88 protein-coding genes, 1 pseudogene and 1 riboswitch are annotated in these 99,145 nt (G+C 70.9%); of the genes and pseudogenes, 43 read left to right on the top strand and 46 right to left on the bottom strand.

Features of this window, described 5'->3' with window-relative positions; genetic code table 11:
- From ACK4HH_RS00005 to ACK4HH_RS00025, 5 genes are all read left to right on the top strand, one after another.
- On the top strand, window positions 1-2,175 hold a 2,175-nt coding region (locus tag ACK4HH_RS00005; RefSeq protein ID WP_409646902.1), incomplete at its 5' end, for a fibronectin type III domain-containing protein.
- Window positions 2,176-2,312: 137 nt separating this feature from the next.
- A complete protein-coding gene (locus ACK4HH_RS00010) occupies window positions 2,313-3,491 on the top strand; it encodes an acyl-CoA dehydrogenase family protein (protein ID WP_409646905.1) in 1,179 nt (392 codons plus the stop codon).
- 93 nt (window positions 3,492-3,584) lie between these two features.
- Window positions 3,585-5,288, top strand: a complete 1,704-nt coding sequence (locus tag ACK4HH_RS00015) for a serine hydrolase (RefSeq protein WP_409646908.1) — start codon at window positions 3,585-3,587, stop codon at window positions 5,286-5,288.
- 65 nt (window positions 5,289-5,353) lie between these two features.
- Window positions 5,354-5,893 carry a dTDP-4-dehydrorhamnose 3,5-epimerase family protein gene (locus ACK4HH_RS00020; protein WP_409646910.1) on the top strand — a complete coding sequence of 180 codons (540 nt, stop codon included), beginning with the start codon at window positions 5,354-5,356 and terminating at the stop codon, window positions 5,891-5,893.
- Window positions 5,894-5,898: 5 nt separating this feature from the next.
- Window positions 5,899-6,996, top strand: a complete 1,098-nt coding sequence (locus ACK4HH_RS00025) for a glycosyltransferase family 2 protein (RefSeq protein ID WP_409646912.1) — start codon at window positions 5,899-5,901, stop codon at window positions 6,994-6,996.
- Here ACK4HH_RS00025 and ACK4HH_RS00030 read toward each other — a convergent pair.
- Both ACK4HH_RS00030 and ACK4HH_RS00035 read right to left on the bottom strand, forming a co-directional pair.
- On the bottom strand, window positions 6,967-9,312 hold the full coding sequence (locus ACK4HH_RS00030; RefSeq protein WP_409646914.1) for a glycosyltransferase: 2,346 nt from the start codon (window positions 9,310-9,312) through the stop codon (window positions 6,967-6,969). The genes ACK4HH_RS00025 and ACK4HH_RS00030 overlap by 30 nt on opposite strands.
- Before the next feature lies 1 nt (window position 9,313).
- Window positions 9,314-9,598, bottom strand: a complete 285-nt coding sequence (locus tag ACK4HH_RS00035) for a hypothetical protein (RefSeq protein ID WP_409646916.1) — start codon at window positions 9,596-9,598, stop codon at window positions 9,314-9,316.
- Window positions 9,599-9,716: 118 nt separating this feature from the next.
- Between ACK4HH_RS00035 and ACK4HH_RS00040 the strand changes: the two genes are divergently transcribed.
- The 3 genes from ACK4HH_RS00040 to ACK4HH_RS00050 are packed head-to-tail and all read left to right on the top strand — an operon-like array spanning window position 9,717 to window position 13,765.
- Complete coding sequence (locus tag ACK4HH_RS00040; RefSeq protein WP_409646918.1) at window positions 9,717-11,012, top strand: O-antigen ligase family protein; 1,296 nt, start codon at window positions 9,717-9,719, stop codon at window positions 11,010-11,012.
- Entirely contained in the window at window positions 11,009-12,274 is a 1,266-nt protein-coding gene (locus ACK4HH_RS00045; protein WP_409646921.1) for an O-antigen ligase family protein, read from the top strand. The genes ACK4HH_RS00040 and ACK4HH_RS00045 overlap by 4 nt, the downstream gene beginning before the upstream one ends.
- Window positions 12,275-12,298: 24 nt before the next feature.
- The gene (locus tag ACK4HH_RS00050; RefSeq protein ID WP_409646924.1) at window positions 12,299-13,765 is read left to right on the top strand and encodes a polysaccharide pyruvyl transferase family protein; all 1,467 of its coding nucleotides are present in this window, start codon (window positions 12,299-12,301) and stop codon (window positions 13,763-13,765) included.
- A gap of 2 nt (window positions 13,766-13,767) precedes the next feature.
- Here the strand turns inward: ACK4HH_RS00050 and ACK4HH_RS00055 are convergent.
- The 6 genes and pseudogenes from ACK4HH_RS00055 to ACK4HH_RS00080 form a co-directional block, all read right to left on the bottom strand.
- Window positions 13,768-14,496: pseudogene (locus ACK4HH_RS00055) on the bottom strand (ABC transporter ATP-binding protein); the annotation flags it as partial.
- On the bottom strand, window positions 14,496-15,440 hold the full coding sequence (locus tag ACK4HH_RS00060) for an ABC transporter permease (protein WP_409646927.1): 945 nt from the start codon (window positions 15,438-15,440) through the stop codon (window positions 14,496-14,498). The pseudogene ACK4HH_RS00055 and the gene ACK4HH_RS00060, both read right to left, overlap by 1 nt.
- Window positions 15,433-16,404, bottom strand: a complete 972-nt coding sequence (locus ACK4HH_RS00065) for a glycosyltransferase family 2 protein (protein WP_409646930.1) — start codon at window positions 16,402-16,404, stop codon at window positions 15,433-15,435. The genes ACK4HH_RS00060 and ACK4HH_RS00065 overlap by 8 nt, the downstream gene beginning before the upstream one ends.
- Window positions 16,401-17,891 (bottom strand): glycosyltransferase family 4 protein, encoded by a 1,491-nt coding sequence (locus tag ACK4HH_RS00070; RefSeq protein ID WP_409646933.1) that lies wholly within the window; start codon window positions 17,889-17,891, stop codon window positions 16,401-16,403. The genes ACK4HH_RS00065 and ACK4HH_RS00070 overlap by 4 nt, the downstream gene beginning before the upstream one ends.
- A complete protein-coding gene (locus tag ACK4HH_RS00075) occupies window positions 17,888-19,393 on the bottom strand; it encodes a glycosyltransferase (RefSeq protein ID WP_409646936.1) in 1,506 nt (501 codons plus the stop codon). Before ACK4HH_RS00075 ends, ACK4HH_RS00070 begins: the two co-directional genes overlap by 4 nt.
- On the bottom strand, window positions 19,390-19,635 hold the full coding sequence (locus ACK4HH_RS00080; RefSeq protein ID WP_409646939.1) for a hypothetical protein: 246 nt from the start codon (window positions 19,633-19,635) through the stop codon (window positions 19,390-19,392). The genes ACK4HH_RS00075 and ACK4HH_RS00080 overlap by 4 nt, the downstream gene beginning before the upstream one ends.
- Before the next feature lie 105 nt (window positions 19,636-19,740).
- On the opposite strand from ACK4HH_RS00080, the gene ACK4HH_RS00085 reads away from it, so the two are divergent.
- Window positions 19,741-21,384 carry a DUF4214 domain-containing protein gene (locus ACK4HH_RS00085; RefSeq protein WP_409646942.1) on the top strand — a complete coding sequence of 548 codons (1,644 nt, stop codon included), beginning with the start codon at window positions 19,741-19,743 and terminating at the stop codon, window positions 21,382-21,384.
- On the opposite strand, the gene ACK4HH_RS00090 is transcribed toward ACK4HH_RS00085, so the two are convergent.
- On the bottom strand, window positions 21,381-22,331 hold the full coding sequence (locus ACK4HH_RS00090) for a GDP-mannose 4,6-dehydratase (protein ID WP_409646945.1): 951 nt from the start codon (window positions 22,329-22,331) through the stop codon (window positions 21,381-21,383). The genes ACK4HH_RS00085 and ACK4HH_RS00090 overlap by 4 nt on opposite strands.
- Window positions 22,331-23,314, bottom strand: coding sequence for a GDP-mannose 4,6-dehydratase (locus ACK4HH_RS00095; RefSeq protein ID WP_409646948.1), 984 nt, complete (start codon window positions 23,312-23,314; stop codon window positions 22,331-22,333). Before ACK4HH_RS00095 ends, ACK4HH_RS00090 begins: the two co-directional genes overlap by 1 nt.
- A 206-nt stretch (window positions 23,315-23,520) precedes the next feature.
- Here ACK4HH_RS00095 and ACK4HH_RS00100 point away from each other — a divergent pair, with 206 nt between their 5' ends.
- The 4 genes from ACK4HH_RS00100 to ACK4HH_RS00115 all read left to right on the top strand — a co-directional run bounded on the left by ACK4HH_RS00100 (window position 23,521) and on the right by ACK4HH_RS00115 (window position 27,205).
- On the top strand, window positions 23,521-24,672 hold the full coding sequence (locus ACK4HH_RS00100) for a glycosyltransferase family 4 protein (protein WP_409646951.1): 1,152 nt from the start codon (window positions 23,521-23,523) through the stop codon (window positions 24,670-24,672).
- A complete protein-coding gene (locus ACK4HH_RS00105; RefSeq protein ID WP_409646954.1) occupies window positions 24,659-25,534 on the top strand; it encodes a glycosyltransferase family 2 protein in 876 nt (291 codons plus the stop codon). Before ACK4HH_RS00100 ends, ACK4HH_RS00105 begins: the two co-directional genes overlap by 14 nt.
- An 82-nt stretch (window positions 25,535-25,616) precedes the next feature.
- Complete coding sequence (locus tag ACK4HH_RS00110; RefSeq protein ID WP_409646957.1) at window positions 25,617-25,952, top strand: hypothetical protein; 336 nt, start codon at window positions 25,617-25,619, stop codon at window positions 25,950-25,952.
- 5 nt (window positions 25,953-25,957) lie between these two features.
- Window positions 25,958-27,205, top strand: coding sequence for a glycosyltransferase family 2 protein (locus ACK4HH_RS00115; protein WP_409646959.1), 1,248 nt, complete (start codon window positions 25,958-25,960; stop codon window positions 27,203-27,205).
- Window positions 27,206-27,259: 54 nt separating this feature from the next.
- On the opposite strand, the gene ACK4HH_RS00120 is transcribed toward ACK4HH_RS00115, so the two are convergent.
- Genes ACK4HH_RS00120 through ACK4HH_RS00135 form a run of 4 tightly spaced genes read right to left on the bottom strand, consistent with a single transcriptional unit; the run spans window position 27,260 to window position 32,644 of the window.
- Entirely contained in the window at window positions 27,260-29,344 is a 2,085-nt protein-coding gene (locus tag ACK4HH_RS00120; RefSeq protein WP_409646962.1) for a hypothetical protein, read from the bottom strand.
- Window positions 29,341-30,600, bottom strand: coding sequence for a polysaccharide pyruvyl transferase family protein (locus tag ACK4HH_RS00125; protein ID WP_409646964.1), 1,260 nt, complete (start codon window positions 30,598-30,600; stop codon window positions 29,341-29,343). The genes ACK4HH_RS00120 and ACK4HH_RS00125 overlap by 4 nt, the downstream gene beginning before the upstream one ends.
- The gene (locus ACK4HH_RS00130) at window positions 30,597-31,565 is read right to left on the bottom strand and encodes a lysylphosphatidylglycerol synthase domain-containing protein (RefSeq protein WP_409646967.1); all 969 of its coding nucleotides are present in this window, start codon (window positions 31,563-31,565) and stop codon (window positions 30,597-30,599) included. The genes ACK4HH_RS00125 and ACK4HH_RS00130 overlap by 4 nt, the downstream gene beginning before the upstream one ends.
- On the bottom strand, window positions 31,562-32,644 hold the full coding sequence (locus ACK4HH_RS00135) for a nitroreductase family protein (protein ID WP_255160154.1): 1,083 nt from the start codon (window positions 32,642-32,644) through the stop codon (window positions 31,562-31,564). The genes ACK4HH_RS00130 and ACK4HH_RS00135 overlap by 4 nt, the downstream gene beginning before the upstream one ends.
- A 234-nt stretch (window positions 32,645-32,878) precedes the next feature.
- Here ACK4HH_RS00135 and ACK4HH_RS00140 point away from each other — a divergent pair, with 234 nt between their 5' ends.
- Entirely contained in the window at window positions 32,879-34,219 is a 1,341-nt protein-coding gene (locus ACK4HH_RS00140) for a hypothetical protein (protein WP_409646970.1), read from the top strand.
- Window positions 34,220-34,250: 31 nt separating this feature from the next.
- On the opposite strand, the gene rfbA is transcribed toward ACK4HH_RS00140, so the two are convergent.
- Both rfbA and ACK4HH_RS00150 read right to left on the bottom strand, forming a co-directional pair.
- Entirely contained in the window at window positions 34,251-35,123 is an 873-nt protein-coding gene (rfbA, locus tag ACK4HH_RS00145) for a glucose-1-phosphate thymidylyltransferase RfbA (RefSeq protein ID WP_409646972.1), read from the bottom strand.
- Window positions 35,120-35,737: a dTDP-4-dehydrorhamnose 3,5-epimerase family protein gene (locus ACK4HH_RS00150; protein WP_409646974.1), complete on the bottom strand. Its 618-nt coding sequence runs from the start codon at window positions 35,735-35,737 to the stop codon at window positions 35,120-35,122. The genes rfbA and ACK4HH_RS00150 overlap by 4 nt, the downstream gene beginning before the upstream one ends.
- A 72-nt stretch (window positions 35,738-35,809) precedes the next feature.
- Between ACK4HH_RS00150 and ACK4HH_RS00155 the strand changes: the two genes are divergently transcribed.
- The 6 genes from ACK4HH_RS00155 to ACK4HH_RS00180 are packed head-to-tail and all read left to right on the top strand — an operon-like array spanning window position 35,810 to window position 42,492.
- Window positions 35,810-36,463 (top strand): glycosyltransferase family 4 protein, encoded by a 654-nt coding sequence (locus ACK4HH_RS00155; protein ID WP_409646977.1) that lies wholly within the window; start codon window positions 35,810-35,812, stop codon window positions 36,461-36,463.
- Between the two features lie 9 nt (window positions 36,464-36,472).
- Window positions 36,473-37,477, top strand: coding sequence for a dTDP-glucose 4,6-dehydratase (gene rfbB / locus ACK4HH_RS00160; RefSeq protein WP_409646979.1), 1,005 nt, complete (start codon window positions 36,473-36,475; stop codon window positions 37,475-37,477).
- Window positions 37,474-38,415 carry a dTDP-4-dehydrorhamnose reductase gene (gene rfbD / locus ACK4HH_RS00165; RefSeq protein WP_409646982.1) on the top strand — a complete coding sequence of 314 codons (942 nt, stop codon included), beginning with the start codon at window positions 37,474-37,476 and terminating at the stop codon, window positions 38,413-38,415. The genes rfbB and rfbD overlap by 4 nt, the downstream gene beginning before the upstream one ends.
- The gene (locus ACK4HH_RS00170) at window positions 38,412-39,176 is read left to right on the top strand and encodes an HAD-IIB family hydrolase (RefSeq protein ID WP_409646985.1); all 765 of its coding nucleotides are present in this window, start codon (window positions 38,412-38,414) and stop codon (window positions 39,174-39,176) included. Before rfbD ends, ACK4HH_RS00170 begins: the two co-directional genes overlap by 4 nt.
- Before the next feature lie 14 nt (window positions 39,177-39,190).
- Entirely contained in the window at window positions 39,191-40,330 is a 1,140-nt protein-coding gene (locus ACK4HH_RS00175; RefSeq protein ID WP_409646988.1) for a glycosyltransferase family 4 protein, read from the top strand.
- 41 nt (window positions 40,331-40,371) lie between these two features.
- Complete coding sequence (locus ACK4HH_RS00180) at window positions 40,372-42,492, top strand: acyltransferase family protein (RefSeq protein WP_409646990.1); 2,121 nt, start codon at window positions 40,372-40,374, stop codon at window positions 42,490-42,492.
- On the opposite strand, the gene ACK4HH_RS00185 is transcribed toward ACK4HH_RS00180, so the two are convergent.
- From ACK4HH_RS00185 to ACK4HH_RS00195, 3 genes are read right to left on the bottom strand one after another with little or no spacing between them, the layout of a single operon-like run.
- Window positions 42,493-43,833: an LCP family protein gene (locus ACK4HH_RS00185; RefSeq protein ID WP_409646992.1), complete on the bottom strand. Its 1,341-nt coding sequence runs from the start codon at window positions 43,831-43,833 to the stop codon at window positions 42,493-42,495.
- Complete coding sequence (purE, locus tag ACK4HH_RS00190) at window positions 43,830-44,342, bottom strand: 5-(carboxyamino)imidazole ribonucleotide mutase (RefSeq protein ID WP_409646995.1); 513 nt, start codon at window positions 44,340-44,342, stop codon at window positions 43,830-43,832. Before purE ends, ACK4HH_RS00185 begins: the two co-directional genes overlap by 4 nt.
- 16 nt (window positions 44,343-44,358) lie before the next feature.
- Complete coding sequence (locus ACK4HH_RS00195; protein ID WP_409646997.1) at window positions 44,359-45,459, bottom strand: 5-(carboxyamino)imidazole ribonucleotide synthase; 1,101 nt, start codon at window positions 45,457-45,459, stop codon at window positions 44,359-44,361.
- 82 nt (window positions 45,460-45,541) lie between these two features.
- On the opposite strand from ACK4HH_RS00195, the gene ACK4HH_RS00200 reads away from it, so the two are divergent.
- The gene (locus ACK4HH_RS00200) at window positions 45,542-46,015 is read left to right on the top strand and encodes a GtrA family protein (protein ID WP_409647000.1); all 474 of its coding nucleotides are present in this window, start codon (window positions 45,542-45,544) and stop codon (window positions 46,013-46,015) included.
- Here ACK4HH_RS00200 and ACK4HH_RS00205 read toward each other — a convergent pair.
- From ACK4HH_RS00205 to ACK4HH_RS00235, 7 genes are read right to left on the bottom strand one after another with little or no spacing between them, the layout of a single operon-like run.
- Entirely contained in the window at window positions 46,001-47,293 is a 1,293-nt protein-coding gene (locus tag ACK4HH_RS00205) for a UDP-glucose dehydrogenase family protein (protein WP_409647003.1), read from the bottom strand. The two genes, ACK4HH_RS00200 and ACK4HH_RS00205, sit on opposite strands and share 15 nt — an antisense overlap.
- A 46-nt stretch (window positions 47,294-47,339) precedes the next feature.
- Window positions 47,340-47,876: a PH domain-containing protein gene (locus ACK4HH_RS00210; RefSeq protein ID WP_409647006.1), complete on the bottom strand. Its 537-nt coding sequence runs from the start codon at window positions 47,874-47,876 to the stop codon at window positions 47,340-47,342.
- 3 nt (window positions 47,877-47,879) lie between these two features.
- On the bottom strand, window positions 47,880-48,662 hold the full coding sequence (locus tag ACK4HH_RS00215; protein ID WP_409647009.1) for a biotin--[acetyl-CoA-carboxylase] ligase: 783 nt from the start codon (window positions 48,660-48,662) through the stop codon (window positions 47,880-47,882).
- Between the two features lie 27 nt (window positions 48,663-48,689).
- Window positions 48,690-49,904 (bottom strand): DUF6716 putative glycosyltransferase, encoded by a 1,215-nt coding sequence (locus tag ACK4HH_RS00220; RefSeq protein ID WP_409647011.1) that lies wholly within the window; start codon window positions 49,902-49,904, stop codon window positions 48,690-48,692.
- Window positions 49,901-50,773 carry an N-acetylneuraminate synthase family protein gene (locus ACK4HH_RS00225; RefSeq protein ID WP_409647013.1) on the bottom strand — a complete coding sequence of 291 codons (873 nt, stop codon included), beginning with the start codon at window positions 50,771-50,773 and terminating at the stop codon, window positions 49,901-49,903. Before ACK4HH_RS00225 ends, ACK4HH_RS00220 begins: the two co-directional genes overlap by 4 nt.
- Complete coding sequence (locus ACK4HH_RS00230; RefSeq protein WP_409647015.1) at window positions 50,770-51,492, bottom strand: cytidylyltransferase domain-containing protein; 723 nt, start codon at window positions 51,490-51,492, stop codon at window positions 50,770-50,772. Before ACK4HH_RS00230 ends, ACK4HH_RS00225 begins: the two co-directional genes overlap by 4 nt.
- A complete protein-coding gene (locus ACK4HH_RS00235) occupies window positions 51,489-52,418 on the bottom strand; it encodes a hypothetical protein (RefSeq protein ID WP_409647018.1) in 930 nt (309 codons plus the stop codon). Before ACK4HH_RS00235 ends, ACK4HH_RS00230 begins: the two co-directional genes overlap by 4 nt.
- Before the next feature lie 178 nt (window positions 52,419-52,596).
- On the opposite strand from ACK4HH_RS00235, the gene ACK4HH_RS00240 reads away from it, so the two are divergent.
- Window positions 52,597-54,210 (top strand): acyl-CoA carboxylase subunit beta, encoded by a 1,614-nt coding sequence (locus ACK4HH_RS00240; protein ID WP_409647021.1) that lies wholly within the window; start codon window positions 52,597-52,599, stop codon window positions 54,208-54,210.
- Entirely contained in the window at window positions 54,207-54,458 is a 252-nt protein-coding gene (locus tag ACK4HH_RS00245; RefSeq protein WP_409647023.1) for an acyl-CoA carboxylase subunit epsilon, read from the top strand. The genes ACK4HH_RS00240 and ACK4HH_RS00245 overlap by 4 nt, the downstream gene beginning before the upstream one ends.
- A 402-nt stretch (window positions 54,459-54,860) precedes the next feature.
- Here the strand turns inward: ACK4HH_RS00245 and ACK4HH_RS00250 are convergent, their stop codons facing one another.
- The 4 genes from ACK4HH_RS00250 to ACK4HH_RS00265 all read right to left on the bottom strand — a co-directional run bounded on the left by ACK4HH_RS00250 (window position 54,861) and on the right by ACK4HH_RS00265 (window position 59,222).
- Entirely contained in the window at window positions 54,861-55,904 is a 1,044-nt protein-coding gene (locus ACK4HH_RS00250) for a hypothetical protein (RefSeq protein WP_409647026.1), read from the bottom strand.
- On the bottom strand, window positions 55,901-57,178 hold the full coding sequence (locus ACK4HH_RS00255) for a sensor histidine kinase (protein ID WP_409647029.1): 1,278 nt from the start codon (window positions 57,176-57,178) through the stop codon (window positions 55,901-55,903). Before ACK4HH_RS00255 ends, ACK4HH_RS00250 begins: the two co-directional genes overlap by 4 nt.
- The gene (locus ACK4HH_RS00260) at window positions 57,165-57,842 is read right to left on the bottom strand and encodes a response regulator (RefSeq protein WP_409647032.1); all 678 of its coding nucleotides are present in this window, start codon (window positions 57,840-57,842) and stop codon (window positions 57,165-57,167) included. The genes ACK4HH_RS00255 and ACK4HH_RS00260 overlap by 14 nt, the downstream gene beginning before the upstream one ends.
- 147 nt (window positions 57,843-57,989) lie before the next feature.
- Window positions 57,990-59,222 carry a class I SAM-dependent RNA methyltransferase gene (locus ACK4HH_RS00265; RefSeq protein WP_409647035.1) on the bottom strand — a complete coding sequence of 411 codons (1,233 nt, stop codon included), beginning with the start codon at window positions 59,220-59,222 and terminating at the stop codon, window positions 57,990-57,992.
- A 35-nt stretch (window positions 59,223-59,257) separates the two neighbouring features.
- Here ACK4HH_RS00265 and ACK4HH_RS00270 point away from each other — a divergent pair, with 35 nt between their 5' ends.
- Together ACK4HH_RS00270 and ACK4HH_RS00275 are read left to right on the top strand one after the other, a co-directional pair.
- Window positions 59,258-59,920 carry a Maf family protein gene (locus ACK4HH_RS00270; RefSeq protein WP_409647038.1) on the top strand — a complete coding sequence of 221 codons (663 nt, stop codon included), beginning with the start codon at window positions 59,258-59,260 and terminating at the stop codon, window positions 59,918-59,920.
- Between the two features lie 69 nt (window positions 59,921-59,989).
- Window positions 59,990-61,765, top strand: a complete 1,776-nt coding sequence (locus ACK4HH_RS00275; protein ID WP_409647041.1) for an acetyl/propionyl/methylcrotonyl-CoA carboxylase subunit alpha — start codon at window positions 59,990-59,992, stop codon at window positions 61,763-61,765.
- A 17-nt stretch (window positions 61,766-61,782) separates the two neighbouring features.
- On the opposite strand, the gene ACK4HH_RS00280 is transcribed toward ACK4HH_RS00275, so the two are convergent.
- Window positions 61,783-62,556 (bottom strand): hypothetical protein, encoded by a 774-nt coding sequence (locus ACK4HH_RS00280; protein ID WP_409647044.1) that lies wholly within the window; start codon window positions 62,554-62,556, stop codon window positions 61,783-61,785.
- A 3-nt stretch (window positions 62,557-62,559) separates the two neighbouring features.
- A complete protein-coding gene (locus ACK4HH_RS00285; RefSeq protein ID WP_409647046.1) occupies window positions 62,560-63,999 on the bottom strand; it encodes an NAD(P)H-quinone dehydrogenase in 1,440 nt (479 codons plus the stop codon).
- Between the two features lie 80 nt (window positions 64,000-64,079).
- Here ACK4HH_RS00285 and ACK4HH_RS00290 point away from each other — a divergent pair, with 80 nt between their 5' ends.
- From ACK4HH_RS00290 to ACK4HH_RS00305, 4 genes are all read left to right on the top strand, one after another.
- Window positions 64,080-64,913: a purine-nucleoside phosphorylase gene (locus tag ACK4HH_RS00290; RefSeq protein ID WP_409647048.1), complete on the top strand. Its 834-nt coding sequence runs from the start codon at window positions 64,080-64,082 to the stop codon at window positions 64,911-64,913.
- A gap of 9 nt (window positions 64,914-64,922) precedes the next feature.
- Complete coding sequence (locus ACK4HH_RS00295; protein ID WP_409647051.1) at window positions 64,923-66,602, top strand: phospho-sugar mutase; 1,680 nt, start codon at window positions 64,923-64,925, stop codon at window positions 66,600-66,602.
- Between the two features lie 114 nt (window positions 66,603-66,716).
- The gene (locus tag ACK4HH_RS00300) at window positions 66,717-67,976 is read left to right on the top strand and encodes a hypothetical protein (protein WP_409647054.1); all 1,260 of its coding nucleotides are present in this window, start codon (window positions 66,717-66,719) and stop codon (window positions 67,974-67,976) included.
- Window positions 67,973-68,629 (top strand): hypothetical protein, encoded by a 657-nt coding sequence (locus tag ACK4HH_RS00305; protein ID WP_409647057.1) that lies wholly within the window; start codon window positions 67,973-67,975, stop codon window positions 68,627-68,629. Before ACK4HH_RS00300 ends, ACK4HH_RS00305 begins: the two co-directional genes overlap by 4 nt.
- Before the next feature lie 44 nt (window positions 68,630-68,673).
- Here ACK4HH_RS00305 and ACK4HH_RS00310 read toward each other — a convergent pair whose 3' ends face one another.
- From ACK4HH_RS00310 to ACK4HH_RS00320, 3 genes are read right to left on the bottom strand one after another with little or no spacing between them, the layout of a single operon-like run.
- Window positions 68,674-68,946 (bottom strand): PTS sugar transporter subunit IIB, encoded by a 273-nt coding sequence (locus ACK4HH_RS00310; protein ID WP_409647059.1) that lies wholly within the window; start codon window positions 68,944-68,946, stop codon window positions 68,674-68,676.
- A complete protein-coding gene (locus tag ACK4HH_RS00315) occupies window positions 68,943-69,395 on the bottom strand; it encodes a PTS sugar transporter subunit IIA (protein WP_409647062.1) in 453 nt (150 codons plus the stop codon). The genes ACK4HH_RS00310 and ACK4HH_RS00315 overlap by 4 nt, the downstream gene beginning before the upstream one ends.
- Window positions 69,392-70,510, bottom strand: a complete 1,119-nt coding sequence (locus ACK4HH_RS00320; RefSeq protein ID WP_409647065.1) for an adenosine deaminase — start codon at window positions 70,508-70,510, stop codon at window positions 69,392-69,394. The genes ACK4HH_RS00315 and ACK4HH_RS00320 overlap by 4 nt, the downstream gene beginning before the upstream one ends.
- A gap of 63 nt (window positions 70,511-70,573) precedes the next feature.
- Between ACK4HH_RS00320 and ACK4HH_RS00325 the strand changes: the two genes are divergently transcribed.
- On the top strand, window positions 70,574-71,539 hold the full coding sequence (locus tag ACK4HH_RS00325) for a nucleoside hydrolase (RefSeq protein ID WP_409647067.1): 966 nt from the start codon (window positions 70,574-70,576) through the stop codon (window positions 71,537-71,539).
- On the opposite strand, the gene ACK4HH_RS00330 is transcribed toward ACK4HH_RS00325, so the two are convergent.
- The 7 genes from ACK4HH_RS00330 to ACK4HH_RS00360 all read right to left on the bottom strand — a co-directional run bounded on the left by ACK4HH_RS00330 (window position 71,536) and on the right by ACK4HH_RS00360 (window position 79,993).
- Window positions 71,536-72,831 (bottom strand): thymidine phosphorylase, encoded by a 1,296-nt coding sequence (locus ACK4HH_RS00330; RefSeq protein WP_409647069.1) that lies wholly within the window; start codon window positions 72,829-72,831, stop codon window positions 71,536-71,538. The two genes, ACK4HH_RS00325 and ACK4HH_RS00330, sit on opposite strands and share 4 nt — an antisense overlap.
- A 22-nt stretch (window positions 72,832-72,853) precedes the next feature.
- Window positions 72,854-73,264, bottom strand: a complete 411-nt coding sequence (locus ACK4HH_RS00335; RefSeq protein WP_409647071.1) for a cytidine deaminase — start codon at window positions 73,262-73,264, stop codon at window positions 72,854-72,856.
- 11 nt (window positions 73,265-73,275) lie between these two features.
- Window positions 73,276-74,562, bottom strand: a complete 1,287-nt coding sequence (locus ACK4HH_RS00340; protein WP_409647075.1) for an ABC transporter permease — start codon at window positions 74,560-74,562, stop codon at window positions 73,276-73,278.
- Entirely contained in the window at window positions 74,559-75,809 is a 1,251-nt protein-coding gene (locus tag ACK4HH_RS00345) for an ABC transporter permease (RefSeq protein WP_409647078.1), read from the bottom strand. Before ACK4HH_RS00345 ends, ACK4HH_RS00340 begins: the two co-directional genes overlap by 4 nt.
- Window positions 75,806-77,320 carry an ABC transporter ATP-binding protein gene (locus tag ACK4HH_RS00350; RefSeq protein WP_409647081.1) on the bottom strand — a complete coding sequence of 505 codons (1,515 nt, stop codon included), beginning with the start codon at window positions 77,318-77,320 and terminating at the stop codon, window positions 75,806-75,808. The genes ACK4HH_RS00345 and ACK4HH_RS00350 overlap by 4 nt, the downstream gene beginning before the upstream one ends.
- A gap of 237 nt (window positions 77,321-77,557) precedes the next feature.
- Window positions 77,558-78,637: a BMP family protein gene (locus ACK4HH_RS00355; RefSeq protein WP_409647083.1), complete on the bottom strand. Its 1,080-nt coding sequence runs from the start codon at window positions 78,635-78,637 to the stop codon at window positions 77,558-77,560.
- A gap of 234 nt (window positions 78,638-78,871) precedes the next feature.
- On the bottom strand, window positions 78,872-79,993 hold the full coding sequence (locus ACK4HH_RS00360; RefSeq protein ID WP_409647086.1) for a mannose-1-phosphate guanylyltransferase: 1,122 nt from the start codon (window positions 79,991-79,993) through the stop codon (window positions 78,872-78,874).
- Between the two features lie 189 nt (window positions 79,994-80,182).
- Here ACK4HH_RS00360 and sdhC point away from each other — a divergent pair, with 189 nt between their 5' ends.
- The 8 genes from sdhC to ACK4HH_RS00400 all read left to right on the top strand — a co-directional run bounded on the left by sdhC (window position 80,183) and on the right by ACK4HH_RS00400 (window position 87,434).
- Entirely contained in the window at window positions 80,183-80,599 is a 417-nt protein-coding gene (gene sdhC / locus ACK4HH_RS00365) for a succinate dehydrogenase, cytochrome b556 subunit (RefSeq protein WP_409647089.1), read from the top strand.
- 2 nt (window positions 80,600-80,601) lie between these two features.
- Complete coding sequence (gene sdhD, locus ACK4HH_RS00370; protein WP_409647092.1) at window positions 80,602-81,048, top strand: succinate dehydrogenase, hydrophobic membrane anchor protein; 447 nt, start codon at window positions 80,602-80,604, stop codon at window positions 81,046-81,048.
- A 26-nt stretch (window positions 81,049-81,074) separates the two neighbouring features.
- Entirely contained in the window at window positions 81,075-82,850 is a 1,776-nt protein-coding gene (sdhA, locus tag ACK4HH_RS00375) for a succinate dehydrogenase flavoprotein subunit (protein ID WP_409647094.1), read from the top strand.
- Window positions 82,850-83,605: a succinate dehydrogenase iron-sulfur subunit gene (locus ACK4HH_RS00380; RefSeq protein WP_409647097.1), complete on the top strand. Its 756-nt coding sequence runs from the start codon at window positions 82,850-82,852 to the stop codon at window positions 83,603-83,605. The genes sdhA and ACK4HH_RS00380 overlap by 1 nt, the downstream gene beginning before the upstream one ends.
- 62 nt (window positions 83,606-83,667) lie before the next feature.
- Window positions 83,668-84,711, top strand: a complete 1,044-nt coding sequence (locus ACK4HH_RS00385; RefSeq protein ID WP_409647100.1) for a YihY/virulence factor BrkB family protein — start codon at window positions 83,668-83,670, stop codon at window positions 84,709-84,711.
- Between the two features lie 55 nt (window positions 84,712-84,766).
- On the top strand, window positions 84,767-85,615 hold the full coding sequence (locus tag ACK4HH_RS00390; RefSeq protein WP_409647103.1) for an exodeoxyribonuclease III: 849 nt from the start codon (window positions 84,767-84,769) through the stop codon (window positions 85,613-85,615).
- 35 nt (window positions 85,616-85,650) lie between these two features.
- Entirely contained in the window at window positions 85,651-86,655 is a 1,005-nt protein-coding gene (trpS, locus tag ACK4HH_RS00395; protein WP_409647106.1) for a tryptophan--tRNA ligase, read from the top strand.
- Complete coding sequence (locus ACK4HH_RS00400; protein WP_409647109.1) at window positions 86,652-87,434, top strand: HAD family hydrolase; 783 nt, start codon at window positions 86,652-86,654, stop codon at window positions 87,432-87,434. Before trpS ends, ACK4HH_RS00400 begins: the two co-directional genes overlap by 4 nt.
- A 116-nt stretch (window positions 87,435-87,550) precedes the next feature.
- On the opposite strand, the gene ACK4HH_RS00405 is transcribed toward ACK4HH_RS00400, so the two are convergent.
- From ACK4HH_RS00405 to ACK4HH_RS00420, 4 genes are all read right to left on the bottom strand, one after another.
- Window positions 87,551-88,366, bottom strand: coding sequence for a hypothetical protein (locus ACK4HH_RS00405; protein WP_409647111.1), 816 nt, complete (start codon window positions 88,364-88,366; stop codon window positions 87,551-87,553).
- 216 nt (window positions 88,367-88,582) lie between these two features.
- The gene (gene glpK, locus ACK4HH_RS00410) at window positions 88,583-90,100 is read right to left on the bottom strand and encodes a glycerol kinase GlpK (protein ID WP_409647114.1); all 1,518 of its coding nucleotides are present in this window, start codon (window positions 90,098-90,100) and stop codon (window positions 88,583-88,585) included.
- Window positions 90,101-90,102: 2 nt separating this feature from the next.
- Complete coding sequence (locus tag ACK4HH_RS00415; RefSeq protein WP_409647117.1) at window positions 90,103-91,848, bottom strand: glycerol-3-phosphate dehydrogenase/oxidase; 1,746 nt, start codon at window positions 91,846-91,848, stop codon at window positions 90,103-90,105.
- A gap of 132 nt (window positions 91,849-91,980) precedes the next feature.
- A complete protein-coding gene (locus ACK4HH_RS00420; RefSeq protein WP_409647120.1) occupies window positions 91,981-92,988 on the bottom strand; it encodes a sugar-binding transcriptional regulator in 1,008 nt (335 codons plus the stop codon).
- Window positions 92,989-93,144: 156 nt separating this feature from the next.
- Window positions 93,145-93,277, top strand: a riboswitch (FMN riboswitch).
- Window positions 93,278-93,340: 63 nt separating this feature from the next.
- Here ACK4HH_RS00420 and ribD point away from each other — a divergent pair.
- From ribD to ACK4HH_RS00445, 5 genes are all read left to right on the top strand, one after another.
- Window positions 93,341-94,393 carry a bifunctional diaminohydroxyphosphoribosylaminopyrimidine deaminase/5-amino-6-(5-phosphoribosylamino)uracil reductase RibD gene (ribD, locus tag ACK4HH_RS00425; protein WP_409647123.1) on the top strand — a complete coding sequence of 351 codons (1,053 nt, stop codon included), beginning with the start codon at window positions 93,341-93,343 and terminating at the stop codon, window positions 94,391-94,393.
- Window positions 94,394-94,397: 4 nt separating this feature from the next.
- Complete coding sequence (locus tag ACK4HH_RS00430; RefSeq protein ID WP_409647126.1) at window positions 94,398-95,012, top strand: riboflavin synthase; 615 nt, start codon at window positions 94,398-94,400, stop codon at window positions 95,010-95,012.
- On the top strand, window positions 95,009-96,292 hold the full coding sequence (ribB, locus tag ACK4HH_RS00435) for a 3,4-dihydroxy-2-butanone-4-phosphate synthase (RefSeq protein WP_409647129.1): 1,284 nt from the start codon (window positions 95,009-95,011) through the stop codon (window positions 96,290-96,292). Before ACK4HH_RS00430 ends, ribB begins: the two co-directional genes overlap by 4 nt.
- Window positions 96,289-96,759: a 6,7-dimethyl-8-ribityllumazine synthase gene (gene ribH, locus ACK4HH_RS00440; protein ID WP_409647132.1), complete on the top strand. Its 471-nt coding sequence runs from the start codon at window positions 96,289-96,291 to the stop codon at window positions 96,757-96,759. Before ribB ends, ribH begins: the two co-directional genes overlap by 4 nt.
- A 258-nt stretch (window positions 96,760-97,017) precedes the next feature.
- The gene (locus ACK4HH_RS00445) at window positions 97,018-99,042 is read left to right on the top strand and encodes a family 14 glycosylhydrolase (protein WP_409647135.1); all 2,025 of its coding nucleotides are present in this window, start codon (window positions 97,018-97,020) and stop codon (window positions 99,040-99,042) included.
- Window positions 99,043-99,145 lie beyond the last annotated feature (103 nt).

The raw sequence follows: 99,145 nt of genomic DNA on the forward strand, positions 1-99,145 counted from the left end.
GACCGCATCCAGGCGGTCGTCGACGACGGCCACCTCGTCGTCGTCGCAGCCGGCAACAACAGCGGCGCCGACGCCTGCTCCGTCTCGCCCGCGGCGGCGCCGAGCGCGATCACCGTGGGGTCGACGACGTCGACGGATGCGCGCTCCAGCTTCTCGAACATCGGCACGTGCCTCGACCTCTTCGCCCCGGGCTCGAGCATCGCCTCGGTCGATTGGGACTCGACCGCGACGATGACCATGAGCGGAACATCCATGGCATCACCGCACGTCGCCGGTATCGGCGCGCTCGTGCTGAGCCAGAACCCGGGACTGACGCCCGCGCAGGTGACGAGCATGATCATCGACGGCGCCCAGACCGGCGTCGTCACGAACGCCGGCACGGGCTCGCCCAACCGACTGGCGAGCGTGCGGTTCTTGCCGCTGCGGCCGGGGGCGCTCACGGGCATCTCGTCGACAGTCGACGAGCAGTCGCGGATCGTCGTGGACTGGAGCGCGCCCGTGGCGCAGACCGGGCTCGCCGTCACCGATTACGCGATCGAGTACAAGGCCGCTTCGGCGTCGACCTGGACCCGCGTGAACGACGGAACAAGCACGGCGACGTCGTTCACCTTCACGACGCTCGCCGAAAGCACGACCTACGACGTGCGGGTCGCCGTCGTGAGCGGCACCGGCCTCGGTGCCTGGTCGACCGTGCAGGCGACGGTGCCGCGGCTCACGCCCACCGCGGTCGGAACCCTCTCGGTCGATGACGCCACCTGGAACGCCCTCTCGCTGAGCTGGACGGCACCCGAGACCTCGGGGGCGAGCGGTGTCGTGGACTACGAGCTGCAGTACTCGAGCACCGGCAGCAGCACATGGACCACGGTGGCCGACGGCGTGAGCTCGACCCCCGAGGGGGTCGTCACCGGGCTCGCCTCGAACCGCGAGTACCAGGTGCGCGTGCGGGCCGTGAACGACGACTACTCGGGTGCGTGGTCGACCGTGACCGCGCGCACGCAGACGGTCTCGCCCGCAGCGGTCACGTCGCTCACCGTCACCGACACCACGGCGACGAGCATGTCGCTGAGCTGGACGGCGCCCGAATGGTCGGGCTCGACGCCCGTGTCGGACTACCGCATCCAGTACTCGGGCGACAACGGCGCGACCTGGTACACGTTCAGCGACGGCGTCAGCACCGCCACGACAGCCACCGTCAGCGGGCGCGTGCCCAACCGCAGCTACCTGCTGCGCGTCTCGGCCGTCAACGAGGGGTACACGAGCGCCGCGACCACGGTGAGCGCCCGTACCCGAACGGCCTCCCCGGCCGCCGTGACGGGGCTGACAGTCACGGGCGTGACGACCTCGAGTATGTCGCTGAGCTGGACGGCACCCACCTGGGCCGGCTCGAGCGCGATCCGCGACTACCGCATTCAGTACTCCGGTGACAACGGCAAGACCTGGTACACCTTCACCGACGGCGTCAGCACCGCCACGACGGCGACCGTGAGCGGGCGCCTCTCGAACCGTACGTACCAACTTCGCGTCGCCGCGGTCAACAGCGGCTACACCGGTAGCTACACCAAGGTCACCACCAAGACCCTCTCGGCGGCACCCGGAGTCGTGACGGGGCTCACCGTCACGGGCGTGACCAGCTCGAGCATGTCGCTCGCGTGGACCGCACCCACCTGGACCGGCTCGAGCGCGATCCGCGACTACCGCATTCAGTACTCCGGTGACAACGGCAAGACCTGGTACACCTTCACCGACGGCGTCAGCACCGCCACGACGGCGACCGTGAGCGGGCGCCTCTCGAACCGTACGTACCAACTTCGCGTCGCCGCGGTCAACAGCGGCTACACCGGCGGCTACACGAAAGTCACGACCAAGACCCTCTCGGCGGCACCCGGAGTCGTGACGGGGCTCACCGTCACGGGCGTGACCAGCTCGAGCATGTCGCTCGCGTGGACCGCACCCACCTGGACCGGCTCGAGCGCCATCCGCGACTACCGCATTCAGTACTCCGGCGACAACGGCAAGACCTGGTACACCTTCACCGACGGCGTCAGCACCGCCACGACCGCGACCGTGAGCGGGCGCCTTCCCGATCGCGCCTACCTGCTGCGCGTCGCCGCCATCAACAGTGGGTACACGGGCAGCTCGGTGACCGTCGCCACCCGAACTCTCCCCGCCGTCTGATCCGGCGCGACCTCGGCGCAGCCACCCGGGTCGCCTTCGTGGCGACTCGACAAAGAATGCCCCGCTGCCGTCGGTCGAGCCGCGCAGGAGTGCTCAAAACCCCCGGCGCCGTGTCACCGTGATCTAGCGTGACGGGCATGACCTTCCCCACGCTCATCAGCGACTTCTACGGCTTCGAGGCCCTGCTCGCCGATCACGAGAAGCAGGCGCTCGTGCGCCTGCGCGCGTTCCTGGAATCCGACGTGAAGCCCGTCGTGAACGACCACTGGGATCGCGCCGAGTTCCCTCGGCAGATCCTGCCCGGCCTGCACCAGCAGCAGGTGTTCGGCAACCTGTGGGCCGAGACGAAGGCCGGCGACTACAGCGCCGTGTACGGCGGCTGGACGGCGCTCGAGCTCGCGCGCGTCGATGCCAGCATCGCGACCTACGTCGGAGTGCAGAACGGCCTCGCCATGGGATCGATCGGGGTCGCCGGCTCGCCCGAGCAGCGCGCCGAATGGCTGCCGCGACTCGCGACCGGCGAGGTCATCGGCGCCTTCGGGCTCACCGAGCCGCTCTCGGGCAGCGACTCGGCGCAGGGCCTGCGCACGACCGCGACGCGCGACGGCGACGAGTGGGTGCTCAGCGGCAGCAAGCGCTGGATCGGCAATGCGACCTTCAGCGACATCACGATTATCTGGGCCAAGAGCACCGAAGACGGCCAGGTGAAGGGCTTCATCGTTCCGACGAGCACCCCCGGCTACAACGCCACGAAGATCGAACGCAAGCAGGCCCTGCGCATCGTGCAGAACGCCGACATCACACTCGAGAACGTGCGCGTGCCCGAGTCGCACCGGCTGCAGAACGCGAACTCGTTCCGCGACACGGCGGCCGTGCTGCGGCTCACCCGCGCCGAGGTCGCCTGGGCGGCCGTCGGCACCGCGATCGGCGCCTACGAGGCCGCGGTCGCCTACGCGACGAGCCGCGAGCAGTTCGGCAAGCCCATCGCCAGCCACCAGCTCGTGCAAGACCTGCTGAGCCGCAGCCTCGGCAACATCACGGCGAGCATCGCCCTGTGCACGCGCGTCTCGCAAATGCTCGACGACGGGGTGCAGCGCGACGAGCACGCCTCGCTCGCGAAGGCCTTCGCGACGACGGCGATGCGCGAGACGGTCGGGCTCTGCCGCGAGCTGCTCGGCGGCAACGGCATCGTGCTCGACTACGACGTCGCGCGCTTCCACGCTGACGCCGAGGCCCTCTACAGCTACGAGGGCACGCGCGAGATGAACAGTCTCATCGTCGGCCGCGCGATCACGGGAGTCGGCGCCTTCGTCTGACGCCGTCGCGGCGCGCTGGTCGACATCTCGACGGGGCCGGGTTAGCGTAGAGCGAGCGCATCGGGGGGTGCGCATCGACGGGGGGCGTGCTCGATGGGCACACGGACGTATTTCTGGCAGGTGACGGCGGCGACGCTCGCACTCGCTCTCGCGACGACGATGGGCACCGTTCCGAGCGCGCTCGCCCAGACGACCGACCCGCCGGTCGAGGTGGTGCCGACGCCGGTGCTCGAGGTCACCGAGCTCAGCGCGGCCGTCGATCCGCAGGGAGCGGTGGCGCTCACCTGGCTCGCGCCGACGACCGATGCCGTGATCGTCGACTACCGGGTGTCGTGGAGCGCGGACGGCGGGGCGACGTGGCTCGAGCATCCCGACCCCGTCACCGCCACGCCCGGCACGGCCGCGACGATGCCCCCGGCGTCCAGCTGGATCTGGCGCGTGCAGGTCGTCGCCGAGGGATTCGAGAGCACCGGCGTGCAGGTGCTCGTGACGACCCCGCCCGCGCCGGCGCCGAGCACCGCTGCCGTGGCCATCGGAGCCCCGAGCGAGGTGCGATCGCTCGAGGCGCGCTTCGTCGGCGCCCGCACGATGACGCTCACCTGGCAGAGCCCGAGCTCGAGGGGTGCGAGCGCGATCATCGACTACCGCATCGCGATCAGCCGCGACGAGGGCACGACCTGGATCGCACAGCGCGATCCGGTCGGCCCGGTCAGCCGGTACACCTTCACCGTGCAGAGCGGCACCCCGATGCTCGTCAGGGTCGTGGCCGTCAACGCCGCCGGGGAGTCGGCGCCGCAGCAGATCGCCGTGACCTCACCGACCCTGAGCACCGAGGCGCTCGAGTCTGAGAGCGCCCTGCGCGCCGCGCTCGTCGCCCGCATGGCGAGCCTGCCCGGTCGATACTCGCTGAGCGTGCGCGAGATCGGCGGACTCAACCGCGAGGTGCATATCGACGCCCTGCGGCAGCAAGAGCCGGCGAGCGTCATGAAGCTCTTCGCCGCGTACGCGACGCTCGACCGCATCGAGCGGGGAGCGCTCAGCCTGTCGAGCCCGACCCGGTCGGGCGTCTCGGTCGGATCGTGCCTGCGCGTCATGATCCACATCTCCGACAACCTCTGCCACTGGGATCTCGTGGCGACGATCGGCAATCAGCGCGTCAACGACACCCTCGCCTACGACGGCTTCATCCACTCGGTCTACCAGGGGCGCTCGATGACGGGCCGCTACTACCCCACCAAGCACACCACCACCGCGAACGTCTCGCTCATGCTGCACCGGCTCGAGACCGACTCGCTCCTCGCCGACCCGCAGGCCGATCATCTGCGCGACCTGCTGCTCACGCAGCTCTGGCGTCATCGCGTGCCGTCGGGGGTTCCTGTCGGGGTCGCCGTCGCGAACAAGACCGGCCAGCTCTGGGTCTCGTCGGGCATGATCGAAGCCGATGCGGCGATCGTCTACGGCCCCGAGTCCCGCTACGCCATCTCGATCATCGGCAGCCGGAACGCCTCGGGGTACGGCGTGCGCGTGCTCGGCCAGATCGTCTACGAGCACCTGCACGGCGACGTCGTCGATCGGGCCACCTACTCGTCGGCGAACCTGGTCACGACGCAGACGGCGGTGCTCTACCGCTACGCCGGCCGCATCCCGCTACGCGGGGTGCCCGAGGGCACGCGCCTGATCGCCCAGTACAGCGCCCGGCTCTGGTACCAGGTGACGTACAACGGCAAGACCTACTACGTGCACAGCGGTCGCGTGCGCAACGTCTACGACTACCCGCGGCCCGCTGAACCGCAGTAGCGCACGCACTCGCTCGGGGCGATACGGTGGCAGGGTCCGACGCATCACCCAGCGAGGAGGCCACTGTGACCGACCCGAGCCTGAGCGCCGGCGTGCGCGACGAGCAGACCGTCACGAAGCAGGGCGCCCCGATCGCGCGCGTGATCGACGGCGTGCGCATCCGCACGACGCCTCACCATGTCGACCACCGCGGGTCGGTCTTCGAGATCTTCGAGGGCATCAACGACTACTGGGACGAGCCCGTCGTCTACGCGTACCAGTTCTCGGTGCGTCCCGGCCAGGTCAAGGGATGGGGTCTGCACGAGCGCAAGCGCGACCGCTACACGATCATCTCGGGCGAGGTGCTGCTGTTCCTCTACGATTCGCGCGCCGACTCGCCCACGCACGGGCAGTCGATGCGCCTCGTGCTCTCTGACCGCGGTGTTCGGCAGGTGACGATCCCGCAGTTCGTGTGGCACCTGTCGGTCAACGTGGGCAGCGTCGAGGCATACCTCATCAACTTTCCGACCGAGGTCTACCACCACGAGTCGCCCGACCGCCTGCTGCTGCCGTGGGATGCCCCCGAGATCCCCGTCGACGTGCGGGCGCACCTGCCGATCACCTGAGCCGCATGCTCGTCACCCTCGACGACCGGCCCGACGTCGTCGCCCTCATCCCCACGCTCGGCGCGAGCCCCGCGCGGCTTGAGCGGGCCGTGGCCTCGCTCGTCGCGCAAGAGACCGACGCGCGGCTCGCTGTGCTCGTCATCGTCAACGCCGAGGACTCGGTGGGGCTCGCGCTGGACGAGCGCGTCGCGGTCGTGCACGCGGGCCTCAACCTGGGCTGGGCCGGCGGGCTCGCGTTCGGACGTTCGCTCGTGCAGGCCGCGCAGCTCTGGCTCGTGCAAGACGACATGGTGCTCGACCCGGGCTGCCTCACAGCCCTGCGCGCGGCGCTGCGTCACGACGAGGGGCTCGCGCTCGTCGCCCCCATGGTGCTGCGAGACGGCCTCGTCGCCGCGCGCACGGTCGGCGCCCATCGCGATGCGGCCTGGACCTTCTCAGGGTGGTACCCCGAGATCGATACGCCCCTCGAGGCGATCGGGGCGCTCGAGGGCTACGCCTACGTTGGCAGCCGCGGCATGCTCGTGCGCACCGCGGTGTGGGATTCCGTCGGCGGCATGGACCCGCGGTTCTACCCCGTCATGTGGGTCGACGCCGATCTGTGCAGCACGCTGCTCGCCCGCGGCCTGCGGTTTCGTTCGGTGCGCGACGCGCACTGCACCCACGAGCAGTCGGCCTCGACGCCCTCGCAGTTCTCGGCGCTGCTCTGGCACCGCAATCTGGCGCTGCTGCGGCAGAAGCACGCGGAAGGTCCGACCGGTTCGGCCCCGAGCATCGCCGGGGCGGTGGATGCCCGGCTCGAGCCCGCCCTCGTGGCGACGATCGCCCGCGCCGCTGCCTCGCTCGTGCGCGAGCTCGCCGACCGCGTCGAGCGCGACCACCACGAGCTCGACCGGCTGCGCAGCCACGTGGAGCAGCATGCCCCGCAGCACGACGCGCTGCTCGGGCGCCTCGCAGCGGCCGAGCACAGCGCCCGGCTCGCCGAGCTCGAGCTCGCCGCCATGCGGTCGTCGCGGTCGTGGCGCCTGACCGCCCCGGTGCGGGCGCTCACGGTCCGACGTGCTCGGCCGGGCGGCTCAGTCGAGCCCGGCGCCGACGGCGGGTAACACGCCGCTCGCCTGCAGAATCTCTCGCGCCGCGCGCGCGAACCCCCGCTCGGCCGCATCGCGCTGGGCGGCCGCGCCGAGCGCCGCCCCGCGCGCAGGGTCGCCCAGCAGCACGTCGATCTCGGCGGCGACGCGCTCGGGCCGCGCGCCGACGGGGATGCGCACGACCGCGTCGGCCGAGAGCTCGAGCGCCGAGCCGATCGCCGACGTGATGACAGGAACCCCAGCGGCGAAGCAGTCGGCGATCGCGGCCGAGCTCTCGCCGCGCGACGTGGAGCGCAGCTGCACGGCGATGAGCGCGCGCGCGAGCCACGCGTCGTACTCCGCGTCGTCGACGCGCCCGGTCGCGACGACGCGCGAGGCGACCCCGGCGGCGTGGGCGCGCGCCTCGAGCCGTTCCCGCGTTCGCTGGTCGAGGTGGTTCTCGCCGACGAGTGCGAACTCGAGGTGGGGGTGGCGCGCCGCGGCGACGATGAAGGCCTCCCAGACCTCCTCCGACTGCTTGACCGAGCTGAGGATGCCCATCGAGACCACGGCGTCGCGCGCGACACCGCGGTACGGCACAGGGTCGCGGTGCGCGAACACGACCGTGCGCACGGCATCACGCTGCTCGGGCTCGAGTTCGAGCCGGGCGAGCGATGCGGCGTACTGCGAGTGCACGAGCAGGCGATCGACCCGACGGGCGATCGAGCGCACGAGGGGGCGGTTGAGGTCGGCGTAGTCGGGCGTTCGGTGCGCGGGATAGCCCTCGTGCTCGACCGCGAGCTCGCCCCGCTCGAGCGCCTCGAGCGCGAGCCGCGCATCCCCGTCGACGATCTCGGGGCGCCAGGTGCGGGCGAGCCGCATGACTCCCTGCAGCGCAACATCGTGCAGCAGCGCCGTACCCCCGCGCTGGTGCCGCACGTGCGAGAACACCCCGTAGTGGTACTCGCTGTTGCCGATGCTGTAGACGATGTCGTCGTACTCCCCCTGCGCCGCCCGCACCGCGGGCAGTGCCGCCATCGCGAACAGGCGCACGCCCTCGAGCGCGATCGGGTCGGCGCCGACCGGTGCGAAGACGTCGACGTCGGCATGACGCGCCAGTTCGGGCAGCAGCCGGGCCGAGTAGTCGGCGACCCCGCTCGCGATCGGGGGCATGGGGCTGACGAGCGCGATACGCGGGCGCGTTCTGCCGTCAACGGGGGTGCGCCGCCGCGGCACGGTGTCGTCGTAGGCCTGCAGTGTGCGGGCCGCCACGTCGTCCCACGAGTAGCGCGCGGTGGCCGCGAGCCCGAGCAGCGAATCGCGCAGCGCCCCGGGTGCCAGGGCGGCGGCCATGCGATCGGCGATCGAGCGGGCATCCAGCGGATCGAAGCGCGCCGCCGGGTCGGGGACGATCTCGATCAGCGACGAGGTGTCGGCGACGATGCAGGGAGCCCCGCAAGCGAGCGCCTCGGCGACGGGCAGCCCGAAGCCCTCGAAGAGCGAGGGGAACACGAACAGCGCGGTCGACTGGTAGAGCCTGATGAGCGTGTCATCGGCGATGTAGCCGGTCAGCAGCAGGTCGTCGAGCACGCCGAGCTCGCGCGCGACGTGCTCGAGCTGCGCGCGCTCCTCGGGCCGCAGCGAGCAGACGATGACGAGCTGGTGGGCCGCGCGAGCGGCGCTCGGCAGCAGGGCGTACCCCCGCAGCAGGCCCTCGAGGTTCTTGCGGAAGTCCCAGCCGCCCGTGTAGAGCACGAAGCCCGGTCGCAGGGCGGGCAGCGAGGCGCGCGCGGTCGAGAACGCCTCGTCGCCGTCGCTCGCAGGCACGTGGTCGGGCGACACGCCAGCACCGATCGTCACGATGCGCGCGGGATCGATGCCGCCGAACTCGACGGCGTCGCGCGTCGTCGACGCCGAGATGCTGAGCACCCGATCCGCCTGCCGCACGAGCTCGAGCCGCGAGCGGTACGCGGCCATCATGCGCGCGCTCGAGAGGTAGACCTCGGGATACCGCAGCGGGATGAGGTCGTAGAGGGTCGCGACGGTCGCGCGGTACGGGCCGGGCAGGGCGTCGATGCGGCCCGGCAGGCCGAAGAACGGCGACGTGACGTGCAGCAGCTGCGCGCCGTCGCGCAGCGAGCGGTCGTCGTCGCGCACGAGGCGGCCCGAGTGCAGCAGGTCGCGCGCCGTGCGGGGCACCGGCCCATCGGCCGCGAGCACCCACGAGACGTCGCGATCACCCCGTGCCGCCTCGGTCGCGACGGCCAGCTGGGCGGTGTAGGTCGGGATGCCCCGCTCGGGATGCGTCGGATCCTGCAGACATCGCAGGTCGACGTGGACCAGGCCCGGCACCTCAGCTGCCGTCGGTGCGACGGTCGTGCTCAGCCGTGGCCGGCGGGGCCACCGTCGCGGCCCGCACCTCCTCCCGCAGCCGTGCAACGGACTCGCCGAGCACCTGCACCGAGTCGAGCAGCGCCTGGTTCACCTCGCGCACCTCGGCGAGCTCGCGCTCGAGCCGGGCGGCGGACTGCGCGTCGACGAGCGTCTCGACCCGGGCGAGGTGCTCGTGCAGACCGGCGAACCGTCGGTTGATGTACCCACGGAAGGGTGCGCTGATGCGCCGCACGAACGAAGCCACCGGGTCCTCCTCTGGTGCGACGACGGGTCAGTGGATGCTCGCACCGGCGGCGCACCGCGGTGCACCGAGAGAATCGTCCCACACCGGCCGCGAGTGGGGCGCCGGTAGGCTGGCGGTCATGTCCTGGCTCCGCGACCGGCGCGTGGCCCTCGCCGCAGTCACGTTCTTCACGCTGCTTGCGGGCGACGCCTGGCGCAATTCGATCAGCTGGTACGGGTGGGGCGCCGTCGTCGTCCTCATCGTCGCCGGCTGGATCGCCGTCGCCGTCGAGCATCGCGTCGATCTGCGGCGCATCCCGATCGCCCTGGGCGCCTTCGCGGGGCTCGCAGCGCTCTCGATCGTGTGGTCGGCCTACCCCTCGGCCTCGGCGATCGGCATCCCGCTCACGCTCGCCACGATGCTCGTCGGGGTCGTGCTGGCCCACACCGTGCCGCTCGATCAGGTTCTGCGCGCGCTCGGCGTCGCCCTGCGCTGGATCCTGGGGCTCTCGCTCGCCTTCGAGCTGTTCGTGGCCGCCGTGCTGCGGCGCCCGGTGCTGCCGCTCTGGGTCGACTACGACGAGCCCGTGCCGCGCGCCTTCTACTGGTCGCGGGCGCTGCTCTTCGAGGGCGGGCGCATCCAGGGCATCCCCGGCAACGCCAACCTGCTCGCCTTCGCGGCGCTGCTCGGCGTCATCGTCTTCGGCATCCAGCTCGCTGAGCGGCGCGTCGGACGAGCGGCCGGCTGGGGCTGGCTCGGCGCCGCGCTGCTCACGCTCGGCCTGACCCGATCGTCGACCGTCATCGTGTGCGCGGTCGGCGCCGCGGCCGTGCTCGTCATCGTTCTGCTCGCGCGCCGGTACTCGCTGCGCGGGCAGCTCGTCGTCTACAGCGTCGCGACGGCGATGCTCGCGATCGTCGTGGCCGGGGCGATCGCGGGCCGCGAGACCCTGCTCGCGCTGCTCGGTCGCAGCGACGACCTCACCGGCCGCCTCGACATCTGGGCCGCCGTGATCGATCTCGCCCAGCAGCGGCCCGTGCTCGGCTGGGGCTGGGTCAGCTACTGGGCGCCGTGGGTCGAGCCCTTCGACGACCTCGCGGTCATCCGCGGCGTCACCTACCTGCAGGCCCACAACGCGTGGCTCGACGTCTGGCTGCAGCTCGGGGTCGTGGGGGTCGTGGTGTTCGGCATCCTCGTGGTCACGACCGGCGTGCGCACTCTCGCGTGGTCGGTCGACTCGCCGCGCGACAGCCGCGAGACCCCGACGCTGCGCCTGCTGCCCGTGCTCGTGCTCACCGTGCTGCTCGTGCACAGCCTCGCCGAATCGCGATTGCTCATCGAGGCCGGCATGGTGATGCTGGTCTGGCTCGCCGTCGCATCGCGCAGCCATCGTCCGGCTCCCGCGGCGCCTGCGGTCGAGAGCAGAACACCATGACCCCCGAGCCTCTCGCCACGGTGCGCGCCGTGCTCGGGTCTGCCCGCGTCACGCAGGCCCTCACCGAGGCCATCATCGGCGTGGCGCTCGTCACCCACGCCGTGCGGTCTCTCGTCGGTTGGCCGGGGGCGATCGCGATCATCGCCGTGCTCGTCGTGCTGGCCGCGGTCTCGCTCGCGAGCCAGCCCGAGCGCACCGAGTGGCGCGGCGTGCTGCCCCTCTCGCTCATCGCCCTCTTCTCGCTGCTCTCGGTGAGCATCATCTGGAGCCAGTACACCTGGGCGACCGTCGGCGGCATCGCCTACGCTTTCGCCTTCGGGTTCTTGGGCGTCTACATCGCCCTCGTGCGCGACCTGATCCAGCTCGTTCGCGCCGTCGGCAACGCCCTGCGGGTCATCCTGACCGCATCGTTCGCGCTCGAGATCCTCAGCGGCGTGATCCTCGACACGCCCTTCGCCTGGATCGGGATCTCCGGCGACCTCGCTCTCGGGGGGCCCGTCCAAGGGCTCGCGGGCACGCGCAACGCCCTCGCCTTCCTCGGCGCCCTCGCGGTGCTGAGTTTCTGGATAGAGTTCCGCACCCGCTCGGTCTCGCGCGGGCTCACGGCCTACTCGTTGGCACTCGCCGGCGCGACGATCGTGCTCGCCCGCTCCCCCGTGTCGCTGCTCGTGCTGCTCGCGGTTCTCCTCACGGGCTTGGCGCTCGTCGTGATCCGTCGCCAGCAGCCCCTCGCACGCCGCGCCACGCAGAGCGCCCTGCTCGTGGCGGCCGTCGCCTTCGCCCTCATCGCCTGGGTGTTTCGCGGCGCGCTCGTCGGCGTGGTGGATGCCGCGGCCGACGTCGCCGTCCGCACGAGCGTCTGGGGCTCGGTGCGGGCCCTCATCGACCAGCAGCCCGTGCTCGGGTGGGGCTGGGTCGGGCCGTGGCCGACCGAGGTGTACCCGTTCTCGAGCGTGCGATCGAGTTCAGGGCTGCAGCCCGACTCCGCCCTCAACGCCTACGGCGACATCTGGCTGCAGCTCGGGCTCGCGGGACTCATCGTGCTCGTCACGGCGCTCGGGCTCGCGTTCGTGCGGGCCTGGCTCGTCGCGAGCGATCGCCGCAGCACCGTGTACGTCTGGCCCGCACTGACGCTCGTGCTGCTCGCGACGACGAGCATGACCGAGAGCTACCTGCTGTTCGAGGGCGGCCTGCTGCTCTTCGTCACGAGCGCCTTCGCCGCGGCACGCAACCGCTCGTGGAGGCGGCGGCTCGACCCGTAGCAGCCCCGTGGCACGATGGACTGCATGTCGACCCCGTCACGCCGCCGCATCGTGCTCGTCGGCGATGTGGGAGCCAGCCGCACGCTGCACGTGGGCGACGAGGCGATGGCCGAGACCGCCATCGCGCAGCTGCGCCGCCGACTTGACGCCGAGCTCACCCTGCTCTCGCGCGCGCCCGCCGACACCCGAGACCGCTACGGGGTCGAGAGCATCGAGCGCATCGGATTCGCGGGACTCGACCACGAGCAGGTCATGGCACGGCACGCGCGCGTCCTGGCGCTGCTCGCGGGCGACGACGACGCGCTTCCCGCCGACGACCCCGCCCGCGGCGTGATCGCCGCGATCGAGGGCGCCGACGGCGTGCTCATCACGGGGGGCGGCAATATCACCACCCTCTACGCCGAGCACCTGGCCGAGCGCGCGGCGGTGGGTGCGATCGCCGCCCGGCACGGCGTGCCGCTCGTCATCGGCGGGCAGAGCCTCGGCCCGCACTTCGACGAGGGCGACGCATCACTCGTGGCCGAGCTGCTCGACCGGGCCGCGCTCGCCGCGGCGCGCGAACCGGGCTCGTTCGCGCTGGCCCGCGGCCTCGCACCGCGAGCGGCGGTCGTCGAGACCGGCGACGACGCCGCACTGCTCGACCCTGCCGACGAGCCCGACGCAGCGGTCGCGCGGCGCCACGGTCTCGAGCCCGGCGCCTTCGTCGCCGTGAGCTTCTCGCCCGCCTCAGGAACGATCGGCTACCGCGCCCTGCTCGACGACCTGCGTTCGCTCGTCGCGTCGATCGCGGCCGCCACGGGCGTGACCGTGGTGCTGCTGCGCCACGAGGGCGCCATCGACCCCGCCCTCACGCTCGCCGACGACGCCATCGCCCAGTCTCTCAAGGGCATCGTCGGCGTGCGATCGATGCGCGTGCGCGACGCCCGCACGACCGCCGCCCTGACCCGCGCGGCCGCCCTGTGCGTCACGAGCCGCTACCACGGCGCCGTCTTCGCTCTCGCGGGATCGGTGCCGTGCGTCGCGCTCTGGCCCGAGCACTATTCGCAGCAGAAGATGCGGGGGCTGCTCGAGCACCACGGCCTGGGCACCTGGAGCGCGCCGCTCACCGCCATCGGCACGGGTCACGCCGCCCGACTGGTCGCGGCGGCCTGGGCCGAACGCTCAGCCATCGCGGCGCACCTCGAGCGCGCGCGGCCCGCGGCCGTCGGCCACGCGACGGGGTGGTGGGATGCGGTGGCCGCGGTGCTCGACGGCCGCGAGCCCGCCCTGCCCGGGCCGTTCGTCGCCCCGCCTGAGCTGGCCGTCGCGGCGCCGCTGCGCGACGAGCTCTCACGGCTGGCCGCGCTGACCCTGCTCGTCGAGCAGTCCGGAGCATCGCCCGAGCCCGACGCCGTCGACTGGCACGCCCGCGTGCGCGAGCTCGAGGCCAGCACCTCGTGGCGCGTCACGGCGCCGCTGCGGGCGCTCGCGGCCCGCATCCGCCGCCGCTAGAACGAGTTGCGCAGCGCGGCGATGCCGCCCTCGGTGTCGCCGTCGAAGACGACGCGCCCGTGCGAGAGCACGATCGCGCGGTCGCAGACGCGCGTGACCTGGTCGGCCGAGTGGCTCACGAACAGGATCGTGCGACCCTCTTGCTGGAACTCGCGGATCTTGTCCATGCATTTCTTCTGAAAGCGCTCGTCGCCGACGGCGAGCACCTCGTCGACGAGCAGAAGGTCGGGGTCGACGTGCACCGCGATCGCGAACGCGAGCCGCACGTACATTCCCGACGAGTAGAACTTGACCTGCGTGTCGATGAACTCGTGCACCTCGGCGAAGTCGACGATCGAGTCGAAGTAGCGATCGGTCTGCTTGCGAGAGAGACCGAGGATCGAGCCGTTGAGGTACACGTTCTCGCGCCCGGTCAGGTCGGGGTGAAAACCGGCGCCGAGCTCGAGCAGCGCCGCGACCCTGCCCCGGCGCTCGACGGCGCCGCGCGTCGGCTCGATGATGCCGCCGATGACCTTGAGCAGCGTGCTCTTGCCCGAGCCGTTGGCGCCGAGCAGGCCGACCGAGGTGCCGATCGGCACCTCGAACGAGATCTCATCGAGCGCCCAGAAGTCGTCCTTGTGCTGGTTCGAGCGGCCGAAGTTGACGAGACGCTCTTTGAGCGACTTCTCTTTGCGGATGACGAAGCGCTTGGCGACGCCGTCGACGCGCACGATCGTGGATGCGGTGGCCATCAGATCTCCTGTGCGAAGTTGCCCTGCAGGCGCGAGAAGACCCGCTGCGCCACGACGACGAGCACGAGGCCGACGACGAAGGTGATGAGCAGCCGCAGATCGAGATCGGCAGGCCAGGGCTGCGGGGGCACGGTGACGCCGCCGAGCTCGCGCTCTTGCGAGCCGGCCGCCCAGATGCCGCGCTGGAAGGCGAGGATCGCGGTCGACATGGGGTTGATGAGGTACGCGCTCTCGAGCCAGGGCAGGTCGGAACGCTCGCCCGCCTCGACCACGAACGACCACGAGTAGACGATCGGCGATGCCCAGAAGAACACGAGCAGGCCCACCTCGACGAGGTACTGGATGTCGCGCAGGTAGACATTGACCGCCGAGAGCAGCAGGGCGAGCGCGATGCCGTACACCGCCGCGATCGCGACCGCGACCGGGATGTAGAGCAGGTTCCACGAGATCGGGAACTGCCCCAGGGCGACGACGGCGACGATGAGGATGAGGAACTGCACGCCGAAGTTCACGAAGGCCGAGCCCGTCGCGGCGAGCGGGAAGATCTCGCGCGGCAGGTAGACCTTCTTGATGAGCCCGGCGTTCGAGAGGATCGACTGCGTGCCGGTGACGACGATCTCGCTGTAGAGGGCCCACAGGGTGAGCCCCGCGTAGACGAAGATCGCGAAGTCGGGGATGGCGCGCGCGGCGCCGAGGAACTGCCCGATCGCCACGAAGTAGATCAGCAGCATCGTGAGGGGCTTGATGAGGCTCCAGAGGAACCCGAGCGAGCTGTCTTTGTACCGGGCCTTCAGCTCGCGGCGCACGAGCAGCCCCAGCAGCTCGCGCCGCGCGATGACGTCGCGGATCGCCCGCCAGAGCCCCGCGAAGACCCCGACCCGGCCGGCGACGGTGCGCTCGAAGGGCAGGGACTCGACGTGCGCGACCCGCTGCGCCTTATCCAATCGAGGTTCCGGTGCGCACGATGCCGTACTGCATCTCTTTCAGGCGCTCGAGCGACTCTTCGGCCAGCACGCGGTTGGTGCGCTGCAGGTCGGCCAGCACACCGAGCGCGAAGGAGAGCAACGCGCCGATCAGCAGAGCGACGCCGAGGATGAGCGACTGCAGATGCTGGCCCGCATCGTCGCCGAAGAACCAGATGAGGATGAGGTACCGCACGAAGGGGATCATCGCCCCGACGAACATGAACGAGCCGATGACCGCGAAGAAGGCGAAGGGCTTGAACATGATGTAGCTGCGCAGGATCGCCTGCGCCGACTTCGTGACGTGCTGCCCCATGCTCGAGAACAGGCGCGACTCGCGCGTCTTCGGGTTCGTGTCGATCGGCACGCTGCCGATGCGCAGGCGCTTGTTGCCGGCCTGGATTATCGTCTCCATGCAGTAGCTGAACTGCGTGACGATGTTGAGCTTGATGAGGGCATCGCGCGAGTACGCGCGGAACCCGCTGGCGGCATCGGGCAGGTCGGTACTGGCCGCGAGGTTGACGACCGTGCTGCCGAGCTTCTGCAGGCGCTTCTTGAACCAGGAGAAGTGCTCGATCGTGTGCGTCTGCCGGTCGCCGATGACGATGTCGGCCTCGCCCGCCACGATCGGGGCGACGAGGTCGGGGATGCGGTCTTGCGGGTACTGGTTGTCGCCGTCGGTGTTGACGACGATGTCAGCACCGTTGAGCAGGGCGTAGTGCACCCCATCGCGGAACGACCGGGCGAGGCCCATGTTGCGCACGTGGTGCACGAAGTGCTCGACCCCGTGCTCGCGCGCGACCTCGACCGTGCGGTCGGTCGACCCGTCATCGATGATGAGGATGTGGATCTCGTCGATGCCCTCGATCTGCTTCGGGATCGTGGCGAGCACCGAAGGAAGTGTCTGCTCCTCGTTGAGACACGGAACCTGCACGAACAGCTTCATGACACTCCTGAGTTCGACTGAGGACCGGTGCGACCGTGACCCCCGTGGACCATGAACGACCATAGTTCATCGGCGTAGGCTTCCCAACTCCGCACTGCGCGTGAGCCGGCCTCGTCGGCAAGGGCCGCCCGGCGCGGCTCATCGCGCAGCAAGCCCGCGATCGCGTCGGCGATCGAGCGGTCGTCGCGCGGGTCGACGAGCACCGAGCCCGAGGTCGCGATCTCGCGCATGCTGCCGAATGCCGAGGTGATGACGGGGGTGCCGAGCGCGAGCGACTCGACGATCGGCAGCCCGTATCCCTCGTTGACCGAGGGGAACACCGAGAACGCCGCCCGACGGTAGAGGGCTGCGAGCGTCGCATCGTCGACACGGCGCAGGCTGCGCACCGGCCGCCCGGAGCGCTGCAGCTCGCCGAGGCGCTCGAGGAAGCGGGCCGAGTTCCAGGCGTTGCCGCCGACGAAAAGCAGATCGAAATCGACGCCATCGCGCCACACCAGCTCGGCGGCGTGCAGCACGGCGAGGTGGTTCTTACGCGGCTCGTGACTGCCGACGCACAGCACGAGCGGATGCCCGTCGCGCACGAGATCACGGATCGACACGGAACTCGCGTCACTGGGCACCGACTCGTCGGCGAGCACCACCGCCGAGATCTGCGGCCCCTCGATTCCCGCGGCCTCGACCATGCGAGCCCACCCGCGGTATTCGACGGCCGCCGCTTCAGAGATGGTCGCGACACGATCGAACCATGCGACCGCGGCCAGGTTGCGGGCGAAGGCGCCGCGCATCCCGCCCCCCGCGGTCTCGGGCACGGTGAGCGGCACGCAGTCGTACCCGACGACGGCCGTGGCCGAGCCGCTGTACTGCGCGAGCGACTGCAGCCGATCGAGCCGATCGGCCTCGACCGCGAGCTCGGGAAGCAGGTAGGTCGATCGCCACGGAACGACCACCGGTCGCGTGCCGCTCGTCGTGCGCGACGCGGCCTGGGCGTGATCCCACCGCTCGCCGAGCAGCTCGAAGCCCTCGTCGCCCGGCAGCCAGCCTACGATGGTCATCGGGCGGTCAGCGGCCGTCCACCGCCGCATGACGTTCACGACGACCCGCTGGATGCCCGTCTCGAGATCGGTGCGCGCGGTGTGGTGCACGTCGACGACCACTCCTCCCTCGAGGACGCTCACGGGGCGCCTCCGCATCCGCCGGGCGGGCCGGAGGGCGAGCAGCGCCTCCGCGCCGTCGAGCCGGACGCGGCGGCGCCAGGCCACGACGTCGGCCGAGGGCGGCAGCGCGCTCGTCAGCACGGCGAGCGTCAGCCAGATGCGCGAGGGCGAAGGATCCTGCTCGAGCAGCTCGGCGAGTGCCGCCACTGCCTCAGCCGGTGACAGGCCGACCTCGCGGTCGGCCGCGCCCGGCACGGCGAGCAGGCGGCCGAGCAGCGCGATGCGCTCGTGCCGTGAACGAACGCGATGCGTCACGGTCGCCGACGCGGTCATGCCGCACCTCCTGACGTCGTCGCGGGCGCGGGCGAGGCGTCGATCATCGCCGCCCAGAGCTCGTCGGCGTACTGCTTCCACGTGCGCTCGGGCCGGCGGCGCGCCTCGCTGCGCAGTCGATCGACGAGCGCGTCGTCCGCGAGCACCGAGCGCAGTGCGTCGATGAGGCTGTCATCATTGCGCGGGTCAATCACGAGGCATCCACCGTCGCGAGCGATCTCGGCCGTGCTGCCGTACGCCGTCGTGATCACGGGGGTCGCGCGCGAGAGCGCCTCGGCGACCGGCAGGCCGTAGCCCTCGTGCAGCGAGGGGAAGACCATGACGCGCGCTCGACGGTAGAAGGCGGCGAGCTCGTCGTCGGCGGCGTCGCGGCGCACCGTGATCGGTCGCCCGCGGGCGACCATGCGGGCGATCTCGGCGTCGAAGGCACCGATGTACTCGGCGCTTCCGCGGCCGACGAGCACGAGCTCGAACGCGAAGCCCTCGCGCCAGAGCACCTCGGCGGCAAACAACAGCGCCCGATGGTTCTTGCGTGCCTCGTGGCTGCCCACCGAGAGCACGAGTGCGCCGTCGTCGGTGCCGTCATCGACGACGTCGCTCGCGGCGGTCAGCTCGGCGGGCAGCGCGCAGGCGCTCACGCGCGGGCCCGTGACGCCCTGCGAGCCGAGCGCCGAGATGTACCCGGCGAACTCCTGTGCGGCCGACTCGCTGATGCCGACGACCGACGTCGAGTGCTTGACGAGAGTGAGGTAGCTCGCGAACTTCTCTGCCTCTCGCGGGTGCAGCATGTCGGCGCTCACGATCGGAATGGTGTCGTAGCCCACGAGGTGCACGCGGTTGCCCGAGAACTCGGCCAGAGCGGCGAGGCGCTCGCTGGACGCCGCGCTCGGCACCTCGACGATCACGACGTCGCTGCGCCACGGCACCACGATGTCGCTGACGGCAGCCGAGCTCTCGGATCCGCGGAACCGCGTGGCCGAACCCCAGTCGACGACCCGCTCCCGCTCGGCTGTGCTCAGCGCTCGCAGGGCAGAGCTCGCGGGCGTCCATGCGGCGAGGTGCACCTCGGCGCGCGCCGCGACCCAGCTCGCCATGGTCTCGCGCACCACGCGCTGGATCCCCGTGTTGTGCTCGTGGGTCGCGCTGAAGTCGACATCGACCACGACGGCGCGATCGAGAATCTGCATGCGGCGCTCGAGGCCCCCGCACTCGATGATGAGCGGACGCAGCGTGGCGAGAACGCCCCGCACCGCCTGCGGCCCCTCGGCCAGATCGAGCACGCGCCGCACCGCGCGCACGTCGTCTTGGCGCGGGAAGGCGCCGCACACCGCGATGATCAGCAGCCAGACGGCCTCGGCCGACTCGGCGCGGCGCGCGACCTCGACGAGCCGCGACAGCCGCTCGGCGACTCCGCCGACCGGCGCCTCGCCGAGCGCTGCGAGCGCCGCGTCGATCCGCTGGGTGGTCGCCTGGGTGAAGACCGAGCTCGGCACGGCGCTCACGAGGCTGCTCGCGTCAGTCGGGCGCGCACGATCGACCACGCGAGCGCCGCAGTGCGGGCCAGGCCGATCTCGCGCACCTTGTCGCGCAACCGGATCGCGATCGCGAGGTACTTGCCCATGCCGGCGCCGGTCGAGAGCGCGTGCATGCGCCGATGGCGAGCCGCCGCGTGACCGGCGTCGGTCAGCCAGGAGATCAGCTCGGTGTCACTCACGGGTGTCGTGACGTCTCGTCGTGACTGCACAGGAATCCCTATTCGATAATCGACCGTCGAGTGGACGCACTCTTCAACCCGATCGTCGTTAAGCAGGGGAGACGCGCCAAAGCGTTATACCCTAACAGGGTCGCCGTGGAGTCTGCCAACCGCGGCACCGCACGCGTCGACGAGAACGCGGCGACGGACGGGGGGTCTGGAATCGTGACGATTCGAGCACGGCTGATCGGCATGCTGAGCGCGATGGTCATCGTGGTGAGCGGACTCATCGCGGTGCCCGCTGCGCCGGCGACGGCGCTCTCCGGCTCGGAGTTCGATCCCGGCCTCATCATCAGCGACGAGGTCTTCTTCAACAAGTCCGCGATGTCGCGCGACGCCATCCAGGCGTTCCTCGACGACAAGGGCGGCACCTGCCAGAGCGGCTACACCTGCCTCGCCGACTACCGGCAGACGACCTTCACGCGCGCGGCCGACTCGACGTGCGCCAGTTACACGGGTGCCACCGACGAGACCGCGGCGACCATCATCTACAAGGTCGCCCAGGCCTGCGGCATCAACCCGCAGGTACTGCTCGTGACGCTGCAGAAAGAGCAGTCGCTCGTCACCTCGACCGCGCCGAGCTCGACGAAGTACCGCATCGCCATGGGATACGGATGCCCCGATACGGCCCCGTGCGACGCCCGCTACTACGGCTTCTACAACCAGGTCTACATGGCTGGCCGCCAACTGGTGCGCTACGGCGACCTCCCCGGCACCTTCAACTGGTTCCCTGTCGGGACCGCGACCAACGTGCGGTACCACCCCAACTCGGCGTGCGGCAGCAAGCGCGTCACGATCCGCTCTGAGGCCACTGCGGCGCTGTACTACTACACGCCGTACACGCCGAACGCTGCGGCCCTCTCCAATCTCACCGGCACGGGCGATTCGTGCAGCTCGTACGGCAACCGCAACTTCTGGCGGTTCTTCAACAACTGGTTCGGCTCGCCCGTTCTGCCGCAAGACCACATCAACTTCGTCGTGGCCGTGTACGACGACGTGCTGGGACGTCCGGCGAGCTCGCGGGAGTACCCCGGCTGGGTGCGCGCCATCCTGAACGGCATGCCGCGCCAGCAGGTCGCGAGCGGCTTCGTGAACTCGACCGAGTACCGCTTGCGCAAGATCGACGAGGCCTACCGCACGGTGCTCGATCGCGAGCCCGACGCGGGGGGCCGAGCGAGCTGGCTCGACGGCATCCGCCGCGGAATCCTGACCCCCGACGACGTCTTCGAGGTGTTCCTCTCGACCCGTGAGTTCTACAACAAGGCCGGCGGCACCGACACCGCATTCGTCAACGCGCTCTACCAGAGGGTGATCGGGCGACCCGCGAGCGAGGGCGAGCAGGCGCACTGGGCGGGACTCGTGGCCGACAAGAGTCGCAAGTGGGTCGTCGACGCGATCTACAACTCGGTCGAGACCTCGCGCAACCGCGCGAACGAGGCCTTCGTCGACTACCTGGGCCGCGAAGCGACCGTCGAGGAGCGCATCCGGTGGGGCAGCTACATTCGTTCGCGCGGACAGCTCGCCTTCCGCGCGGCGATCCTCGCGACGGACGAGTACTGGGATGTCGCGCAGGCGCGCGCCGCCGAGCCCGTCGCACCCGCGGTCGAGCCGGCGCCCGCGCCGACGCCGAGCCCGACATCGACCCCGAGCCCGAGCCCGAGCACGACGCCGCTGCCGTCGCCGAGCACGACGCCGAGCACGACGCCGACCGCAGAGCCGAGCGAGGCGCCGGCCGGCTAGGCCTGGTCGCCGAGCTCGGCGAGATCGGCCGCGACCATCGCGGCCACCATGCCCGCGAAGTCGACCGTGCGGCGCCAGCCGAGCGCGGCCTCGGTGACCGCGGGGTCGCCCCGCTGCTCGGGCGCGTCGTTGGGCCGCATGAAGCGCGGGTCTTGCTGCACGAGCGGCTGCCAGTCGTCGATGCCGACCGCCGCGAACGCCGCGGCGACGAAGTCGCGCACCGAGTGGCTCACGCCCGTGGCGATGATGTAGTCGCCCGGCACATCGACGGCGAGCCGCAGCGCCTCGGCGTAGTCGGGCGCCCAGCCCCAGTCGCGGCGGGCGTCGAGATTGCCGAGCGTGATGCTCGACTCGCGCCCCGCGGCGATGAGCGCGACGCCGTGCGTGATCTTGCGCGTCACGAAGGCGAGCGGCCGCCGCGGCGACTCGTGATTGAACAGGATGCCGTTCGCGGCCGGCACGCCCGTCTCGCGGTACATCTGCACGAGGCGGTGCCCCAGAGCTTTGGCGGCGCCGTAGGGCGTCACCGGGGCGATCGGGGTGGACGCGGTCTGCGGCTGCTCGGCGGCGCGGCCGAAGACCTCGGCACTCGAGGCGTTGACGACGCGCACCTCGTGCCCCGCATCCTGCAGCCGCCGCGCGGTCGCGAGGATCGCCGCGGTCGACCCGCCGATGGTGACGGCGTAGGCGGCGGGGTCGGTCCACGACTCGGCGACCGAGGTGAGCCCCCCGAGGTGGAAGACGGCGTCGGGTCGCAGGCGCTCGATCACGCTCGCGATCTCGTCGGGTCGGGAGAGGTCGGCGACGTGCAGCTCGGGCGCGCCGCTCTGGGCCAACTCGCCGGCCGAGCGCACCGCGCCGTGCACCTCCCAGCCGTGCTCGTCGAGCAGCTCGGCGAGGTAGCTGCCCGTCTGGCCGGTGATGCCGGTGACGAGAGCCCGACGCATCAGGCCGATTCGGCGTCGATGCGTGCGAGGTCGGCGTCGACCATCATGCGCACGAGCTCGGGGAACGAGACCGTCGGCTTCCAGCCGAGCTTCTCGTGCGCCTTGCTTGCGTCGCCGATGAGCAGATCGACCTCGGCGGGGCGCATGAAGCGCGGGTCTTGCAGCACCTTCGACTGCCAGTCGTCGATGCCGACGTGCGCGAAGGCCACCTCGAGGAACTCGTGCACCGAGTGCGTCTCGTTCGTCGAGACGACGTAGTCGTCAGCCTCGTCTTGCTGCAGCATGCGCCACATGGCGTCGACGTAGTCGCCCGCGAAGCCCCAGTCGCGCTTGGCGTCGGTGTTGCCGAGCGTGATCGTCTGCTGCCGCCCCCGGGCGATATTGGCGACGGCCATGCTGATCTTGCGTGTCACGAACTCCGGCCCGCGCATGGGCGACTCGTGGTTGAACAGGATTCCGCTCGAGGCGTGCATGCCGTACGACTCGCGGTAGTTGATAGTCATGTAGTGGCCGAACACCTTGGCCACGCCGTAGGGCGAGCGCGGCCAGAGCAGCGTCGATTCCGACTGCGGCACGTGCTGCACCTTGCCGAACATCTCGGAGCTCGATGCCTGGTAGAACCGCACCTTGCCGGGGTCGTCGCCCGAGTAGAGGCGAACGGCCTCGAGGGCGTTGAGCACGCCCTTGCCGGTGACGTCGCTCGTGAGCATCGCGTTCTCCCACGAGTAGGCCACGAACGAGATCGCGCCGAGGTTGTAGAACTCGTCGGGCTTGGCGACGTCGAGCGCGCGGATAAGGCTCGAGAGGTCGAGCAGGTCGCCCGTGAGGATGCGCACGAACGGCAGCTCCCGCTCGAGGAACTCGATCTTGGGGTTGTTCTGCCCGCGCACGAGGCCGTAGACCTCGTACCCCTTCTCGTGCAGCAGCTTGCTGAGGTAGTAGCCGTCCTGACCCGTGACTCCGGTGATCAGTGCTCGTGTCATCAGTGCGATCTTTCGTCGAGGTGCGGGGGTTCTGCGCCGGTGGTGCGCGCCCGGGGCGACCGCCGGCCCGGGCACGGGCAGATCGGCGTTCGTCCGCACGACTCTACCGTGCGCGGGGCGCGAGGCGGGGTCGGCGCCGCGTCGGCGCCGGCTCGAGGCCGCGCGCGACGGGATAATGGGTCGACCCCCGAGCAGAAAGGTCGCCCGTGAGCGCTGCGCCGCCGATCGTGATCGACGCGACCGCGATCCCCGCCCAGGTGGGCGGTGTCGGCAGGTACCTCGAGCAGCTCATCCCCGCGCTCGACGTGCTCGGCACTCCGCTCGTGATCGCCTGCCAGCGGCGCGACGCGGCGTGGATCGCCGACGCGGCTCCGCACGCCGTCGTGCACGCCGTGCCCGCTGTGGTCGGCCGCACCGCGGTGCGCCTGCTGTGGGAGCAGGTGGGGCTCGTGCTGCTCGCACGGCGCCACCGCGCGGCGGTCATCCACTCGCCGCACTACACGATGCCGCTGCTCGCCCGACGGCCCGTCGTCGTGACGCTGCACGACGCCACGTTCTTCTCGGATCCGCAGCTGCACAGCCCCGTCAAGCGCGTGTTCTTCCGGTTCTGGAGCCGCGTCTCGGTGCGTCTCGCCGCAGCGTGCATCGTGCCGAGCGCCGCCACGCGCAGCGAGCTCGAGCGCTTCGTCGGGCCGCGGGCCGCCGCGTGCGCCGTCGCCCACCACGGCGTCGATACGAGCGTCTTCCGCCCGCCGACCCCCGCCGAGATTGAGCGCGCCCGGTCGCTCGCCGGATCGCCGCACTGGATCGCGTTCCTCGGCACGATCGAGCCCCGCAAGAACGTTCCCGCGCTCATCCGCGCCGTGCTCGCCGCGCGCACCGAGCTCGACGATCGGTTCGCGGATGCTGTGCTCGTGCTCGCGGGAGCGCGCGGGTGGGATACCGAGGTCGATGAGCTGCTGCGCGAGGCGGGCGACCGCGTGCGCGTGCTCGGCTACGTCGACCGCGACGACCTGCCGGGGCTGCTCGGCGGCTCGCTGCTCGTGGCCTACCCCTCGCTCGGCGAGGGCTTCGGACTGCCCGTGGTCGAGGCCATGGCGTGCGGCGCCGCGGTGCTGACGACCCGCCGACTGGCCCTGCCCGAGGTCGGCGGTGACGCCGTCGCGTACGCTGAACCCTCGTCGGAGTCGATCCGCGCCGCGATCGTCGCCTTGCTCGCCGACGACGACCGCCGGAGCGAGCTCGGCCGCCGCGGCCGTGAGCGGGCGGCGCGCTTCACCTGGAGCGCAGCGGCCGAGGCGCACGCCGCGGTCTACACGCGGGCGCGCGAGGGAGGGACGCAGAATGGCGCAGGTTGAGTACGGCGACGCGATCGGCGTCGTCGTCGTCACCTACTCCCCCGGTCTCGAGCTCGACGCCTTCGCCGCCTCGCTCGACGAGGGCTCGAGCGAGCCCCTCGCGCTCGTGCTCGCCGACAACGGCTCGACCGACGGAGCACCGCAGCGCGTCGCCGCAGCACGGCCGGGCACGAGGCTCATCGTCGACGAGTCCAACCCGGGCTACGGCGCCGCCGTCAATGCGGGCGCCGCCCAGCTCGGTGCCGAGATCGGGTACATCCTCGTGTGCAACAGCGACCTGACGCTGCGGCCGGGCGCGATCGAGCGGCTGCACGAAGTCATCCGCGCCGACGAGCGCATCGGCATCGTCGGCCCGCTCATCCGCAACGACGACGGCACCGTCTACCCCTCGGCGCGTCGACTGCCCTCGTTCCGCGACGGCATCGGTCACGCCCTGCTGGCCGACCGCTGGCCCGGCAACCCCTGGACCCGCCGCTACCGGCAAGAGGAGCTCGGGCTCGCGACCGAGCCCACACCGACGGGCTGGCTCTCGGGCGCGTGCGTGCTCGTGCGGCGCAGCGCATTCGACGCGATCGGCGGCTTCGACGAGGGCTTCTTCATGTACTTCGAAGACGTCGATCTGGGCAAGCGGATGCTCGAGGCGGGCTTCAGCAGCGTCTACGTTCCCGACGCCGAGGTCGTGCACATCGGCGGCAGCTCGACCTCGCAGCACTCCGAGCGCATGCTGCGCGCCCACCACGAGAGCGCCTACCGGTACCTCGCGAAGAAGTACCCCCAGTGGTTCATGCGCCCCGCGCTCGGCGTGGCGCACCTCGGCCTACGCTGGCGGCTGCGCAGCGAGCTGCGGCGAGCCGCCCGGTGAGCCGCGCGCGGTCTGGCGCCCACGGCCCAGAACGTGACACGCTGTCAACCACGTTGTCCCCGAACGAGGAAGCAGGTCGACGGTGACCCGCACCACACCCCCCTCCGCCGACGAACCCCGACTGGGCCCGCTCGGCTGGCTCTCGGCGTTCGCCCGAGCGCTCGTCGCGCTGCCCTCCTTCCGGCGCCACATGACGCTCGTCGAGGCCTCGCTCAACCGCCAGGTGCGCGCGCTCGAGGTGCGCATGGACGAGCTCGAGCGCCTCGCGCTCACGGGCGGCTCAGCGCGACCGGGCACCCTCACGGCCGACGCGCACGACGAGGCGACGGGCGAGCTCGGCTCGGTGGCCGTCTCGCTGCGCGAGCTCGGGCGGCGCCTGAGCGCCATCGAGGGCGAGCAGACGCCCCACGGGCACTGATCACGATGAGCGCCCCCCGGGTCTCGATCGTCATCAACACGCTCAACCGCGCCGAATCGCTCGGCACGACGCTCGAGTCGCTGCAGTGGACCGCCTACGCGGGCGAGTTCGAGGTCGTCGTCGTCAATGGTCCGTCAACCGATTCCACCGAGGCCTTGCTGGCGCCGTGGTCTGACCGCGTGGTGCTCGAGCGGTGCCCCGTCGCCAACCTGAGCGTCTCGCGCAACATCGGCATCGCCGCGTCGAGCGGCGAGATCGTGGCCTTCATCGACGACGACGCCGTGCCCGAGCCCGAGTGGCTGGGGCAGCTCGTCGCCGCCTTCGACGATCCGCTGGTCGGCGCTGCGGGAGGCTACGTGCTCGACCACACGGGAGTCGCCTACCAGAGCACCTACGCCCTGTTCACGCGCCTCGGCGACCCCGTGGCATCGCCGGGCAGAGCGAGTCCCGAACGGGTCTTCCCCTACAGCTTCACGTTCCCCCACCTCATCGGCACCAACATGGCGTTCCGCCGCACGGCGCTCGACGACGTCGGAGGCTTCGACGAGCAGTACGAGTACTACCTGGATGACACCGACCTCGTCGTGCGCATCATCGACCGGGGCTACGACGTTCGGCAGGTGTCGGGCGCGCACCTGCACCACCGTTTCGCCCCGAGCACGATCCGCGACCACCGCCGCGTTGCCCGGCACCGCTACCCCGTGGTCAAGAATCACGCCTACTTCGCGCTGCGGCACGGTCTCGCGTTCTACGACGAGGGCACGATCATCGACGAGCAGCGGGCCTTCGCCCACATGCACCAGGTCGAGATGGTGCAGGCGGTCGCCGACGGGCTCATCGACCGCGACGACCTCGACCGGTTTCTGCAGTACCGCGACGAAGCGGTCGACACCGGGCTGCGCGCGGCGCGCGCTGTCGGACCGACCGCCCACCGCGGGCAGCTACCGCGTGGCGCACGGGGGTCGGCGTTCCGCCGGTTCCCCACCATCGTCGAGGGGCCCGAGATCGTGCGGCGCGTCCTCGTCGCCGGGCCCGGCGCCGCGAGCGTCGCCGCCGCCCGTGAGCGCGGCCGCGCGCTCGCGGCCGAGGGCCAGATCGTGCACCTCATCGCCCCGACCCCGCACGGCGACCACATCGACTTCGACCACGGGGTCTGGATCAGCGCAGTCGACGTCTCGACGACGCCCTGGCGGGCGGCGCGCGCCCGCGGCGCGCGACGCCTCACCGAACGGTTCGCGTCGACGTCCGCCTGACGATCGCTTCGCCGCGCGCCGCGGCACGGCGGCCGTCGCGTGACGGCGACCGGCTCAGCGCACGCACTCCGCATCGACGGCGTCGGCGGCCTCGACGATCCAGACGTCGACCGTGAACGCGACCTCTTGCCATCCCGCTCCGGGGGGCTGGCTCAGCAGCGACATCGACCCCGAGACGGTCTCGTCGAGGCGCACGCTCACGCTCGGGTCGTCGATCCGATCGCCGAGCCCCTCGCCGCCGTTGCGGACCTCGTGCACGAGGATGCGGCCGGTGGGCGAGCAGGCGAGCGACGACTCGACCGCGGCGAGATCGAGCACCTCGTCGCGACCGAAGTTGTCGCGGCCAGCGAGCCGCAGCACCTCGAAGCCGTACGAGATCTGCATCGGACGTGCGAAGGCCATCCAGGTGTTCGGGAAGAAGAAGCCCGGAACCGTGGCGGTCGAGGTCGATGCCCACACCACGGGAACCTGCTCGCGCTCGACCGAGGCGTTGAGGTCGACCTGCAGCTCGTAGGCGCCCCGCATGTAGCTGTCGGCGAGCATGAGCCGCAGATTCTGCTGCTGCGGCAGCGCGACGAGCACCATGGCGAGCGCTCCGACGCCCAGCAGTGCCGGTGCCGTGAGCAGCGCCGCGGGAACCCGGCGCCGCAGGTTCTCGGCCGTCGCGAACCGGCGCCGCACGAGCTCGAGCCCGATGCCGAGCAGCAGCAGCAGCGCGGGCAGGATCTCGCTGACCGCGTAGCGATCCCAGTACAAGAAGAATGAGTGGTCAGACAGCAGCCCGAGGCGCACGGTCTGCAGCCCGTAGAACATCGTGATCGTCGTGCCGAGCATGAGCACGGTCGCCACGAGCGCCGCATCGTCAGACGAGCGCGTGGCGGCGACGATCGTCACGATGCCGATGATGAGCAGCACGAGGCCCAGGCGCAGCGCGATGTTCCACAGCGACGTGCCGCCGATCGCGGTCGCGATGACCCCCGCCGTCAGCACGGCCGCGACGACGATGCCGAGAATGCCCGGGATGCGCGTGGCGCGGCTCTCGACGACGGGTCGACGAGCGATCAGCACGGCCGCGAGCACCGCGGCCGCGCAGACCACGACGAGCACCGCCGCGGTCGTGGCGGTCGGATCGAAGAGTCCGAGTCGGCCGCCGACGAGCGACATCACCGCGTCGGGAAGCAGGTTCGTGAGTTGGGTCTCGACGTAGTAGCGCCGGATCTCGGTGATGCCGTACCAGAAGCCGAGCACGGCGGCCACGAGGTTGCCCGCGACGAGCATCCACACCGATCGGCGCATCGCACGAAAGTCGGGAACGACGAACGAGCAGATGGCGAGGGCGATGAGCGGCACGAGCAGCAGAGGCCCCGTGCCGCGCAAGAGGCCGAGCGCAACCATCGCGAGCGCGTTGAGTAGCACTGGCCCGATCGGGCGCGGCGACCGCAGTGCCGTGTAGGCCGTGAGCACCCAGATGACGAAGAGGGGCGCGTTGAGCGTCTCGCTGCTGGGGAAGGTCGAATACCAGATGGCATGCACGTGCACGGCGACGATCCCCGAGACGGCGAGCCCCATCAAAGGTTGTCGCCCCTGGCGCGGCCGGGTGCTCGCGACCGGCCTCGCGAGCACGAGCCCCGAGACCGCCAGCCCCGAGGCGACGTGCTCGAAGCCGAACACGGCGCTGTTGAGGCCGAGATAGGCCGGCAGCAGCGGGGGCCACGACGACGACAGGTCGCCCGTGCGCGCGAACTGGTTCGCCCAGTTGATGTAGGCACCCATGTCGCCGAGCCAGGGCAAGAAGTTGACCGAATCGACGCGCGGCACGACCGTGACGACGGCGACCACGGCGGCGCCGCCCCAGAACCAGCGGCTGCGGCGATCGAGCGCGAGACGGGGCGGCAGTGCGCGCCGGCGCACGGCGAGCACGACGAGAACGACCCAGCCGGCGGCGAGCAGCGCGAGGGGCACCGCGCCCCACCAGGCGAAGACCGTCGGCAGCAGCATGAGCACGAGGTAGCCGAACACGGCGGCATCGGCCGAGAGCGCGCCCCAGCCCTCGTGGCGCTCGCGCGCGAGCACCGCGATGGGCGCGCCGAGCACGACGCACGCGAGCATCGTCAGGGCGATGATGCCGAGCACGGTCATGCGCGCGCCCCCGTGGACTCGTTCACGATCGCGGCGATGAGATCGGCTTGCGCGACCGAGGTCGCCTTGACGGTCGGCAGGTTGCTGCGCAGCTTCTCGCGCACCGTCGACTCGGCCTGCACGAGCGCGTCGAACCGCTCGAGCAGCAACGTCGGCTCGAGCTTGTCGTGCCCGAACGCCCACTCGTCGAGCTGGAACATCTCGAGCACCTCTTGGTACTTGTGGCTCCAGCCGATCACGAGCGTCGGCACCGACATCGCGAGCGACGACACCATGGCGTGAAAACGGCTCGCCACGAAGTAGTCGCAGCGGCCGATGAGGTACCGCAGCGTCTGCGACGAGAGCTCGCGGTCGATGAAGAGAACGCCATCGCGGCGCTCGAGCCGCTCGAAGATGCGCGTGCAGAGGGGCAGGTCGTTGTTGTGGGTCTTGTCGGTGCCGGTGCGCACGCTGTGCGGGAACAGCACGACCCGCCGGCCCGAGGCGGTCATGGCGTCGATGAAGCCTGCGACCTCGGCGACGTAGTCGGCACCCCGCGCCTCGACCTTCTTCTGCAGCACGACGCTCGGAGAGATGCCGACGACGACGGCATCGGTGTCGAAGAAGCCGAGGTCGAAGTGCGCGGCGGCCGACGCCTGCTCGGTGCCGTCGAGCTCGAGCGAGAAGGCGTAGTCCGCGCCGGCGAAGAGGTTGGTGAGGCCCAGCTGCTCGGCGAACTCGTGCGTGATGCGCCCGCGCGTCACGAGCGTGTGCACGCGGGGGAGGAACCGCCGAGCCGCCCACCGGTTGACGGGGTTGCGGAACGGCCCGACCGCCTGCGCGCACTTGAAGACGGGGGTCTTCACCATGAGCGCCGGCAGGATCGACGCCACGTTGTAGAGCAAGAACTTCTCGCGCCCATCGGTGAACGTGATGCCGCCCTGGTCGAGCAGAACCTGCGAGCTCGCGAGCGCACCGATCGCGCGCGAGCGCGACCGCAGCATCGGACGCAGGAACGGCAGCACGCGGTAGAGCAGCGCCAGGGTGTTGATCGTCACGCCCAGTTGGCGCGGGCGCGCGTCGATGATGTCGAGCGACTCGTACTCGTTCTGCGCACGGTCTTCGGCCGGATACATGCTGAAGAGCGTGAACCGCACGCCGGGGATGCGCTCGCTGAGCGTCGCGATCGAGCTCTCGAGCATCGCCGACGCGCCCTTGTTGCCAGAGAGCGCCGAGCCGATGATCGCGATGCGGGGGGCGGGGGCGGTGGTGGTCATGCGGTGGGTTCCTTACGGGGCAGGATGCGGAGCAGAGTGTAGAGCAGGGCGAGAACGGCATCGGCGATAGTGCTGAGCAAGCGGGCGAGCAACGAGATCAGCACGGCGTCGGCGGCCGAGTACCCGGCCGCCACCAGGCAGGCGAACAGCACCGCCTCGCGCACCCCGAGCCCGCTCGGCACGAAGAAGGCCAGGATACCGAGGGCGCCCGCGAGGGCGTAGGCCGCACCGATGAGCAGCCAGTCGGTCGCGGGCACCGCGGTGATCGACGCGGCGACGAGAACGATGCCGACGCCGTTGATGATGCGCGGCACGGTGAATCCCGCCAGCAGCGCCGCCGTGCGGCGCGTCGGCAAGAAGTACTCGACCGGCAGGGGCTGCTTGGTCAGCCGCCGGGTGGCCAGGTCGAGCAGGCGGCGGAAGATGCGCCGGTCGAGCACGGCGATGAGCGGCACGAGGGCCACGCCCACGACGATCGCCGTCGCGACGTTGCCCGCGAGCACGCCGACCCCCACCGACAGCGCGATGATCACGAGGCTCGGCACGATCGACACGATCTGCAAGAAGACGTTCTCGTAGATGAAGCTGATGAGGATCACCATGCGGCTGATGCCGCGGCGCCCTCCCCAGACGACCTTGTTCACGAGCGACCCGACCTGGCCGGGGATGTACTTGAGCAGCCACGAGGCGCTGTGCACCTCGACGGCGTCGCGAGCGGTGACGCGGGCATCCGGTGCCAGATCGGTCACGATGACGCCCCAGAGCAGGCCCGAGACGGGCACCGCGGCCGCGAAGACGACGACCGCGACCACCATGAGCAGGTTCGGCCGCAGATCGGCCTGCTGCACCTGCTCCCAGTTCTGGGCGAGCGCCAGCCAGAACAACCAGCCCACGGCCACGAGCACGACGGCCGTCAGGGCGTAGCGCAGGATCGTCCGCACGCGCGGCGACCGGGCCCCGCTCATCGCAGCACGTTGTACGAGCGGAAGGTGTCGAGCTCCTTCTTCTGCGAGTAGGGCACCATGCCCTCGGGGTGCGCGTAGCCCACGGCGATGAGCATGACGACGCGGTCAGAGACATCGAGCCCGAGGGTCTTCTGCATCTTCGCCTCGAGCGGCTCGAAGTCGGGCCAGTTGATGACGCTCGACGAGAGACCCAGGGTCTCGAGCGCGAACATGAACGACATCGCCGCGAGCGAGGAGTCGACGTAGATGGCGTGGCGATCGCGCGGGCTGAAGTACGACTCGAGCTTGCCGACGACCACGACGACCGCGGGAACGTTGTGAGCGTATCCGGCAGCGCCGAACGGCAGCCCGACCACTGTCGAGACGGCGCTCGGCTCGTCGTAGACGCGGAACTCGTACGGCAGCCGGTTGCAGGCCGTGGGCGCCTGCCGCGCGACGAGCAGCGCCTGGTCGATCAGCTCTCGCTCGACCGGCCGCTGCTCGAACCAGCGCACCGACCGGCGCTGCATGGCGAGCTCGTGAAGCTCGTCGTAGGTGACGCCCGAGAGCTGCTTCTTGACGTAGGGCACCTTGCCGCTGGGCGCGGTCGGGGCGGGCATGGCCTCGAACCGTGCGCGAGCGGCGTCGACGATGGGGTGGCTGCCTGTGCTCACCCGGAAGTACTCGGTGAGCACATCGTGCGCCCACTCCATCTCGGCGGTCTCCATGCCGTTCTGCTGCGAGGTGTACTGCGCCACCGCGGCCGCGTAGAACTCGACCGTCTCGCCGATATAGTCGCGGGCGAAGACATCGCGGCGGGGGCGCATGATGATGCCCTTTTCGAGACGGTGGATGTTGCGCCGCAGCTCGACGTGCGTCGTGCGTGCCGTGCCCTTGTTGCGGTAGTAGTTGCGCCGACCCCGCAGCACGGCCGCCTGCTCGCGGTTGAAGGTGAGGAACCCGATCGTGAAGAACAGGTGCGTGAGGATGCGGCTGGAGCCGAAGGTCTCGAGGAACACGCGGTTCACGACCTCGTAGGTCCGACGGATCCAGGTGATCGCCAGAAGCTGCTTGGCGATGCGCTTGAGTCTCTTGAGCACGATCTCTCCGTACGAGCGGGGCTGCGCGTCGCGAATCGGCATCCGGACGCGGGACGCGCCGACGCGGCACAGCCTGGCCCAGTATACGCGGTGAGAGCGCGGGCCCGGAGGCGGCCGGCGACGGTGCGCGACCGCCTCGCGCGAGGGGCGATGGGCCCCGGGTGACGGGGGCGTTCGGTAGCGTGGAGGCGATCGCGGTCGATGCCCGCACCGATCGAAAGCAGTGCACGAACCATGCCGTCCACCCCCCTCGAGCGCCCGAGCGCCGCCGGGCGCCGAACCGCCGTCATGACGCGCGGGCGAGCGGGCGTGGCCCTCGCGGCGGCCCTCGCCCTCGCGGCGGGCCTGCTGGCGGTGGCAGACGCGCGCCCTGCCGAGGCCGCGCGGCACCCGGCCTGCGCGATCGTGCCCGATGGCATCTACTCGAGCTGGGTCAACCCGCTCGCCGCAGCCGACGGCGGGTACTGGTGGATCGGCTCGATCTCGCGCGACGGCACGAACGCCGTGAGCCGCGTCGACTGCGCGACGGGCGTCGTCGACCGCGTTGCGCTCGGCGGGCCCGAGCGCGCTGACGATCACAACGCGACCGCCATCGCGATCGACCCCGACGAGCCGCAGCTGCTCGCCGTCTACTCGACCCACGCGGCGCGCACCCACGCCCGCTTTCGATGGGTCGACCGGCAGACCCTCGTGGCGTCGGAGGAGCAGCGCATCGAGTTCGGGGCGCCGACGACCTACGCGCAGCTGCTGCAGACCGACGACGCCCTCACGCTCATCGTGCGCGCGGGGCAGGACTGGAAGTACGTGCGCTCGACCGACTGGGGCGCGACGTGGAGCGAACCGGCGACGCTCACGAGCGGAGAGACGGTGCGGGGCATGTACCTGCTCGCCCGCCCGGGCCACGCCGACGACCGCCACCTCGTCTCGCTCGCCCACTACGCGCATCCCACCGCACCGGATTGGCGCTCGGTCGGCACGGCCACCCTCGACCTGAGCACCGGTGAAATCGCCCTCGTCGACGGCACCGTCATCGGCTCGCTCGACGAGCCGGGCGGCCCCGCGCTGCTGCCGGGCGAGTTCGACCAGGTCGTCGTGCCGACCGGCACGACCCGGGTGAGACTGCACGACGTGGGCAGGGTCAACGGCGCCCCGGCCGTGGTCTACGCGGCGTGGAAGGGCACCGACACCGCCCACTACCGGTACAAGATCTGGAACGGATCGCGCTGGACCTCGGGCACGTGGGGTCAGCTGACCGGGCGCCCCTTCGGCTACACGTATGCCACGCGGTATGTGGGGGGTGCGGCGTTCATCGATGGCGGGCTCATCACCTCGCGGCAGTCCCCGACAACCTCGACCTCGGGGTCGTGGACGATCACCTACTGGCGCTGCACCTGGGGCGCCGGGTGCCGGGCGACGAGCACCTTCACCACGACGCGCAGCGCCGGCCGCATGGTGCGCCCCTATGTGGTCTACAGCGATACCGAGCGGCTCGTGATGATTCAACAGGTGAGCCGGTACGCCTGGTTCACCGACTACCGCGCCGACCTGCTGGTGCGCACGCGACCCGCGGGCTGACGCGCGAGACCTCGCCGCTGCCGCACCGGCCTCAGCCGCGCGGCAGACTCAGCAGCCGCTGCAGGTAGAGCCCGTAGCCGCTCTTGGCGAGCGGTTCGGCGAGCGCCGAGAGCTGCGTGTCGTCGATCCAGCCGGCGCGCCAGGCGACCTCCTCGATGCAGCCGATCTTGAAGCCCTGACGGTCTTCGATCACGCGCACGTACTCCGAGGCCTGCATCATCGACTCGACCGTGCCCGTGTCGAGCCACGCCGTGCCCCGGTCGAGCACCTGCACCTGCAGGCGCCCCTGCCGCAGATAGTGCTCGTTGATGCTCGAGATCTCGAGCTCGCCGCGCGCGCTCGGCGTGATGCCGTGGGCTACCTCGACCACGCCGGCATCGTAGAAGTAGAGCCCGGGTACGGCGAAGGCGCTGCGCGGGGTCGCGGGTTTCTCTTCGATCGCGATCGCGCGGCCCGCGGCATCGAACTCGACGACGCCGTAGTCGCTGGGGTTCGCCACCTGGTAGGCGAAGATGAGCCCGCCGTCGATCTCGCGGTACTGGCGCAACGCCGTGCCGAGGCCGGCGCCGTGAAAGATGTTGTCGCCGAGCACGAGCGCGACGCTGTCGTCGCCGATGAACCGCTCGCCGATGAGAAAAGCCTGGGCGAGGCCGTCGGGCGAGGGCTGCTCAGCGTACGACAGCGAGATGCCGAGATCCGCTCCGTCACCGAGCAGCTGCTCGAACTGCGCCCGGTATTCGGGAGTCGTGATGATCAGGATCTCGCGGATGCCCGCCATCATGAGCGTCGACAGCGGGTAGTAGATCATGGGCTTGTCGAAGACCGGCATGAGCTGCTTCGAGATGCCCTTGGTGATCGGCCACAGCCGCGTGCCCGTGCCGCCCGCGAGGATGATGCCCTTCATCGTGCCCTCCAGGCCTCGTCGAGCGCCGTCGTGAGCCCGATCGCCGCATCCCAGGTCGGCAGCAGGCCGAGCCGCTCGGCCTCGGCGAGCGTGGGCGCCGCGGCGTCTTTGGGGGCGAGCACGAGCTGCTCGCGCGGCAGCGGCAGCTCGAGACCGATCGTCTCGTCAAAGGGGGTGATGCCGTGCTCGCGCTCGGGCGTGAACACCTGGTTGACGAGGTAGCTGACGACCGTGTCATCGTCGAGCGCGACGACGCAGTGCCCCAGCCCTTCGGCGATGTAGACGGCCGTGCGTTCTGTTCCGTCGAGACGCACCGCATCCCAGTGCCCGAACGTCGGCGAGCCCAGGCGAATGTCGACGACGTAGTCGATCGCCGCACCGTGCGGCACCGTGACGTATTTGGCCTGGCTCGGCGGCACCTGCGCGAAGTGGATGCCGCGCACGACACCGCGCCGCGACACCGAGGTGTTGCCCTGGCGAAGCTCGAGCGGGTGCCCCACGGCCTCGGCGAGCGCCTCGAAGCGGTAGTGCTCGTAGAACACGCCGCGCTCGTCGGCGAACTGGCGCGGCGTGACCGCGAGGGCGCCGGGCACCGAGAGCTCGCGGATTCGCACGGAGGCCAGCCTAGCAACGGGCACCACCGCCTCCCGGGTGCGCTCGGCGGCCGAGGTGCATAGGGTGTGGGAATGACGAGGGCGACCGACGGTCCGCGCCGCGAGCAGGTGCTCGTGCTGCTCGACGCGACCTCGGCCCACCGGGGAGACGCGCGCCTCGACGCCTACCTCGACGCACTCACCGCGGGGCTCGGCGACGAGCTCGTCATCGTGTGCCGCCGCCCCGACCTCGCGCACTTTCGGGCCCTGGCCCCGACGGCGGCGATCGAGGCGGGAACGTCGGCACTGCGCTGGCGGGGCATCCGGATGCTGTGGCGCCAGTTGGCGCTGCCGCGCATGGCGCGCCGCCACGATGTCGACGCGGTGCACTCGCCGCAGCCGCCCATCCCCCTGCTGATCGCCCGCCCGCGGGTCGTGACCCTGCACGAGGTCGCGGCCTTCACCGGTCGCGGCGGCCCGCTGGGGGCCGCGCGGCGCGCGGGCGTGCGCGTCGCCGCACGCCTCGCCGACGAGGTCGTGGCCCCCGACGCGCACACGGCGCACGCGATCGAGCAGGCCTGCGGGTTCCCCGCGCACGAGGTGCTTGTCGTGCCACCGCATGACGACCCGGCGCGGTTCGCCGCCGCCCACCGCGTGGCCTACCGCGCCGCCGCGGCGATGGTGCCGGCGGCGACGGGACCCATCGCCCTGCCCTCTGCCCGGGGGCCCGACACGCCCGCTCGGTAGACTCGGCGGGTGAGAATCCTCGTCACCGGCGGTGCCGGCTTCATCGGCTCGAACTTCGTGCACCACGTGCTCGGCGCGAGCGACCACGAGGTCACCGTCATCGACAAGCTCACCTACGCGGGCAACCGCGCCTCGCTCGAGGGGCTGCCTGGCTCGCGCCTGCAGTTCGTGCACGGCGACATTCTCGACGCCCCCCTCGTCGACCGGCTCGTCGGCGAGGCCGAGGCCGTCGTGCACTTCGCCGCCGAGAGCCACAACGACAACTCGCTCGAGAACCCCCGCCCCTTCGTCGACACCAACGTGATGGGCACCTTCACGCTACTCGAGGCCGTGCGCCGGCACGGCACGCGCTTTCACCACATCTCGACCGACGAGGTGTATGGCGACCTCGAACTCGACGACCCCGCGCGGTTCACCGAGTCGACGCCCTACAACCCCTCGAGCCCCTACTCAGCCACGAAGGCCGGCAGCGACCTGCTCGTGCGCGCCTGGGTGCGCTCGTTCGGCGTGCGGGCGACCCTCTCGAACTGCTCGAACAACTACGGCCCCTACCAGCACGTCGAGAAGTTCATCCCGCGCCAGATCACCAATGTGCTGCGCGGCGAGCGGCCGAAGCTTTACGGCTCGGGCGAGAACGTGCGCGACTGGATCCACGCCGACGATCACTCATCGGCGGTGCTCGCGGTGCTCGAGCGCGGCCGCATCGGCGAGACGTATCTCATCGGGGCCGACGGCGAGCGCAGCAACCGGGCCGTGCTCGCCCTGATCCTCGAGGCCATGGGGCGCCCGGCCGACGAGTTCGACGAGGTCGCCGACCGGCCCGGCCACGACCTGCGCTACGCGATCGACTCGTCGAAGCTGCGTCGAGAGCTCGGGTGGCGCCCCCGGTTCGGCGACTTCGCCGCCGGGCTCGAGGCGACGATCGACTGGTACCGCCGCCACGAGTCGTGGTGGGCGCCGCAGAAGCAGGCGGCCGAAGACCGCTACCGCGCCCAGCACTCCGCGCGCGCATGACGCGGTACCTCATCACGGGCGCCGGGGGCATGCTCGCGCACGACCTGCGCGCGATGCTCGCCGACCGGCCGGTCACGGCCCTCCCGCGTGCCGAGCTCGACATCACCGACCTCGAGGCCTGCCGGGCCGCCGTGCGCAAGCACGACGTCGTGCTCAATACCGCCGCCTACACGGCCGTCGACGCTGCCGAGCACGATGCCGAGGCGGCCGAGCGCGTGAACGCGCTCGGTCCTGAGAACCTGGCGCGCGCCGCGGCCGAGACCGGCGCCGTGCTCGTGCAGTATTCGACCGACTACGTCTTCGGGGGCGGCCAGCCCACCGGCGAGGCTCGACCGTGGGGTGAGGATGCGCCCCTGCGGCCCGTCTCCGTCTACGGCCGCAGCAAGGCCGAGGGCGAGCGCCGGGCGCGCGCCGAGCATCCCGACGGCGTCATCATCGCGCGCACGGCCTGGCTGTACGGCGCCCGCGGACGCAGCTTCGTCACGGCGATCCGCGACCGTGCCGCGCGCGGTGAACCCTTCGACGTCGTCGACGACCAGTGGGGTCAGCCCACCTGGACCCACGACGTCGCCGAGCGCACGCTCGCGCTGCTCGACAACGGCGTTCGGGCGGGCGTCGTGCACGCGACGGCGGGCGGGCGCGCAACCTGGTTCGACTTCGCGCGCGTGATCGTCGCCGCCGCGGGTCTCGACGCCTCGCTCGTGCGCCCGACCGCCACCCGCGACGGCGACCGGGCGGCGGCGCGACCGCACTGGTCGGTTCTCGGGCATGATGGATGGGCGCGGCTGGGCGTCGCAGCGCCTCGGCCGTGGAACGACGCCTTCGCCGAGGCGGCGGCCTCGATCGGCTGGACCGATCCGCCCGGCGCCGCCCCGCATCCCGCGACAGCGCCCCTCGCGCCCCCGACCTCCCCACCGACTCCAGGAGCCTCGTCATGACCCTGCCCCCCGCGCTCGTCGCCTTCGACCTCGACGACACCCTCGCGCCCTCGAAGTCGCCCATGCCCCCCGCGATGCTCGAGCAGCTCGTGGCCCTGCTCGAGCGACGCCCGGTGTGCATCATCTCGGGCGGGCAGTACGGGCAGTTCCGCAGCCAGATCCTCGAACTGCTGCCGGCGTCGAGCACCCCGCTGCTCGACCGCCTGCACCTCATGCCCACGTGCGGCACGCAGTACTGGCGCTTCGACGACGGTGAGTGGGTGCAGCGCTACGCCGAGAACCTCACCGAGGCCGAGCGCCACGAGGCCCTCGCGATCGTCGAGGAGGAGGCGCGCCGGCTCGGGCTCTGGGAGGCGCAGACCTGGGGGCCGATCCTCGAGGATCGCGGCTCGCAGATCACCTTCTCGGCGCTCGGGCAAGAGGCCCCCGTCGACGCCAAGAAGGCGTGGGATGCCGACGGCCGCAAGAAAGAGGCCCTGCGCGCCGCCGTGGCCGAGCGCCTTCCCGGCCTCGAGGTGCGGTCGGGCGGCTCGACCTCGGTCGACATCACGCGCCGCGGCATCGACAAGGCCTACGGCATGCGCAAGCTCGCCGAGATCACGGGCATCCCGCCGCAGAACATGCTGTTCATCGGCGACCGCCTCGACGAGGGCGGCAACGATTTTCCCGTCATCGCCGTCGGGGTGCCGACGCGCGCCGTGAGCGACTGGGAGGAGACCGTCGACGTCATCGCGGCGCTCGTGCCCACCCTCACCGACTAGCCTGGCGGGCAGACATGACGACCCTCCGCGTGATCCTCGACCAGCTGGCCGCGCCCGTTCCGGGCGGTATCGGCCGGTACACGCGCGAGCTCACGCGCGCGCTCATCGCGACGCAGCCGCGTGGATGCTCGGTGACGGGCTGGGTGCCCGCCTCGCCCGAGTCGGTCTACCGCGAGATCGAGGCGAGCCTGCCCGGTCTCGCCGAGCTCGAGAAGAGCGTCTTCGACCGCCGCCAGATCGCCGCGGCCTGGCAGCACGGTTTCACGCGCCTCGGTGCACGCTCGACGACGCACGCGCCGAGCCTGCTCGCCCCGCTCTTTCGGCACGACCGCGTCAACAACCCCGGCGACCAGATCGTCGTGACGATCCATGACGCCGTGCCGTGGACGCACCCCGAGACCCTGACGCCCCGCGGCGTCTCGTGGCACCGCGCCATGGCCGCGCGCGCCGAGCGCTACGCCGACGCCGTCGTGGTTCCGACGCACGCCGTGGCCGAGGCGCTGCGCGACGTGCTCGAGCTCGGTGACCGCGTGCGCATCATCGCCGGTGCCGTCTCGAGCGACCTCGTCGTTCCCCCCGACGCCGCACAGTTGCGGCGCGACCTCGAGCTGCCCGAGCGCTACGTCGTGGCCGTCGGCACCGTCGAGCCGCGCAAGGGGCTCGACGACCTCGTGCGCGCGCTCGCACTGCTCGACCGCGCCGACCTTCCGCTCGTGCACGTCGGCCCGCAGGGCTGGGGCGACCTCGACCTCGGCGTGCTCGCCGATGACGCGGGACTCGATCGCGAGCGCGTGCGGGCCCTCGGGTATCTCGCTGACGCCCAGGTGGCGGCCGTCATGCAGGGCGCCGCGGTGTTCGTCATGCCGAGCCGGGCCGAGGGCTTCGGCCTGCCGCTGCTCGAGGCCATGAGCCTGGGCGCGCCGACCATCCACACCGATGCTCCCGCGCTCGTCGAGGTCGCGGGCGGAGCAGGGCTGGCAGTCGAGCTCGAACCCGCTGAGGGACTGCCGCAGCGCTTGGCCGAGGCGATCCGCTCGGTCGTCGACGACGAGTCGTACGCCGAGACGCTGCGCGTCGCCGGTCACGACCGGGTCGGCGCCTTCAGCTGGCGCGACTCGGCCGAGAAGACCTGGCAGCTGCACGCCGACCTATGAGCGGCGCCGAACCCCCTCGAACGCCCGCTCCTCGCCGTGCGATGCGGCCCGAGATCGAGAGCCTGCGGGCCCTCGCCGTGCTGCTCGTCATCGCCTTCCATCTGTGGCCCGAGCGGCTCACGGGCGGCTTCGTCGGCGTCGACGTGTTCTTCGTCATCTCAGGGTTCTTGATCACCGCGCACCTCGTGCGCGAGCTCGACGACGCGGGGTCGATCTCCTTGGGGCGCTTTTGGGCGCGTCGCGTGCGTCGGCTCTTCCCCGCGGCGCTGCTGGTTCTCGCGGTGTCGCTACTCGCTGTCGTGGTGCTCTGGCCCGCAACCCGCTGGCTCACCAACCTCGCCGAATTCTGGTCGAGCCTCGGGCTGGTGCAGAACTGGTACCTCGCGGCGAACGCCGTCGACTACTTCGCAGCCGAGAGCGAGTCGCCGTTCCAGCACTACTGGTCGCTCTCGGTCGAAGAGCAGTTCAACCTGATCTGGCCCGTCGCGATCGTGCTCGCCGCGACGCTCGCCGCTCGCCGCGGCCGGGGTTCCACCCGCACCGCGCTCACCGTGCTCGCGGCGACCGTGGTCGTGGCCAGCCTCGTCTACTCGATCGCGAGCGCTCAGCTCGTGCCCGGCGGCACCTACTTCTCGACCATCAGCCACGCCTGGGAGTTCGGCGCGGGGGCGCTGCTCGCGCTGCTCTGGCCCCGGCACGAGCGCGGTCTCGCCCTGCTCGCGCCGACCCCGCGACGGGCAACCGCGATCGGGCTGGGGGCTCTCGCGACCGGGGTGTCGCTCATCGTCGTGAGCGCGGTCGTGCTCACCGGCACCACGGCGTTCCCCGGCTGGGTGGCCCTCATCCCGGTGACGGGCACGCTTCTCGTGATCGCGTTCGGCCCGCTCATGACCCGGGGAGCGCCCGGTCGGCTCGTCAGCCTGGCCCCCGTGGTGTGGATCGGCGGCATCTCGTACTCTGCCTACCTCTGGCACTGGCCACTGATCGTGTTCGCGCCCGATGTGCTCGATCGCCCGCTCACGACGCCCGATCGACTCGTGATCCTCGCTCTCACCCTGGGCCTCGCCTGGGCGACGAAGCGCTGGGTCGAAGACCCGGTGCGGTTCGGGCGGGTCGTGTCAGGGTCTCGGCGCACCTACGCGCTCGCAGCCGTGATGGCGGCGAGCGCGGTCGTCGTCTCGCTCGTGCCCTACGGCATCGCCACGAGCGAGAAGCAGGGCGCGGCCGATGCGGTGGCGAGCGTCGTCGACGATGTCGTGTCGGGAGCATCTCCCTGTCTCGGCGCCCCCGCCCTGCTGGATCCGCAGGCAGAGTGCGCGAACCTGCACCAGCTCGACGAGCGGATCGTCACGGCGGCGCCCTGGCTCGAGCAGCTCGAGCAGGGACTGCGCCCCCAGGGAGACGTCTGGCAGACCGCATGGTCCGAGTGCCCCAGCGCGTCGAACGGGTCGGTGAACCCGTGCGTCTTCACCTCATCACCGGATGCCCCCACGATCGCGATCGTGGGCGACAGCCACGCCTTCCAATGGGCGCACGCCGTGCTGCCGATCGCGCAGCGTGAGGGCTGGAACGTCGTCATCTCGTGGATGGCAGGCTGCGCCCTGCACGAACCGGGGCGCACGTGGTCGGGCGACGAAACGGTCAACGGCTCCGGCACGTGCGACCCGTGGCGCGAGGCCGTGCTCGCCGACATCGCGGCCTCTCCTGACTACGACCTGATCCTCACCAGCAGCTACTCGCGCAAGTTCGCCTCGAACGGCGTCGCCGAGAGCCAAGAGCAGCTGGCGGAGGCATTCCGAGCGGCGCTCGACGCGATGACCGCCGGCGGCGCTCCTGTGCTGGTGATGGCGGCCTCGCCGCTCCCCCTCGAGAACGTGCCGCGATGCCTCGAGAGCGCGCCTCCCTCTGAGAGCCCCTGCGCGACGCCGCGCGATCTCGCCCTGCTTCCCGACCCGCTCGCGGCGGGCGCGCGGGCACTCGACCGCGACGACGTGCAGCTCGTCGACGTCACCGACGCTCTCTGCGATGCTGACCTCTGCCACAGCGTGGTCGGCGGCCTGCCGGCCTACAGCGATCGCCACCACCTCTCGCGCATGTTCCTGCTCACGCTGAGGTCGTCGATCGAGCAGCCGCTCGCGCGCCTGCTCGCACAGGACGGTTGATCAGGGCTGCGGCGTGGGTCTCGGTGTCGGCGGGGGCGCGACGGCATCGAGCACGAGCTCGTGGATCAGCGCGAAGTCGGGGTACTGGTTGTCGACCTGCGGGGGCACCAGCTCGAGGCGCTCGATCGGGTACGCGCGCGACGACGCGGCGAGGTCGGTGAAGAGCCCGAGCATCGACTGCGGGATATCGGTGCGCGCGAGGCCGCTCGAAGCCTGCGCGATCGCCTCGAACCGCGTGAGCACCGTGGCTGGGTCGAGCTGGCGCAGCATCGCCTCTTGAATGTCGCGCTGGTGCCGCATGCGGTCGAAATCGGTGAGGTTGTAGCGGCTGCGGGCGTACCAGAGCGCCGTCTCGCCGTTCATGCGCTGCTCGCCCGCGGGGATCACGCCGTGCACCGTGCCGCCGTTGATGCCGCGCGAGACGGGCTCCTCGACCGTCACCACGACGCCGCCGAGCGCGTCGATGAGCGCCGCGAACCCGGCCATGTCGATGAGCACGGTGTACTGCACCGCGATGCCGGTGACCCCGGCCACCGCATCCTTCATCGCCTCGAGCGCGGCCGTGCTGCCCGCCGCCTCGGCGTCGGGGTACAGCTCGGGATGCTCTTCGGCCCACGGGTAGAGGTAGGCGAGCAGGCAGTCGTCTCCGCAGTCGAAGCCGTTCGGCCAGGCCTGCCACAGGGGCGAGCCCTCGCGGAACGGCGCCCGGTAGAGGTTGCGCGGAATGCCGATCATGGTCACCGCCCCCGATGCGGCGTCGATGCTCATGAGGGTCATGCTGTCGGGGCGGAGCCCGATGCGATCGTCACCCGCGTCGCCCCCCAGCAGCAGGATCGTGTAGCGCCCGTCGATCGGCTCGACGATGCCGCCATCGGCGAAGACGGCCCCGAGAGCATCGCGCCCGACGCCCGTCAGGTAGGCCGCATAGCCCGCCGTGCCGGTGCCGAGCACGAGGCTCAGCGCGACGAAGAGGGCGATGGGCCCGCGCGAGCCGGGCCGGGTCGAGACGAGACGTGCGAGCGCGAAGGTGTTGACAGTCGTGATGAGCCACAGCACGGCGTAGAACAGCAGCCCGAGCTGCGCGATCCACAACACAACGACGTTCGTGGCGATCGTGAGGGCCGCCGGGCGCCAGAGCACGAATAGCGCGACCGCCGCGGCGACGATCGCCCAAAGCACGAAGGTCGCGCCCACGGCGAAGCGGCCGAGGCGCCGGTCGCCCGCGAGCAGCTGCGCGCTGCCGGGCACGAGCAGGTTGAGGCCGAGCAGCCACCATGCCCGACGGCTCATGACCGCCGGGTCGCGCGTGTCGGGATGGCGCAGCGGCGAGGTGTGGCTCACGGTGCCGGCGCGGCGGCGATCGCGGCCTTGAGGGCGGCGTTCTTGCCGGCCACGGCCCGCTCGAGTTCTGCGGCGACGGCGGCGAGGCGCTCGGCCACGGCCGCATCCGTCGACCCGATGATGCGCGCGGCGAGCAGCCCGGCGTTGCGGGCACCGCCGATCGAGACCGTCGCCACCGGGATTCCCGCGGGCATCTGCACGATGCTCAGCAGCGAGTCCATGCCGTCGAGGTAGGCGAGCGGCACGGGCACCCCGACAACCGGCAGGGTCGTGACGCTCGCGATCATGCCCGGCAGATGGGCGGCCCCGCCGGCGCCCGCGATGATGACCCGGATGCCGCGGCCCGCGGCCGCACGGCCGTACGCGATCATCGCGTCGGGCGTGCGGTGGGCGCTCAGCACCTCGACCTCGTGGGCGATGCCGAGCTCGGCGAGCGCGGCGGCGGCGTTCTGCATCACCGACCAGTCGCTGTCAGAACCCATGACGACGGCGACGAGGGGAGTGCTCATGCCTCCAGGGTAGGACTCAGGCGTCGAAGTGGCTGGCCGCGGCGCGCGCACGATAGACGGTGTCGTCGAGATCGTCGCCGATGACCGTGACGTGCCCGGCCTTGCGGCCCGCGCGCGCACCCTTGCCGTAGGCGTGCACCTTGGCGTCGGGCTGATGCCCGAGGGCCGCGGCGATCTGGGCGTCGGGCAGGCTGCCGAAGACGTTGATCATGACGCCCCACGGTGCGCGGGGCGCCGTGCTGCCGAGGGGCCAGTCGAGCACCGCGCGCAGGTGCTGCTCGAACTGGCTCGTCGTCGAGCCCTCGATCGTCACATGCCCGCTGTTGTGCGGGCGCATGGCCAGCTCGTTGACGAGAACGCGCCCGTCGGTCGCCTGAAAGAGCTCGACCGCGAGCACGCCCGTCACGCCGAGCCCGTGCGCGACGGTCGTGGCGATCTCGGCGGCGGCGCGCTCGACGGCGTCGGTCGCCTGCGGCGCGGGGGCGATGACCTCGGCGCAGACGCCGCCGCGCTGCACCGTCTCGACGAGCGGCCACGGCACGGCCTCGCCGCTCGGCCGGCGCGCGATCAGCTGCGCGAGCTCGCGCTCGAAGCGCACGAGCTCCTCGACGAGCACGGGGCCCGCCGCGAGCCAGTCGTCGGCGGCGTGCGCATCGTCGACGACGCGCACACCCTTGCCGTCGTAGCCGCCGCGCGGCGTCTTCACGACGGCGCGGCCGCCGTGATCGGCGAGGAATCCGCCCAGGGCCTCGGCGGTCTCGACGCGGGCCCAGTCGGGCTGCGGCACGCCGAGGCCGGCCAGGCGCTCGCGCATCGCGAGCTTGTCTTGCGCGTAGAGCAGGGCATCCGCACCGGGCCGCACGGCGGCCCCCGCGGCGGTGAGCGCCCGAAGCACCTCTTGCGGCACGTGCTCGTGATCGAACGTGATCGCATCGCAGCCCTCGGCGAACGCGAGCACGGTGGCCGTGTCGCGGTAGTCGCCGACGACGGTGGCCGCGAGCCGCGCCGAGGCGTCCGGCGCCTCGGCGAGCACGCGCAGCTCGACTCCGAGCGCGACGGCCGCGGGAATCATCATGCGCGCGAGCTGGCCCCCTCCGATGACGCCGACGACGGCCATGGATGCTCCTCAATAGACTGGCGGACGATTCCTGTCTATTCTGGCCGACCGCGAGCAGGTCGGCCTCCCGCGACGAGGTGAGATGCCCGCCCTTCTTCCGCAGCTCGCCCGCTTCGGCACCGTGGGACTCGTCGGCCTCGTGGTCGATGTGGCGCTGTTCAACCTGCTGCGCGTAACGGTGCTCGACCCGGGTGTCATCGCCGAGGGGCCCATCATCGCCAAGATCGTCTCGACCTCGGTCGCGATCGCCGTCAACTGGCTCGGCAGCCGGTACTGGACCTTCCGGCTCGAGCGACGGCGGCCGGCCGCGCGCGAAGCCGTCGAGTTCGCGATCGTGAGCCTGGGCGGCATGCTCATCGCCGTGGGCTGCCTCGCCCTGTCGCGTTACGGCTTCGGGTTCACGAGCCTGCTCGCCGACAACATCGCCTCGAACGTCGTCGGGCTCGCGCTCGGCAGCGCGTTCCGCTTCGCGCTCTACCGCTCGTGGGTGTTCCACCCCCGGCGCACCCCCGCGGCGGCCGAGGCCCCCGGCGCGGCCGAGCTAGGGTCGGCCTAGCCCCACGTAGGTGAAGCCCGCCTGGCGCCACGCGCCCGGATCGAGGCAGTTGCGGCCGTCGATCACGAGGCGCGCCGTGGTGCGCTGCGCGACGACCGCGGGGTCGAGCTCGCGAAACTGGCGCCACTCGGTGAGAACCACGATCGCATCGGCACCCGTCAGCGCGTCGTCGATCGACGAGCGGTAGTCGAGCTGCGGCTGCGAACGGCGCGCGGTCTCGACCGCCTCGGGGTCGGTGGCCTGTACGGCGGCGCCGAGCGCCGCCACGCGCTGCGCGATGTCGAGGGCGGGTGAGTCGCGCACGTCGTCGGAGTCGGGCTTGAAGGCCAACCCGAGCACGGCGACCGTGCGGCCGCTCAGCCCATCGAGGTGCTGCTCGAGCAGGTCGACGACGCGTTGGCGACGGCGCAGGTTGATCTGGTCGACGTCGTCGAGAAAGTCGAGGGCCTGCCCGACCCCGAGCTCGGCGGCGCGCGCCTGGAAGGCGCGGATGTCTTTCGGCAGGCATCCCCCGCCGAATCCCACACCGGCGTTCAAGAACCGGCGGCCGATGCGCGCGTCGAAGCCGATCGCGTCGGCGAGCGTCGTGATGTCGGCACCCGTCACCTCGGCGATCTCGGCCATGGCGTTGATGAACGAGATCTTGGTGGCGAGAAAGGCGTTGGCCGAGACCTTGACGAGCTCGGCGGTGGCGTAGTCGGTGACGATGCGCGGCGTGCCCGCTTCGAGCGGTCGCGCGTAGACGAGGTCGAGCACCTCGGTGGCGCGGTCGTCGCCCGGGCGCACGCCGTAGACGAGCCGGTCGGGCGAGAGGGTGTCGCTCACGGCGAAGCCCTCGCGCAAGAACTCGGGGTTCCAGACCAGCTGCGCGCCGGTCGGCTCGACGAGCTCGGCGAGGCGCGCGGCCGTGCCGACGGGAACGGTCGACTTGCCCACGACGAGGTGGCCGGGCCCGATGTGCGGCAGCAGCGCCGTCACGGCCGCGTCGACGTACCGCAGATCGGCCGCGTGCCCGCCGGCCACCTGCGGGGTACCGACGGCGATGAAGTGCACGCGCGCCTGCTCGATCTCGGCGTGGTCGGTCGAGACCCGCAAGCGGCCGTGCTCGGCGTCGCGCTGTTCGTCGCGGCCGGGCTCGAAGAACGGCGAGCGCCCCGCCGCGAGCTCGGCGATCTTCGCGGCGTCGACGTCGATGCCGACGACGTCGTGCCCGAGTTCGGCCATGCACGCCGCGTGCACCGCCCCGAGATACCCGCAACCGATGACTGAGATTCGCACCCCCCGAGCCTAATGCGACGGGTGGATGCGCGTGGTCGCCCGAGCGTCAGCGCCCGGTGCGGGTGCGGCGCGTCGCCGGGTCGGTCGCGTCGACCGGTCGGCGCACGGTCGTGATCGACGTCGTGCTCGCCTCCATGACATCGCCCAGCGCGCGCAGCACGAGGTCGGCGCGCGGCAGGTCGCGCAGCACGACCGGCCGGTCGAGGCCGGTGTTGACGAGCACGTCGCCCGAGCGGAAGGCCGACTGCAGCCCCGAGCGGCGCAGCGAAACGTCGAAGCTGCGGCTCAGCAGTACCTCTTGTCGCGTGCGAACGAGCAGGCCGCGCCGCAGCACGATGCGCCGCGTCGTGATGAGGTACTGCGTGCTGAGCCAGCGCAGCAGCGGCAGTACCCAGAGCAGCCCGGCGGCCACGACGGCGCCGAGCAGCACCGCGAGCACCTGCCACGTCTCGTCGAGGGCGAAGGCTCCGTACGAGGCGGCACCGACGATCACGATCAGCGCGATCGCGGGCACGACGAGGGCTCGAGCGTGGGGGCGCAGGCGCGCGATCGCCCGCTCCGGAACCCGTGCCTCCCCCGTCATGCCCTATTCATACCGCAGATGCGTCACATCGCCCGCCGCCACGGCGATGATCTCGTCGCCCTCGCCGAGCGGGCGGACGCGCAACCGACCGTCGTCGTCGAGCCCCAGCGCGGTGCCCAGCAGGGGGTCGAGTCCGGGCCGATCGATGCGCACCGCTCGGCCGATCGTGCGCAGCTCGGGCTCGACGATGGCGCGCAGCTCGGCGGGCGACCCCGCCGAGCGCCACTGCGCGACGATCGCCCGCAGTTCGCGCAGGGTGGCGGCGAGCGCACGATCGGCAAGGTCGCCGTCGACCGGCACGCCCTGCAGGGCGAGGGATGTCGCGGTCGCCACCGGAAGCTCGTCGTGCGTCATCGAGAGGTTCAGCCCGGCGCCGATCACGACCCCCTCCGGCGCGAGCTCGGTGAGGATTCCGCTGAGCTTGCGCGGCAGGCCGTGCGCGTCGTCGACGAGTACGTCGTTCGGCCACTTGAGCCCCGCGCCCTCGACCCCGAGCGACCGCACCGCGCGCACGACGGCCACGCCCGCGACGAGCGGCAGCCAGCCCCAGCGTCGCGGGTCGGGCACGGCCTCGAGCCGAACGAGCATCGAGATCGCGAGCGCCGAGCCGGGCGGGGCCGACCAGTCGCGGCCGAGGCGCCCGCGCCCGGCCGTCTGGTCGGTGGTGGCGATGACCGCGAGGTCGGGCAGCTCGGCGGCGCGCGCGACGAGCTCGGTGTTCGTCGACGAGCACCGGTCGCGCCAGTCGAGCGCGGGACTGATGGCGCGACTCAGGGGCAACTGCATCGGGCCAGCCTACGAGGTGCGCGCGGCTCAGCGCCGTGCGTTCGATCGCCACCGCGCGGTCAGGCGGACCCCCGCGCGTAGCGGCGATCCGATGACGAGCGCGACCGCGCCGAGCGCCGAGCCGTCGTGCCGGCCGAGCGCCGTCCGGCGGTCCCACGCGCGGCGCAGAGCACCGCCCCGCGTCGATCGCGCGGGTGCCCGGTTCGCGAGCTCACCGGCGTCGCGCGCGCGTCGCAGGGCTTCGAGGTGCCCCAGCGCGTCGTCCTGCTGCGGATCGTGCAGGTAGTTGTCGGCCGCCCACGCCGCATCGGCGTGACGGAAGCGGCCGGCCACGAGCTCGGCGGTCGACCCGAGCAGCCCGCTGCCCCGAAAGATCGTGTTGAGCAGCGCGTCGTCGACACCGTCGTCATCGATCGCGAGGGCGGGGATGCCCCGCGCGACCGCCTCGATGAGCGCCGTCGAGCTCACCGAGACGAGGGCTCCGGCTCGGTCGAGCACGTCGCCCATCGGCCCGGAACGCACGACCACGTTGGCGGGCACGTCGCCGACGGCCGCGAGCAGCCCGTCGAGCGGCCACCGCTCGTCGTGGGTCTGGCGCTCTCCTGCGAGCGCCCGCACCTTGAGCACGAATCGGCGTTCGGGGTCGCGCCGCGCGGCCTCGACGAACCGCGCGACGAGCGAAGCGCGCGACGCCCGCGTGATCGGCACGAGCGCCTGCGCGGCGAGCACGACATCGTCACCCGTCGAGGCACGTCGGTCGAGGAACGGCAACGTCGAGAGCGCGAACCGGTGGTCGAGCCCCGCGAGGCGATCGAGCTCGGCGAAATCCCGTCGCTCGTGATGACTGTGCACGACCATGAGATCGGCCTGGGCGCGGTAGACGAGCGCCTTGCGTCGAGCGGGCAGGGCGATGCCCGGGATGCCCGACCAGAGCACAGGGCGCCGCGGCAGCTCGGTCAGCATCGCGAGCACGAGCGCGGCCATCGGGCCCCGCATGGCGACGAGCACGGCGTCGGGCTCGACCTCGCGCACGTGTGCGACGGCCGCATCCACCGTCATTACCGGCACGTCGGCGCCCGACCACGAGGTCGTCGCGACCGCGGCACGACGCTGTGCGGCGCTCGGCATGACCGGGTTGGCGACGATCACGAGACGGCGATCGGCATCCGGCACGACACGGTCGAGGGTCGCCGCGCCCCATTTGAGGTACGAGTCGGAATCGACGAGGGCGACGACGATCACGCGAGGACGCGACGCAGCTTCGCCTTGGGCGCCAGCTCGCCGGGAAAGACGCGCTTGACGCCGTCACCGAGGGCGGTCTCGATGATGCGGATGTCGCGCACGAGGTGCTCGAAGCCCTGCGGCTCGAGCGATGCGGCGTGATCAGACCCCCACATCGTGCGGTCGAGGGTGATGTGGCGCTCGACGACCCGGGCTCCGAGCGCCACCGCGGCGAGACTGATCTGCAGTCCCCGCTCGTGACCCGAGTAGCCGATGGGCACCCCGCGGTAGCGGTCCCGCAGGGTGTCAATCGTGCGCAGGTTGGCCTCGTCGGCGGGCATCGGGTAGGTCGAGGTCGCGTGCAGCATCACGAGCCGCTCGGCGCCGAGCACATCGACCGCGCGGTCGATCTCGTCGAGCGTCGACATGCCGGTCGACAGGATGACCGGCTTGCCGGTGAGCGCCACGCGCTCGAGCAGCTCGATGTCGGTGACCGAGGCCGAGGCGATCTTGTGGGCGACGACGTCGAGGCCCTCGAGCACCTCGACGCTCGGCACGTCCCACGGCGAGGCGAACCAGTCGAGGCCGCGAGCGGCGGCGTAGGCGCCGATCTGCGCGTACTGCTGGGCGTCGAACTCCACGCGGTGGCGATACTCGAGGTACGTCATGGTTCCCCAGGGCGTCTCGCGCAGCGTGTCGCGCATGTGCTCGGGTGTCGCGATCTCGGGGGTGCGCTTCTGAAACTTGACCGCGTCGGCGCCCGCCTCGGCGGCGACGTCGATGAGGCGCAGGGCGAGGTCGACATCGCCGTTGTGGTTGAGCCCGATCTCGCCGATGACGTAGACGGGGGCCGAATCGCCGATGGTGCGGGTGCCGATGGTGACAGTCATGTGGGGATGTCCTCTGAGGTCGGGGGCAGGGTCGCGCGGTCGCGCGGGTCGTGGTGCAGCGCGCTGAGCGCTCGAGCGATCTCGAGCTCGACGGGGGTGTCGATGTCGATGGCGAAGCTCTCGTCGACGAGCTGGGGCTCGATACGGCCGAAGAAGCGGTGCCGTGCGGCGAGAAAGCCATCGGTGCGCATCGCGTAGAAGGCCCCGGTCTCGGCCGCTTGCGGCGGCAGGTCCTGACGCCGAGGCCGCACCCCGGCATCGTGATTGAGCCCCACCCAGCTGACGGCGCCCGGGCCCCAGAGGAACACCGGCGTCGCGACCGCCGAGAACACGACGTCAGCCTCGCCGTCGCGCACGCGCTGCACGGCGGCATCGAGATCGGCGGGGTCGATGAAGGGTGAGGTCGCCTGCACGAACACCACGACCGGGGCGACGACATCGAGAACCGAGAGGGCGTGCAGCAGCGCGGACTCGCTCGTCGACGTCGAGGTCGCGAGCTCGGCGGGGCGGTCGATCACGAAGGCCCCCGCCCGCCGGGCCTCGTCGGCGATCGCGGGGTCATCAGTCGTGACGACGACGCGCTGGATGCTCAGCGCATCCCGCGCGCTGCGAACAGCCCGCGCGACGAGCGACGCGCCACCGACCAGCTGCAGGTTCTTGCGCGGGATGCCGACCGAGCCGCCGCGGGCCGGGATGATCGCGATCGCCGGGCCCGTCATCGAGCACGCTCCGGCACCGGGGGCTGCAGGAGCACGATCGACCCCGTGCCGCGCAGCACGACGGGAAGCGTCTCGGCCGCCGTCGAGATCGGGGCGATGATGTGCAGTGCGCGCGGCGTACCGGCAAGGGCCAGCTCGATCGGCAGCGCGGCGGGCACGACGAGCATCTCAGGCTCGCGCTGCAGCGCGGCAAGAAACCACTGCGGCTCGCGCCGGTGCGGCAGGTAGGCGATCGCGCTCTCGCGGGCGAGCGCTCGCAGTCGGCCGATCTCGCGCTGCGGATCGACGAGGCGGTCGGCGACAGCGGCCGACCCGAGCACGATGCGCGCACCATCCGGCACCTGCTGGGCGCGCAGCCCCTTCTGACGAGTGGCGTCGAAGCGATGGCACGTGATGATGGCCCCGAGATCCCGTAGTGCCACCACTGCCGGGTCGCTCGGTGCGAGGAACGTGGTCACCCGGAGTCGCCCCTCGCGTGCGAGCCGGCGGAGCAGCCGCGTCGTGCGCGCGGCCAGCTCCCGCCGCAGTGCGCTCCCGGCGCGCGGCGGGTTCGGGCGAAGCAAGGGTTCGGCAGCCTGCAGCTGCTGGGCGAGCCTGCGGGTAATGGCCCCGTCGTCGACGAGCGTCACCGTCTGCGGCTCGGCACGCTCGAGACGCCACTGCACCTGGCCCGAATAGGCATCGCCGATGAGCCAGTCGCCGCCCGCACGAAAAAGGCGTGCCGGCATGACGCGCCGATCGAGGGCGATGTGGGCGTCACCCGTGCCGAACGCCCGTCGGTCGGCGAGGTGCGCCGCCGTGCGCTCGAGCTGCGCATCGCCGCTGCGCGGCACGACCGCGAGCTCATCGCCGGTCGCGTGAGCGTGCTCGAGGGCGCCGAGCAGCTGCAGCGGCGACTCGACCCACGCTGCCGTCATCGATGCCACGGCTCTCCCTCGTTCTCGCCTCGACGGTACGAATCACGAACCAACAGCAGGTGCACAGCGGTTTGCCGATGAGCGAACGTCGCATCGCCCTCAGGCGGCAGAGTCGACAGCCGGGGCCGCGATTCTTGTGCATGATCTCCAACGGTCCCCCGGGTCGTGCGGTCGATAGGCTGAACCGGTGACCGACGACGCCCCCGCGACCACCCCCGCCGCCCCCGACCTCTCGACGACGGCCGGCAAGATCGCCGACCTCAAGATCCGGTACCACGAAGCCGTGACCGCGAGCGGTGAGGCCGCGATCGAGAAGCAGCACGCCAAAGGCAAGATGACGGCGCGCGAGCGCATCGACACGCTGCTCGACCACGGCAGCTTCGTCGAGATCGACGAGTTCGTGCGGCACCGCACCCACGCCTTCGGCATGGAGGCCAAGCGGCCCTATGGCGACGCGGTCGTGACGGGCACGGGCACCATCCACGGTCGCCAGGTGGCCGTCTACAGCCAAGACTTCACGATTTTCGGCGGCTCGCTGGGCGAGGTGGCTGGCGAGAAGATCATCAAGGTCATGGAGCTCGCGCTCAAGACCGGGGTGCCGATCATCGGCATCCTCGACTCAGGTGGAGCGCGCATCCAGGAGGGCGTCGTGGCCCTCGGCAAGTACGGCGAGATCTTTCGCCGCAACACGGCCGCGAGCGGCGTGATCCCCCAGATCTCGATCATCTGCGGCCCGGCCGCGGGCGGCGCCGTGTACTCGCCCGCCCTCACCGACTTCGTCATCATGGTCGACAAGACAAGCCAGATGTTCGTGACCGGCCCCGACGTCATCAAGACCGTCACGGGCGAAGACGTCGGCATGGAAGAGCTGGGCGGCGCGCTGACCCACAACCGCACCTCGGGCGTCTCGCACTACCTGGCGAGCGACGAGCACGACGCCTTCGACTTCGCACGGGCCCTGCTGAGCTACCTGCCCGACAACAACCTCGCCGAGCTGCCGCAGTACGCGGCCGAGGCTGAGCTCGAGATCACCGACGACGACCGCCGGCTCAACAGCATGATCCCCGACAGCCCGAACCAGCCGTACGACGTCGTCGGCATCATCGACCACGTCGTCGACGAAGGCTCGTTCCTCGAGGTGCAGCCGCTCTTCGCGCCCAACATCGTCATCGGCTTCGCGCGCGTCGAGGGCCGCAGCGTCGGCGTCATCGCCAACCAGCCCAACGCCATGGCCGGCACGCTCAATATCGACGCCGGCGAGAAGGCCGCGCGTTTCGTGCGCTTCTGCGACGCGTTCTCGATCCCGATCCTGACGCTCGTCGATGTTCCCGGCTACCTGCCCGGCACCGATCAGGAGTGGACGGGCGTGATCCGCCGCGGCGCCAAGCTGCTCTACGCCTACGCCGAGGCGACCGTGCCGCTCGTCACCGTCATCACGCGTAAGGCCTACGGCGGCGCGTACATCGTCATGGGCTCGAAGCAGCTCGGCGCCGACATGAACCTCGCCTGGCCCACGGCCGAGATCGCCGTCATGGGCGGGCAGGGCGCGGTGAACATCCTGTACCGCGATCAGATCAAGGCGGCCGAAGCGGCGGGCGAAGACGTCGCGGCCGTGCGCACGCGGCTCGCGAACGAGTACACCTACAACGTGGCGAGCCCGTTCCTGGCGGCCGAGCGCGGCGAGCTCGACGGCATCATCGAGCCCGCGGCCACGCGCGTCGCCGTCATCAAGGCCTTGCGGGCGCTCAAGACCAAGCGCGCGAGCCTGCCGCCGAAGAAGCACGGAAACATCCCGCTGTGAACGAGTCCACCCCCGCGGCGATGGATGCGGCGCCCACGATGCGCGTCGTGGCAGGCAGCCCCACCGACGAAGAGCTCGCCGCGGCGCACTCCGTGATCGTCGCCGTGCTCGCCGAGCGTGCCGCCCGTGGCGCGGAGCTCATCGAGCCGCCCGTCGACCGCTGGAGCCGCGGAGCGCGCGCCCTGCGTACCCCGCTCGCCCCCGGACCGGGCGCCTGGGCCGACACGTCGGGGCAGCGCGGCTGCTGAAACGCGCGAAAGTCGTCTCCACGACGACGGAATCCGAAGCACATCGCTGCGGATTCCATGGCCGAAGTCCGTGCACGGTCCCAGAAATCCCCCCTTTCGGGGGGAATGTACCCTGGAAATCGTCAAGGGGGGCCGCTACACCCGCGGAAATCCAGGGTTTTTGCCGCAACGGGGTACGAACTCTGTCCCCCGTAGTCCCCCAAAATGATGACTGCGCATCCGGGGCTCGCGGGGCAGTATTGCTGATGTCAGGTGATGCTCTTCACGAGCTCACCACCGATCACCACAACCGCACGGGTAGCGGTTCTGTGATTGGGGGGCGAGGTAGGTCAACATTCGGGTTGTAGGCCTACCTCGATACGTTGCGAAGGGCCGGAGCTGGGTACTCCGGCCCTTCGATCGTTAAGCCCGCCCCGCGGTCCGGGGGATCTCGAGCCAGAGGTCGACCGAGTCGTCTTCGTCGTCGTCGGACTGGCCGAGGTCGCGCGCGCGGCCGTCGCCCGAGGGCGTGAGGCCGACGACCGTCACCGCGACCTCGGAATCGGGCGGTGCCGTGCGCGCGACCACGCGCGTCGCGCTCGTCGTGCGGATGGCGTCAGCGAGTGTCGTCAGCACGCGGCGCAGCGAGTCATCGTCGAGCTCGTCGAGCCCGCCCTCGTCGAACAGGCTCACGAGCACGCCTCGGCGGCGCGCGGCCATGACCTCGCGGCGCACGACATCGTCGAGCAGGCGACGCCCGCGGATCTCGTCGCGAATAGCGCCCTCGAGGTGCAGGCACTCTTGACGCTGCTCGTCGGTGAGCTCGCCGTTCGACTCCTCGATGATGCGCAGCATGGGCACCGCGGTCGTGCCCGTCTGCCCCAGGCGGAACTGCCGCTCGTAGAGGTGCGCCTCTTGCGCGGCCTGCCAGTCGGTGGCCTCGCGCTCAGCACGCGCGAAGCGGGCGGCGTCGCGCGAGGCCTTGGCGAGAGCTCGCGAGAGGATGTGCGAGACGGCGACCCACGAGATGCTGCCGACCACGCCGATGCCGAGCAGCAGTCCGGGGCCGCCCCAGACGATCGTGTGCACGACGAGCACTCCGGTGCCGATCCACGCGTAGAGGTGCCGGCGGCGGGTCGAGGTGATCGTCATGAGCGTACCGACGGCCGCGACGTACCAGGTCGAGTAGCTCAGCCCGCCGGGCCGCGCGGGGTCGAGCTGCGAGGCCACCAGCAGCGTGATCGCCGCGCACGCCACGACGTTGCCGATCGCCATCCAGGTCGACATGCGCTCGGGCTGGCCCGGCAGCATGCTGATCGTGACCGCTGTGGCGTAGAGCGCCATGGCGGCGAGGACGGGGACGGGGTCGGCGGGGATATCGATCGTGTAGAGCCCGAGAACGATGTGATACGCCGCGAAGATCGCCGCCATCGTGACGATGAGGGCGCGGGGAACCCCGATTCTCATGCGCCGATCCCTTCGCGCTCGAGGGGCTCGATGTCGTCGAGATCGTCGCCGGGGGTGAACACCGGCCACAAAAGAACCACGACGGTGCCCTTGCCTGGTGCCGACCGCACCTCGGCGTGCCCGCCCGCATTGGCGGTGCGCTCGACGATCGACCGGCGCACGCCCAGGCGTCCCTCGGGCAGATGCTCGGAGTCGAAGCCCGCTCCCGCGTCGCCCACCTCGATCTCGACGGCCCCGCCGTGCACGCCCGAGACCTTGAGCCAGCGGCGCACCTCAGCGGGCCCGGCGTGCTGCACGCTGTTCATCATGGCCTGCACCGCCGCCGAGTAGAGCGCCTCGGCCTGCGCCGAGGGGATGACGCGCGTGTCGAGCGAGCGCACGCGCACCGTGAACGGCGCCTGCATCTGGCGCGCCGCCGTGACGATTCGGTCGGCGAGCTGCCGAAACCGCACGGTCGTGCCGTCGTCGGGCGAGACGAGCGCGGCCTCACGCAAGTGACGCATGGCGTTCGACGCCATGTGCGCGGCGAGCTGCTGCTGCTCGGGCGTCTCGGCGCGCGCTGCCGAGAGCAGGGTCGTGAGAACGCTGTCGTGCACGATCGAGTCGACGTGCACGCGCTCGACCTCGGTCGCGTGCTGCCGCACGGCGCGCGCGTAGCGGTCGAGCGCGGCCCCCTGGGCCTCATCGACCGAGGTGGCCGCCGACCGCGTCATCGTGACGATGACGAGCACGGCGCCGCCGAGGATGATCGCGTAGATGGCGTTGAACAGTCCGAGCTCCCACGGACCGCCGCCGCCCTGCGGGGTCGCGCGGATGATGCCGTAGATGAGCGGCACCACGATGAGGTAGGCGAGGGCACCGCGCACGCGAAGACCGATCGCCGCCGTCGCGGTCGCCACGGTCGTCAGCTGGTAGAGCCAGTGGTCGCCCTGCTGCGGCACGGCGGGGTCGGCGAGGAAGAAGGGCCAGGTCAGCAGGGCGACGACGTAGACCCCCGAGACGAGCAGGTGCGAGGGCCCGACCCACCGTTTGATGGTCGAGCACAGCAGCGCGACGAGCAGAGAGCCGTAGATCGCCGCCACCGCCATGGCCGACCACAGGGGCTGCCCGAGCGAGTACTGGCTGAGCAGACCGGGAACCGCCTGCAACCCGAAGACGATGCCGAACCAGGCGACCGAGCGCGAGATGACGGTGTCGACGCGCTTGCGGCTCAGCGGGCTGCGCTGCGGCTTGCCCGTGGCGGGGGCCGCGGCGAGCGCCTCAGGCCGACTCATCACCGTCCGGATCGAGCCCCGGCAGGATCCCGTCTTCGACGGCCCTGCGCAGCAGGTCGACCTTGGTGGGGGCGGGGCGACCGACCTCGACGTACTTGGCGCGGATGCGGTCGAGGTACTCGCGGGCCGTCGAGTACCCGATGCCGAGCTGCTGCGCGGCGAGCTTGAGCGGCAGGCCGCTCGCGTACAAGTGCAAGATCTCGCGCTCGCGACGACCGAGCTGCGCCTTGGCGAAGTCGCGGTCGGCGTCGATCGCGCTCGCCCACTCGAGGTTGTTGAGCACCTCGCCGCGCGCGACGGTCTCGGCGGCGGCGATGACGGTGCTCGTCGCCGACGACTTCGGAATGACGCCAGCAGCACCCGCGGCGAGCGCCTCGCGCACGCTCGCGACCCGGTCGGCGATCGAGTGCACGAGCACGGCCGAACCGGTCGCCTGCACGGCCTTGACGTTCTCGGTGACGCTCGAGCCGTCGCCGAGCGAGAGGTCGAGCACGACGACGTCGATCTCTCGGCCATCAAGCGCCTCGACGAGCTCGGGCACGCTCGCCGACGTCGAGACGACGTCGAACCCTGCGTTCGTGAAGGCCGCCTGCAGCCCCAGCCGCACCGACTCGTGATCGTCGACCACTGCGACGCGCACCTGCTTGTTCACCGGAGCAACCACGAGAGCAGAACCCACACCCTTCGACGTTCGGGAGAGCGAGGCACGGCGGTGCCGGTCGCGCCTCTCATGCTAGCCGCGCTTGCACCCCGCACGGGGGTCAGGGCGCGCCGGGAATCGCCCGATGAGCCGCGGAATCCCGCTGCTGAGTCACCCTCGCATCAGGGTCGCGACGGCTTCGACGTGGTGCGTGTGGGGAAAGAGATCGAAGGCCCGGATGCGCGCCAGCCGGTAGCCGGCCTCGGCGGCGAGGGCGACATCCCGAGCGAGCGCGACCGGGTCGCACGCCACGTACACGAGCTGCGCGGGCGCGAGCCGGCCGAGCACGGTCATGACGTCGGACCCGGCCCCCGAGCGCGGCGGGTCGAGCACGATCGTCGCCGCGGCCAGCCGGTCGCGGTCGGCCGCCGAGGCGCCCGCGTCGAGCTCGCGCAGCCAGCGGTCGACCCGGCCCGTCTCGGCCGAGGCGCCGAGCCATTCGGCGAGGTTCTCGCTCGCGTGGTCGGTCGCGCGCTCGTCGGACTCGACGCTCGTGATGCGGGTGTCGGGGCCGAAGCGGTCGGCCACGGCCGCGGCGAGCAGCCCGACCCCGCCGTAGAGGTCGAGGTTCTCGGCACGCGGGTCGAACAGCGCCGGGTCGATGGCCTCGTGCACGGCGCGCGTGAGCGCGACGGGCGCCGCGCGGTGAACCTGCCAGAACCCCGTGTCGTCGAGCTGGAACTCGCGATCCCCGACGAGCTCGCGGATGACGGTGGGCTTCTGCTCGCCGATGACCAGGCGCGGGTCGCTCGTCGTGGGCGCGATGACATCGAGGGTGCCGAGGCCGAGGAACCGCTCGGCGAAGGGCGTCGCGGCCTGCACGGCGGCGGTGGCGAGCGGAACATCCTGCACCGGGATCACCGAGTGCGAGCGCGAAGCCATCGGTCCGAGCCGGCCCTGGTCGTCGACGTGCAGGCGGATGCGCGTGCGCCAGCCGAGGCCGTTGACGGCCGGGTCGCCCGGCAGCGGCTCGACGACGACGTCGCTCTCGATGCCGGCCATGCGCTGCAGCGACTCGGCGAGCACCTGGCGCTTGAGCTCGCGCTGGTGCGCGAGGGCGATGTGGCCGAACTCGGCGCCGCCGGCGCGGCCGCGGGGGTCGCGGTCGATCGCGGCGGCCGACCAGACGTGCTCGCGCCGGTGCTCGCTCGCCTGCAGCACCTCGACGGCATCGGCGCGCCAGAAGCTCTTCTTGCGGTCGTCGCTCACGCGCGCCCGAACCGTCTCGCCCGGGATCGCATCGCTCACGAACACCACCCGGCCGTCGAGCCGACCGACGGCGATGCCGCCGTGCGCGATCTTGTCGACCGTGAGTTCGATGATGCTGCCGATGTGCTCTCCCATGCCCTCAGCCTAGGTGCGGCCCGTAGCATCGAGCCGTGCGCCTCTACCTCGCCTCGACGTCTCCGGCCCGGCTCGCGACGCTGCGGGCGGTCGGCATCGAGCCGGTCGCGTTCGCGCCGGGGGTCGATGAAGAGCGGGCAGTGGATGCGGCCGCGGCCGCGCATCCCGAGGGCCGCCTGCCGGCCGCCGAGATGGTGCAGCTGCTCGCCCGCCTCAAGGCCGAGGCGGGGCTCGACGCGGCGGTGCTCGCCGACGCGGGGCTCGCGCCGCACGAGGTCGACGGCTTCATCCTCGGCGGCGACTCGGCCTTCGAGCTCGACGGCACCGTGTACGGCAAGCCGCACGAGCCGGCGATCGCTCGTGAGCGGTGGCTCGCCCAGCGCGGCCGCAGCGGGGTGCTGCACTCGGGCCACTGGCTCATCGATCACCGGGGAGGTCGGGTCAACGGCGCCGTCGGGCGAGCATCCCGCGCCACGGTGCACTTCGCCGACGACATCGAGACCGCCGAGATCGACGCCTACATCGCCACCGGTGAACCCCTGAAGGTGGCCGGGGCGTTCACGATCGACTCGAAGGGCGCGGGCTTCATCGACCGCATCGAGGGCGACCCGCACACGGTCGTGGGCCTCTCGGTGCCGCTGCTGCGCAAGCTCGTGCACGAGCTCGGCGGGCGCTGGACCGATCTCTGGAACCGCTAAGCGATCCGCACCCCTTTTGTGGGCCTGCGCCAAACACCGGTGCCGCGCGCACCCCTAGGCTGGGGAACCATGGCCCGCATCACAAAGATCCTCATCGCCAACCGTGGCGAGATCGCCGTCCGCGTCATCCGCGCCGCCCGTGATTCGGGCATCGCCACGGTGGCCGTCTACGCCGACCAGGATCGGGATGCCCGGCACGTGCGCCTCGCCGACGAGGCCTACGCCCTGCACGGCACGACGAGCGCCGAGACCTACCTCGTCATCGACAAGCTGCTCAGCATCGCCCGCCGGGCCGGAGCCGACGCGGTGCACCCCGGCTACGGCTTCCTCGCCGAGAACGCCGACTTCGCACGCGCCGTCATCGACGCCGGCCTCACCTGGGTCGGGCCGTCTCCGGATGCGATCGAGAAGCTCGGCGACAAGGTCAGCGCCCGGCACATCGCCGAGAAGGTCGGTGCCCCCCTCGCTCCCGGCACCCTCAACCCCGTCAGCGGAGCCGACGAGGTGCTCGCCTTCGTCGATGAGCACGGGCTGCCCGTTGCGATCAAGGCCGCGTTCGGCGGCGGCGGGCGCGGCCTCAAGGTCGCGCGCACCCGCGACGAGATCCCCGAGCTGTTCGACTCGGCCACGCGCGAGGCCATCGCCGCCTTCGGCCGCGGCGAGTGCTTCGTCGAGAAGTACCTCGACAAGCCGCGCCACGTCGAGACCCAGTGCCTCGCCGATGCGCACGGCAATGTCGTCGTCATCTCGACGCGCGACTGCTCGCTGCAGCGCCGCCACCAGAAGCTCGTCGAAGAGGCGCCCGCGCCGTTCTTGACCGACGAGCAGACCGAGCTGCTCTACCGGTCGTCAAAGGCCATCCTGAAAGAGGTCGGCTACCTCGGCGCCGGCACGTGCGAGTTTCTCATCGGCGCCGATGGCACGGTGTCGTTCCTCGAGGTCAACACGCGCCTGCAGGTCGAGCACCCCGTCTCGGAGGAGGTCACGGGCATCGACCTCGTGCGCGAGCAGTTCCGCCTCGCCGAGGGCGAGCCGCTCGGCTACGACGACCCCGTCGCCCACGGCCACTCGTTCGAGTTCCGCATCAACGGCGAAGACCCGGGGCTGAACTTCATGCCCATGCCCGGCCCCGTGCACGCCCTGCGCTTTCCCGGCGGCCCCGGCGTGCGCGTCGACTCGGGCGTCACGACGGGCGACGTCATCTCGGGCGCGTTCGATTCGCTGCTCGCGAAGCTCATCGTCACGGGCAAGACGCGCGACGACGCCCTCGAGCGCTCGCGCCGCGCCCTCGCCGAGTTCGAGGTCGCCGGGCTGCCGACCGTGCTGCCGTTCCACCGCGCGATCGTCGACGACCCGGCGTTCGCCCCCGCCGACGGCGCGCCGTTCACGGTTTACACGCGCTGGATCGAGACCGAGTTCGACAACCAGCTCGAGCCGTGGAGCGGCTCGCTCGCCGAGCCCCTCGCCGAGCCCGCGCCGCGCCACACCGTGGTCGTCGAGGTCGCCGGCAAGCGCCTCGAAGTCTCGCTGCCCGAGACGCTCGTGCCCGCATCCACCTCGCGCGCGTCAACGGCGCTCGCCGCAGCGCCCAAGCGCCGCTCGGGCTCGGCCGTGGCCGCCGGGGCCTCGGGCGATGCCGTCAAGAGCCCCATGCAGGCCACGGTCGTCAAGCTCGCCGTCGCCGAGGGCGACAAGGTCGTGGCGGGCGATCTCGTGGTCGTGCTCGAGGCCATGAAGATGGAGCAGCCCATGACCGCGCACAAAGACGGCGTCGTCACCGGCATCGGCGCGGCCGTCGGCGAGACGGTGTCGTCGGGCCACGTGCTGCTCAGCATCGTCGACTGAGCCGGGCCTCTCGGCCGTCAGCGCACGACGAGGCGCGCTCCGGCTGATGCCGGGGCGTGGTCGCGAACGTGCCCGAGCAGGGCGTGCAGCAGCAGCGCGACGCCGAGCATCTCCATGGTCTCTTCGAGCGCCACGAGCCCGGCGCTGACGAGGTGCGACCGCACGGGCTCCATCGCCTCGCGCCAGGGGAACGTCGCGGCGTCGAGCATCTCGACCCCGATCGCGCCGGCCAGCCACAGGCCGATCGCAACGACCACGCCGGTGCGGGTGCGGCGCGGCAGGCGGGCGGCGAACGGCGCGAAGACCAGGGCCAGCACCGCGACGAGCACGAGCGCGGGCACGACCCACGCGAGCCACAGCGGGCCGCTCGTGATGCCGAGCAGCCCGCGCATCGGCAGCACGAGGGACTCGTGCAGTTGCAGCTGCTCGTCGATCGAGGCGTAGCCGAACACGATCGCGACCCCGACCCATCCGCGCCACTGCACCGAGCCGGCCCGCCGCTCGGCGAGAGCGATGACCCCCGCGACCACGACGACGCCGAGCATCATGCCGATCGTCAGCCAGGTGCCGATCGCCGCCTCGCCGCCAATGTCGAGGATGCGCAGCAGCTCGGTCTGCGCGAACCCGCGCGGGGGCGGCCACGAGAGCACGAGCGCCGACCGCACCGCGTGCGCGAGCAGCACGACGGCGATGGCGCCGACGAGCAGCCGCAGCACCCTCCGGCGCGCGATCACGAGCACGAGCGGGTCGGCCGCCGCGGGCGGCTGCGGCGGGATCGCGGCGGGCGGCACGGGCTAGTCGCGGGGCACGTGCATCGCGCGCGCGGCATCCGTGATGCCGCCCGAGAGCGAGGGGTACACCGAGTAGGCCCGAGCGAGCTGGTCGACCGTCAGGCGGTGCTCGATGGCGAGAGCGATCGGCAGGATGAGCTCAGAGGCCCGGGGGGCCACGACGACGCCGCCGATGACCGTGCCCGAGGTCTTGGCCGCGAAGAGCTTGATGAAGCCGTCGGTGACACCCTGCATCTTCGCGCGCGCGTTCGTCTCGAGCATGAGCTTGTGCACGATGCCGCGCGTCTCGCCGTCTTCGATCTGCTTCTGCGAGAAGCCCACCGTGGCGATCTCGGGGGCCGTGAAGATGTTCGAGGTGACGTTGCGCAGGCGAATGGGCGTCACGGCATCGCCCATGGCGTGGTAGACCGCCGTGCGGCCCTGCATCGAGGCGACGGATGCGAGGGGCAGCGAGTCGCTGCAGTCGCCGACCGCGTACACGCTCGGCATCGAGGTGCGCGCCACCTTGTTGACCGCGATGTGGCCGGAGGCCGTGAGCTGCACCCCGGCCTCCTCGAGCCCGATGCCCGCCGTGTTCGGGATCGAGCCCACCGCCATGAGGCAGTGCGAGCCCTCGATGACCGTGCCGTCGCTCAGGGTGACCGTCACGCCGTCGCCCGTGTTGACGACCGAGTCGGCGCGGCTCTTCGCGAGCAGGGTCATGCCGTTACGGCGGAACACCTGCTCGATGAGCTGCGCGGCATCCGCATCCTCACCCGGCAGCACCTGGTCGCGGCTCGAGATGAGGGTGACCTGCGCGCCCAGCGCGCGGTAGGCCGAGGCGAACTCGGCACCCGTGACGCCCGAGCCGACGACGATGAGGTGGTCGGGCACATCGCTGAGGCCGTAGAGCTGGGTCCAAGTGAGGATGCGCGTGCCGTCGGGCTTCGCGGTGGGCAGTTCGCGCGGCGACGCGCCCACGGCGACGATGACGGTGTCGGCGTCGCACTGATCGAAGTCGGTGCGCTTCTTTCCGTGCCCCGCGGCGACGACGATGCGGTTGGGGCCGTCGAGGCGCCCGTCGCCCGCGATGATGCGCACGCCCGCCTCGAGCAGCTGCTCGCGCATGTCGTCGCTCTGCTCTTGCGCGAGGCGCAGCAGGCGCTTGTTGACCTGGGCGAGGTTGACGGCCACCTCGGGCTTGACGGCCCGACCGCTCTCGCCGCGCGCGAAGAACTGCACGCCGAGGTCGCCCGCGCCGCGGATGGCGCCCGCGGCCTCGGCGGTGGCGATGAGCGTCTTGGAGGGCACGACGTCGGTGAGCACGGCCGAGCCGCCCACGCCGACGCGCTCGACGAGGGTGACGTCGGCGCCGAGCTGGGCCCCGGCGAGCGCCGCCTCGTAGCCACCGGGCCCGCCCCCGAGAACAGCGATGCGGTGTTGGCGGTCGAAGAGGGTGGTCATGGGTTCCATTCTGTCAGCGCGCGCGAGTGCGCGCCCCGCTGCCGCTCCGCGAGCACAGCCCGCTCAGTAGGCTGGCGGTCATGAGCCACACTGCTGTGAACCCTCTCGACGACGCCCACGCCGACCCCTTCGCGATCGCGGCCCAGGCCGCCGCGCAGCTCGCCGAGGCGACCGGCGTCGAGCGCCACGACATCGCCCTCACCCTCGGGTCGGGCTGGGCCAAGGCCGCCGACCTCATCGGCGAGACGACGCACACCATCGCCGCCACCGAGATCGCGGGCTTCAGCAAGCCCGCGCTCGAGGGGCACGTCGGCACGCTGCGCTCGATCCTGCTGCCGAGCGGCAAGCGCGCCCTCGTCATCGGCGCCCGCACCCACTACTACGAGAACCACGGCGTGCGGCGGGTGGTGCACTCGGTGCGCACGGCCGCCGCGGCCGGGGCATCCATCATGATCCTCACCAACGGCGCGGGCGGCATCAAAGACCACTGGACCCCCGGCACCCCCGTGCTCATCAGCGACCACCTGAACCTCACGGCGAACTCGCCGCTCGAGGGCGCGACCTTCATCGACCTCACCGATCTGTACTCGCAGCGCCTGCGCGACCTCGCGCACACGGTCGACCCGAGCCTCGACGAGGGCGTGTACGTGCAGTTCCGGGGTCCGCACTACGAGACCCCGGCCGAGGTGCAGATGGCGAAGACCATGGGCGGCCACATCGTCGGCATGTCGACCGCGCTCGAGGCCATCGCGGCCCGCCAGGCCGGCATGGAGGTGCTGGGCCTCTCGCTCATCACCAACCTCGCGGCGGGCATCTCGCCCGAACCGCTGAGCCACGGCGAGGTCATCCAGGCCGGCAAAGACGCCGAGCCGGTCATCAGCGCGCTGCTCGCCCGCATCGTCGCCGAACTCTAGGGGGCACGCATGACGACTCTCGATCTCGCCAAGTCATGGCTCGAGCAGGACCCCGACCCCGTCACGCGCGCCGAGCTCGAGGCGCTCATCCCAGCCGCCGAGGGCGGCGATGTGGCGGCGATGGATGCCCTGCGCGACCGCTTCGACACCCGCCTCACGTTCGGCACCGCGGGGCTGCGGGGTGAGCTCGGCGCGGGCTCGAACCGCATGAACCGCGTGCTCGTCTCGCAGGCGGCGACCGGATTCGCCCGCTGGCTGCTCGCGCGCGACGAGAACGCGAGCGTGGTCATCGGCTACGACGGCCGCGTCAACAGCGACGTGTTCGCGCGCGACTCGGCCGAGCTCATGGCGGGCGCGGGCGTGCGCGTCGTGCTGCTGCCGCGCGCCCTGCCGACGCCCGTGCTGGCCTTCGCGGTGCGCGAGCTCGAACTCAGCGCGGGCGTCATGGTGACGGCGAGCCACAACCCGCCGCGCGACAACGGCTACAAGGTCTACCTGGGCGGCCGCGACGGCGGCTCGCAGATCGTCGCGCCGGCCGACGAGGCGATCCACGCGGCGATTCTCGCGGTCGCCGACACGGCGACGGTGCCCGAGCTGCCTCGCTCGACCGCCTACGAGACCGCCGACGAGTCCGTCATCGACGCCTACATCGACCGCACCGCCGCCCTCGTGCCGCACACGCCTGAGTCGGCCGTGCTCGAGCCGGTGTCGTTCGTCTACACGGCGATGCACGGCGTCGGGTGGGAGGTCGCGCAGCGCGTCTTCCGCGACGCGGGTCTCGGCGAGCCGACCGTGGTCACCGAGCAGATCGCCCCCGACGGGGCCTTCCCGACCGTGGCGTTCCCGAACCCGGAGGAGCCGGGCGCGATGGATCTCGCGTTCGCGACCGCGCGGGCCGCGAGCGCCGAGCTCATCATCGCCAACGACCCCGACGCCGACCGGCTCGCCGTCGCGATACCCGACGCCGCCGCCCCCGAGGGCTGGCGGCGGCTCAGTGGCAACGCCGTGGGGGCGCTGCTGGGGTGGCGGGCCGCGCAGCGCCTGCAGCGCGAGGAGCGGCAGGCGAAGTTCGCGGCATCCCTCGTCTCGTCGCCCGCGCTCTCGGCCGTCGCTGCCGCGTACGGCATCAGCTACAGCGACACCCTCACGGGCTTCAAGTACATCTCGCGCGTCGGCGGCCTCGGCTACGGCTACGAAGAAGCGCTCGGCTATCTCGTCGACCCCGAGAAGGTGCGCGATAAAGACGGCATCTCGGCCGCCGTCGACTTTCTCGCGCTCGCGGGCGAGCTCAAGGCCGCGGGACGCACGCTCGAGCAGCACCAGCGCGACTTCGACGAGCGCTTCGGCGCCTTCGCGAGCGCGCAGGTCTCGCTGCGCGTCACCGACCTCAGCCGCATCACCGCGGTCATGGCGGCGCTGCGCGACAACCCGCCGAGCGAGGTCGGGGGCGTGCGCGTCGAGCAGGTCGACGACTTCAGCGGCGGCTTCGGGGTGTTCCCCCCGAGCGACATCCTGCGGTTCTGGATGCGCGGCGGCGCCCGCGTCATCGTGCGGCCGAGCGGCACCGAGCCCAAGGTCAAGGTCTACATCGACGCCTCGTCGCAGCAGGGCTCGGTCGACGAGCGCCGGGCGGCCGCCGAGGCCGAGGTCGCAGCGCTCGAGGCGGGCATGCGCGCCCTCATTGTCTGACGTTCCCCCGACGCGAGCGCCCGCGAACGGTGGTGTTCGTGGCATGAGTCGCCGAACGTTCTGGCACTCATGCAACAAAAGACGACTCGTGCGGGCGCGCATAGGGTGGAGGGCGTGACGCACCCGACGCCCGAGCGCCCGCCGCTGCTGCCGACCCCGGTCGTCGTGGTGTGGTTCGCGGCGCTCGTGAGCTGGGCATCCGGTCGGGCGCTGGGCGCGCTGGGCGCGTTCCAGATTCCCGACCCGTACGCGGCGCCCGGCGACGGCGCGACGACCATTCCCGACGAGCGGCTGCTCGCCCTGGCGCAGCAGGTCGCCGCGCTGCAGTCGCTGCCGACGACACTCGCGATCGTGCTGGGCGCGATCGGCCTCGGGATGCTCTACAACCGCCGCGGATTCGACCGACTCACCCGCACCCCCGCCGTCTCGGCCGTCGTCATGGCGATCGCGAGCGCGATCGCCGCGGTCGGTGTGCTCGCCCTGCTCACGATCGGGCCGGAGCGCCCCATCGGCATCGTCGACGTGCAGGTCGGTGCGGTCGTCGCGATCACGACGGCGGCCGCCTCGGCCTCGGCGGTCGTGCTCATCCGGCCCTACGTCGATCCGATGGTCGCGCACGTCTGGGCGGGCATCGCCGGAGCGGGGCTCGCGCTGCCGTTCATGATCGCCGGCATCAGCCCCGCGCTCGTCATGGCCGGGGCGATCGGTCTCGGCATCGTCGACCGCGTGCGCGGGGCACGCATCGAGCGCGAGGTCGAGTTCCGCAAGCAGCTCGAGGCCGCGTACGCCGCCGAGCATGGCGACGGCGGGCGCGGCATCGGGGTGTCGGGGCTGCCCGGCATGCCGCCCCTGCCGCGCGCACCGCGGCCCCAGCGGCCCTGGTCGGAGGGCGAGCGCCGCCTCAGCATCTGGCTCGGCGTCGTCGCGGTAATCGTGGTCGCGCTCGCCTGGACAGCCGGATCAGCCGCCGCCGAGGCCGGCCTGCTCGTGGCCGGGCAGGGCTTCGCGGTCGCCTCGCTCGGTGCCGTGCCGCTACTCGTGCAGGTCGCCGTGCTCGCGCGCGTCGCGACGTCGCTGCGCGAGGCGCTCGCCGTCGCGAGCGGCCTGCTCCTCGCCGCCTCGGTCGCGATGACGACGGCACCCGTTCCCGTCGTCGTCACGAGCGCGATCGCGCTGCAGTCGCTCGCGATCGCCATCATCACGGGGCTCGTGGCGCGGCAAGCGGCGGGCCTGCGCCTCGGCCCGCTCGTCATGCTCTCGATCACCGCCGTGATCGTCTGGTGGCTCGTCGTGCTGCCGAGCGGAGCGCTCGTGCTCGCCTTCGTCGCCGTCGCGACGACCATCCTCGCCCTCCGTCGAAAGGCCCGCTCATGACCGGCTCATCCTCCTCCTCCCTCGACGGGCTCGCGGGGCCGCCGAGCCGCGTCACGGGCCTCGTCGCGGCGCTCACGGCGACGGCGATGATGCTCATCGGCGTCGTCCTCGTGCCGACGCTATTCATTACGCCAGTCGACACTTCTCAGGTCGAGGGGCTCGAACAGCTGGTCTCGTACGAGAGCAACGACCGCGCCTTGCTGCTCGGCAACGTGCTCGCCTTCCTCGGCTTCGTGCCGCTGCTCACCGCGGTGCACGCTCTCATCGGCCGCCGCGCACAGCCGGTCGGGCTCCTGCTGGGCGCCTACCTCGTGCTGCTCATCCGCCCGCTCGCGCTCGTCGCCGAGGCCATCGCCCTGCCGGGCTCGGTGCTGCTGCCGCTCGGGCCGCTCGTGCCCTGGGTGCTGCTCGCGACGACGGGCGTGGCCGCTGCGCTCGCGGCCGCGGCCGTGCTGCCGCTCGCGCAGAATGCCGTGAGCCCCGGGCGTCGCGCGGTCGTCGCCGGCGGCGTGGGCCTGCTCGTCGCCCTCGCCCTGTTCTCGTTCGCGCCCTACATCGCGCCGCTCAGCGCCCTCGGCGTGGCCGTGGCCCTGTGGATGCGCGCGGGCGGCAGTGGTGCCGATCGTGCGAACGGGCCGGCCGGGCAGAGCTGAGCCGCGGCTGGCGCGAGCGCGGCATCCCGCACCCGAAGCGGCGCTCAGCCGATCGCGGCCTCGAGCTTGACGGCCAGCTCGTCACTGTCGAAGTAGTTGTCGATGACGATGACGTCGGCGCGCGTCGGACCGATGGCCTCGACGAACTCGCCGCTCGTCAGGATCACCTGGGCGTCGGCGGCCACGCGGTCGACCGAGGCGAGATCGGCCGCGACGACCGTCGCCGTCAGGCCCAGACGCTGCAGCACCCGCTCGGCGTTGACCTTGAGGATGCCGCTCGAGCCGATGCCCGCCCCGCAGATCGTGACGATCTTCACGCGATGCCGCCGCCCGCGAGGATCGTGCGCACGGCATCCCGTGTCGTCGCCGCGGCGAGCGCCGGGATGGCCGCCGCATCATTGAAGGCGTTGGCGAGCTGCGCCACGGCTTCGAGGTGGCCGTCGGCCGCCACGCCCGCGAGACCGATGACGACGCGCACGGGGTCGTTGTGGGCGTGCCCGAACTCGACCGGCTCGGCGAGCGTCACGACCGAGAGGCCGTCGCAGCGCACCTCGGGGCCGGGGCGAGCGTGCGCGAGCGCGAGGCCCGGAGCGATGACGATGTAGGGCCCGTGGTCGTCGACCATGCGGATCATCGCCTCGGTGTACTCGGCGGTCGTGCACCCGCTGTCGACGAGCGCGTCGCCCGCGAGCCGCACGGCATCGCGCCAGTCGGCCGCGCGGGCCTGCAGCACGATCGCGCGATCGGCGAGGGCGGGCAGCGTCATTGCGCGGCCTCGAAGCCGTCGATGATCGTGTCCATGAGCGCCTCGCGGTCTTCGACGGGCAGGAAGGCGGCCTGCGCGGCGTTGAGCTGCAGAGCCAGCAGGTCGTCGAGGTCGTAGCCGAAGGCCTCGGCGACGAGGCGCAGCTCGCGGCTGAGCGTCGTCGCGCTCATCAGGCGGTTGTCGGTGTTGACCGTGACGCGGAACCCCAGCTGGTAGAAGAGGTCGAGCGGGTGGTCGACCATCTGGTCGCCCCATGCCGCGATCGCTCCGGTCTGCAGGTTCGAGCTCGGGCTCGTCTCGAGCGCGACCTGGCGGTCTTTCACCCATTCGGCGAGCAGGCCGAGCTCGGCGATCGTGGCGCCGCCCTCGTCGCGCAGCGTGATGTCTTCGGCCAGGCGCACGCCGTGGCCCAGGCGCAGGGCGCGGCCGTCGAGCAGGGCGCCGCGGATCGACTCGAGGCCGTCGGCCTCGCCCGCGTGGATCGTCGCGGGGAAGAAGCTCGCCGAGAGCAGGTCGAAGGCTTCTTGCATGCGGCTGGGCGGAAAACCCGCCTCGGCGCCCGCGATGTCGAAGCCCACCACGCCGCGGTCGCGGTGGCGCAGGGCGAGCTCGGCGATCTCGCGTCCGCGATCGGCGTGGCGCATGGCGCTGACGAGCTGACCGACGCGGATGCTGTGACCGGCCCCGCGCGCCTCGTCGACCCCCGCATCCAGACCCGACTGCACGGCCTCGACCGTCTCGTCGAGGCTCAGCCCGCGGGTGAGGTGCTGCTCGGGAGCCCAGCGGATCTCGCCCCACACGACACCGTCGGCCGCGAGGTCGAGCACGAACTCGCGCGCCACCCGCTCGAGGCCCTCCCGCGTCTGCATGACGGCGGTCGTGACATCGAAGGTCTTCAGGTACTCGACGAGCGAGCCCGAGTCGCTCTTCTCGGCGAACCACGCGCCGAGCGCGGGCGCGTCGGTCGCCGGCAGCTCGAGGCCGATCGCTTCGGCGAGCTCGATGATCGTCTGCGGCCGCAGCCCGCCGTCGAGGTGGTCGTGCAGCGACACCTTCGGCAGCGACTCGATCGCCAGATCGGTGCCGGGAAGGAGGTTCGCAGTCGACGTCGTCATACCCTCAAACCTACCGGTTCGTTACCGAGTCGTGACCCCTGTGCGCCCCTCTAGGCTCGAGGCATGGCGACCCCCGATTCCGCTCCGCACAAGATCATCCTCGACTGCGACCCTGGCCACGATGACGCGGTGGCGATGCTGCTCGCTCACGGCTCGCCCGCCATCGACCTGCTCGCGGTCACGACCGTCATGGGCAACCAGACCATCGAGAAGGTCACGCGCAACGCCCTCTCGGTCGCGCGCGTCATCGGCATGGATGCGGTGCCGATCGCCCGCGGAGCCCACCGCCCGCTCGTGCGCACGGTCGAGACGGCTCCCGACATCCACGGCGAGTCGGGGCTCGACGGCCCCGTGCTGCCCGAGCCGGTTATCGAGCTCGACCCGCGCCACGCCGTCGACCTCATCATCGACACCGTCATGAGCCACCCGCCGAAGACCGTGTCGCTCGTGCCGACCGGGGCGCTCACGAACATCGCGCTCGCGGTGCGTAAGGAGCCGCGCCTCGCCGAGCGTGTCAAGCAGGTCGTGCTCATGGGCGGCGGCGTGCACGTCGGCAACTGGAGCGCCGTCGCCGAGTTCAACATCATCATCGACCCCGAGGCGGCGCACATCGTGTTCAACGAGCCCTGGCCGCTCACGATGATCGGCCTCGACGCGACCCACCAGGCGCTCGCGACCGATGAGGTCGCCGCGCGCATCGCCGCGGTCGGCACGGCGCCCGCGCGCTTCGTCGGCGAACTGCTCGAGTTCTTCGCGCACTCGTACAAAGACGCGCAGGGCTTCGATCACCCGCCTGTGCACGACCCGTGCGCCGTGGCCTTCCTCATCGACCCCACACTGCTGCGCGTCGTGACAGCGCCGCTCGACGTCGAGCTGACGGGCGGGCTCACGCTCGGCATGACCGTCGCCGATCTGCGCGCCCCCGCCCCCGAGGGCTGCACGACGCAGGTCGCCCTCGACATCGACAACGACCGCTTCTGGGATCTCGTCGTCGATGCCCTCGAGCGCATCGGCGCTGTCGACCTCTAGTCGACGACCCCCGCGATGAGCGGCCCGCCCGTGACGACCTCGTCGCCGGCGTCGCCGATGCGGTAGCCGCCCTCGAGCGCCTCGAGCGCGCGATCGAACCGCGCCGCCTCGTTGGTGTGCATCGTGAAGAGCGGCTGGCCCTTCGTCACGGTGTCGCCCGGCTTCGCGTGCAGGTCGATGCCCGCGGCGTGGTCGACCGGGTCCTCCTTGCGGGCGCGGCCCGCGCCGAGGCGCCAGGCGGCGATGCCGAAGGGCAGAGCCAGTTGCTCGACGAGCACGCCGTCGCGGTCGGCCGTGACGACGTGGTGCTCGGCGGCCTCGGCCATGGGCGCTTCGGGGTCGCCGCCCTGGGCCCGGATCATGGCGTTCCAGGTGTCCATGGCCTGCCCGTTCTGCAGGGCGCCCTCGACATCGGCGTCGGTGATGCCGGCGAGCTCGAGCATGTGGCGCGCGAGGGTCACCGTGAGCTCGACGACATCGGCGGGTCCGCCGCCGGCGAGCACCTCCACCGACTCGCGCACCTCGTTGGCGTTGCCGATGGCGAGGCCCAGCGGCACGTTCATGTTCGTGAGCACCGCGCGCGTGGCGACCCCGGCATCCTCACCCAGGCGCACCATGACCTTCGCGAGCTCGCGCGACTGCTCGATGTCTTTGAGGAACGCGCCCGAGCCGAACTTCACGTCGAGCACGAGCGCGGCGGTGCCCTCGGCGATCTTCTTCGACATGATCGACGAGGCGATGAGCGGGATGCACTCGACCGTGCCGGTGATGTCGCGCAGCGCGTAGAGCTTGCCGTCGGCGGGCGCGAGGCCCGAGCCCGCGGCGCACACGACGGCGCCGGCGCTCTCGAGCTGCGCCATCATCTCGTCGACGCTCACGTTCGCGCGCCAGCCCGGGATGCTCTCGAGCTTGTCGAGCGTTCCCCCCGTGTGGCCCAGCCCGCGGCCGCTGAGCTGCGGCACCGCGACGCCGAACGAGGCCACGAGGGGCGCGAGCGGCAGCGTGATCTTGTCGCCGACCCCGCCGGTCGAGTGCTTATCGGTCGTCTTCTTCGACAGGCCCGAGAAGTCGAGGCGCGTGCCCGTGGCGACCATCGCCAAGGTCATGTCGCGCACCTCTTCGCGGGTCATGCCGTTGAGGAAGATCGCCATCGTCATGGCCGACATCTGCTCGTCGGCGACGTAGCCGCGCGTGTAGGCGTCGATCATCCAGCCGATCTGCTCGGTGGTGAGGGCGCCCTTGTCGCGCTTGGTGCGGATGAGGTCGACGACGTCGAACGGCTCGACAGCCATGGTGGTCTCCTTGTGCGGGCGCTCAGGCGCCGGTGGTGTGGAAGGCGGCGAGGGTGCGCGGGCCGAACGCATCGGGCAGCACCTCATCGATCGTGCGGATGCCCGACACGGTCTCGAGCAGCATGCCCTCGGCCGAGTGCTCGAACAGCAGCTGCCGGCAGCGGCCGCACGGCATGAGCGCGCCGCCGTTGCCGTCGACGCACGTGAAGGCCACGAGCTTGCCGCCGCCCGTCATGTGCAGGCTCGACACGAGCGCGCACTCGGCGCACAGCGTGAGGCCGTACGAGGCGTTCTCGACGTTGCAGCCCGAGATCACGCGCCCGTCGTCGACGATCGCGGCCACCCCGACCGGAAAGTTCGAGTACGGCACATAGGCGTGCGACATGGCCTCGAGGGCGACCGCGCGCAGAGCATCCCAGTCGATATCGGTCATGGATGCTGCGCTCACGACTTGACGTACGGCTTGCCCGAGGCCGCTGGCGGCCGCGAGAACCCGACGAGCCCGGCCACGGCGAAGATCGTGACGAGGTACGGCAGCATGAGCATGAACTCGCTCGGCACGGGCGAGCCGACGATCGACAGCGTCGACTGCAGGTTCGTCGCGAAGCCGAACAGCAGGGCCGCGAGCGTTGCGCGGATCGGGTTCCACTGGCCGAAGATCACCGCGGCGAGCGCGATGAAGCCCGCGCCGTTCGTCATCTCTTTCGTGAACGAGCCGATGGCCGCGAGCGTGAAGAACGCGCCGCCGCCGCCGACGATGAGGCCCGCGAGCAGCACGTTCCAGAACCGCGTGGCGCGCACGTTGATGCCGACCGTGTCGGCCGCCTTCGGGTGCTCGCCGACCGACCGCAGGCGCAGGCCCCAGCGGGTCTTGAAGAGCGCGAACCAGACCGTGGGCACGAGCGCGAACATCAGGTAGACGATGATCGTCTGGTTGAAGAGGATCGGCCCGAGCACGGGGATATCGCTCAGCAGCGGGATGGCGATGCGCTCGAAGCGCTCGGGCTTGTTGAACAGGTCGGGGTCGCCCGTCATGACCGTCGAGTACAAGAAGCTCGTGAGCCCGACGACGAGCACGTTGAGCACGACACCGACGATGACCTGGTCGACGAGGTACTTGATGGCGAACACCGCGAGGATTGTCGAGACGAGCGCGCCCGCGAGCATCGCGGCGAGCAGGCCGACGATGGCCGAACCCGTGAAGGTCGCCACGAGGGCCGCTACGAAGGCCCCCGCGAGCAGCTGGCCCTCGATCGCGATGTTGACGACGCCCACGCGCTCGCTGATGACGCCGCCGAGCGAGCCGAAGATGAGCGGCGTACTCACCGTGAGGGCACCCGCGAGCAGGCCCACGAGCGGCACGGTCGATCCGGCGGCCGCCCACGTGAGGAACCCGAGCAGGAACAGCACCGCGAAGAGCGAGGTGAGCCAGAGCGGGATGCGCCGCCCGCCCCGCACGGTCAAGAACCCGTAGACGGCGACCGCCGCCATGAGCACGACCGTCACGAGACCCGTCGCGTCGGCGGGCAGCACGATCGAGGGCAGCACGATCGCGTCGGTGTCGTTGCTCAGGCGGTAGGTCGTGTCGCCGCCGCGCGCGAGGGCGATGAAGAGCACGGCCCCGAGCACGGTGAAGATCGCGAAGGCGATGGGAGCCTTCCAGCTGCGCACGATGAGCTGGGTGGGGACGAGCCCCGACCCGGCATCGCGGGTGGTCGTCACGGCGCTCACTTGGTCACCTCCGCCTTGCGGGCGAGCTTCGGGGTCCGCCATTGGAACAGCGGATCAGGGGTGGGAAGTCGGAAGATCGACCGCACGAGCGGCGGCGCCGCGATGAAGAGCACGATGAACGACTGCACGACGAGCACGATGTCGACCGGGATGCCCTCGGCCGCCTGCATCGTGTAGCTGCCGGCCTTGAGGGCGCCGAACAGGATGCCCGCGAAGAAGACTCCCCAGGGCTTCGAGCGCCCCAGCAGGGCCACGGTGATCGCGTCGAACCCGATGCTCGCATCCAGACCCGAGGCGAAGCCGCCCGTGAAGTTGCCGAGCACCTGGTACACGCCGGCGAGACCCACGAGGGCGCCGGCGATGAGCATGACCTGCACGTAGACGCGCTCGACCTTGATGCCCGCGACGCGCGCCGCGTTCGGGTTCTCGCCGACCGCGCGGAACCGGAAGCCCATGGCTGAGCGGTTGAGCAGGTACCAGACGTAGATCGTCGCGACGATCACGAGGATGAAGCCGAGGTTGAGGTTGTACTGATCGCCCAGCAGCGCCGGGAACTGGGCGGTCTCGAGGATCGGGCCGCTCTTCGGGTTGTTCTGCCCCGGCGCCTGCAGCGCGCCCGGGGTGCGCAGCAGGAACGAGACCAGGTAGAACGCGATGTAGTTGAGCATGATCGTGACGATCACCTCGTGCGCGCCCGTGCGCGCCTTCAGCAGACCGACGATGCCGCCCCACAGGGCGCCGCCGATGAGGCCGACGACGAGCGCCACCACCAGGTGGATCACGGGCGGCATGGGGATGTAGGCCCCGACGTACCCGGCCGCGGCGGCGGCGATGAGCATCTGCCCGCGACCACCGATGTTGAACAGGCCCACCCGGAACGCGAGGGCCACGCCGAGTCCGGCCGCGATGAGCGGCGTCGCGTTGGCGAGCGTCTCGGTGAGCGGGCGGAACGCCACCGCGAGGTCGTCGGCGCGCAGGTAGTTGAACACCGAGCCGCGGAACAGCGCCGAGTAGGCTCCCGCGACCGCGTCCCACATCGCGGCGAGCATGTCGGTCGGGCGCGAGAAGAAGTAGGCGCTCGTCTGCGCGACGGCCTCATCGGTGAGCACGATGAGGATGCCGCCGAAGACGAGGGCCAGCACGACGGCGAGCACCGAGATGGCTGCGCTGCCGCCGAAGATCTCTTTGACGATCTGGTTGCTGCGGGGAACCTCGGGGGTCTCCGTCTTCAGGGTCGTGTCGCTCATGCGGCCACCTCCGTGGGGGTCTCTCCGGCCATCATGAGGCCCAGAACGTCGCGCGGGGTATCGCCCGGAACGATGCCGACGATCCGGCCCCGGTACATGACGGCGATGCGGTCGGCGAGCGCCGCGACCTCGTCGAGCTCGGTCGAGACGACGATGACGGGGATTCCGGCGTCGCGCGTCGCGACGATGCGCTTGTGCACGAACTCGATCGAGCCGACGTCGAGCCCGCGCGTGGGCTGTGCGGCGACGAAGAGGGCGAGCTCGCGACTGAGCTCGCGCGCGAGCACGACCTTCTGCTGGTTGCCACCCGAGAGCCGGCCGGCCGCCTGCGTGATGCCCTGCGTGCGCACGTCGAACTCGGCGACCCGCTCGACCGCGAAGCGCGCGAGCTCGTCGAGCTGCAGCGTGCCCCACTTCACGAAGGGCTCACCGGTCGAGCGATCGAGCATGAGGTTCTCGGCGATCGAGAAGGTGCCGACGAGACCGTCTTCGGTGCGGTCTTCGGGCACGAAGCCGACCCCCGCATCCAGAACCTGCCGAACCGAGTCGCCGACGAGCTCGTTGCCCTCGAGCGAGATGGAGCCGTGAACCTTGGGCTGCAGGCCCATGATGGCCTCGGTGAGCTCGGTCTGGCCGTTGCCCTGCACGCCCGCGATGGCGAGGATCTCGCCGCGGTGCAGGGTGAACGAGACGTGGTCGACGAGCACCTGGCCGCGAGGGTCGGTGACGACGAGGTCGGTGACGACGAGCGAGGGCTCACCGGGCTGGGCGGGCGCCTTGTCGACCGTGAGCTCGACGGCGCGGCCGACCATGAGCGAGGCCATCTCGGCGTTCGTCGCGGTGGGCTCGGCCTCGCCCACGACCTTGCCGAGGCGGATGACCGTGATGCGGTCGGCGACCTCGCGCACCTCGCGCAGCTTGTGGGTGATGAAGACGATCGAGGTGCCCTCGTCGCGCAGCTGGCGCATGATGCCCATGAGCTCGTCGGTCTCTTGCGGGGTCAGCACGGCGGTCGGCTCATCGAAGACGAGCACGTTGGCGTTGCGCGAGAGCGCCTTGATGATCTCGACCCGCTGCTGAACGCCCACCGGCAGGTCTTCGATCTTGGCGTCGGGGTCGATGTCGAAGCCGAACCGGCTCGAGATCTCGCGCACCATCGCGCGCGCGGCGTCGAGGTCGAGCAGCCCGCCGGCCTTCGTCTGCTCGTGGCCGAGCATGACGTTCTCGGCCACCGTGAAGACGGGGATGAGCATGAAGTGCTGGTGCACCATGCCGATGCCGGCGTTCATGGCGTCGCCGGGGCCAGCGAACTTCTGCACGACGTCGTCGAGCAGGATCTCGCCCTCGTCGGCCTGGTAGAGGCCGTAGAGCACGTTCATGAGCGTGCTCTTGCCGGCGCCGTTCTCGCCGAGCAGGCAGTGGATCTCGCCCGGTTCGACGACGAGGTCGATGTGGTCGTTGGCGGTCAGCGCACCGAAGCGCTTGGTGATGCCGCGAAGCTCGAGCTTCATGCTCCTTGGCCTTCCTGCGCCGGCGACGAGGGCGGCGCTGTTACGGGTGCGGGGTGCGCGCGCACGCGGGCAGAAGCGACCGCGGTGTGCTCGTGACACCACTGTAGGGGAGAGCGCAGAGCGGAATATGAGCGCATCCCTGCGCATCTGAGCATCCGGCCCCGAGGGCGCGCCGTGGGCGAAACGGACCGGGGGAGGTCAGCATCGCTGACCTCCCCCGGGTGGAACGATTCCGGACTACTGACCGGGCGACGCCGGCGAGGTGACCTCGATCGAGCCGTCGATGATGCCGGCGATGAGCGCCTCGACCTCGCCCGCGAGCTCGGCGTCGACCGCCGACTCGAAGTCGTGGAACTCGGCGATGCCCACGCCGCCGTTGTCGAGCGTGCCCACGTACGGGCTCGAGTCGAACTCAGCGGTGGCCGCACCGGTCACGACGTCGTAGACGGCCGTGGCGATGTTCTTCAGCACCGAGGTGAGCACCAGGTCGGCGATGTCGGGGTCAGACACGAAGATGTCCTTGTCGACGCCCATGAGGGCGATCGAGCGACCCGAGTCGCGGATGGCCTCAGCAGCGCTGAAGTAGATCGGGCCACCGACGGGCAGCAGCACGTCGGCGTTCTGGTCGATGAGGCCCTGCGCCGTGGTCAGCGCCTCGGTGCCGGGGGCGAAGCCACCGGTGAACGCGCCGGTCTGGCCCTCGAGGTCCCACCCGAGCGCCTGCACCGAGGTGCCCTTGGTCTCGTTGTAGTAGTCGACGCCCTGCACGAAGCCGTCCATGAAGATGGTGACGGGCGGGATCGGGATGCCGCCGAAGGTGCCGACGACGCCGGTCTCCGAGTAGCTCGCCGCGACGTAGCCGGCGAGGAACGCCGCCTCGACCGTGTTGAACTGGATCGGCTTGACGTTCGGAGCGTCGATGAACTCATCGATGATCGCGAAGTTGATGTCGGGGTTGGCCGCGGCCGCGTTGGTGGTCGCCTCGGCGAGCAGGAAGCCCACGGTGACGATCAGGTCGCAGCCCTGGTCGACGAGCTGCTGCACGTTGGGCTCGTACGCGTTCTCGTCAGCCGACTCGACGGCGACGAACTCGACACCGAGCTCGGCAGCGGCCTCCTCGATGCCCTCGTACGCGGCCTCGTTGAACGACTTGTCGTCCCATCCACCGGCGTCCGAGACGATGCAGGGAAGGAAGTCGAGCGCCTCGGTCTCTGCGGGCGCCTCCTCGGGGGCTGCGGCGCAGCCGGCGAGCACGAGCGCGCTCGCGCCGAGCAGGGCAAGCCCGCCGAGGGCGCGCTTACGGGTAGTGATGATCACTGTGTCCTCCAAAATTGCTGCCCAGCAGGACGCTGGAGCGAATTGGCTCCACGTTAGCGAACGCACGGGTCTTGCAGGAGTGCCGAAGGCCCCTGGTGATGCAAGCGTTACGAATCCGGGACGCGGCCGTAATCCCGCGGAAATGCTGGGCGGCACGCACGAGATGCGCACGCGCGTGCGCGAATGAGCAGAACGGATGCGCGGCGCGAGCCGCTCCGAGGTCGCGCCGGGCGGCTAGAGCAGGTCGTCGCGACCGGCCTGCTTGATGGCGTCGACGACGCTCTTGACGCGCTGCGCGTGCTCGCGCGTGGTCACGAGCAGGGCATCCGGAGTATCGACGACGACGATGTCGGTGACCCCGATGAGCGAGATGAGCCGCTTGCTCTGGCTGACCACGACGCCGCTCGACGAGTCGGCGAGCACGCGGGCGCCCTCGCCGAGGATCGCCAGGTCGCCCGGGCGGCCGCCCGAGAGCAGCTTGGCGAGCGACGAGAAGTCGCCGACGTCGTCCCAGGGAAAGTCGCCGCGCACGACCGCCAGCCGGCCGGCCGCGGCGGCGGGCTCGGCCACGCTGTAGTCGATCGCGATCTTCGGTAGCAGCGGCCACACCGCGTCGACGACGATGTCGCGCTTCGAGGTGTCCCACGCCGCGGCGATCTCGAGCAGCCCCTCGTGCAGCATCGGCTGGGTCTCGGCCAGCTGCGCCAGAAGCTGGTCGGCGCGCGCGATGAACATGCCGCCGTTCCAGAGGTAGTCGCCCGAGGCGAGGTAGGCGGTCGCGGTCTCGAGGTCGGGCTTCTCGACGAAGTTCTGCACCATGTGCGCGTGCGCGGCACCCTCGATCGAGAGCCGCTCGCCGCACAGGATGTAGCCGAAGCCCACCGAGGGCTCGGTCGGCGTGATGCCGATCGTCGTGATGTACCCCTGGCGGGCCACCGCAACGGCCTCGGCGACGGCGTGACGAAAGCGCTCGCCATCGGTGATCACGTGGTCGGCCGCGAACGACCCCACCACGACGTCGGGGTGTCGACGGTGCAGGATGGCCGCCGCGAGCCCGATCGCCGCCGACGACTCTTTCGGCTCGCTCTCGAGCACGATGTTCGCCTCGGTCAGCTCGGGCAGTTGCTGCTGCACCGCGGTGCGGTGCGCGCGCCCCGTGACGACCATGATGCCGGCGCTGCCCGCGAGCGGCAGCACGCGGTTCCAGGTGTCGCGCAGCAGGGTCTGCCCGCTGCCCGTGAGGTCGTGCAGAAACTTCGGGGCCTCGGCCCGAGAGAGGGGCCAGAGGCGCGACCCGACGCCTCCCGCGGGGATGACGGCATAGAAGTCGGGAAGAGCCCCCTCGAGTGCGTGCATGCGCGCCACCCTATCGGCAGGCCCGCGCCGTTCCGAGCACTCAGAAAACTCGACGTAGACTGCGTGTATCGGCGACCACCAGCTGAGAATCGGAATCCAACCGGAGTCCACGAGCGCGGGCGACCGCGCGCGTCGTCACTGCCCTGAGGAGGGTTTCTCGTGCCAGCGAAGGCATCGGGAGCCGGAGCGATGAGCTCGTCGGCAACCATCGAAGTACCCGTTCCCCGCCGATCGGTCATTCCCGGCGGCACGCTCTACCGCGGGAACGAAGGCATGTGGTCGTGGGTGCTGCACCGCATCACGGGTGTGGCGATCTACTTCTTCCTGCTCGTGCACATCCTCGACACGGCCCTCGTGCGCGTGAGCCCCGAGGCGTACAACGTCGTGATCGGCGCCTACAAGACGCCCATCATGGGGCTCGGCGAGCTCGCGCTCGTCGGCGCGATCGGGTTCCACGCGCTCAACGGGCTGCGCATCATCCTCGTCGACTTCTGGGGCGTCGGCACGCGGCACCAGAAGGCGATGTTCTACGTCGTGCTCGGCGTCTGGCTGGTCTTGATGATCGGCTTCACCCCCCGTCACCTCATGCACGTCTTCGGAGGCTGATCATGACGACCATCGACGCACCCCGCAGCCCCTACGCGACCACGCGCCGCGGCATCAACTGGGAGAAATGGGGCTGGATCTACATGCGCGTCTCGGGCGTTCTGCTCGTCGTGCTGATCTTCGGCCACCTCTTCGTCAACCTCTTCTTGGGCGACGGCGTGAGCCAGATCGACTTCGCCTTCGTCGCGGGCAAGCTCAGCGACCCGTTCTGGCAGTGGTACGACTTCGCGCTGCTCGTGCTGGCGCTCATCCACGGCACGAACGGCATGCGCACGATCGTCAACGACTACGTCGCCACAGCGAGCGTGCGGCGCATCCTGCACACGGCGCTCATCGCGTCGACCGCCGTGCTGCTCGTGCTCGGCACGCTCGTGCTGTTCACCTTCGACCCCTGCCCGGCCGGGGCCGACCCCGAGCTCGTCGCTTCGTTCTGTGAGGACATCCTGTGACTTCCGCAACTCCGAGTACCGAGACCATGAGTGCGCCTGCCGCACCCACCGTGCACCAGCACCAGTTCGACGTCGTGATCGTCGGTGCCGGCGGTGCCGGCATGCGCGCCGCGATCGAGGCCGGCCCGAACGCCAAGACCGCCGTCATCTCGAAGCTCTACCCGACGCGCTCGCACACGGGCGCCGCGCAGGGCGGCATGGCCGCCGCCCTCGCGAACGTCGAAGAGGACAGCTGGGAGTGGCACACCTTCGACACCGTCAAGGGCGGCGACTACCTCGTCGACCAGGACGCGGCCGAGATCCTCGCGAAAGAGGCTATCGACGCGATCATCGACCTCGAGAACATGGGTCTGCCCTTCAACCGCACGCCCGACGGCAAGATCGACCAGCGCCGCTTCGGCGGGCACACGCGCGACCACGGCAAGGCTCCGGTGCGCCGGGCCTGCTACGCGGCCGACCGTACGGGCCACATGATCCTGCAGACGCTGTTCCAGAACTGCGTCAAGCTCGGCATCGAGTTCTACAACGAGTACTACGTGCTCGACCTGGTGATGAACGAGGGCAAGGCCGCGGGCGTCGTCGCCTACGAGCTCGCGACGGGCGACCTGCACGTCTTCCACGCCAAGAGCGTCGTCTTCGCCACGGGCGGCTTCGGCAAGATCTACAAGACCACCTCGAACGCCCACACCCTCACGGGCGACGGCGTCGGCATCATCTGGCGCAAGGGCATCCCGCTCGAAGACATGGAGTTCTTCCAGTTCCACCCGACCGGGCTGGCCGGCCTGGGCATCCTGCTCACCGAGGGTGCTCGCGGCGAGGGCGCCATTCTGCGCAACGCGAGCGGCGAGCGCTTCATGGAGCGCTACGCCCCGACCATCAAAGACCTCGCGCCGCGCGACATCATCTCGCGCTGCATGGTGCAGGAGGTCGCCGAAGGCCGCGGCGCCGGGCCGAACAAGGACTACGTGCTGCTCGACTGCACCCACCTGGGCGCCGAGGTACTCGAGACCAAGCTGCCCGACATCACCGAGTTCGCCCGCACCTACCTCGGCGTCGATCCCGTCGTCGAACCGGTGCCCGTCATGCCGACGGCCCACTACGCGATGGGCGGCATCCCGACCAACATCAAGGCCGAGGTGCTGAGCGACAACGACACCGTCATCCCGGGCCTCTATGCCGCGGGCGAGTGCGCGTGCGTCTCGGTGCACGGCTCGAACCGCCTCGGCACCAACTCGCTGCTCGACATCAACGTCTTCGGCAAGCGCGCCGGCCGCTACTCGGTCGAGTACGCGAACTCGGCCGAGTTCGTGCCGCTGCCCGAGGACCCGGCGAAAGAGGTGCGCGAGCTCGTCGAGCGCCTGCGCACGTCGAACGGCACCGAGCGGGTCGCAGCGATCCGCAAAGAGCTGCAGGAGGAGATGGACAAGAACGCGCAGGTGTTCCGCACCGAGGAGAGCCTCGAGAGCGTGACCAACACCATCCAGCGCTTGCGCGACCGCTACCAGAACATCGGCATCCAAGACCGGGGCAAGCGGTTCAACACCGACCTGCTCGAGGCGATCGAGCTCGGCTTCTTGCTCGACATCGCCGAGGTCGTCGTCTACTCGGCCCGCAACCGCAAAGAGAGCCGCGGCGGCCACATGCGCGACGACTACCCCGACCGCAACGACGCCGACTACATGCAGCACACGATGGCCTACCTCACGGGCGACGCGCACAGCGCCGACGCGAGCGACCACATCCGCATGGACTGGAAGCCCGTCGTGATCACGCACTACCAGCCGATGGAGAGGAAGTACTGATGGCGACCGCGACCGCGACCGACACGACCGCCGAGGTCGGGGCCGTTCAGGAGTTCACCGTCACGGTCATCATCCGGCGCTTCGACCCCGAGAAGGACGCCGAGCCGTACTGGCAGGACTTCGACGTGCAGATGTACTCGACCGACCGCGTGCTGGATGCCCTGCACAAGGTGAAGTGGGACCAAGACGGCACGCTCTCGTTCCGCCGCTCGTGCGCCCACGGCATCTGCGGCTCTGACGCCATGCGCATCAACGGCCGCAACCGCCTCGCGTGCAAGACGCTCATCAAAGACCTCGACATCACGAAGCCCATCTACATCGAGGCCATCAAGGGCCTGCCGCTGGAGAAGGACCTCATCGTCGACATGGAGCCCTTCTTCGCGTCGTACCGCCAGGTGCAGCCCTTCCTGCAGTCGAGCTCGAAGCCCGAGAAGGAGCGCATCCAGTCGATCGAAGAGCGCGCGCGCTTCGACGACACGACCAAGTGCATCCTGTGCGCCGCGTGCACCTCGTCGTGCCCCGTGTTCTGGACCGATGGGCAGTACTTCGGGCCGGCCGCGATCGTCAACGCGCACCGCTTCATCTTCGACAGCCGCGACGAGGCCGCCCAGGTGCGCCTCGACATCCTCAACGACAAAGAGGGCGTGTGGCGCTGCCGCACGACCTTCAACTGCTCGGAGGCGTGCCCGCGCGGCATCGAGGTCACGAAGGCGATCTCTGAGGTGAAGCAGGCGATCCTGCGGGGCCGCCCGTAGCATCCTCTCTCGCATAGCGAAGGCCCCGGGTCTCCCCCCGGGGCCTTCGCTATGGTGGCGGGGTGACCGAGCCCGCCGCCCCCAAGCCCACCGGCTGGTGGGGGCGCCTCATGGCGTGGATCGGCCGCGTGACCGCGTGGGTCATGGCGCTCAAGCCCGTGCGCGTGTTCACGCTCTACGGAGAGAAGCGCGGGCCGCTGCTCGCGGCAGGCCTCGCGTTCCAAGCGATCTTCGCCGTCTTCGCCGGGCTCTGGGTCGGCTTCGCGATCGCCGGGCTCGTGCTCGTCGCGAACTACGGGCTGCGCGAGGCGCTCATCGACGTGCTCGCCCAGACCGTGCCGGGCCTCATCGCGACCGATGGGGGCGAGGGCGTCATCGACCCCGAGGCGCTGCTCTCGGCGGGCGTCTTCGGCTGGACGGGCGCCGTCGCCCTCATCGGCCTGCTCTTCTCGGCCCTCGGCTGGCTGGCCGGGGCCCGCGACGCCGTGCGCACGATTCTCGACCTTCCCGGCTCGCGCATGAACCCCGTGCTGCTCAAGCTCAAAGACCTCGGCCTCGCCGTGGGGTTCGGGGCTCTGCTCGCGCTCTCGTCGGTGCTCGCGGTGCTCGGCACGGTCGCGCTCGAGGGCCTGCTCGACAGCCTGGGGGCGCGCGACACCACCCTCAATGCCGTGCTCGGCCGCCTGGTCACGCTCGGCGTCATGTTCGCGCTCGATGCCGTCGTGCTGGGGATGCTCTACCGCGTGCTCGCGGGCGTCAACGTGCCGTTGCGCCACCTGCGGCAGGGCGCCCTGCTCGGCGCGCTCGCGCTCGGGGCGCTCAAGGTGCTCGGCACGAGCCTGCTCGGCGGAGCCAGCAACAACCCGCTCCTCGCCTCGTTCGCGGTGCTGCTGGGTCTGCTGATCTGGTTCAACTTCGTCTGCCAGGTGATCCTCATCGCCGCATCGTGGATCGCGGTGAGCGTGAGCGACGAGCAGCTCGTGCTCGACGAGGTCGCCCACGCGCAACGGCTCGAGCGGGCGCGGGCCCTCGTCGCCGCGCACGAGCCCAAGCCCGCGGCCGACGATCGGCCGTGGCTGCGGCGGCTGTTCGGCCCTCGCACCTGACCGAACTCATTCCGCGACTCGGCGACCTGTCGGTCGCCGCTTCTAGAATGAGCGCATGTCGACCCGCGTGCGCATCGCCTCTGTCAATGTCAACGGCATCCGCGCCTCGTACCGCAAAGGCATGGGCGACTGGCTCGCGAGCCGCGATGTCGATGTGCTCGCGATGCAAGAGGTGCGGGCATCCACCGACGACGTCACGGGGCTCCTCGGCCCCGACTGGACCGTGCTGCACGACGCCGCCACCGCCAAGGGCCGCGCGGGCGTCGCGATCGCCGCGCGCCGCGAGTTCGCCGCCCACCGCGTCGCGCTCGGCCCCGACGACTTCGACTCGGCCGGCCGCTGGCTCGAGGCTGACCTCGACATCGACGGCACGACGCTCACGGTCGTCAGCTGCTACGTGCACTCGGGCGAGGTCGACACCCCCAAGCAGGTTGAGAAGTACAAGTTTCTCGACGCCATGACCGAGCGGCTGCCGCTGCTCGCCGCGCACTCCCCCTACGCCCTCGTCGTCGGCGACCTCAACGTCGGCCACCGCGAGCTCGACATCAAGAACTGGAAGGGCAACCGCAAGAACGCGGGCTTCTTGCTCGACGAGCGCGCCTACTTCGACCGGTTCTTCGGGGCGCTGGATGCTCCCGTCGCGTGCGTCGACGGCGTCGAGCGCCCCGGCCTCGGGTGGGTCGACGTGGGCCGCGTGCACGCCGGTGAAGTGCCCGGCCCCTACACCTGGTGGTCGCAGCGCGGCCAGGCCTTCGACACCGACACCGGCTGGCGCATCGACTACCACGTGGCGACGCCGGCCCTCGCGGCGACCGTGCAGTCGTACGCCGTCGACCGCGCACCCTCGTGGGACACCCGGTGGAGCGACCACGCGCCCGTGGTTGTCGACTACGAGTTGCCCTGAACTCAGTCCGAGCATCCACCTGAAAGACTGATCGCATGAGCCTCCCGCGCCTGTTCTCGGGCATGCAGCCCTCCGCCGCCAGCCTGCACCTCGGCAACTACGCCGGAGCCCTGCTGCAGTGGCGCGACATGCAGGCGACCCACGACGCCGTGTTCTGCGTCGTCGACCTGCACGCCATCACGGTGCCGCAAGACCCGGCCGCGCTGCGCGAGCAGACCCGCCGCACGGCCGCGCAGTACATCGCGGCGGGCATCGACCCCGAGCACTCGACGCTGTTCGTGCAGTCGCACGTGAGCGCGCACGCGCAGCTCGCGTGGGTGCTCAACACCATCACGGGCTTCGGCGAGGCCAGCCGCATGACCCAGTTCAAAGACAAGTCGGCGAAGGGCGGCGCCGACCTCGCGTCGGTCGGGCTCTTCACCTACCCGATCCTGCAGGCCGCCGACATCCTGCTCTACGACGCCGTGGTCGTGCCTGTGGGTGAAGACCAGCGGCAGCACATCGAGCTGACGCGCGACCTCGCCACGCGCTTCAACGCGCGCTTCGGCGACACCCTCGTCGTGCCCGAGGTGCGCATCCTCCGCGAGACCGCCAAGGTGTACGACCTGCAGAACCCGGGGTCGAAGATGTCGAAGTCGGGCGAGAGCCCGGCGGGCATCCTGTGGCTCATGGACGAGCCGTCGGTGCTGACCAAGAAGGTCAAGTCGGCGGTGACCGACTCGTCGGGCGTCGTCGCGTACGACCCCGTCGAGAAGCCGGGGGTGTCGAACCTGCTGTCGATCCTGTCGCTGCTGACCGGTCAGGGCATGGATGCTCTCGTCGCGTCGTTCGACGGCCTGCAGTACGGCGCGCTCAAGACGGCGGTTGCCGAGGCCGTGGTCGAGGCGTTCTCGCCGATCCGCGAGCGCACCCTCGAGCTGCTCGACGACCCCGCCGAGCTCGACCGGCTGCTCGCGATCAACGCGGAGCGGGCATCCGTCATCGCGGATGCGACGCTCGCGCGCGTGTACGACGCGCTCGGATTCCTGCCGCGCGCGTGAGCGGCTCGCCGATCGAGGTCGTGCTGTTCGACCTCGACGACACGCTCATGGCCCACACCCGGGCGGTCGATGAGGCGATCGCGCTCGCGCAGTCGACGGCGGGCGGGGCGTTCGCGGCCGACGACACCGCGGCCGTGCAACGTCGTTGGGCCGAGCTCGAAGAGCGCCACTACGCGCGCTACCTCACGGGCGAGCTCACCTACCTGGGCCAGCGGGTTGCGCGGGCGCGCGACCTGATGGCGCCCTACGGCGTCGAGGTCGGCGACGACGAGGCGCTCACGTGGTTCGAGCGCTACCTCGTCGGCTACCGCGACGCGTGGAGGCTGTTCGACGACGTGCTGCCCGCGCTCGACGCGCTGCCCCCCGTGCGCGTGGGGATCATCACCAACGGCGACCTCGCCTTCCAGACCGACAAGCTGTCACGGATCGGCCTCTGGGACCGCCTCGACCTCACGGCCGCGCGCGCCGACGGCTCGATCGACGAGCCGGCCCGGCGGGGCCGCGTCATCGCCTCGGGCGAGCTCGGCGTCACCAAGCCCGACCGAGCGATCTTCCACGCCGCGGCCCGCGCCTTCGAGGTCGAGCCTGCGCAGTGCGCCTACGTGGGCGACCGGGTGCGCACCGACGCCGTCGGGGCGCACGAAGCCGGGATGCTCGGCATCTGGCTCGACCGCGGCCGCGATCGCAACCCGCTGACCGACCGCGCCGAGGGCGATGCGCCCGCGGGCGTGCCGAGCATCCCGAACCTGCTCGCCCTGTCCGCCCTCCTGACCCGCTAGCTCGGCGAGAAGCGCCAACCGAACACGTGCACGAAAGTCTGCAGTATCGGGTTGAGAGATGCCGAACATCTTCAACCGTCACGTGCTGCAGACGATAGTTCCCGCGAACCGTGAAATCACGACACGATCAGAGCACGCGGACGACGAAGCGCCTGCCGCACAGCACCCACCACGAGATCTGCTCGCGCGATCGCGTGTGAGTAGTCGACCCGAACGACTCCGAGGCCTGAGGCGAGCGCCGCGAGATCTCGACCGTAGTCGCGACTCTGCTCGCCCTGGTGCCAGCGGCGGCCATCGACTTCGACAATGACGCGACCGTCGACGAGCAGGTCCACTCGGCCCACCCCCGGAATCCAAACCTGCGACGTGCACGGGAGCCCGGCATCGACGAGAGCCACCCGCACCAGCGACTCGATCCCCGACTCGCTTCGCGGGTCGAACATCGACAACGGTATTCGGCGGCGCATGGGCACCCGGGCAAGGATGGCCTGCAGCTCACTGTCCGACACCAGGCCCGCGTACAGAGCGCTGTCGATCACCGCGACCGCAATAGCACGCGGCTGGCAGCGGACAACGTGGGCGAGTGAGTCAACGAGGGCGGTTCGGGTGCGTTCTCGAGCGGCCTCAGTTGCCCACCAGTGCGCCACTGTTCCCGATGCGCGTCGGCGTGATCGAGCGCGGTCGAAGTGAACGTGCACGCGCGCGTCTGGTGGGTGCCAGAGGCCAAACGACTGGGCCGCCGATATGCAGCCGAGCACGCCGCCGGCGCGAACGGCACGCTGGACCGCGTCAGGCAGCTCTGGCGAGCAATAGACACCCCGTCGAAGGCGCACGACGCCGCCGACTTCGACCAACTGATCGAGACGACGCCGCGACACCAGCACCAAGAGCTCGTCTCGCCCGTACAGGGCGCCGGGGTTGAGCAGGGGCACACCCCGGATTCTGCGCGGGCTTGGCGTGCGCGGGTGCGAAACCTCAGCACAGGCGCGCAGCCGCGGCAGCTGAGCGCTTAGGGGAGGAGAGGCTCGCGCACTAACGACTGCAGAATCCGCCGCGCAGGGTTGCGCCCAAGCCGGCAAGCCGATCTGCAGACGTTAGAGCACGCGCAGACACGCAAAACCGCTGAAGCGAAGGCTCGAGCGGGCGAACTACACCGAGGTGTCGTCGTCGACCCAGTCGAGCGTGCGGGTGACCGCCTTCTTCCACACGCGCAAGCGGCGCTCGCGCTCGGCCTCGTCCATGGCGGGCTCCCAGCGGCGGTCTTCGTGCCAGAGCGCGGTGAGCTCGTCGCGAGACGACCAGAAGCCGACGGCGAGCCCGGCGGCATAGGCGGCTCCCAGCGCGGTCGTCTCGATGATGCGCGGTCGCACCACCGGAATGCCGAGAATGTCGGCCTGAAACTGCATGAGCAGTTCGTTACCGGTCATACCACCGTCGACGCGCAGTTCCGCGATCGGCACGGGCACCTCACTGTCGGCGGCGTCGAGCACCTCGCGCGTCTGGAAAGCCGTCGACTCGAGGGCCGCACGGGCGAGGTGCGCGCGCGTGATGAACCGGGTGAGGCCGACGATCGCGCCGCGGGCATCCGGTCGCCAGTAGGGGGCGAAGAGGCCGCTAAAGGCGGGCACGATGTGGGCGCCGCCGTTGTCGGGCACCGAGGCGGCGAGCGTCTCGACCTCGCCCGACGACGAGATGAGCCCGAGGTTGTCGCGCAGCCACTGCACGAGCGAGCCCGTGACGGCGACCGAGCCCTCGAGCGCGTAGCGCGGCGCCTCGTCGCCGAGCCGGTAGGCGACGGTCGTCAGCAGCCCGTGCTGCGAGGCCACAATCTGCTCGCCGGTGTTGACGATGAGAAAGTTGCCCGTGCCGTAGGTGTTCTTCGACGCTCCGGCTTCGAAGGCGGCCTGGCCGAACGTCGCCGCCTGCTGATCGCCCAGGATGCCCGCCACGGGCACCTCGCGTAGCAACGAGCCCGGGTACGCGTGGCCGAAGACCTCGGCCGAGGAGCGGATCTCGGGCAGCATCGAGCGCGGCACGCCGAAAGCGGCGAGCAGCGACTCGTCCCAGTCGAGCGTGCGCAGGTCCATGAGCAGGGTGCGCGAGGCGTTCGTGACGTCGGTGGCGTGCACGCCGCCGGTGACGCCGCCGGAGAGGTTCCAGAGCAGCCAGGTGTCGATCGTGCCGAAGAGCAGCTCGCCGGCCTCGGCGCGGGCGCGGGCACCGTCGACGTGGTCGAGGATCCACGCGATCTTGGTGGCGCTGAAGTAGGTGGCGAGCGGAAGACCCGTCGTCTCGGCGAAGCGGCGCACGCCGCCGTCAGCGGCGAGCGCGTCGACGAGGTCCTGGGTGCGGGTGTCTTGCCAGACGATGGCGTTGTGGACCGGTTTGCCGGTCGAGCGGTCCCACACCACGGCGGTCTCGCGCTGGTTGGTGATGCCGATCGCGGCGACGTCGTGCCGCGTGAGCCCCGCCTTGCCGAGCGCCTGCCCGATGACCTCTTGCGTGTTGTGCCAGATCTCCATGGGGTCGTGCTCGACCCAACCGGCCTTCGGGAAGATCTGCTCGTGCGGGTGCTGCCCGACCGAGACGATCGCGCCGGCGTGGTCGACGACCACCGCCCGCGTGCTCGTGGTGCCTTGGTCGATCGCGACGATGTGCGTGGTCATGGTCAGCCCTTCCGCGAGCGCGCCGGTGCGCCCGTCGTCTCTGCCGGCGCGAGCGAGATTCCGTGCCGGTCGGCGAGGTACAGCCTGGCATCGTCGCGCTCCTGGGTGCGACGCGACGCCGACCAGCCGAGTGCCTCACCGAGCACCTCGGCAAGTTCGGCGAGCAGCGCCTCGGTCACGAGGCCGCGGAACGCGAGCGAGGTGCGCCGCAGCAGCAGGTCGATGAGGCGCACGACCTGCTCGGTCTCGGCAAGGTGCACGATCTCGGCGCGCGAGTAGTCGGGTGCGGCGGCGAGGGGCGCATCCGGAGCGCTCTCGATGCGGCGGATGATCGCCTCGGCGCTCGTGCCGTAGCGCTCGAGCAGCTCGGCGGCGCGCTCGGCGCCGACGGTCGCGCCGTGCGTCGCGAGCCACTGCGCGCGGTCGGCGTCGGTCGTCGGGTAGCCGACGGCTCCGCCGATGAGGCGCCCGTCAGTGCTGACCGCGCGGGTGCGGCCGAGCAGCGCGAGAACGCGCCCGCCCAGCTGTTCGCCGAGCGCGCGGAAGGTCGTCCACTTGCCGCCGACGAGGCTCAGCACGGGCACGCCGCCGCGCTCGCCCTCCTCGACCCGGTAGTCGCGACTGATTTGCGCGTTCGACGCGGCATCTTGTCGCGGCAGCGGGCGCACCCCGGAGAACCGGAAGACGATGTGCGAGCGGTCGACGGGGATCGAGGGGAAGACGTACTTGACGACGTCGATGAAGTAATCGACCTCGGGCTCGGTGCACCGGATCGGCTCGGCCATGTCGTGCGCGATGTCCGTCGTGCCGATGAGCACGCGACCCTTGAGCGGGTAGATGAGCACGATGCGGCCATCCGAGAACTCGAAGAAGATCTCGCGGCCGTTGCAGGCGGCGAGCAACTCGGGGTGGTCGACGACGATGTGCGAGCCCTTCGTGCCTCCCATGAACTGCGAGGGCTCGCCGAGGGCGGCGTTGGTGAGGTCGGTCCAGGGGCCGGAGGCATTGACGACGACGCGCGGCCGCATCGTGAACTCCTCGCCCGTGATCGCGTCGCGCAGCAGCACCGCGCCCTCGGCATCCATGCCCGCCGCTTCGACGTAGTTGGATGCGCGCGCGTGCTCGCCGACGGCGACGCCGTCCATCAGCACGTCGAGCGCGAGCCGCTCGGGGTCGTGCATCGAGGCGTCGTAGTAGGTCGCCGTCCACTTGACGTCGCGGCGCAGCGCGGGCAGGAGGGCGCGCGAGGCCTTCGCACCCCGGAACTGGTGGCGCGGCACGCGCCCGCCGTCGCGCGAGAAGATGTCGTAGATCGTCAGCCCGACCTTGATGATGAGCGCGCCACGCTCCTTCTTGCCGCGCGTCTTCACCCCGATGAACCTCAGGGGCGCCGAGAGCAGGCTCGAGAAGGTCGAGAAGATCGGGATAGTCGTCGGCAGCGGCCGAACGTAGTGCGGGGCGAGGCGAAGCAGGGCGTTGCGCTCGTGCACCGACTCCTTGACGAGCCGGAACTCGCCGTTCTCGAGGTAGCGGATGCCGCCGTGGATCATGTGCGACGAGCCGGAGGACGCCCCGGCGACGTAGTCGTCGCGGTCGACGAGCACGACGTCGACGCCGTTGAGCGCGAGGTCGCGGAAGGTCGCGATGCCGTTGATGCCCGCGCCGATGATGAGCACCTCGCACTCGGGCCGGGCGCGGAGGGCCTCGACGGTGGCGCGGGAGGGGCGAGGCGGGGTGCGGGTGGGCATCGTCGGTGGAACCGTTCTGTCGGGAGTCGCGGGCCGTCGCGCGCGAGGTGGTGCCTCCATCCTGGGGCCGGCGCGACAAACTTGCCAGGCCCGTGCACAAACGTGCAGACGCTGCGGCGGTGTCTGCCGAGCTCAGCGCAGCCGTCGCGGAGCGCCGGCCGCCAGCCCCTCGGGCACCTCGCGCACCAGCGCGGCGGCGAGGCTCTCGTCGAGGATGAGATCGGTGATGAGGCCCGCGGCGAGCGCCCCGCGCAGGCCCGGCAGCTTCTGCACGCCCGAGACGACGCAGATGCGGCGGGCGACGCGGCGCAGCCGGTCCAGGTTCGGTCCGGATGCCCGGGCATTGAGCTCGATGTCGGCGAAGGTGCCGTCGCCGCGGTAGAACACGGTGGCGATGTCGCCCACGACGCCATCGGCGCTCAGGCTGCGGTAGTCCTCGGCGTCGAGGTAGCCGCCGATGTACACCTGGCTCGGCACCTCGGCGAAGGGCGAGCCGAGACCGAAGACCGCGACGTCCATGCGCGACTGGATGTCGAGCAGGCGCCGCGTGCTGCGCTCGCGCCAGAGTCCTTCTTTCGTGCGCGGGTCGTCGAAGAAGGCGGGCACGGGGAACTGCTGCACCTGCGCCGAGAAGGCCTCGCCGAAGCGGTGCAGGATCTCGCTCGCGTAGTCGATGCCCGTGGTCTGGGTGTTGCCCGCACCGTTCATCTGCACGACGGTCGAGTTGTGGGTGGGCTTCTTGACGAGGTGGCGACTGATGGCGCCGAGGGTCGAGCCCCACGCCACCCCCACCACCATGTTCGCGTCAATGAAACGCCCGAGCAGTCGGCCCGCGGTCATCGCCACGCGCTCGAGGCGATCAACATCACTGATCGACTCGGGCATCCGCACGACGTGCGCGACCACGCGATGCCGCGCAAGGATCTCTTGCTCAAGATCGAGCCCGCGATCGAATGGCGAGCGAATCTGGATATCGACGAGCCCCGACTCGCGGGCAAACGACAGCAACCGTGACACCGACGAGCGCGAGGTGCCTAATTCGGCGGCGATCGCCTCCATCGTGAGGTCTTGCATGTAGTACCGCTGCGCAGCCGTGAGCGCGGCGGCGATCTTCGCGGTCTCCGGGTCACTCGCGGGCATGGCGGCAGTCTGGCATGCGCTGCACTTCTGTGCGCACTCCCAGAACGGATGCGGGCATCCGTCGCCCCCCGCTAGCGCTCACCAAACACCCCAGTGATTCCCAGCCAAGCGTCGGGAATAGTGAGGCTTGGCAGCGGTTGACTACTCTGACAGCAGTACGTGTTCCGGGGTCGGTGAAAATCCGAGCCGGCGGTGAGAGCCCGCGACCCGTGATCGAGGCGACTCGAGAGCGGTTGAACCGGTGGAATTCCGGTGCCGACGGTGAAAGTCCGGATGGGAGGAACACGCGAGCGGCAGCATGCCGTTCGCGCGCGCGACCCCGGATGCGTCCCGATCACACTGAGGACCCCGGATGACCCGCACCGCCGCACCGCACGCCGACGAGGCTCTCGTCGCGGCGATGCGGCGCGCCCTGAGCCTCGCGACGCACGGCCCCGCCGTCGGTGAGAACCCGCAGGTCGGCTGCGTGCTGCTCGACGCCGCGGGCACGGTCGTCGCCGAGGGCTGGCACCGCGGGGCGGGCACCGATCACGCCGAGGTGGATGCCCTGTCTCACGTCGCGGATGCCACAGGCCTCACGGCCGTCGTCACGCTCGAGCCCTGCAACCACACGGGCCGCACGGGACCCTGTGCGCAGGCTCTCATCGACGCCGGGGTCGCCCGCGTCGTGTACGCACTCGACGACCCCAACCCGATCGCGGGCGGCGGCGCCGACCGGCTGCGCGCCGCGGGGATCGAGGTGCACGGCGATGTGCTCGCCGACGAGGCGGAGGAGCTGCTGCGCCCGTGGCTCACGAGCGTGCGGCTCGGCCGCCCCTTCGTGACGGTCAAGTGGGCCTCGACGCTCGATGGCCGCGCCGCCGCCGCCGACGGCACGAGTCAGTGGATCACCGGCACGGCCGCCCGCCAGCGCGTGCACGAGCAGCGTGCCGCGCACGACGCGATCGCCGTGGGCACGGGCACGGTGCTCGCCGACGACCCCTCGCTCACGGCGCGGGGCGACGGCGGCGAACTGCTGCCGCACCAGCCGATCCCGGTCGTGTTCGGCGGCACGCCCGTACCGGCCGACGCGCGCCTGCGCCAGCACCCGGCCGGCCTCATCGAGATCGGCCACCGCGACCTCGCCGCGGCGCTGCGCGAGCTGCACGAGCGCGGCATCCGCCGCCTCTACGTCGAGGGCGGCCCCACGCTCGCGAGCGCCTTCCTGCGGGCCGGCCTCGCCGACGAGGTGCTCGTGTACCTCGCGCCCCTGCTGCTCGGCGGGCCGAAGACGGCCCTCGACGACCTCGGGGTGACCACGATGAGCGAGGCGCTCGCGCTGCGCATCCACCGCATCGAATCGCTCGGCGACGACCTGCTCGTCGTCGCCCGCCCCCGCGACCCGCACGCGACGACCAAGGACTGACGACATGTTCACCGGATTGATCGAAGAGCTCGGCGCCATGGTGCGCTGGCAGGCCGTCGGCGACGCCGGCCGGCTGACCGTGCGCGGGCCGCTCGTCGTGAGCGATGCCGCGCACGGCGACTCCATCTCGGTGAACGGCGTGTGCCTCACCGTGGTCGAGCAAGGCGACGACTGGTTCACGGCCGACGTCATGGGGCAGACGCTCGCCATGAGCACGATCGGCCAGTGGGTCGAGGGCGAGCCCCTCAATCTCGAGCGCGCCGCCTCGGTGGGCGACCGCCTCGGCGGGCACATCGTGCAGGGCCACATCGACGGCACGACGACCGTGCTCGAGGTACGCCAGAACGACGCGTGGCGCGTGCTGCGCTTCTCGCTCGACGCCGCCCACGCTCCCCTCGTCGTCGACAAGGGCTCGATCGCCGTCGACGGCGTGAGCCTTACGGTGAGTGCCGCGGGCGACGACTGGTTCGAGGTCTCGCTCATCCCCGAGACGCTCGCCGTGACCACGCTCGGCCGCAAGCAGGTCGGCGACACCGCCAACATCGAGACCGACATCCTGGCCCGCCACGTGGCGCGGCTGGTGCGCTTCGGCGCTGCCGACGGAAGGACTGACTCATGAGCATCGGAACGATCCCCCAGGCGCTCGCCGCCCTGCGCGAAGGCCGCCCCGTTCTCGTCGCCGACGACGAGAGCCGCGAGAACGAGGGCGACGTCATCCTCTCGGCCGAGCTCGCGACGCCCGCGTGGATCGCGTGGACGATCCGCCACACGAGCGGCTTCTTGTGCGCGCCCATGACGAACGAGATCGCCGACGAGCTGCAGCTGCCGCTCATGGTGACCGACAACCAAGACCCGCGCCGCACGGCCTACACGATCACCGTCGACGCGGCCGACCGCATCACGACGGGCATCAGCGCGGGCGACCGCGCGCACACGTTGCGCACGCTCGCCGACCCCGCGTCGACGCCCGCGAGCCTCATCCGCCCCGGCCACATCCTGCCGCTGCGCGCCGTCGACGGCGGCGTGCGCGAGCGCGCGGGGCACACCGAGGCCGCGGTCGAGCTCATGCGCCTCGCGGGCCTGCGCCCCGTCGCAGCGATCGGCGAGGTCGTCGCCGAGGACGGCGACATGATGCGCCTGCCCGAGCTCATCCGCTTCGGCGAGCAGGAGGGTGTGGTCGTCATCACGATCGTCGACCTCATCGCCTACCTCGAGTCGGGCGAGGACTTCGCCGCGGCGTCACCCGCCCGCACCGCCGAGCACGTCAGCAGCGTGACCTTCGAGGTCGCGACGACCGTGCCGACGACGCACGGCCCGTTCTCGATGCGCGCCTACCGCGACCGCAAGACGGGTGCCGACCACGTGGCGATCGTGAGCGGCATGCCGCACGACGACATGATCGTGCGCGTGCACTCCGAGTGCCTCACGGGCGAGGCCTTCGGCTCGCTCAAGTGCGAGTGCGGCCCGCAGCTCGACGCCGCGCTCGACGTGATTCAGCGCCAGGGCGGCGCCGTGCTCTACATGCGCGGCCACGAGGGTCGCGGCATCGGGCTCATCAACAAGCTCAAGGCCTACCGCCTGCAAGAAGACGGCTACGACACCCTCGATGCCAACCTCGCCCTCGGCCTGCCCGCCGACGCGCGCGACTACCAGGCCGCGAGCGACATGCTGCGCGACCTCGGCGTCTCGCGCGTGCGCCTGCTGAGCAACAACCCCGAGAAGCAGCGTCAGCTGACCCAGTACGGTATCGAGGTGAGCGCGCTCGTGCCGCTCGTCGTCGGCGTCGGCGACGACAACGAGGGCTACCTCTCCGCCAAGCGCGACCGGATGGGCCACCGCCTGCCCGAGGCCATCACGAGCGCCCCGGTGTTCGCGACCATCGAAGGGAAGACCGCATGAGCGGCGCAGGTTCACCCCAGCTCTCCGTCGACGGCACGGGGCTGACCGTCGCCATCGTGGCGGGCCAGTGGCACACCGTCATCAGCGAGGGGCTCAAGGCGGGCGCGCGGCGCGTGCTCGAGGCATCCGGCGCCACGATCGTCGAGTACGCCGTGCCCGGCTCGTTCGAGCTGCCCGTGGTGAGCAAGGCCGCGCTCGAGGCGGGGGCGGATGCCGTGGTCGCGCTCGGCGTGATCATCCGCGGCGGCACGCCCCACTTTGAGTACGTGAGCGCCGCCGCGACCGACGGCCTCACGCGCGTCGCGCTCGACACGGGCAAGCCCGTCGGCTTCGGCGTGCTCACGCTCGACACCGAGCAGCAGGGCATCGACCGGGCCGGCCTGCCGGGCTCGATCGAAGACAAGGGTGCCGAGGCGGCCGAGGCCGCGGTCGCGACCGCCCGTGTGCTGCAGGCCATCCGCGGCTGAGTCCGGCACCCGCGGGTGCGCCGCGCCGCGGCACCAGACGACTCTGGAACCTGCGGAAACCTCACCGGCAACGTTCTGCAACGCTGTTGCAGCATCCTGAAACCTGGGTGGTACTTGGCCATTCCGGGGTGGAACGACCGCTCCACTGTATGAAAATTGTGGAACCGGTTGCAGTCCCGAGACGCGCGGGCGATACTCCCCTCACCAGGGAGGTCGTCAGCGACGACGGCGTCGCTCCTCCCGTCAGGGGGAGCAGCCATGCGCACTCGACACCGGCACGCGGCGACGGGCGTCATCGCCCTCGCGCTGTCCATCATCGCCACACTCATCGTCGGGCCGACCTCGGCCACGGCGGCGACTGCCACCAATAATCCCGACTTCAGCGCCAACGTCATGGCGCCGCTCGAGGTCTCGAACTGGACGGAGTTCGGCAACCAGCTCGCGACCGTCGAGGCCTACGGCGTCGATGCCGTGACGGTCGACGTCTGGTGGGGCAAGGTCGAGGCCGCGGGCGACAACCAGTTCAACTGGAGCTACTACGACCAGGTCTTCTCGGCGATCACGAGTCGCGGGCTCGACATCGTGCCGATCTTCTCGTTCCACCAGTGCGGCGGCAACGTCGGCGACACGTGCAACATCCCGCTGCCCTCGTGGCTCTGGGGCAAGTACACGGGTGCGACGCTCAACGGCGTCACGCTCGACGCCAACGGCCTCAAGCACCGCAGCGAGCAGGGCAACTACTCGAACGAGACGGTGCAGGGCTGGGCCACGCAGCTCGTGCAGAACGAGTACCAGGCCTTCACCCAGGCCTTCGTCGCCCGCTACGGCACGACCTACGCCACGCGCATGCAAGAGATCAACGTCTCGCTCGGCCCGGCCGGCGAATTGCGGTATCCCTCGTACAACAGCCACGACTCGGGCACGGGGTATCCCACGCGCGGCGCGCTGCAGGCCTACTCGCCGCTCGCCATCACGAGCTTCCAGCAGTGGGCGCTCGCCAAGTACGGCACGATCGCGGGCATCAACGCGGCCTGGGGCTCGACCGTCACGACCATCACGCAGGTGCAGCCCCCGAGCAACGCCGGCTTCTTCTTCTCGTCGGGCGACTACCGCACCACGCAGTACGGCAAAGACCTGATCGACTGGTACAACAAGAGCCTCGTGGATCATGGCGAGCGGATGCTCGACACCGTGCTCGCCGCCCTCGGCACCTCCTTTCCGGGCGCCGAGATCGGCTACAAGATCCCCGGCGTGCACTGGTCGATGACGGGGCCGACGCCGAGGGCGGCGGAGGTCGCGGCAGGCCTCATCCAGACCAGCGTCGACATGTACGCCGTGAACACCGGTCGCGGCTACGCCAACATCGTCGGGCTCGCCAACCGCGTGGCCGACTCGGGCCGCGGCGTCATCTTGCACTTCACGTGCCTCGAGTTCACCGATGAGAACTTTGCCCCGCAGTACTCGCAGGCGAAGACCCTCGTGGGCTGGGTCGGTGCCGAGGCGGGCCGGCAGAACGTGAAGATCAAGGGCGAGAACGCGCTCGCGGGCGGCATCACGTCGAACGGCGGATGGGACAACGTCAACCAGGCGTTCGACACCTACCCCTACCTCGGCATGACGGTGCTGCGGGTGGGCGAGGTGGCCTCGGGCACGGGCGCCACGCGCTACGCGCAGTTCATCCAGAAATATCGCCCGGCGGGCTCGAGCTGGAACTCGCTGTACGTGCGCGGCACGAACAACAGCTGGGGCCTCGGCACGCCGATGACGAAGTCGGGCGACGTGTGGACCGCGACGAACGTGTCGTTCGGCTCGGCCGCGAACCAGCGCTTCAAGTTCGACGTGCGCGGCGACTGGAGCCTCAACTACGGGGGCTCCGGGCTCACCGGCACCGCCGTGCAGAGCGGCGGCGATATCGCCGTGGCCGCGAACACGACCTACACGATCACCTTCAACGAGGTGACGAAGGCCTACGCGGCGACGCCGAGCAGCCAGCCCCCGCAGGGCTCATCAGTGACGGTGCACTTCGCCGAGTGGCAATCGGCGACGAGCTACTCGATCCACACTTGGAACGGCATCAGCGGCACCTTCCCGATGACCTACGAGGGCTTCATCAACGGGCGCCACTGGTGGAAGGTGACGCTCGCCAACGCGCCGAGCTCGTTCGGCTTCACGTTCACAAACAGCAACGGCAACTGGAACGCGCCCGACCGGCAGTACGCCAACCAGGCGAGCACCGTGTACGTGCTGCCCGGCAGCGCGACCGTGTCGACGACTCGGCCGTGAGGCCATCGGTGGGGGGGGGGCCCCAAAAAGGGCCCACAACCCACCAAAAAAAAAAAGCGCCGAAAAACACCCCCCCGGGACCCAAGAGCGAGGTAGGCACCCG

This window comes from Microcella sp. (assembly GCF_046296455.1).
Lineage (GTDB): Bacteria > Actinomycetota > Actinomycetes > Actinomycetales > Microbacteriaceae > Microcella.

Bases quoted from the DNA above. Each gene is read 5' to 3' on its own strand.
- ACK4HH_RS00350 (WP_409647081.1), bottom strand. From the start codon at position 77,320: ATGAAGCTCGAGCTTCGCGGCATCACCAAGCGCTTCGGTGCGCTGACC.
- purE (WP_409646995.1), bottom strand. From the start codon at position 44,342: ATGAGCACTCCCCTCGTCGCCGTCGTCATGGGTTCTGACAGCGACTGG.
- ACK4HH_RS00195 (WP_409646997.1), bottom strand. From the start codon at position 45,459: ATGGCCGTCGTCGGCGTCATCGGAGGGGGCCAGCTCGCGCGCATGATG.
- ACK4HH_RS00225 (WP_409647013.1), bottom strand. From the start codon at position 50,773: ATGACTGTCACCATCGGCACCCGCACCATCGGCGATTCGGCCCCCGTC.
- ACK4HH_RS00040 (WP_409646918.1), top strand. From the start codon at position 9,717: ATGTCCTGGCTCCGCGACCGGCGCGTGGCCCTCGCCGCAGTCACGTTC.
- ACK4HH_RS00045 (WP_409646921.1), top strand. From the start codon at position 11,009: ATGACCCCCGAGCCTCTCGCCACGGTGCGCGCCGTGCTCGGGTCTGCC.
- ACK4HH_RS00285 (WP_409647046.1), bottom strand. From the start codon at position 63,999: ATGACCACCCTCTTCGACCGCCAACACCGCATCGCTGTTCTCGGGGGC.
- ACK4HH_RS00250 (WP_409647026.1), bottom strand. From the start codon at position 55,904: ATGAGAATCGGGGTTCCCCGCGCCCTCATCGTCACGATGGCGGCGATC.
- ACK4HH_RS00065 (WP_409646930.1), bottom strand. From the start codon at position 16,404: ATGAAGCTGTTCGTGCAGGTTCCGTGTCTCAACGAGGAGCAGACACTT.
- ACK4HH_RS00120 (WP_409646962.1), bottom strand. From the start codon at position 29,344: ATGACCGTGCTCGGCATCATCGCCCTGACGATGCTCGCGTGCGTCGTG.
- sdhA (WP_409647094.1), top strand. From the start codon at position 81,075: ATGAGTGCGCCTGCCGCACCCACCGTGCACCAGCACCAGTTCGACGTC.
- ribB (WP_409647129.1), top strand. From the start codon at position 95,009: ATGAGCATCGGAACGATCCCCCAGGCGCTCGCCGCCCTGCGCGAAGGC.
- ACK4HH_RS00115 (WP_409646959.1), top strand. From the start codon at position 25,958: ATGAGCGCCCCCCGGGTCTCGATCGTCATCAACACGCTCAACCGCGCC.
- ACK4HH_RS00345 (WP_409647078.1), bottom strand. From the start codon at position 75,809: ATGAGCGACACGACCCTGAAGACGGAGACCCCCGAGGTTCCCCGCAGC.
- ACK4HH_RS00420 (WP_409647120.1), bottom strand. From the start codon at position 92,988: ATGCCCGCGAGTGACCCGGAGACCGCGAAGATCGCCGCCGCGCTCACG.
- ACK4HH_RS00105 (WP_409646954.1), top strand. From the start codon at position 24,659: ATGGCGCAGGTTGAGTACGGCGACGCGATCGGCGTCGTCGTCGTCACC.
- ACK4HH_RS00295 (WP_409647051.1), top strand. From the start codon at position 64,923: ATGACGACTCTCGATCTCGCCAAGTCATGGCTCGAGCAGGACCCCGAC.
- ACK4HH_RS00070 (WP_409646933.1), bottom strand. From the start codon at position 17,891: ATGACCGCGTCGGCGACCGTGACGCATCGCGTTCGTTCACGGCACGAG.
- ACK4HH_RS00305 (WP_409647057.1), top strand. From the start codon at position 67,973: ATGACCGGCTCATCCTCCTCCTCCCTCGACGGGCTCGCGGGGCCGCCG.
- sdhC (WP_409647089.1), top strand. From the start codon at position 80,183: ATGAGCTCGTCGGCAACCATCGAAGTACCCGTTCCCCGCCGATCGGTC.
- ACK4HH_RS00215 (WP_409647009.1), bottom strand. From the start codon at position 48,662: ATGCAGTTGCCCCTGAGTCGCGCCATCAGTCCCGCGCTCGACTGGCGC.
- ACK4HH_RS00265 (WP_409647035.1), bottom strand. From the start codon at position 59,222: ATGGGAGAGCACATCGGCAGCATCATCGAACTCACGGTCGACAAGATC.
- ACK4HH_RS00025 (WP_409646912.1), top strand. From the start codon at position 5,899: ATGCTCGTCACCCTCGACGACCGGCCCGACGTCGTCGCCCTCATCCCC.
- ACK4HH_RS00380 (WP_409647097.1), top strand. From the start codon at position 82,850: ATGGCGACCGCGACCGCGACCGACACGACCGCCGAGGTCGGGGCCGTT.
- ACK4HH_RS00010 (WP_409646905.1), top strand. From the start codon at position 2,313: ATGACCTTCCCCACGCTCATCAGCGACTTCTACGGCTTCGAGGCCCTG.
- ACK4HH_RS00210 (WP_409647006.1), bottom strand. From the start codon at position 47,876: ATGACGGGGGAGGCACGGGTTCCGGAGCGGGCGATCGCGCGCCTGCGC.
- ACK4HH_RS00445 (WP_409647135.1), top strand. From the start codon at position 97,018: ATGCGCACTCGACACCGGCACGCGGCGACGGGCGTCATCGCCCTCGCG.
- ACK4HH_RS00320 (WP_409647065.1), bottom strand. From the start codon at position 70,510: ATGACGACGTCGACTGCGAACCTCCTTCCCGGCACCGATCTGGCGATC.
- glpK (WP_409647114.1), bottom strand. From the start codon at position 90,100: ATGACCACGCACATCGTCGCGATCGACCAAGGCACCACGAGCACGCGG.
- rfbD (WP_409646982.1), top strand. From the start codon at position 37,474: ATGACGCGGTACCTCATCACGGGCGCCGGGGGCATGCTCGCGCACGAC.
- ACK4HH_RS00335 (WP_409647071.1), bottom strand. From the start codon at position 73,264: ATGACCGATATCGACTGGGATGCTCTGCGCGCGGTCGCCCTCGAGGCC.
- ACK4HH_RS00015 (WP_409646908.1), top strand. From the start codon at position 3,585: ATGGGCACACGGACGTATTTCTGGCAGGTGACGGCGGCGACGCTCGCA.
- ACK4HH_RS00180 (WP_409646990.1), top strand. From the start codon at position 40,372: ATGCGGCCCGAGATCGAGAGCCTGCGGGCCCTCGCCGTGCTGCTCGTC.
- ACK4HH_RS00170 (WP_409646985.1), top strand. From the start codon at position 38,412: ATGACCCTGCCCCCCGCGCTCGTCGCCTTCGACCTCGACGACACCCTC.
- ACK4HH_RS00390 (WP_409647103.1), top strand. From the start codon at position 84,767: ATGTCGACCCGCGTGCGCATCGCCTCTGTCAATGTCAACGGCATCCGC.
- ACK4HH_RS00415 (WP_409647117.1), bottom strand. From the start codon at position 91,848: ATGCCCACCCGCACCCCGCCTCGCCCCTCCCGCGCCACCGTCGAGGCC.
- ACK4HH_RS00360 (WP_409647086.1), bottom strand. From the start codon at position 79,993: ATGCACGCACTCGAGGGGGCTCTTCCCGACTTCTATGCCGTCATCCCC.
- ribH (WP_409647132.1), top strand. From the start codon at position 96,289: ATGAGCGGCGCAGGTTCACCCCAGCTCTCCGTCGACGGCACGGGGCTG.
- ACK4HH_RS00255 (WP_409647029.1), bottom strand. From the start codon at position 57,178: ATGAGTCGGCCTGAGGCGCTCGCCGCGGCCCCCGCCACGGGCAAGCCG.
- ACK4HH_RS00325 (WP_409647067.1), top strand. From the start codon at position 70,574: ATGGCGACCCCCGATTCCGCTCCGCACAAGATCATCCTCGACTGCGAC.
- ACK4HH_RS00230 (WP_409647015.1), bottom strand. From the start codon at position 51,492: ATGACGGGCCCGGCGATCGCGATCATCCCGGCCCGCGGCGGCTCGGTC.
- ACK4HH_RS00140 (WP_409646970.1), top strand. From the start codon at position 32,879: ATGCCGTCCACCCCCCTCGAGCGCCCGAGCGCCGCCGGGCGCCGAACC.
- ACK4HH_RS00125 (WP_409646964.1), bottom strand. From the start codon at position 30,600: ATGACCACCACCGCCCCCGCCCCCCGCATCGCGATCATCGGCTCGGCG.
- ACK4HH_RS00290 (WP_409647048.1), top strand. From the start codon at position 64,080: ATGAGCCACACTGCTGTGAACCCTCTCGACGACGCCCACGCCGACCCC.
- rfbA (WP_409646972.1), bottom strand. From the start codon at position 35,123: ATGAAGGGCATCATCCTCGCGGGCGGCACGGGCACGCGGCTGTGGCCG.
- ACK4HH_RS00175 (WP_409646988.1), top strand. From the start codon at position 39,191: ATGACGACCCTCCGCGTGATCCTCGACCAGCTGGCCGCGCCCGTTCCG.
- ACK4HH_RS00315 (WP_409647062.1), bottom strand. From the start codon at position 69,395: ATGACGCTGCCCGCCCTCGCCGATCGCGCGATCGTGCTGCAGGCCCGC.
- sdhD (WP_409647092.1), top strand. From the start codon at position 80,602: ATGACGACCATCGACGCACCCCGCAGCCCCTACGCGACCACGCGCCGC.
- ACK4HH_RS00090 (WP_409646945.1), bottom strand. From the start codon at position 22,331: ATGCGTCGGGCTCTCGTCACCGGCATCACCGGCCAGACGGGCAGCTAC.
- ACK4HH_RS00200 (WP_409647000.1), top strand. From the start codon at position 45,542: ATGCCCGCCCTTCTTCCGCAGCTCGCCCGCTTCGGCACCGTGGGACTC.
- ACK4HH_RS00430 (WP_409647126.1), top strand. From the start codon at position 94,398: ATGTTCACCGGATTGATCGAAGAGCTCGGCGCCATGGTGCGCTGGCAG.
- ACK4HH_RS00275 (WP_409647041.1), top strand. From the start codon at position 59,990: ATGGCCCGCATCACAAAGATCCTCATCGCCAACCGTGGCGAGATCGCC.
- ACK4HH_RS00330 (WP_409647069.1), bottom strand. From the start codon at position 72,831: ATGGCTGTCGAGCCGTTCGACGTCGTCGACCTCATCCGCACCAAGCGC.
- trpS (WP_409647106.1), top strand. From the start codon at position 85,651: ATGAGCCTCCCGCGCCTGTTCTCGGGCATGCAGCCCTCCGCCGCCAGC.
- ACK4HH_RS00050 (WP_409646924.1), top strand. From the start codon at position 12,299: ATGTCGACCCCGTCACGCCGCCGCATCGTGCTCGTCGGCGATGTGGGA.
- ACK4HH_RS00155 (WP_409646977.1), top strand. From the start codon at position 35,810: ATGACGAGGGCGACCGACGGTCCGCGCCGCGAGCAGGTGCTCGTGCTG.
- ACK4HH_RS00095 (WP_409646948.1), bottom strand. From the start codon at position 23,314: ATGACACGAGCACTGATCACCGGAGTCACGGGTCAGGACGGCTACTAC.
- ACK4HH_RS00130 (WP_409646967.1), bottom strand. From the start codon at position 31,565: ATGAGCGGGGCCCGGTCGCCGCGCGTGCGGACGATCCTGCGCTACGCC.
- ribD (WP_409647123.1), top strand. From the start codon at position 93,341: ATGACCCGCACCGCCGCACCGCACGCCGACGAGGCTCTCGTCGCGGCG.